General features: G+C 64.7%; 84 protein-coding genes (1 of these 84 only partly in view). 51 read left to right on the forward strand and 33 right to left on the reverse strand.

Going from position 1 to position 90,563, the window contains the following annotated elements:
• The 10 genes from BLP96_RS13350 to BLP96_RS13395 all read left to right on the forward strand — a co-directional run.
• Positions 1-243 carry the 3' portion of a hypothetical protein gene (locus tag BLP96_RS13350; protein WP_023004671.1) on the forward strand. Its footprint begins 123 nt before the window's first position, so 243 of the gene's 366 nt are visible here — the last part of the coding sequence; its start codon lies off the left edge, out of view; the stop codon is at positions 241-243.
• A gap of 77 nt (positions 244-320) precedes the next feature.
• Complete coding sequence (gene radC, locus BLP96_RS13355; protein WP_089686955.1) at positions 321-860, forward strand: RadC family protein; 540 nt, start codon at positions 321-323, stop codon at positions 858-860.
• Positions 861-953: 93 nt separating this feature from the next.
• Complete coding sequence (locus BLP96_RS13360; protein WP_089686957.1) at positions 954-1,577, forward strand: DUF3275 family protein; 624 nt, start codon at positions 954-956, stop codon at positions 1,575-1,577.
• A gap of 81 nt (positions 1,578-1,658) precedes the next feature.
• Positions 1,659-2,252, forward strand: coding sequence for a hypothetical protein (locus tag BLP96_RS13365; protein ID WP_218118611.1), 594 nt, complete (start codon positions 1,659-1,661; stop codon positions 2,250-2,252).
• 68 nt (positions 2,253-2,320) lie between these two features.
• On the forward strand, positions 2,321-3,823 hold the full coding sequence (locus BLP96_RS13370; RefSeq protein WP_089686962.1) for a DUF6094 domain-containing protein: 1,503 nt from the start codon (positions 2,321-2,323) through the stop codon (positions 3,821-3,823).
• A 93-nt stretch (positions 3,824-3,916) separates the two neighbouring features.
• Positions 3,917-6,181, forward strand: a complete 2,265-nt coding sequence (locus BLP96_RS13375; protein WP_089686963.1) for a DEAD/DEAH box helicase — start codon at positions 3,917-3,919, stop codon at positions 6,179-6,181.
• 270 nt (positions 6,182-6,451) lie between these two features.
• Positions 6,452-8,236 carry a MobH family relaxase gene (gene mobH / locus BLP96_RS13380; RefSeq protein ID WP_089686965.1) on the forward strand — a complete coding sequence of 595 codons (1,785 nt, stop codon included), beginning with the start codon at positions 6,452-6,454 and terminating at the stop codon, positions 8,234-8,236.
• Positions 8,233-9,174, forward strand: coding sequence for a tyrosine-type recombinase/integrase (locus BLP96_RS13385; protein ID WP_089686966.1), 942 nt, complete (start codon positions 8,233-8,235; stop codon positions 9,172-9,174). Before mobH ends, BLP96_RS13385 begins: the two co-directional genes overlap by 4 nt.
• 585 nt (positions 9,175-9,759) lie before the next feature.
• Complete coding sequence (gene thpD / locus BLP96_RS13390) at positions 9,760-10,752, forward strand: ectoine hydroxylase (protein ID WP_089686969.1); 993 nt, start codon at positions 9,760-9,762, stop codon at positions 10,750-10,752.
• A 112-nt stretch (positions 10,753-10,864) separates the two neighbouring features.
• Positions 10,865-11,530: a fumarylacetoacetate hydrolase family protein gene (locus tag BLP96_RS13395; RefSeq protein WP_089686971.1), complete on the forward strand. Its 666-nt coding sequence runs from the start codon at positions 10,865-10,867 to the stop codon at positions 11,528-11,530.
• Between the two features lie 45 nt (positions 11,531-11,575).
• Here BLP96_RS13395 and speA read toward each other — a convergent pair whose 3' ends face one another.
• The 3 genes from speA to BLP96_RS13410 all read right to left on the reverse strand — a co-directional run bounded on the left by speA (position 11,576) and on the right by BLP96_RS13410 (position 14,859).
• The gene (gene speA, locus BLP96_RS13400) at positions 11,576-13,489 is read right to left on the reverse strand and encodes a biosynthetic arginine decarboxylase (protein WP_089687100.1); all 1,914 of its coding nucleotides are present in this window, start codon (positions 13,487-13,489) and stop codon (positions 11,576-11,578) included.
• A gap of 8 nt (positions 13,490-13,497) precedes the next feature.
• The gene (locus BLP96_RS13405; protein WP_089686973.1) at positions 13,498-14,460 is read right to left on the reverse strand and encodes a homoserine kinase; all 963 of its coding nucleotides are present in this window, start codon (positions 14,458-14,460) and stop codon (positions 13,498-13,500) included.
• A 111-nt stretch (positions 14,461-14,571) separates the two neighbouring features.
• On the reverse strand, positions 14,572-14,859 hold the full coding sequence (locus BLP96_RS13410; protein ID WP_089687102.1) for a DUF2782 domain-containing protein: 288 nt from the start codon (positions 14,857-14,859) through the stop codon (positions 14,572-14,574).
• A 254-nt stretch (positions 14,860-15,113) separates the two neighbouring features.
• Here BLP96_RS13410 and polA point away from each other — a divergent pair, with 254 nt between their 5' ends.
• A complete protein-coding gene (polA, locus tag BLP96_RS13415; protein ID WP_089686975.1) occupies positions 15,114-17,876 on the forward strand; it encodes a DNA polymerase I in 2,763 nt (920 codons plus the stop codon).
• A gap of 107 nt (positions 17,877-17,983) precedes the next feature.
• Here polA and BLP96_RS13420 read toward each other — a convergent pair whose 3' ends face one another.
• Positions 17,984-19,012, reverse strand: coding sequence for a Fe(3+) ABC transporter substrate-binding protein (locus BLP96_RS13420; protein WP_089686977.1), 1,029 nt, complete (start codon positions 19,010-19,012; stop codon positions 17,984-17,986).
• A gap of 309 nt (positions 19,013-19,321) precedes the next feature.
• Here BLP96_RS13420 and BLP96_RS13425 point away from each other — a divergent pair, with 309 nt between their 5' ends.
• Positions 19,322-20,446 carry an ABC transporter ATP-binding protein gene (locus BLP96_RS13425; RefSeq protein ID WP_422666823.1) on the forward strand — a complete coding sequence of 375 codons (1,125 nt, stop codon included), beginning with the start codon at positions 19,322-19,324 and terminating at the stop codon, positions 20,444-20,446.
• Here the strand turns inward: BLP96_RS13425 and BLP96_RS13430 are convergent.
• The 4 genes from BLP96_RS13430 to dctP (BLP96_RS13445) all read right to left on the reverse strand — a co-directional run bounded on the left by BLP96_RS13430 (position 20,360) and on the right by dctP (BLP96_RS13445) (position 25,255).
• Positions 20,360-22,012, reverse strand: coding sequence for an ABC transporter permease (locus BLP96_RS13430; RefSeq protein WP_089687103.1), 1,653 nt, complete (start codon positions 22,010-22,012; stop codon positions 20,360-20,362). The two genes, BLP96_RS13425 and BLP96_RS13430, sit on opposite strands and share 87 nt — an antisense overlap.
• 203 nt (positions 22,013-22,215) lie before the next feature.
• On the reverse strand, positions 22,216-23,544 hold the full coding sequence (locus tag BLP96_RS13435) for a TRAP transporter large permease (protein ID WP_089686980.1): 1,329 nt from the start codon (positions 23,542-23,544) through the stop codon (positions 22,216-22,218).
• Positions 23,541-24,044: a TRAP transporter small permease subunit gene (locus BLP96_RS13440; RefSeq protein ID WP_089687105.1), complete on the reverse strand. Its 504-nt coding sequence runs from the start codon at positions 24,042-24,044 to the stop codon at positions 23,541-23,543. The genes BLP96_RS13435 and BLP96_RS13440 overlap by 4 nt, the downstream gene beginning before the upstream one ends.
• A 101-nt stretch (positions 24,045-24,145) precedes the next feature.
• Entirely contained in the window at positions 24,146-25,255 is a 1,110-nt protein-coding gene (gene dctP, locus BLP96_RS13445) for a TRAP transporter substrate-binding protein DctP (RefSeq protein ID WP_089686982.1), read from the reverse strand.
• 410 nt (positions 25,256-25,665) lie between these two features.
• Between dctP (BLP96_RS13445) and BLP96_RS13450 the strand changes: the two genes are divergently transcribed.
• A complete protein-coding gene (locus tag BLP96_RS13450; protein ID WP_245682253.1) occupies positions 25,666-27,798 on the forward strand; it encodes a tRNA(Met) cytidine acetyltransferase TmcA in 2,133 nt (710 codons plus the stop codon).
• A gap of 28 nt (positions 27,799-27,826) precedes the next feature.
• Entirely contained in the window at positions 27,827-29,287 is a 1,461-nt protein-coding gene (locus tag BLP96_RS13455; RefSeq protein WP_089686986.1) for an aminoacyl-histidine dipeptidase, read from the forward strand.
• 68 nt (positions 29,288-29,355) lie between these two features.
• On the opposite strand, the gene BLP96_RS13460 is transcribed toward BLP96_RS13455, so the two are convergent.
• Complete coding sequence (locus tag BLP96_RS13460) at positions 29,356-29,829, reverse strand: Dps family protein (protein ID WP_089686988.1); 474 nt, start codon at positions 29,827-29,829, stop codon at positions 29,356-29,358.
• 293 nt (positions 29,830-30,122) lie between these two features.
• Between BLP96_RS13460 and BLP96_RS13465 the strand changes: the two genes are divergently transcribed.
• From BLP96_RS13465 to BLP96_RS13480, 4 genes are read left to right on the forward strand one after another with little or no spacing between them, the layout of a single operon-like run.
• Positions 30,123-30,674, forward strand: a complete 552-nt coding sequence (locus tag BLP96_RS13465; protein WP_089686990.1) for a hypothetical protein — start codon at positions 30,123-30,125, stop codon at positions 30,672-30,674.
• The gene (locus tag BLP96_RS13470; RefSeq protein ID WP_245682254.1) at positions 30,671-31,027 is read left to right on the forward strand and encodes a hypothetical protein; all 357 of its coding nucleotides are present in this window, start codon (positions 30,671-30,673) and stop codon (positions 31,025-31,027) included. The genes BLP96_RS13465 and BLP96_RS13470 overlap by 4 nt, the downstream gene beginning before the upstream one ends.
• A gap of 34 nt (positions 31,028-31,061) precedes the next feature.
• Entirely contained in the window at positions 31,062-31,739 is a 678-nt protein-coding gene (locus tag BLP96_RS13475) for a DUF1007 family protein (protein ID WP_176761526.1), read from the forward strand.
• On the forward strand, positions 31,739-32,746 hold the full coding sequence (locus BLP96_RS13480) for a nickel/cobalt transporter (protein WP_089686991.1): 1,008 nt from the start codon (positions 31,739-31,741) through the stop codon (positions 32,744-32,746). Before BLP96_RS13475 ends, BLP96_RS13480 begins: the two co-directional genes overlap by 1 nt.
• 2 nt (positions 32,747-32,748) lie before the next feature.
• Here BLP96_RS13480 and BLP96_RS13485 read toward each other — a convergent pair whose 3' ends face one another.
• Positions 32,749-33,171 (reverse strand): HIT domain-containing protein, encoded by a 423-nt coding sequence (locus tag BLP96_RS13485; protein ID WP_089686993.1) that lies wholly within the window; start codon positions 33,169-33,171, stop codon positions 32,749-32,751.
• Positions 33,172-33,314: 143 nt separating this feature from the next.
• On the opposite strand from BLP96_RS13485, the gene BLP96_RS13490 reads away from it, so the two are divergent.
• Both BLP96_RS13490 and BLP96_RS13495 read left to right on the forward strand, forming a co-directional pair.
• Positions 33,315-33,446 (forward strand): entericidin A/B family lipoprotein, encoded by a 132-nt coding sequence (locus tag BLP96_RS13490; protein WP_089686994.1) that lies wholly within the window; start codon positions 33,315-33,317, stop codon positions 33,444-33,446.
• Positions 33,447-33,523: 77 nt separating this feature from the next.
• Positions 33,524-33,853, forward strand: coding sequence for an I78 family peptidase inhibitor (locus BLP96_RS13495; RefSeq protein WP_245682255.1), 330 nt, complete (start codon positions 33,524-33,526; stop codon positions 33,851-33,853).
• 39 nt (positions 33,854-33,892) lie between these two features.
• Here BLP96_RS13495 and BLP96_RS13500 read toward each other — a convergent pair whose 3' ends face one another.
• The 4 genes from BLP96_RS13500 to BLP96_RS13515 form a co-directional block, all read right to left on the reverse strand.
• Positions 33,893-34,900 carry an ion transporter gene (locus tag BLP96_RS13500; RefSeq protein WP_089686996.1) on the reverse strand — a complete coding sequence of 336 codons (1,008 nt, stop codon included), beginning with the start codon at positions 34,898-34,900 and terminating at the stop codon, positions 33,893-33,895.
• A gap of 52 nt (positions 34,901-34,952) precedes the next feature.
• The gene (locus BLP96_RS13505; RefSeq protein WP_089686998.1) at positions 34,953-35,489 is read right to left on the reverse strand and encodes an acyl-CoA thioesterase; all 537 of its coding nucleotides are present in this window, start codon (positions 35,487-35,489) and stop codon (positions 34,953-34,955) included.
• Positions 35,490-35,576: 87 nt separating this feature from the next.
• Positions 35,577-36,887, reverse strand: coding sequence for a short-chain fatty acid transporter (locus BLP96_RS13510; protein ID WP_089687000.1), 1,311 nt, complete (start codon positions 36,885-36,887; stop codon positions 35,577-35,579).
• Positions 36,888-36,965: 78 nt separating this feature from the next.
• Entirely contained in the window at positions 36,966-38,360 is a 1,395-nt protein-coding gene (locus BLP96_RS13515) for an MATE family efflux transporter (protein ID WP_089687002.1), read from the reverse strand.
• 415 nt (positions 38,361-38,775) lie between these two features.
• Between BLP96_RS13515 and BLP96_RS13520 the strand changes: the two genes are divergently transcribed.
• The 5 genes from BLP96_RS13520 to cydC are packed head-to-tail and all read left to right on the forward strand — an operon-like array spanning position 38,776 to position 45,094.
• Complete coding sequence (locus tag BLP96_RS13520) at positions 38,776-40,356, forward strand: cytochrome ubiquinol oxidase subunit I (protein WP_089687004.1); 1,581 nt, start codon at positions 38,776-38,778, stop codon at positions 40,354-40,356.
• Between the two features lies 1 nt (position 40,357).
• A complete protein-coding gene (gene cydB / locus BLP96_RS13525; protein ID WP_089687006.1) occupies positions 40,358-41,494 on the forward strand; it encodes a cytochrome d ubiquinol oxidase subunit II in 1,137 nt (378 codons plus the stop codon).
• 12 nt (positions 41,495-41,506) lie between these two features.
• A complete protein-coding gene (cydX, locus tag BLP96_RS13530) occupies positions 41,507-41,638 on the forward strand; it encodes a cytochrome bd-I oxidase subunit CydX (protein WP_089687008.1) in 132 nt (43 codons plus the stop codon).
• Positions 41,622-43,385, forward strand: a complete 1,764-nt coding sequence (gene cydD / locus BLP96_RS13535) for a thiol reductant ABC exporter subunit CydD (RefSeq protein ID WP_089687010.1) — start codon at positions 41,622-41,624, stop codon at positions 43,383-43,385. Before cydX ends, cydD begins: the two co-directional genes overlap by 17 nt.
• Complete coding sequence (gene cydC, locus BLP96_RS13540) at positions 43,373-45,094, forward strand: thiol reductant ABC exporter subunit CydC (protein WP_089687012.1); 1,722 nt, start codon at positions 43,373-43,375, stop codon at positions 45,092-45,094. Before cydD ends, cydC begins: the two co-directional genes overlap by 13 nt.
• A 49-nt stretch (positions 45,095-45,143) precedes the next feature.
• On the opposite strand, the gene BLP96_RS13545 is transcribed toward cydC, so the two are convergent.
• From BLP96_RS13545 to BLP96_RS13555, 3 genes are all read right to left on the reverse strand, one after another.
• Complete coding sequence (locus BLP96_RS13545; protein ID WP_089687014.1) at positions 45,144-45,392, reverse strand: YfhL family 4Fe-4S dicluster ferredoxin; 249 nt, start codon at positions 45,390-45,392, stop codon at positions 45,144-45,146.
• Between the two features lie 86 nt (positions 45,393-45,478).
• Positions 45,479-45,961, reverse strand: coding sequence for a pantetheine-phosphate adenylyltransferase (coaD, locus tag BLP96_RS13550; RefSeq protein ID WP_089687015.1), 483 nt, complete (start codon positions 45,959-45,961; stop codon positions 45,479-45,481).
• Complete coding sequence (locus tag BLP96_RS13555; RefSeq protein WP_089687017.1) at positions 45,958-47,847, reverse strand: beta-ketoacyl synthase; 1,890 nt, start codon at positions 47,845-47,847, stop codon at positions 45,958-45,960. Before BLP96_RS13555 ends, coaD begins: the two co-directional genes overlap by 4 nt.
• 362 nt (positions 47,848-48,209) lie before the next feature.
• On the opposite strand from BLP96_RS13555, the gene trmB reads away from it, so the two are divergent.
• The 4 genes from trmB to BLP96_RS13575 are packed head-to-tail and all read left to right on the forward strand — an operon-like array spanning position 48,210 to position 51,108.
• Positions 48,210-48,899 (forward strand): tRNA (guanine(46)-N(7))-methyltransferase TrmB, encoded by a 690-nt coding sequence (gene trmB / locus BLP96_RS13560; protein WP_089687019.1) that lies wholly within the window; start codon positions 48,210-48,212, stop codon positions 48,897-48,899.
• Between the two features lie 16 nt (positions 48,900-48,915).
• Positions 48,916-49,248 carry a DMT family transporter gene (locus BLP96_RS13565; RefSeq protein ID WP_143005114.1) on the forward strand — a complete coding sequence of 111 codons (333 nt, stop codon included), beginning with the start codon at positions 48,916-48,918 and terminating at the stop codon, positions 49,246-49,248.
• Positions 49,249-49,289: 41 nt separating this feature from the next.
• A complete protein-coding gene (dacB, locus tag BLP96_RS13570; protein ID WP_089687021.1) occupies positions 49,290-50,723 on the forward strand; it encodes a D-alanyl-D-alanine carboxypeptidase/D-alanyl-D-alanine endopeptidase in 1,434 nt (477 codons plus the stop codon).
• Positions 50,724-50,736: 13 nt separating this feature from the next.
• Positions 50,737-51,108 carry a diacylglycerol kinase gene (locus BLP96_RS13575; RefSeq protein ID WP_089687023.1) on the forward strand — a complete coding sequence of 124 codons (372 nt, stop codon included), beginning with the start codon at positions 50,737-50,739 and terminating at the stop codon, positions 51,106-51,108.
• A 153-nt stretch (positions 51,109-51,261) separates the two neighbouring features.
• On the opposite strand, the gene BLP96_RS13580 is transcribed toward BLP96_RS13575, so the two are convergent.
• From BLP96_RS13580 to BLP96_RS13610, 7 genes are all read right to left on the reverse strand, one after another.
• The gene (locus BLP96_RS13580) at positions 51,262-52,293 is read right to left on the reverse strand and encodes a zinc-binding alcohol dehydrogenase family protein (RefSeq protein ID WP_089687025.1); all 1,032 of its coding nucleotides are present in this window, start codon (positions 52,291-52,293) and stop codon (positions 51,262-51,264) included.
• A gap of 90 nt (positions 52,294-52,383) precedes the next feature.
• On the reverse strand, positions 52,384-53,391 hold the full coding sequence (locus tag BLP96_RS13585) for an ABC transporter substrate-binding protein (RefSeq protein WP_089687027.1): 1,008 nt from the start codon (positions 53,389-53,391) through the stop codon (positions 52,384-52,386).
• 39 nt (positions 53,392-53,430) lie between these two features.
• The gene (locus BLP96_RS13590; protein WP_089687029.1) at positions 53,431-54,186 is read right to left on the reverse strand and encodes an ATP-binding cassette domain-containing protein; all 756 of its coding nucleotides are present in this window, start codon (positions 54,184-54,186) and stop codon (positions 53,431-53,433) included.
• 15 nt (positions 54,187-54,201) lie between these two features.
• Positions 54,202-55,248, reverse strand: coding sequence for an ABC transporter permease (locus tag BLP96_RS13595; protein WP_218118612.1), 1,047 nt, complete (start codon positions 55,246-55,248; stop codon positions 54,202-54,204).
• Entirely contained in the window at positions 55,173-55,511 is a 339-nt protein-coding gene (locus tag BLP96_RS13600) for an L-rhamnose mutarotase (protein ID WP_089687033.1), read from the reverse strand. The genes BLP96_RS13595 and BLP96_RS13600 overlap by 76 nt, the downstream gene beginning before the upstream one ends.
• A gap of 10 nt (positions 55,512-55,521) precedes the next feature.
• Positions 55,522-56,304: an L-fucose dehydrogenase gene (locus BLP96_RS13605; RefSeq protein WP_089687035.1), complete on the reverse strand. Its 783-nt coding sequence runs from the start codon at positions 56,302-56,304 to the stop codon at positions 55,522-55,524.
• Positions 56,294-57,157 (reverse strand): amidohydrolase family protein, encoded by an 864-nt coding sequence (locus tag BLP96_RS13610; protein ID WP_089687037.1) that lies wholly within the window; start codon positions 57,155-57,157, stop codon positions 56,294-56,296. The genes BLP96_RS13605 and BLP96_RS13610 overlap by 11 nt, the downstream gene beginning before the upstream one ends.
• A gap of 260 nt (positions 57,158-57,417) precedes the next feature.
• Here BLP96_RS13610 and BLP96_RS13615 point away from each other — a divergent pair, with 260 nt between their 5' ends.
• The 8 genes from BLP96_RS13615 (at position 57,418) to BLP96_RS13650 (ending at position 66,076) form a co-directional block, all read left to right on the forward strand.
• The gene (locus BLP96_RS13615; protein WP_089687039.1) at positions 57,418-58,173 is read left to right on the forward strand and encodes a FadR/GntR family transcriptional regulator; all 756 of its coding nucleotides are present in this window, start codon (positions 57,418-57,420) and stop codon (positions 58,171-58,173) included.
• Positions 58,174-58,248: 75 nt separating this feature from the next.
• Positions 58,249-61,224 carry a bifunctional [glutamate--ammonia ligase]-adenylyl-L-tyrosine phosphorylase/[glutamate--ammonia-ligase] adenylyltransferase gene (glnE, locus tag BLP96_RS13620; protein ID WP_089687041.1) on the forward strand — a complete coding sequence of 992 codons (2,976 nt, stop codon included), beginning with the start codon at positions 58,249-58,251 and terminating at the stop codon, positions 61,222-61,224.
• A gap of 175 nt (positions 61,225-61,399) precedes the next feature.
• Complete coding sequence (locus BLP96_RS13625) at positions 61,400-61,570, forward strand: periplasmic nitrate reductase, NapE protein (RefSeq protein ID WP_089687043.1); 171 nt, start codon at positions 61,400-61,402, stop codon at positions 61,568-61,570.
• A gap of 12 nt (positions 61,571-61,582) precedes the next feature.
• The gene (napF, locus tag BLP96_RS13630) at positions 61,583-62,098 is read left to right on the forward strand and encodes a ferredoxin-type protein NapF (RefSeq protein WP_089687045.1); all 516 of its coding nucleotides are present in this window, start codon (positions 61,583-61,585) and stop codon (positions 62,096-62,098) included.
• Positions 62,099-62,135: 37 nt separating this feature from the next.
• Positions 62,136-62,417 (forward strand): chaperone NapD, encoded by a 282-nt coding sequence (locus BLP96_RS13635; protein ID WP_176761527.1) that lies wholly within the window; start codon positions 62,136-62,138, stop codon positions 62,415-62,417.
• Complete coding sequence (napA, locus tag BLP96_RS13640) at positions 62,414-64,918, forward strand: nitrate reductase catalytic subunit NapA (protein WP_089687047.1); 2,505 nt, start codon at positions 62,414-62,416, stop codon at positions 64,916-64,918. Before BLP96_RS13635 ends, napA begins: the two co-directional genes overlap by 4 nt.
• A 19-nt stretch (positions 64,919-64,937) precedes the next feature.
• Positions 64,938-65,429 (forward strand): nitrate reductase cytochrome c-type subunit, encoded by a 492-nt coding sequence (locus BLP96_RS13645; RefSeq protein WP_089687049.1) that lies wholly within the window; start codon positions 64,938-64,940, stop codon positions 65,427-65,429.
• Complete coding sequence (locus BLP96_RS13650; RefSeq protein ID WP_089687051.1) at positions 65,426-66,076, forward strand: NapC/NirT family cytochrome c; 651 nt, start codon at positions 65,426-65,428, stop codon at positions 66,074-66,076. Before BLP96_RS13645 ends, BLP96_RS13650 begins: the two co-directional genes overlap by 4 nt.
• 37 nt (positions 66,077-66,113) lie before the next feature.
• On the opposite strand, the gene BLP96_RS13655 is transcribed toward BLP96_RS13650, so the two are convergent.
• From BLP96_RS13655 to BLP96_RS13670, 4 genes are all read right to left on the reverse strand, one after another.
• Positions 66,114-66,776 carry an HAD family hydrolase gene (locus BLP96_RS13655; protein WP_245682256.1) on the reverse strand — a complete coding sequence of 221 codons (663 nt, stop codon included), beginning with the start codon at positions 66,774-66,776 and terminating at the stop codon, positions 66,114-66,116.
• A gap of 64 nt (positions 66,777-66,840) precedes the next feature.
• Positions 66,841-68,343 (reverse strand): tripartite tricarboxylate transporter permease, encoded by a 1,503-nt coding sequence (locus BLP96_RS13660; protein ID WP_089687053.1) that lies wholly within the window; start codon positions 68,341-68,343, stop codon positions 66,841-66,843.
• 15 nt (positions 68,344-68,358) lie between these two features.
• Positions 68,359-68,835 (reverse strand): tripartite tricarboxylate transporter TctB family protein, encoded by a 477-nt coding sequence (locus BLP96_RS13665; RefSeq protein WP_176761528.1) that lies wholly within the window; start codon positions 68,833-68,835, stop codon positions 68,359-68,361.
• A 61-nt stretch (positions 68,836-68,896) separates the two neighbouring features.
• Complete coding sequence (locus BLP96_RS13670) at positions 68,897-69,904, reverse strand: tripartite tricarboxylate transporter substrate binding protein (RefSeq protein ID WP_089687057.1); 1,008 nt, start codon at positions 69,902-69,904, stop codon at positions 68,897-68,899.
• Positions 69,905-70,320: 416 nt separating this feature from the next.
• Here BLP96_RS13670 and BLP96_RS13675 point away from each other — a divergent pair, with 416 nt between their 5' ends.
• From BLP96_RS13675 to BLP96_RS13695, 5 genes are all read left to right on the forward strand, one after another.
• Complete coding sequence (locus BLP96_RS13675) at positions 70,321-72,168, forward strand: bifunctional sugar phosphate isomerase/epimerase/4-hydroxyphenylpyruvate dioxygenase family protein (protein WP_089687059.1); 1,848 nt, start codon at positions 70,321-70,323, stop codon at positions 72,166-72,168.
• A gap of 23 nt (positions 72,169-72,191) precedes the next feature.
• The gene (locus BLP96_RS13680; protein ID WP_245682257.1) at positions 72,192-73,076 is read left to right on the forward strand and encodes a shikimate dehydrogenase family protein; all 885 of its coding nucleotides are present in this window, start codon (positions 72,192-72,194) and stop codon (positions 73,074-73,076) included.
• Between the two features lie 353 nt (positions 73,077-73,429).
• Positions 73,430-74,443 (forward strand): TRAP transporter substrate-binding protein DctP, encoded by a 1,014-nt coding sequence (gene dctP / locus BLP96_RS13685; protein WP_089687061.1) that lies wholly within the window; start codon positions 73,430-73,432, stop codon positions 74,441-74,443.
• Positions 74,444-74,574: 131 nt separating this feature from the next.
• Positions 74,575-75,060, forward strand: a complete 486-nt coding sequence (locus BLP96_RS13690) for a TRAP transporter small permease (protein ID WP_176761529.1) — start codon at positions 74,575-74,577, stop codon at positions 75,058-75,060.
• A complete protein-coding gene (locus tag BLP96_RS13695; protein WP_089687064.1) occupies positions 75,061-76,332 on the forward strand; it encodes a TRAP transporter large permease in 1,272 nt (423 codons plus the stop codon).
• A 3-nt stretch (positions 76,333-76,335) separates the two neighbouring features.
• Here the strand turns inward: BLP96_RS13695 and BLP96_RS13700 are convergent, their stop codons facing one another.
• The 5 genes from BLP96_RS13700 to BLP96_RS13720 form a co-directional block, all read right to left on the reverse strand.
• Positions 76,336-77,163, reverse strand: a complete 828-nt coding sequence (locus tag BLP96_RS13700) for a sugar phosphate isomerase/epimerase family protein (protein WP_089687066.1) — start codon at positions 77,161-77,163, stop codon at positions 76,336-76,338.
• The gene (locus tag BLP96_RS13705) at positions 77,156-78,904 is read right to left on the reverse strand and encodes an FAD-dependent oxidoreductase (RefSeq protein ID WP_089687068.1); all 1,749 of its coding nucleotides are present in this window, start codon (positions 78,902-78,904) and stop codon (positions 77,156-77,158) included. Before BLP96_RS13705 ends, BLP96_RS13700 begins: the two co-directional genes overlap by 8 nt.
• A gap of 93 nt (positions 78,905-78,997) precedes the next feature.
• Positions 78,998-79,948, reverse strand: a complete 951-nt coding sequence (locus BLP96_RS13710) for an AEC family transporter (protein WP_089687070.1) — start codon at positions 79,946-79,948, stop codon at positions 78,998-79,000.
• Positions 79,949-80,024: 76 nt separating this feature from the next.
• Positions 80,025-80,804, reverse strand: a complete 780-nt coding sequence (locus BLP96_RS13715) for an IclR family transcriptional regulator (RefSeq protein WP_089687071.1) — start codon at positions 80,802-80,804, stop codon at positions 80,025-80,027.
• Between the two features lie 63 nt (positions 80,805-80,867).
• Positions 80,868-81,659, reverse strand: a complete 792-nt coding sequence (locus tag BLP96_RS13720; RefSeq protein ID WP_089687074.1) for an IclR family transcriptional regulator domain-containing protein — start codon at positions 81,657-81,659, stop codon at positions 80,868-80,870.
• A 126-nt stretch (positions 81,660-81,785) separates the two neighbouring features.
• On the opposite strand from BLP96_RS13720, the gene BLP96_RS13725 reads away from it, so the two are divergent.
• The 9 genes from BLP96_RS13725 to BLP96_RS13765 form a co-directional block, all read left to right on the forward strand.
• The gene (locus tag BLP96_RS13725) at positions 81,786-83,129 is read left to right on the forward strand and encodes a class-II fumarase/aspartase family protein (RefSeq protein ID WP_089687076.1); all 1,344 of its coding nucleotides are present in this window, start codon (positions 81,786-81,788) and stop codon (positions 83,127-83,129) included.
• Positions 83,130-83,335: 206 nt separating this feature from the next.
• The gene (locus BLP96_RS13730) at positions 83,336-84,157 is read left to right on the forward strand and encodes a CoA transferase subunit A (protein ID WP_089687077.1); all 822 of its coding nucleotides are present in this window, start codon (positions 83,336-83,338) and stop codon (positions 84,155-84,157) included.
• A complete protein-coding gene (locus BLP96_RS13735) occupies positions 84,154-84,927 on the forward strand; it encodes a CoA-transferase subunit beta (protein WP_089687079.1) in 774 nt (257 codons plus the stop codon). Before BLP96_RS13730 ends, BLP96_RS13735 begins: the two co-directional genes overlap by 4 nt.
• A gap of 12 nt (positions 84,928-84,939) precedes the next feature.
• A complete protein-coding gene (gene pcaF, locus BLP96_RS13740; RefSeq protein ID WP_089687081.1) occupies positions 84,940-86,145 on the forward strand; it encodes a 3-oxoadipyl-CoA thiolase in 1,206 nt (401 codons plus the stop codon).
• A 10-nt stretch (positions 86,146-86,155) separates the two neighbouring features.
• On the forward strand, positions 86,156-87,340 hold the full coding sequence (pcaDC, locus tag BLP96_RS13745; RefSeq protein WP_089687083.1) for a bifunctional 3-oxoadipate enol-lactonase/4-carboxymuconolactone decarboxylase PcaDC: 1,185 nt from the start codon (positions 86,156-86,158) through the stop codon (positions 87,338-87,340).
• Between the two features lie 47 nt (positions 87,341-87,387).
• Positions 87,388-88,317: a pca operon transcription factor PcaQ gene (gene pcaQ / locus BLP96_RS13750; protein WP_089687085.1), complete on the forward strand. Its 930-nt coding sequence runs from the start codon at positions 87,388-87,390 to the stop codon at positions 88,315-88,317.
• Positions 88,318-88,418: 101 nt separating this feature from the next.
• On the forward strand, positions 88,419-89,153 hold the full coding sequence (pcaH, locus tag BLP96_RS13755; protein ID WP_089687087.1) for a protocatechuate 3,4-dioxygenase subunit beta: 735 nt from the start codon (positions 88,419-88,421) through the stop codon (positions 89,151-89,153).
• A 13-nt stretch (positions 89,154-89,166) separates the two neighbouring features.
• Positions 89,167-89,799, forward strand: coding sequence for a protocatechuate 3,4-dioxygenase subunit alpha (pcaG, locus tag BLP96_RS13760; RefSeq protein ID WP_089687089.1), 633 nt, complete (start codon positions 89,167-89,169; stop codon positions 89,797-89,799).
• A 527-nt stretch (positions 89,800-90,326) separates the two neighbouring features.
• Positions 90,327-90,563 (forward strand): site-specific integrase (locus BLP96_RS13765; protein WP_176761530.1); only part of this gene is annotated, 237 nt, incomplete at its 3' end.

A 90,563-nucleotide genomic window follows, 5' to 3' on the forward strand; every position in this document is an offset into this window, starting at 1 on the left:
GTCACTCCCCTCGAACGATTCCAAATGCTGCTGCAGAACGTGGCCAGCCAGCTTTCCGGGTACCCGGCAGGGACCCAGGCGGTGCGGCTGACTCACCATCGCATCCCGCCATGCGGGAACCCCCACCAGCCTCTGGCTCTCGAGCTCGAGGCCCTCGTGGTGCAGAACGACCGTCAGCACGGTGACTACCTGCTGGTGGCTCGCCACGACGAGCTGAACCACTCGCTGCTAGCCGCCGCGTAACCCTTCCTCACTACCCACCCCGACCGGGACATCGCTCCCGGAGGGGGCGGTCTCGGTCATGTCCGGAGGTTCTGGTCATGACACACACTTCAGCAGCTGTCCTCCCGGCAGATTCTCGCTACTCCCCATCCAACGCGCCTCAGCTGTTCGTGCGCGACAGCGACGGCAACTACCTGGCGGCCCCCGATGACCGCGTCATCGATGCGGCGCGACAGGTGGTGGAGCGCTCCGTTTCCAAGGGCATGAAGCTCAACACACCCAATCGGGTACGTGAGTTTCTGTGGCTCAAGCTGGCCGGCTACGACCACGAGGTGTTCGGTGCCATCTTTATGGACACCCAGCACCGCGTGATCGAGTTCAGCGAGCTGTTCCACGGCACCCTCGACTCCGCCTCGGTCTATCCGCGGGAGGTGGTGAAGGCGGCGCTGCACCACAACGCTGGTGCAGTGATCTTCACCCACAATCACCCCAGCGGGGAGCCCGACCCGAGCGATGCGGACCGACGCATCACCCAGCGCCTCAAGGAGGCACTGGGTCTGATCGAAGTTCGCGTGCTCGACCACATCGTGGTCGGCGGTTCGGACTCGGTCTCCTTCGCGGAGCGAGGTTATCTCTGACACCTCGGGCCCTTGCCCGAGGCCGCTTGGACGGGTGCCGACGCTGTCGGCCCCGTCAACTCTTTTCGCATCCTGTCGAACAGGAGTCTGGTGATGATCAAGATCCCCGGGCGGCTCACCGTCCGCACCATTCATGGGCGCAACGGCCCCTTCAACGTGGGCCTGCTGGCGGCCTCGATCGGCGAATTCGTCATCAAGGACCCTCAGCTGGATCAGTTCAGCGAAGGGGTGTTTGAGGGCGAATTTCTGCTGATCGAGATTCGCCCGGCGAGCTACTTCGCCGGCGGACGGCTGGTCGTGGAGGTCCGCGCCAAGGTCGGCGAGATGCTGCTGACCGAGGATGGCATGCTGGTGACCCAGCATGGCCCGCGCTTCGACTCCGCTGAGGTGGACCCGCTGGAGGAGGAAGCCTCTCCTGCGCCTCCCGTGCCACCAGCCCCATCCACGCCTGTGCCGGGCGAGCCGACGGCTCCGCCTGTGCCATCGTCTCAGGGTGAAGCCGGCGTGGCGCCAGGCCCTCAAGCCCCAGAAGCCCACGCCGCTGGTCAGGAGACCCATCCCGATGCCGAGCTCTTCGGGCTTCTATGGCCCCTGGGGCAGAGCGTCAAGCTCGATCCCACCGTGGACCGAGCGCTGTTCCGCCGTCAGGTGAGTCGGCTGAAGGAATTGGGCTACCGATTCCAGGCGCCGACGCAGACCTGGCAAGCCGCTGCCTGAGGCAGCCACTCCCCACCGGGGCATCTCGATGCCCCGGGCTCGGGATGCCCCATCGATCTTCGTTAACCGATGGAGGCCATCATGCCCGAGCTCTACACCCTCGATGAGTGCCTGGACCTGTACGCCGATGCGTTCTGCATTGGCCGGCAGCGCGAGTGCCTGTTCCTCTCCCTGTGGGGGCGGGATACAGCGCTGCAGGAGCTGCTGGCCAGGCTGACGCTGCCAACGGCAGATAATGGCCTGGACACCCTGCATCTCTGCCAGGGCGACACTCGCCACGCCATGGTCTTTGGCGACATGGACCGCTACTCCCGGCGCTCCGCCCGGCTGCGCCAGACGCGCTTCGGCACCCTGGTACACGTGTGGCTCTTCGACCAGCGCTGCATCACGCCGGATCGCGCCAACCTACACAGCATCGCCCTGCTCGACGACGAGGAGGGCACCTGCCCGGTGGATGACCAGCTGTGGCCTCGCGTGCGGGAGCTCTGCCCGCTGCCTCTGCTGGATCATTGGCAGGCGCCGATTATGACGCTGCTGCATGCCCAGCATGCGGTGCTTCCGGCCCCGTTCTCACAGGGGCCGATCCAGGCCTGGGAGATCTCCCTCGACGAGAACGCCCTGGCCCCACGCCTCAGCGGCATGATCCGCGCCGGCGTGCTCACCCCCGAGCTTTGAGCTCTTGCTCCACCGCGGTGCGACCGTCCTGGCCGCGCCTACCATACCCAACCGACAGGAGGTGTCGCATGGCACTGATGTTTCAGCGCATTGCGCGCAACTTCGCCAGGAATGGCTACTTCCCCACGGACGAGGCGTCGATCGAGCGTGTGCTTCAGGCGCTCAGCCCGGCGAGCGCCGGCCGGATGCGGGTGCTCGACCCTTGTGCGGGGGAGGGTGCCGCCATCGCTGAGCTTGCGCACCACCTGGGGCGCGAACGCGTTCAGGCCTATGGCGTGGAGTATCACGCCGAGCGGGCCGCCTCGATACAAGGCCTGGTGGATAAGGGCCTGCAGGGGGACCTGATGGACACGGTGATCTCACCGCGCAGCGTCGGCTGCCTGTGGCTCAACCCGCCCTACGGCGACCTGCTGGCCGACCACGCCGGCTATGAGCGCTATCAGGGCAAGGGGCGCAGGCGCCTGGAGAAGCTGTTCTACCAGCGCACCGTTGGCACCCTGCAGGTCGGGGGCGTGATGGTGTTGATCGTTCCCGACTACGCCTTGGACAAGGAGCTGACCGGCTGGCTGGTCAACCACTTCACCGAGCTGCGGGTCTTTCGCGCTGCCGTGGATGACTTCCAGCAGGTGGTGATCCTGGGCCGCCGGGTGCGACGCCGCGAGGCGCAGCGCAGTCAGGAGGTCAAGGCGATGCGCGCCCAGCTGCTACGCGTGGGAAGCAAGGAGGTCATACCCGAGGTGATCCCGGAGGTGTGGCCCTTCGAGCCCTACGTGGTACCGGCGGCTCAGGGCGAGCTGCGCCACTTTTATCGCGTGTCGCTCGATGCCGAGCAGCTGGCCGATGAGGTCGGGAAGCTGCAGGGGCTCTGGCCCGGGGTGGGCAGCGTGTTCGGGAAGACCGGCCTGTCGCCGCGTCCCCCAGTGCGCCGACTCTCCTCCTGGCATCTGGCCCTGTCGCTGGCGGCCGGGGCGATCTCCGGCGTGGTCACTGCGCCCAGCGGGCGCTGCCTGGTGGTCAAGGGCAACACCCACAAGGATAAGGTCGCCAAGACCGAGTTTACCGAGGGGGAGGATGGCTCCATCACCGAGACCCGCGTGCTCACCGACCGCTTTGTGCCGGTGATCCGCGCCTGGGAGATGACGCCAGACTCACCTCGTTGTGGGCAGCTTCTGACCATTACCTCGACGCCGGCGGCCAGTGATGGCGAACCGGACGCGGGTAGCACGGCGGAAGATGCCGGGCCAGATGATGCCCCTGCACCGCTCAACCAGGTCGCCGAGCGTGCCGCGAGGCCGGATCCACGTCGCTTCGATGTAGGACGCGTGGTGATGACTCGGGCCGTCAACGAGTTGGTGGAGCGGGGCGAGGTCTCGCCCATGGCGCTACTTCGACGACACGTCACCGGCGACTGGGGTGACGTGCCCGAAGAGGACCGCCAGAGCAATGAGCAGGCCCTGATTCACGGTGACAGGGTGCTCTCGTCCTACCGGATCGGTGAGTCGCTCACCGTCTGGATCATTACCGAGGCGGACCGCAGCGTTACCACGCTGCTGCTGCCAGACGACTACTGACCGGCGCCCCGGGCGCCATTCCCCACGGCGGGCCTTTCCAACCCGCCAGGGGAGGGGAGTGTCCGCCGTTTTCTTGTGCACAAGGAGACGGACATGAACGACATTACTCAGCTGCCGGCGACGGCCGGCATGGCGCAGTCTGGCGAGGCCTTCGGGCCTCAGGTGGACCTCAACGCCTTCGTGGAGGAGTTTGGTGATGGCCTGCTGGCCTCGCTCAACCGTTCCCATCCCCCGGTCTATGACGGCGAGGCCAACCCTCGTCGCCAGGCCGTCATGGCGGCCCTCAAGCGGGCGCCTTTCCCTGAGCAGGCTGAGGTGGTCCAGGCCATCTCGGCGCTGCTGCTCGATCGGCACGAGCCGGCGGGCATCATCAACGCCGAGATGGGCACCGGCAAGACCATGATGGCCATCGCTACCGCGGCGGTCTGTCATGGCGAAGGCTACCGGCGCTTCCTGGTGATCGCGCCGCCCCACCTGGTCTACAAGTGGCGGCGGGAGATCCTGGAGACCGTCGATCAGGCCAGGGTCTGGGTGCTGAACGGCCCGGATACCCTGGTCAAGCTGCTCAAGCTCCGTGAGGCCCTGGGCCAGCCGTCCGATGGGCGGCCGGAGTTCTTCATCCTGGGGCGTGTGCGGATGCGCATGGGCTTCCACTGGCGTCCCGCCGCGGCGCGCAAGCGCGTGCCGGGCGGCGAGCTGGCGGCCTGCCCCCAGTGCGGTGGCACGGTGGTCGACAGCGACAACGAGATGGTATCGCTGTCGCAGTTTCTCCGTGAGGAGCGGCGCCACAAGTGCCGGTACTGTCACAGCCCTCTGTGGACGCTGATGCGGCCGCAGCGGGCGACGGGCAGCCTGCAACGCGACCTGGTGCTCAAGGCGCTGCGCAAGCTGCCTACCATCGGCAAGGTCTCGTCGGAGCGCCTGGTGCAGCAATTTGGCGAGGAGTTCCTGGCCATGCTGCTGGGTGACAACATCCACGAGTTCATCAACCTCATGGATGAGAACGGCGAGCTGGTGTTCTCCGACCGGCAGGCGGCCCGCATGGAGCGCGCCATGGCCACGATGGAGTTTGGTTTCGGCGAAGGCGGCTACCAGCCGACCGAGTTCATCAAGCGGCAGCTGCCGGATCACACCTTCGATCTGTTGATCGTGGACGAAGGGCATGAGTACAAGAACGCCGGGTCGGCCCAGGGCCAGGCCATGGGCGTGCTGGCGGCCAAGGCGCGCAAGTCGCTGCTGCTGACCGGCACCCTGATGGGCGGCTATGCCGACGATCTGTTCCACCTGCTGTTCCGCATCCTCACGCCGAAGATGCTCGAGGACGGGTATCGCCCCAACGGGCGCGGATCGATGGGCCCTGCGGCCATGTCGTTCCTGCGTGACCACGGGGTGCTGAAGGACATCTACACCGAGCGCGATGGCGAGTCGCACAAGACAGCGCGAGGCAAGAAGCTGTCGGTGCGCACCGTCAAGGCCCCGGGCTTCGGCCCCAAGGGAATCATGCGCTACGTGCTGCCCTTCACCGTCTTCCTCAAGCTCAAGGACATCGGTGGCAACGTGTTGCCGCCCTACGATGAAGAGTTCATCGAGGTGCCGATGGACGACGAGCAGGCCTTTGCCTACCGGCGGCTCGAGGGTCAACTGACCGCCGAGCTCAGACAGGCGCTGGCACGCAAGGACACCTCCCTGCTGGGCGTGGTGCTCAATGCGCTGCTGGCCTGGCCGGACTGCTGCTTCCGACCGGAGACGGTCAAGCATCCGCGCTCGGGCAGCCTGCTGGCGTTCGTGAAGAGCCTCTACGGCGAGCAACAGCCGATGCCCAAGGAGCGCGAGCTGGTGGATATCTGCCGGCAAGAGAAGGCGGAGGGGCGCAAGGTGCTGGTCTACACGACCTACACCGGCAAGCGCGATACCAGCAGCCGACTCAAGGCGATGCTCACCCAGGCCGGCTTCAAGGTCGCGGTGCTGCGCTCCAGCGTGGAGACCCAGCGGCGCGAGGACTGGATTGCCGATCAGGTCGACCGCGGTGTCGACGTGCTGATCACCAATCCGGACCTGGTGAAGACCGGGCTCGACCTGCTGGACTTCCCCACCATCGTCTTCATGCAGACGGGCTGGAACGTCTACACCCTGCAGCAGGCTGCCCGCCGCTCCTGGCGGATCGGCCAGCGGCAGCCGGTGAAGGTGCTCTACCTCGGCTATGCCGGATCGTCACAGATCGCCTGCCTGTCGCTGATGGCCAAGAAGATCGCCGTGGCCCAGAGCACGTCGGGAGACGTGCCCGAGTCGGGCCTGGATGCTCTCAATACGGACGGAGACTCCGTGGAGATGGCCCTGGCCCGGCAGCTGGTCAGTTGATGCTCACCTTACTCAGCCCCTCTGCGGAGGGGCTTTTTGTTACCTGTGAAAGGGGTGCGTAGACTTTAGTTGTAATCCAGAGTCTATGTCTGGTGAGGATAAAGATTACGTCATTTTAAATATCCCTGAAATACTATATGGGTATAATAAATGCAACTGGTTATCATTATATGTATATCAGTTGCATGATTTGGGCACGGATCGCCCGGTCGAAACCTCTCTCATCGCAGTTAACGTTTCTACTGGCTCCCGAGGGGAGTCAAGTATGTGATGCATGGAAAGCATCACCTGGAGCGAGAATTGTTGAACCTACGTTTTCTGCGCGGCCGGCGTCGTAGTCTGCCAGATATCCCCAATGACTCGTGTGCTCCTGGCTGGGAAGTACCTCGTACTGGTGCTGAACTGTTGGCGGCGCCTTATCGGCAGCAGTTGCTCAAGGCCATTCAGGAAGGTACCTCGCTGACAGATTTGGTGTTCGAGGCCTACGTCAAAGAGCCTCTGAAACGATATGCAGAGCATGTCCAGCTGCTGCCAGCCTCGGAATCTCACCACCATAGCTACCCCGGTGGCATGCTGGACCACGGCCTCGAGACCTGTGTGTTTGGCCTCAGGCTCAGACGACAGCACCTGCTCCCTCCGAAGGAGACACCCGAAAAGCAGTCCTCTGCCGGAGAGCTATGGAGCGTGGCGGTCATCTATGCCTGCCTGCTGCACGATATCGCCAAGGTCATCGTCGACGTCGATATATACCTGAGATCTGGCCGCAGGTGGTGCCTGTGGGAGGGCATCATTCCCGACCAGTATCGGGTTCGCTATATCAAGGGGCGAGACTACTTCCTTCACGCTGCGGCCAACCCCCTCTTGTGCAAGGAGGTGATTGGCAATGCCGGGCTCGAGTGGTTGAGAAGCCAGCCGGAGCTATTTGGTCTGGTGATGTACGCGATCAGTGGCCACACGGAGCGCTCCGGGGTTGTCGGTGAGATTGTCAGTCAGGCTGACAGGGCCAGCGTGGCCAAGTCGCTGGGTGGCAAGGTCTCCAATATCGACAAGGCACCCCGGGAATCCCTACAGAGCAAGCTCAAAGGTGCTATTCGCCACATCGTGACAGAAAAGATCCGCCTGAATGAAAAAGGCGCTCAGGGGTTTGTCACTCCCGAGGCGCTCTGGCTGGTGACGCCGCTGGTACCACGAGAGATCAAGAGCTATCTGCTATCCCATGGCATCGAGGGCGTGCCATCCAATGAGTCTCGCCTCTATGACGAAATGCAGTCCCATGGCCTGATTATAGAGAATCCAGAGGGGCGTTCGGTCTGGAAGTGTAGGGTCGAGATGGGGGAATGGCGGGCCGATCTTTCCATGCTCAAGGTTCATAAGTCGCTCGTTTGGAGCGGTGATGAGGAGCCTGAGGTTTTCTCGGGGAGTGTCGAGGCCATTGACGTTGGTGAGATTGGTGAAGGTAGTCAGCCAGCTAGGCAACATCGTAAAGATCAGGAGAAAGGTGAAAAGCCTGCAACTGCAGAAACTTCGGAAAGCCAGGATGACCTGGAATCCTCCATCCTTGATATCGCCACAGGCGGCGATGAGAAAGCAGCGCCAGATATGGAGCGGCAGCCAAGTCGTAATCCTGATGAGGGTGCTGAGAAACTTGCGGGCCAGGCATCGCCCGGACAGTCATCATCCGGGGAAGAGTTTCTCGCCTGGTTGCGAGGCGGGTTGAAAACTCACAAGGTATTGATGAACGACTCCAAGGCTCTGGTGCATGCCGTGGATGGAATGCTGATGGTGGTCAGCCCCAGGGTGTTCAAGCGCTATTGTCAGGAGGTGAGCGGAGAAGAGAAAGGCTGGAAAGAAGTTCAAGATTCATTCCAGAAGCTGAAGCTGCACAAGAAAAACAAGGATGGCGGAAGTTTTCACAAGGTAAAGGTGGTCGGCCCAAATAAGAAGTCGAGCACGCTTTCTGGGTATCTTGTGGGTAAAGATGACCTGATGGAGGAGGATAAGGTGGTGTTTGATAACCCCTTTATTGACCTGATTGATGGGAAGCCTGAAGAATGAAATCATTTACCTTTGACGACTTGCTGCAATCCTATTTTTCCGAGCGCTGGCTGACCGAAAGAAGCCGTATTTCCTATAGCGTTCCGGTGAAACTATTCCGCAGGTTCGTGGGCCAGGATAAGCTGCCAGTGGAAGTGACTCGTGATGATGTCAGGGAGTGGAGGGAGTTCTGCTTCTCGGAGGAGGGTAGAAACCTCGCTCACTCAAGCTGGAATAACTACTGCCGGCACAACCGGATACTCTTCAAGCATGCGATTGATCATGCCTTGATCGATACCTCCTTCAACCCTTTTGCCAAGATGGAGGTCACCTCTCCCAGGAAGCGAAAGAAGACACTGAGCAAGCGGCAGGTCGAAATGGCGCGTGAAGCCATCAGCCTATATAAAAAGATGGAGCTCTACCGAAAAAAACCTTCGATACTCCACCCTGTTTGGTTCTGGGAGGTCGTGTTCGAGACGTTTTACCATACGGGCATCCGTCTGACTCAGCTGTTGCTGATGAAGCCAGAGGATATCAACCTTAAAAGTCGCGTGCTCACCGCTACCTGGCAGGGGGCCAAGAACAACCGCGAACACTTTGTCCCCATCTCCAATGCTCTCTACCCGCACCTGGAAAACTTGATGAATTCGGCCAAGATGGTGGGTATCCAGCGTGGCGAGCAGCTCTTCAATGTGAACCGATTCAGCGTTCGGCACCGAATGGAGACGATGGACTCCTGGCAGGTGGAGAGCTTCTATCAGAAGCTTTCGCAGATTTGCGGCTACCAGATGAGTCCGCACCGATTCCGCCATACCTTGGGCACTGAGCTGATGAAAGAGCCGGACCGCAACCTGCACATCGTCAAGGCGCTGCTCGGCCACAGCAACATCAGCACGACGCTGGAGTACGTCGAGGTCGATATCGGCAGCCTGCGCAGTGCCATTGAGGGGCGCCTCTAAACTCGGGCGCCATTAGGCAATCCCAGTCACGCCTCAGGCGGTGCCGGACTGATGAGTCAGCCCGGCACCGCTTTTTGCTTCCCTCGAGAGCCCTTCCGCGCCTACCTGCCTTTGACGATCGTCTGAATTAGCCCGCCCTGATTCAGGTTGACACTTGCAGCCTCATCCTCTTCAATAGCTACTCGATGATGCCGTGTGATGCTGGTGGTAATTCCTGATTCTCAGGCTGTCTCTATACGCATTTCACGAAGCCTTACGCCAGGCGTAATGCACTGATTTTTAACGGTTTTTGGTGGTGTGACTTGTAATCAGTAGGTCCCGGGTTCGACTCCTGGTGCCGGCACCACTCGAACCGCCGCGAAATCAATATGTTGCCCATCATGAGAAACCGCCCGACGAGGCGGTTTTTTCGTGGGTGTCTACACGGTGTCGGCGATCGACTGCGCATGCCTCCCTTGAAATTCTGGCCTCGCATACCCACCCAGCATATCACGGGAGGAGCATCCCGTTTCCAGGCGGCCGATCGCCGGCCGTCGGTACGATAGCGAATCTGAAGCCGATCACGGATAGACAGGAGGTGATTGGATGTCAGTGCAGACATCGTCCACTCGAAACGTGAACGAAACCCGCAACGTCAGTAGAAGCCTCGGCAGCGAACGGTCGGCAGGAACCCCCTTCACGGGCCGGGATCCGTACCCCACGCGCCTTGCGCGGCCGCTGGACATGCCTTGGATCAACCGCCGAGAACCGGTCGTCAAAGGCAGTGTCGATGATGGCCCCTTGAGCCAGGCTCAGCTCGACGAGTTCGACCGCAAGGGCTTTCTTTTCGAGCCGAATTTCATCAGTGGTGAAGAACTCGCCGAACTGCGCCGGGAACTCAAGGCGCTGCTCGATCGCGACGATTTCCGTGGGCGCGATTTCAGCATCGAGGAGCCGCAAGGCAAGGAAATTCGCTCGCTGTTCGCCGTGCACTTCCTCTCCGAGCGCTTCAATCAGCTCGCTCGTGACGACCGGCTGATGGGGCGAGCCCGCCAGATCCTCGGTGGTGAGGCGTACGTGCATCAGTCGCGGATCAACTACAAGCCCGGATTCGAAGGCAAGGGCTTCAACTGGCACTCCGATTTCGAAACCTGGCACGCCGAAGACGGCATGCCGGCGATGCATGCCGTGAGTGCCTCCATCGTGCTGACCGACAACCATGCGTTCAACGGTCCGCTGATGTTGATCCCCGGCTCGCACCGAGTCTTCGTCCCCTGCCTGGGGGAAACCCCGGACGACAACCACAAGCAGTCGCTCAAGAAGCAGGAGATCGGCGTGCCGAGTCGCGAAGCGCTATCCGAACTCGTCGAACGCCACGGTATCGAGGCGCCAACCGGCGCAGCCGGCGGCTTGCTGTTGTTCGACTGCAACACCCTTCACGGCTCCAATGCCAACATGTCGCCGGATCCGCGCAGCAACGTCTTCTTCGTCTACAACCGGCGTGACAATGCCTGCGTGGAGCCCTTTGCCGCCCGTCGTCGGCGCCCGGGCTTCCTGGCGCATGCCGCCGACGAGACTTGGACGCCGGAGGAGTCCTGAAGTACCCAGCCCCGCCAGGTGGCGGGGTGGAACAGGGCGCATGGTGCGCTAGACTGTTAGGCTTGTCGCCGTATCGAGAGCGGCACGCGTAACGAGAAGGAGAAGACCCGCCATGCGCTTCGTTCCCCGCTTCACCGACGGTCAGGCGTTTCCCCATGCGCTCGGCAAGATCGTCTGCGTAGGCCGCAACTATGCCGATCATGCCAAGGAGCTGGACAACCCCGTTCCCAGCGAGCCGTTGCTGTTCATCAAGCCGGCGACCAGTGCCGTACCTCTGGAAGGGGCTCTCGATGTGCCTTTCTCGCGGGGGGAGGTGCACTACGAAGCGGAACTGGCACTGTTGATAGGAGAGACGCTGACCCATGCCACCACCGACGAGGCAGAGCGAGCCATCGTCGGCATCGGGCTGGCGCTCGACCTGACACTGCGCGACCTCCAGACCCGGCTCAAGGAGAAGGGACATCCCTGGGAGGTGGCCAAGGCCTTCGATGGCGCCTGCCCGCTGAGTGACTTTCTGGCGCTGAGTCGAGTTCCCAACTGGAATGCGCTGACCTTCGAGCTGGAGGTCGACGGCGAACTGCGCCAGCACGGCGAAGGTTCGGACATGCTCTTCCCGGTGCCGACCCTAGTGGCGGAAATGAGCCGCCATTTCACTCTCGAACCCGGTGACGTGGTGCTCACCGGCACGCCGAAGGGCGTGGGTGAGCTGACGCGCGGCGCAACGCTGCATCTGACATTGACCGGAGGGCTGGACGTATCGGCGCACGTGGCAGAATGAGCGCCGAAGCGTCCGTGGAGATGAAGCCCCCTGAGCGTTGGGAGCTCACTCCAGGTAGGTGTAGCCCTGCAGCCCTGCGGAGAGGTCGTCGAGGAAGTCGGCCTGTTCGTCGGCCGGGAGGCCGCTATCGGACAGCTGGACGGCCAGGCGCTCGCGCAGTACCTCGGCGTTGAAGTTGACATAGGCGAGCACGTCGGCCACCCGGTCGCCCTGCTGCGCGTTGGTGAGCACCCAGCGACCGTCCTCGCCAAGGGCGGCGTCCACCGAATCGGTGTCGCCGAAGAGATTGTGCAGGTCGCCGAGGATCTCCTGGTAGGCGCCGACCAGAAAGAAGCCCAGCAGGCGCTCTTCGTCCGCGTCCCACTCCGGCAGTGGCAGGGTGGTTTCGACCCCCTGGCCGTCGACGTAGCCGTCGATGCGACCGTCGCTGTCGCAGGTGATGTCCTGAATCACGCCGCGCCGCGTCGGTTCGTGGTGTAGGCCGGTCAGCGGCAGCACCGGGAAGATCTGGTCGATGCCCCAGATGTCGGGCACCGACTGGAACAGCGAAAAGTTGACGAACAGCTTGTCGGCGAGTTTCTCGGCAAGCTCGTCGAGAATCTCCCGGTGTGCCCGGTTGCGGTTGTCGAGCAGCGTGCGCAACCGCGCGCAGGCCGCGAAGTAGACGCTCTCTCCCTCGGCACGTGCGGTGATGTCGGCAATGCCCATCACGAAGCGGCCGTGCAGCTCGCTCATGCCCTCGAGCAGATCGTGCCAAGCTTCCACCAGGCCGCGGGGATCCACGACCTGGGTATGCAGGGTATCGAAGACCCGCCATAGCTCTTCCACCTGGGGGTCGTCGGCGGTGCGTACTGCCGGAGCATGGGCTTCGACGCGCTCCTCGCCGATCACATTGGTGATCAGCACGGCATGGTGGGCGGTGAGCGCCCGGCCGGATTCGCTGATCAGATGCGGGTGGGGCAGGTCCGCCTCGTCGCATGCCTGGGCGAAGGCAGCGACGACGTTGCGTGCGTATTCGGTCATCGAGTAGTTGATCGAACAGAAACTGCGCGATCGGGTGCCTTCGTAATCGATGCCGAGCCCACCGCCGACGTCCACGGTATCGATGGGGGCGCCCAGTACGAGCAGGTTCTGATAGTAGCGTGCGCACTCGCGAAGGCCGCGCCAGATGTCGCGGATGTTGGCGATCTGCGAGCCGAGATGAAAATGCACCAACTGCAGACTGGCCAGAGCCCCGGCTTCGCGCAAACGCTCCACCACTTCGAGTATCTGGGTCGCGGTGAGGCCGAACTTGGATTTTTCCCCGCCGGAGGTCTGCCACTTGCCGCGGCCCACCGAGGCGAGCCGCGCGCGCAGGCCGATGCGCGGGGTCACGCCGAGGCGTTCGGCCTCCTCGAGGATGATCGGCAGCTCGGAGAACTTCTCCACCACCAGGTAAACGCGATGGCCGAGCTTTTCGCCCATCAGCGCCAGGCGCACGTACTCGCGATCCTTGTAGCCGTTGCACACGATCAGCGAAGGCCCATCGGTGGAAAGCGCCAGCACCGCGAGCAGCTCCGGTTTGCTGCCGGCCTCCAGGCCGACACGGCCGTGGCCGCGCTCGCGGGTGGCCAGTATCTCCTCCACTACGCGGCGTTGCTGGTTGACCTTGATGGGGTAGACCGCGGTGTAACCGCCCCGGTATGCCTCCTCGCGCATGGCCAGGTCGAAGGCATCGCACAGCTGTTCCACGCGGTCGTGCAGGATGTCGCTGAAGCGCACCAGCACCGGCAGGCGCAGGCCAGCCTGGCGCAGCTCGTCGGCCAGCCGCGACAGTGGCAGGGCAGGACCCGTGGCTTCGCTACCGAGCGGCCTTACCAGTGCGTACCCCTGGTCGTCGACGTCGAAGTAGCCGCTGCCCCACTGGTCGATGTTCCAGGTGCGGCGGGCCCGCAGAGCGGGGCCAGCGGTGGATCCCATGGATAGCGTCATGCGTGGCTCGCTTCGGGCAGTGGCAGCGCGCCGTGTTCCAGGCGCGCCTTGAGAATGGTGCGAAACTGCTCGGGATCGTGGGGAGTCAGGTCATGGGCCGGCGGGTCCACGTAGATCACCAGCAGCCTCGAGAGCCAGTAGCGCAGCGCGGTCATGCGCAGCATGATCGGCCAGACCTTGCGTTCGGCCTCGCTGAGCGGTCGGCGTCTCTGGTAGGCGTTGAGGATGATGTCGTATCGTTCGGAATCCAGGCGCCCCCCGGGCTCGGTCGCCCAGTCGTTGATGACGATGGCCAGGTCGAACAGCAAGTCGCCGGTGCAGCCGTTGTAGAAATCGATGATGCCGCCCAGGCGATCGCCCTCGAACAGGGTGTTGTCGCGGAACAGGTCGCCATGCAGGGCGCCCTGGGGGAGTTCGGGGGCGTCGCCGAACACGCCCTGATAGATTTCCACCTCGTCTTTCATCAGCGTCTGGTCGTCAGCCGACAGATAGACCAGTGCCTTGTGGTGCATGGCCGTCAGCCAGTTGAGGTCGCGCGGATTGGGGCGATGACCAGGGAAGTGCTGGGAAACCACGTGCATGCGGCCTAGCGTATCGCCGAGCACCCGGCACTGCTCGGCACTGGGAGACAAGGGGTGGCGGCCTGGCAGGCGCGGGAAAAGCAGTGCCGGCTTGTCGGCCAGACTGTGCAAAGCGATGCCGTCGCGGTCGTGAACGGTACCCGGCACGGGCAGGCGATGCTCGTCGAGGTAGTCGAGCAGTTCGACGAAGAACGGCAACTCCTCGTGTTCGCCCTGCTCGAAAAGCGTGAGCACCAACTCGCGGCGGTCGGTGGTGACGAAGAAAGTGGTATTCTCGGTGCCGCCGGCAACGCCCTCCAGCGCGACCAGCGAGCCGACGTCGAAACGGCTGAGGAATTCCGCGACCTGTGCGTCGCTCAGCGGGGTGAATACGGCCATGTGTCTCTCGCCCAGGTTGCCAAGCCGCCTATTGTAGCCATAGCGGCCAAGTGTTGCGATGCGCCTTCGCGCCAAGTGGCTTGCCTGATGCGACAGGGGCGGTCGTCGGCATCAACGGCGCTGCACCCACTCGGGGATTGCAGTGGGTCCGTCTTCCTGGCGGGTGAAGTTGCCGTCGCCGTCCTGGTCCACCAGGTAGTAGCTCGAGCCATCGGAGGGTCGAATTTCGATGGCATAGAGGGCGTCGTTGACGCGGTACTCGCGGACGGTGCGGTCCGCCTCCTGGCGGGTCGTGATCTGCGGCTCCGTATCGCCCTCCGACTGGGCAAGGACGGGGGCCGACATGGCCAGGCCGAGTGTCAGGAGCAGAGCAAGCGGCCAGAAACGAATGAGGTTCATGGCGATCTCCCCCGCCGATGGGCGGTAGTCGATGGTCTCGGAGGCTTTCGACTTCAACGCGGATCGACTCTGAGAAACCGAGTCTCGTGCCACGGTCGGTCAAACCCTACAGCCTCCCTGCAGGTCCCTAGTGTACGCTGCCGTCCTGGCACCGCCCAATGCTCGCGGCAAAAGCCGTGTGCTATGCGTATCATGGGAGATCGGGATCATCCTTTCGTCATCTTCGTTCACCACCGTTCAGGGGAAGCCGACACATGGCCGACACGCCCATCGTTCTCGTCGACGGTTCGTCCTATCTTTACCGCGCCTTTCATGCTCTGCCGCCGCTGACCACGTCCGAAGGGCAGCCCACCGGGGCCATCAAGGGCGTGCTGAACATGCTCAAGCGGCTCATCAAAGACTATCCGAACAGTCCCATGGCGGTGGTCTTCGACGCACCCGGCAAGACTTTCCGTGACGAACTCTTCGAGGCGTACAAGGCGCATCGCCCGCCCATGCCGGACGACCTGCGCGCCCAGATAGAGCCACTGCACGATTGCGTCAAGGCGCTGGGGTTGCCGTTGCTGTGCGTCGAAGGCGTGGAGGCCGACGACGTCATCGGTACCCTGGCCCGGCTGGCCACCGAAGACGGGCGCGATGCGGTGATTTCCACCGGCGACAAGGACATGGCGCAGCTGGTCAACGACCATATCACCCTCGTCAACACCATGAAGGATGAGGTTCTGGACGTCGACGGCGTCAAGGCGAAGTTCGGCCTGCCGCCGGAACGAATCATCGACTTCCTGGCGTTGATGGGGGACAAGGTGGACAACATTCCCGGCGTGCCGGGGGTCGGCGAAAAGACGGCGCTGGCTCTGCTGCAGGGCATGAAAGGCGGTCTGGACACCATTTACGCCGACCTCGAGCGTGTCGCCACTCTCGACTTCCGCGGCGCCAAGAGCCTGCCCAAGAAGCTCGACGAGTACCACGAACAGGCTTTTCTCTCCTACCGTCTCGCCACCATCAAGACCGATTGCGACCTGCCGGTGGGCCTCGACGACCTGGATCTCGCCCATCCCGACCGCGAGGCGTTGCTCGCGCTCTATCGGCGTCTGGAGTTCAAGGCATGGCTGGCCGAGCTGCTCGAAGGCAGAGACGAGGGCGTAGACGATGTCACCGGCGGTACGCCGGCCTCGCAGGACGGCGGCGCCGAGCAGAGCACCGGCGGCACTCGCCAGGATCATGTCGTCCTGGCCCAACACGATCTCGACGCCTGGCTGGATCGGATCTCCAAGGCCGACAGCTTCTGCTTCGACCTGGAAACTACCAGCCTCGATTACATGGCCGCGGAGGTCGTCGGCGTGGGCCTGGCGCTCGCACCGGGTGAAGCGGCCTATATCCCGTTGGCTCACACCTACCTGGGCGCTCCGGATCAGCTCGACCGTGGCAGCGTCCTCGAGGCGCTCAAGCCACTGCTGGGCGCCGGCGACAAGACCAAGATCGGCCAGAACCTCAAGTACGACGTCTCGGTGCTGGCCAATTACGGCATCGAGGTGGCCGGGCCGCTGGAGGACACCATGCTGGAGTCCTATGTGCTCGACTCCACGGCCACTCGACACGACATGGACTCGCTGGCACTGAAGTACCTGGGCGAGTCGACCATTTCCTTCGAAGCGGTTGCCGGCAAGGGGGCGGGGCAGCTCACCTTCGATCAGGTCGCTCTGGAACAGGCGGTCCCTTACGCCTGCGAGGACGTCGACATCACCCTGCGATTGCACCATGAGCTGCGCCCGCGCCTCGACGCCGAGGGGCGGCTCGCCGAGGTGCTCGAGCGCATCGAACTGCCGCTGATTCCGGTGCTGTCGCGCATGGAGCGGGCGGGCGTGGCGCTCGATCCCGAGCGGCTGCATGCTCAAAGTCAGGCGCTGGAGACGCGGATTCGTGAGCTCGAGACCAAGGCCTTCGAGCTTGCCGGGCGCGAGTTCAACCTGGGCTCGCCCAAGCAACTGGGCCAGATCCTCTTCGAGGAGCAGAAGATTCCGGTGATCAAGAAGACTCCGAAGGGAGCACCGTCCACCGCGGAGGCCGTTCTCGAGGAACTGGCACTGGACTACCCGTTGCCCAAGGTGATCATGGAGCACCGTGGCCTGGCCAAGCTCAAGTCCACCTATACCGACAAGCTGCCGCGGTTGGTCAATCCCGGAACGGGGCGGCTGCATACCAGCTATCATCAGGCGGTGACCGCCACTGGGCGGCTTTCCTCGTCGGATCCCAATCTGCAGAACATCCCGATTCGCACCGAAGAGGGGCGCAAGATTCGTCAGGCCTTCGTGGCGCGGCCCGGCTATCGGATCGTCGCTGCCGACTACTCGCAGATCGAGCTGCGCATCATGGCGCATCTCTCTGCGGACAAGGGCTTGCTGGAGGCCTTCGCCGAAGGGCGCGACATCCATGCCGCCACCGCCGCCGAGGTCTTCGGCGTGGCGCTGGACAAGGTCTCACCCGACCAGCGACGCAGTGCCAAGGCGATCAACTTCGGGCTGATCTACGGCATGAGCGCCTGGGGCCTCGCGCGGCAGTTGCATGTGGAACGCAATCAGGCTCAGACCTACATCGACCGCTACTTCGATCGCTATCCAGGCGTGGCGCGCTACATGGAGGGCATCCGCACCCAGGCGGCCGATGACGGCTACGTGGAAACGGTCTACGGGCGGCGTCTCTACCTGCCGGAGATCCGCTCTCAGAACCGTGCGCGCCGCCAGGCAGCCGAGCGCACGGCGATCAACGCGCCCATGCAGGGCACGGCGGCGGACATCATCAAGCGTGCCATGATCGACGTCGATGCCTGGCTCGCCAAGAAGGAGCGCGATGCGCTGATGGTGATGCAGGTACACGACGAGCTGGTCTTCGAGGTGGCCGTGGCGCAGGTCGACGATTTCATCGAGGAGGTGAAGGCGCGTATGCAGGCGGCAGCCGACCTCGACGTCGAGCTGATCGTCGAGGCCGAGAGTGGGGCCAATTGGGACGAGGCCCACTGACTCCTCGCTCGTGGCGCAACTCTTTTCTCCTCCGTTGATGACGGTGGAATGAAAAACGCCACCGCGAATGCGGTGGCGTCTCCGTCTCGAGCTCGCTGGCTGAAGGCTTATCGCCAGCCGACGCGGTCGAAGATCTTGATTGCCTCCGGATTGTTCTCACCCAGAACGCTGACGTTGATCTCATCCTTCTTGAAGTCGCCCCAGGACTCCAATACCTCGTCCATGGCGACGCCCTCGACCACCGGGAACTCGAAGTTGTCCGAGGCGAAGAGCTTCTGGGCCTCGTCGGAGGCGAGGAATTCCAGGAAGCGGATGGCGTTCTCCTTGTTGGGAGCGCCCTCGACCACGCCGGCACCGCCCACATTGACGTGGGTGCCGCGGCCGTCCTGGTTGGGGAAGAGGATCTCGACGCTCTCTCCGGCTTCACGGTCGGCGGCGTCGTCCGACTTCAGCAGGCGCACGTAGTAGTAGTGGTTGGCTACCGCCACACCGCACTCGCCGCTGGCGACGCCCTTGATCTGGTCGGTATCGCCGCCCTCGGGATCACGTGCCATGTTGTCGACCACGCCCTGAGCCCACTCCTCGGCTTCGTCGGCGCCATGGTGCTCGATCAGCGAGGCGAGCAGCGACTGGTTGTAGATGTTGTTGGAGGAGCGAATGCACACCTGCCCCTCGAAGGCGGGATCGGCCAGATCTTCATAGCTGGTGAGCTGGCTGGCGTCGATGGTATCGGGATCGTAGAAGATGGCCCGTGCGCGCTGACTGAAGCCGAACCATTTGCCTTCCGGGTGGCGCATCGAATCGGGCAGGCGCTCGGCCAGCACGTCGGACTCGATGCTCTGGAAGATGCCTTCCTGTTCGGCGCGCCACAGACGGCCGGCGTCGACGGTGATCATGACATCCGCCGGGCTCGCTTCGCCTTCGCGCTGGATGCGCTCGATCAACTGGTCGGAATCGCCCTCCAACAGGTTGATCTCGATGCCCGTCTCCTCGGTGAACGCCTGATAGAGGGCTTCGTCGGAGTCGTAGTGGCGGGCCGAGTAGAGGTTGAGCTCATCGGCGGCAACGCCGGTAGCTAGCGCCGAGCCAGCCATGGCGACGGCAAGGGGAAGAGCGAGACGTGCGTGCTTGATCATCGTGAACCTCGTTATCGATCCCAAGTGAATGATAATGCGTTGTATTATTGACGCTGTTATTGAAGCCCCAAAGGGATCGTTCGTCAAGTCATTCGAGAGAGATGGGCGACTTGCATCAAGAGAGCGGCAATTGCAAGCCCCAGCGAGCAAGTCAGTGGCGGAATGCGAGTCGGATGCAAACGCATTAGCTGGACTTTTCGGGTATGATAGGGGTGTCATTTCCTCACATCGATCCACCGGCGTGACCCTATGACCCGCAAACTCGATCAGCAAACCGCATCACCGACAGGCGCCCCCGCGGTCCTGTCAATGCGCAGCGTGCATCATGCCTTCGGCAAGCGTGACGTGGTTCAGGGCATCGATCTGGACGTGGCACCTGGCGAGGTGGTGTGCCTACTGGGCCCGTCCGGTTGTGGCAAAACGACGCTGCTGCGCATCGCCGCCGGACTCGAAGTGCTCCAGCAGGGTCGCGTAGCGCTCAACGGTGGCGATATCGCCGCGCCGCACGCTCGCCATGTGCCTCCGGAAAAGCGCAACGTGGGGCTGGCGTTTCAGGAATCGGCGCTCTTCCCCCACCTCACGGTGCTCGAGAACGTCACCTTCGGCCTCAAGCATGAGCCGCCGAAAGAGCGTCGCCTGCGTGCCTTGGCACTGCTGGAGCAACTGGGCATGGACGGTTATGCCGATGTCTATCCGCACATGCTCTCCGGTGGCCAGCAACAACGCGTTGCGCTGGCGCGCGCGCTGGCGCCGGCTCCACAGCTGATGCTGCTCGACGAACCCTTCTCGAGCCTCGACGCGCGACTGCGCGACCGGATTCGCGACGATACCCTGCATGTGCTCAAGAAGGTGGGAGCCGCCACGCTGCTGGTGACCCACGATCCCGAAGAGGCCATGTTCATGGCCGACCGCATCGCCCTGATGTGCGATGGGCGTATCGTACAGACGGGAACCCCGCGCGAACTCTACTGCGCCCCCTGCGACCCCTTCGTGGTGACCTTCTTCGGCGAAGTGAACGAACTCAGCGGGGAGGTGCGCAACGGCTGCGTGGACACGCCGGTGGGCGCAGTGGATGCCGGATGGCTGGCCGAGGGCACCCGAGTCCGGGTGATGATTCGCCCCGAAGCGCTGCACGTCGTCGAGCGGAAAGTGGCGGATACCGGTCATCGTTACAGCCACATCATCATGGCCAAGCTGCTGGGACGCAGCAGTCTCCTGCACATCTGCGCGCATGGTGAGGATGGCCGAGAAGCCCACCTGCACGCCCGCATGCCGGGTGTCTTCCTGCCCGCCGACGGGCAGCCGGTGGATATTCACCTGGACTCGTCTCAGGTCTTCGTCTTTCCCTCAGTCGCCGGAACCGGGACGGGAGCGGCGCATGGCGAGGCTGAGCAGGATCACCGGGATTATGCCCACTGCCACGATGGCCAATGACGCCGTCGAGGCCTCGGCGAGGCGCTCGTCCGAGGCCAGGTTGTGAGCGCGCACCGCCAGGGTGTCGAAGTTGAAGGGGCGTAGGATGATGGTGGCCGGCAGCTCCTTCATCACGTCCACGAAGACCAGGATCCCCGCTGCCAGCAGGCTGCCGCGCATGAGCGGGGTATGCACGCGCTTCAACGTGCCGGCAGGGCTCTGCCCCAGGGTGCGTGCCGCGGCATCCATGCTTGGCGTCACCTTGCCGAGGCTCGCCTCCACCGCATTGAACGACACCGCCAGGAAGCGCACCACGTAGGCATAGATCAGGATGAATGCCGAGCCGCTGAAGATCAGGCCGATGACGATGCCGTAGTGAGTTTTCGTCCAGGCGTTGAGCGTGCTGTCCAGCCAGGCGAAGGGGATCAGGATGCCCACGGCCACCACCGAGCCGGGAATCGCATAGCCCATGGCGGCGATGCGCGTCGCCATGCGCGTCAGCGGCGTGTCGTTGAGGCGCACGCCGTAGCTGAGCACCACCGCCAGCGCCACGGCAACCAACGCCGCCACGCTGGCCAGCAGCAGGCTGTTGCCGGCGAAGTCCATGAAGCGCGAACCCAGCAGGGCATCGCCCTCCTGCACGGCCAACTGGGCGAGGATACCGCTGGGGACGATGAAGCCGATCAGCACCGGCAGAGTGCATGCCAGCCAGGCGCCAACGGCGCGCCAGCCGCGCAGCCGATACTCGGGGAGCTGCTGGTAGCGGTTAGTGGTGTGGTGGTAGCGGCGCTTGCCGCGCGAGGCGCGCTCCAGCAATACCAGCACGATGACGAACAGTAGCAGGCAGGCCGCCAGTTGCGCGGCGGCGACGGGTTCGCCCATGCCGAACCAGGTGCGGTAGATGCCGGTGGTGAAGGTGTCGACACCGAAAAACTGCACGGCGCCGAATTCGTTGAGCGTTTCCATCAGCACCAAGGAAACCCCGCCGACGATGGCCGGGCGGGCGAGCGGCACGGCGACGCTGGCGAACAGCCGCCAGGGCCCGCGCCCCAGCGTGCGCCCCACGTCCAGCACGCACACTGACTGCTCGAGGAAAGCCGCCCGCGCCAGTAGGTAGACGTACGGATAGAGTACCAGCGTGATCAGGGTGGCGGCCCCCCCCAGCGAGCGAATGTTGGGAAACCAGTAGTCGCCGTGGCTCCAGCCGAACAGGTCGCGCAGCCAGCTCTGCATGGGGCCGGCGAACTGCAGGAAGTCGGTGTAGGCGTAGGCGATCACGTAGGTGGGTACGGCCAGCGGCAGCAGCAATGCCCATTCGAAGAGCCGGCGCCCGGGGAAGCGGCACATCACTACCAGCCAGGCCGTGCCGGTGCCGATGATCAGTGTGCCCAGGCCCACCGCAAGCGTGAGGACCAGCGTATTGCGGAGGTAGCGTGGCAGCACGGTGCTGGCCAGGTGCTGCCAGATGCCGTCGGTGGGCATCACGATGTGGGCGAGCACCACCAGTACGGGAAGTGCCACCACGGCTGCCACGGCGAGCAACAGTGCGCTCGAAGGGGAGAAGCGGTGCGTGAGCCGGCGTGACATGGCGGCAAGCCCGGGGCTGGCAGGTCGGGACAAGCGAGGACTCCTTGCGATGGCCGGACATGTGAATGCGAGGCCGTAACGGCCGTGAATGGTATCAGTTGCGGCCAATCGCTGCAGCCGGACGGCGTGATCCGCGTCAATCTTGGACCGAAAACGCCCGCCGTCGAACGACGGCGGGCGTCAGGAGGCCAGGTCCAGGTGTCTCAGTGACCGAGCAGGATGGAGGGCAGGCCGAGGATCAGCGACGGGAAGAAAGCCATCAGCACGCAGGCCAGCACGATCAACGCCACGAAGGGGATCACCGCGCGGTACAGGTCCAGCATCTCCACGCCGGGTGGCGCCACGCCCTTGAGATAGAACAACGCGTAGCCGAAGGGCGGGGTCAAGAAGGAGGTCTGCAGCACCACGGCCACCATGACCACGAACCACAGCACGTCCACGCCCATGCTCTCGACGATCGGCAGCATGATCGGGAAGCTGAGCAGCACGATGCCGGTCCAGTCCAGGAACATGCCCAGGATGAACACCAGGAACAGCATCAGGATCAGCGCTCCGGTGGTACCGCCGGGCATGGCCATCACGACCTCGTGGATCACCTCCATGCCGCCGCCACGGGAGAACACGCCGGTGAAAGCGGTGGCTCCCACCAGCACGAGCATCACCATGGTGGTGGTCTTGCTGGCCTCGATCAGGGTGCGGTAGCAGGTCGAGAGCTTGCGGTCGCCGAAGATCATGAATAGCACGAAGGCGATTCCCACGCCGATGGCCGAGGCTTCGGTGGCGGTGGCGATGCCGGCGAACAGCGAACCCAGCACGCCGAGGATCAGCGTCATCGGCGGCAGCACGTACTTGGCCAGCATGACCAGCAGCTCACGGGTCGAAACTTCAGCGCGCTCCTCGGCGGGCACCGGCGGGCCGTAGGAGGGTTTGACGTAGCAGATGACCAGCACGTAGAGGGCGTACAGCACGCCCAGCATCAGGCCCGGCACCAGTGCTCCGGCGAACAGTTCGCCCACCGAGACCGGCGAGTAGCTGGCCATCAGGATCAACATGATGCTCGGCGGAATCAGGATGCCCAGGCAGCCGCTGGCCATGATCACTCCGGCACTGAGCTCCTTGTTGTAGGAGTACTTGAGCATCGGCACCAGAGCGATCATGCCCATCACGGCGATGGAAGCCCCGACGATGCCGGTAGTGGCGGCCAGCAGCACCGAGACGATGACCACGGTGAGCGCCAGACCGCCGCGCAAGTTGGCGAGCAGCAGGCGCATGGATTCGAACATCTTCTCGGTGACGCCGGAGTCGTTGAGAAAGCGCGCCATCAGGATGAACAGGGGAATGGCCACCAGGACGTAGTTGTCCAGGGCGTTGCCGTAGATGTTGTTGATCAGGGTGCCCAGCACCTTGGCGCCGGGGCCGAAGACGGCACCCAGCACGGCCACGCCACCCAGCACGAAGGCCAGCGGATGGCCCATGAACAGCCCGACCAGCAGGCCGCCGAACATGAAGAGTGTGAGTAATTCGGCGCTCATGCGGTGGCCTCCTTGCGCAGCTGCTGAAAGGCGCGGATCACGATGGCGATGGCTTGGAGCAGGAGCAGTACGGCTGAAACGACGATGACGGCCTTCACCGGGTAGACGGGGATGGCCACCATGCCGTAGGTGGTTTCGCCGCGGCTGAAGGAACGGGCGAAGAAACTGCCGCCGTAGACGAGCAGCAGGATGATGAAGGGCACGAAGAAGACGGCATAGCCGATCAGATCGAGGGCGGCCTGCCGCCTGCGCGACAGCAGGCGCTTGAGCACGTCGACCTCGACGTGAGCGTGGTGGCGCAGCCCGTAGGCGGCCATCAGCATGAAGTGAGCGCCGAACAGCATCTTGGTGACATCGAAGGCCCAGTCGCTGGGGCGGCCGATGAAGAAGCGCATGGCGATGTCATAGATCACGATCAGGGTGATCGCGGCGAGCAGCGGGGCGACCAGACGGCCGAACCCCTCGTTGAGGGCGTCGATGGCCCTGGCAATGGCATTCATGGCGAGGCTCTCGGGATCGGTCAGGTCAGCAAGATCCAGCGTGAGTGACAGGGTCGCGGTCGGCGAGACGGGCCCCGCGGGGCCCGTCCCGAACCGCGGAATCACTCTTCCATGCAGGCCTCGATCTCGTCGAGGGACGGCAGGTCGTCGGTGACCCGGCTCATGTTGTAGGGCACCGAGATGTCACGCCAGTTGGCATAGTGCTCCATGTAGCTGATCATGGAGTGGTAGATCTTGGCGTGCATCGGATCCTCGCAGGCACCCTGCACGATCACGTCGTTGGTGATCTTCTGGATCTCGGCGAGATCCTCGTCAGAGAGCTGGTTGATCTCGGTGCCGTCCTCCTTGAACTTCACCGTGCCTTCGGTGGACTCGCGCTCGGACCAGGCCAGTGACCAGGCCATGGTGGCCTCGGCGGCGATCTTCAGTTTCTCCTGGGTTTCCTCGGAGAGGGCGTCCCAGGCGTCCTTGTTGATCATCACGCCGAATACGCTGGCAGACTGATGCCAGCCCGGCACGGACCAGTAGTCGGCGACTTCGCTGAAGCCGGCCTTGTAGTCCACGCCCGGGGTGGAGAACTCGGCGCCATCGACCACGCCGCGCTCGATGGCCTGGTAGATTTCGCCACCGGCCAGAGTGACCTGTGAGCCGCCCAGTTCCTCGAGCACGCGGCCCTGGTCGCGACCGGAAAGGCGCAGGCGCTTGCCGTCCAGGTCGGCGATGCTCTCGATGGGTGTGCCGCCACGGAAGCCGGACTCGTTGTTGGTGATCCCGTAGGGCAGGTAGACCATGTTGTACTGGCCGTAGACCTCCTGGTAGAGCTCCCAGCCGCCCCACTCCATGATCCAGTTCAGGTAGTCGACGCCGTTGAACAGGCTGGTGGTGGTGGCCAGCGGCGAGAAGGCCGGGCTGCGGCCGGCCCAGTAGCCGGGCCAGTCGCCGGCGGCTTCGATGCTGCCCGTCTCGGTAGCGTCGAAGACCTCGGTGCCGGGCATCAGGGTGCCGCCGGCGCGGAAGTCGATCTGCACCTCGTCGCCAGCCAGCTTGTTGACCAGTTCGGCCCAGTGGCGATCGATCTGGATCAGGTCCAGATTGTCCGGCCAGGTGGTGGTCATGGTCCACTCTTCCTGAGCCTGGACGGTGGTCGAGAGAGTGGCCAGGGCGATACCCGTGGCCAGTCCGGTGAGGGCAAACTTGGCAGATTTATTCATGCGATGCTCCCTTCATGAGTCTTCTTGTGCCTTGTGTCATTGCGTCACGAGCAATCCGTGGGATGCTCGCCGGCCAGTGGCCGGCGTGAGTTATGGCGCAGTGCAACAGCAGATACAAGCTAGCATGCTCCGGTTGTCACAATCGACCTTTGGCGAGTGCTGGCGTCGCGGCCGCCGACGGTTGCCGGGCTCGCTTCGGAATTGGCGATAAACCTTTGTATATCAGCTAATTATGATTTTTTCGTGATGGCGGGAATGGTCGCATGAGGGATGGGGAACGTTGAAACGAGCGTGTGATATATACCAAAGTTGTAAGCTGATGCCCGTATGCCTTGTAATGCCGAGTGGCGCCCGTCGCAGCGATGCCGAGGCTCCACGACGCGGGGCGTCGTGCCATGAGGAAGAGCCACATGAGCGGGGATGAAGTGCTGAACGACTGGTCATGCTGGCTCCGTACGCAGCGCTGGCGCGGCCTGGTGTGGGTGACCGGAACGGCGACGACACGCCGCGATCGAGGACTCTCCGTCTGGCGCGGCGGTGACTGGCGGTCGCCCTGCTGGGTGGCTGCCACGCGTCCCCATGGCGTGGAGGAAGCCCACTGGCTGCCTGCCGACAAGGCGTTCACTCGGCTGGGCAGCGAGCACGACCTGCTGGTGTTCGACACCGGTAGAGACGGTGATGCTTTCGACCCGGATGCTTTCGGCGCGCTGACCGGTACGCTTCGTGCCGGGGCGCTGGCATTGTTGCTCACCCCCGAGGGCTGGGGACAGGCGGCGGGCTCGCGCTATGTGGCGCGACTCGAACGGCGGTTGATGGCAGCGTATGAGGCGGCCCGCTGGCTGGAGGCCTTCACCGTGCCTCGGCTGCCGACTCTGGCACCCCTCTTGAGCGTCGATGTCCCGGTCGATGATGCGGCGTGCCTAACGGACGACCAGGCGATCGCCGTGGCGCATCTGGTGAGGCTCAAGCGGCGCCGGCCACTGGTGCTGACTGCCGATCGCGGTCGCGGCAAGACGGCCGCACTGGGCATCGCCTGTGCCCGTTTGCTGGAAAGGGGGCTGGCGCGAGTGCACGTCACTGCCCCGCGCCCCGCGGCGGTGGCGGCGCTTTTCGAGCGGCTGGCCGCGCTGCGACCTGCGGGTCGGCGGGCCGGCAACGCCTTCGTCGATGCCGGCGGTGGTCGGGTCGAGTTCCACGCCCCCGATGAGCTGTCCGACCAGGTCGCTCGCGGTACCATCGGCGGGGCCGGCAGCCTGCTGCTGGTCGACGAGGCGGCAGCGATTCCCGCCGGCCTGCTGGGGCAGTGGCTGAGCGCATTTCCGCGCATCGCCTTTGCGACCACCGTCCATGGCTACGAAGGTTCGGGGCGCGGTTTCGCATTGCGCTTTCGCGAGCGGTTGGCTCGACGAACGCCTCAGTGGCGAGAGTTTCATCTGTCTTCGCCGGTACGCTGGGGCGAGAACGACCCTCTGGAACGCCTGGTCAGCGACCTGCTCCTGCTCGATGCCGAGCCGGCCTCGGCAACCCCCTCGACCCTGGCAGTCGACCCGCATCGCGAGTCGCGGTCTGCCCTGATCGGTGACGAGCCACGTCTGCGCGCTGTGTTCGGCTTGCTGGTTCAGGCTCACTACCGTACGGCACCGGGCGACCTACGACGGCTACTGGATGCGCCGGCGTTGCACCTGACCACCTTGGACGCCGGCAAGGCGCCCCAGGCCGTCGCCGTGTACGCCGATGAGGGCGGATTCGACGTCGCGCTGACCGAGCGTGTGGCACGCGGCGAGCGGCGACCGCCCGGCCACCTGCTGGCCCAGTCGCTGGCCGCCCATGCCGGCTCGCGAGCTGCGCTGATGGCGCGCGTGCGCCGCGTACAGCGCATCGCCGTGCACCCCGATCGTCGGCGTGAGGGGTTGGGGCGGCGGCTGCTCGAGGCGGAGCTGGCCGAGGCGCGCCGAGATGGCATCGATCTGCTGGGCGCGAGTTTCGGCGCCGAGCCGGGGCTAATGGCGTTCTGGCAAGCGCTGGGGTTTCGTAGCGTGCGGCTGGGTCTGTCTCGCGAGACCGCCACCGGCGAGCATGCGCTGATGGTGGTGGCGCCCGCCAGCCCGCATGGTGAGCGTCTCGCCACCGAGCTGGCGGCACGCTTCCAGCGTCTGTTGCCGAGCCTGTTGGCCTTCGAACTGCGGGAACTCGAGCCGCCGCTCGTCGTGCGCCTGCTCGCCGAGGGAGATGGGCCCGGCCTGAACGATACCGATCGGCAAGATTGCCTGGACGTTGCCTTCGGTCATCGCGAGCCGGCCACGGCTCGTCCGGCACTGCAGGCGCTGCTGCAGGGCTACCTGGCGCAGCGGGGAGCGTCCGACGATGTCGAGATCCTGGCGTTGGGCGGCTGGGCCTTTCAGGGGCGCGACTGGGGTTGGCTGGCTGCCCTGCTCGGCGTGGAGGGTCGGCGCAGCGCGATGGCGGCGTTGCGTCGTGCCACCGGGCACTGCCTGGCCGCGGTCGATCCGCCTTCCCCCGGCGCAGCGGGCCCGGTAAGGTAGCGCGGTTTCAACGACAGGAATTCGCACCATGAATGCGCATCTCGAAGACCTTTCTCCACAGCCGCTATGGCATCATTTCCGCATCCTGTGCGAGACGCCGCGTCCCTCCGGCCACGAGGCGGCGTTGGTGGCGAAACTGGAAGCCTGGGCCGAGTCTCGCGGGCTCGCGCACGATCGAGATGCGTTCGGCAATCTGCGCCTGCGGAAGCCGGCCACGCCGGGCTGCGAAGGCGCTCCGGGAGTGATCCTGCAGGCCCATCTGGACATGGTGGCCCAGGCCAATGCCGATTACCCTCATGACTTCACCCGCGATCCCATCGACACCCATGTCGTCGACGGCTGGTTGCACGCCCGCCATACCACCCTGGGCGCCGATAACGGCCTGGGCGTGGCGGCGGCACTGGCCTTGCTCGAGGACGACGACCTGGAGCACGGCCCGCTGGAGGCGCTCTTCACTCTGGAGGAGGAGTCGGGGATGGGTGGCGCGCTCAACCTCGCCGAAGGCTGGCTGGAGGGCTCGGTGCTGCTCAATCTGGACTCCGAGGAGCGCGGCGAGGTGTTCATCGGCTGCGCCGGCGGTGCCGATGTGGTGGTCGAGGCGCAACTGCCCACCGCTCCGTTGGGTGAGGGCGAAACGGCGCGGCAGTTGACACTCACCGGGCTGGCCGGCGGTCACTCGGGTATCGACATCCATCGCGGCCTGGGTAACGCCAACCGCCTGCTGGTGCGCGTGCTGCGCGCCCTGGAGGGGCTGGATGCCCGGCTGGTGAGCTATCGGGGCGGCACTCTGCGTAACGCCATTCCCCGCGAGGCCTTTGCTACCCTGGCGCTTCCCGATGAGGCGCTATTCGCCGCCGAGCGCCGCATCGCCGAACTCCAGGCCGAGCTGCGCAGCGAGCTCGCCGGTGTCGATGAGAAACTTCGACTGACGCTCGGCGAGGTCGACGTCATGCCCGAAGCGGCGCTGGTCGCCCAGGCCAGCCGTCTGCTGGTGGCGGCGCTGCATGCGGCACCCTGCGGCGTGGAGCGCATGAGCGTGACGGTGCCGGGGGTGGTGGAGACCTCCAACAACCTGGGAGTGGTGAGCCTCGACGGCGGCGCCTTTCATCTCTGCGCTCTGGTGCGCTCGCTCCACGACAGCGCCACGGCGAACCTCGTCGACCGCTTCCGTGGGCTCTTCGAGCTGATCGGAGCGCGTACCCGCGTCGAGAATGCCTATCCCGGCTGGACGCCGCAGCCCGATAGCGAACTGCTGGCACGCTTCCGTCGTCTGCATCGCCAGCAGCTGGGCAGCGAGCCGGTCGTGCAGGTGATCCATGCGGGCCTGGAGTGCGGCATTCTGGCGGGCAAGTACCCGCACCTGGAGATGATCTCCTTCGGCCCCTTGATCCGCGGCGCCCACTCTCCCGACGAGCGCGTCGAACTCGATTCGGTCAGTGAGTTCTGGATGCTGCTACGCGGTCTGGTCGCTTCGCTGGCCGAGGGTTAGTGCTTAACGCGCCAGCGCCGCCCTTGGGGCGGCGCTGGCGTGGCGATGCGCTGGGCGGTCGACCGGTCTCAGCCGAGGTAGGCGCCGAGCATCCACACGGTCTTTTCCTGCTCGCGGATGTAGTCGCCGACCTGAGCGGCGGTACCCTCGTCGTCGGCGTCCGAGGCCAGGGCGAGAATTTCGCGCTGAAGCTCGATCAGCGTCTGGTAGCCCTCGAGCACGCCGCGTACGCAGGCTTCGCCGTCGTGCACGTCCTTGTCCTCGGCGATGCGCGACAGCGTCACGTAGTCGCTGTAGGCGTGTACCGGCTTGTGGCCCAGCGTGAGGATGCGCTCGGCGACCTCGTCGACCTTGGCCAGCAGGTCGGTGTAGAACTCCTCGAACTTGGTATGCAGCTCGAAGAACTGCGGGCCCTTCACGTTCCAGTGGTAGCCGCGAACGTTCATGTAAAAGATCTGGTAGTTGGCCAGCAGATGGTTGAGCTTCTCGGCGAGCTGACTGGCGCTGGCCTCATGCAGGCCGATGGTGTTGGTGTCGGTCATGAAAATCTCCTTGTTTCGGTGACGTTCCGTCGAATGAGCGGGAATATGGTCAGAGGTTACCGGTCCTGTCGCAGGGTGATAAGCGTGAATGTTGCATCGTGTCCATAGCCGTACTCGATCAAATGCTGTCGGACCGGCTCGCTTTCAAGGGGCGACACGCATCGCCAGGGGTTTTGCCGGGACGATGGGGAACCGAGACGCGTGGCAAGGATCACAAGTGCCAGTTGCGCTCTGCATCGTGCCGTCCGGCCGTGTAGACTGCCGGCAATTCGGTTACCGGAGAGTCTCGCCTCATGATCCAGCGCTGGCTGCTGCCTGCCTTGCTCGTCCTGCCCCTGGTCGGTTGTCAGTCGCCGCCCAGCCGGTTGCCCGTTGCCGAGCCGCCGCCGGCCGCCGAGTGCCACTGGCAGGTGCCCGGAGCCGCGCCGAGCGCCCTGGTGCGTGCTGCGGTGGCTGCCCTGGAGGCCGAGGACTTCGTCATTCGCGATACCGACCTGACGTTGGGTCTGGTCAGTGCGGACCGCACCGAACGCATCCCCTCCTATCGCAACCCTCACGATGACTGGGCTGAGCCTACCTGGTACGGTCGCTACGGCGTGGGTAGCCGTGGCTGGTTCACGGGGATGTCGGTCGGCTTCGGCGGTGGCGGTCCCTTCGACCGCGATGCTACGCGCCTGGAGCGTGTCTCGCTGGTCGCCGACGGCGACTGGGTGCGTGTCAGCCGCGATCTCCAGGTCATCGACTGGCGCGGTACGGTGCGCGAGTCGCGCAGCGCCAGCGACGCCGCCTTCTGTCGCGACCTGCGCCGTGACCTGGCGGTCGCCTTGTCCGGAGAGACGCCGTGAGAGTCGCTCTGATCCTGCTGCTGAGTGCCTGGCTAATGGGCTGTGCTGCGACCTCTTCCGCCCCCGTCCCTCGCGGGGTGCCGCTTGCCGTTTCCTCCCAGGTCGCCCAGGCAGCGGTGCTCGACCTGCTGGCCGAACGCGGCTACGTGATTCGCCATGCGGATGCCGAGCTGGGCCGGGTGGATGCCGTGCTGGCTCGCTGGCCAGGCTATCGGGTACGAGCGACCGTCACGCCGGACGGCAGTGGCAGTCGTGCCACCTTGAGTGCCACCTGGGGCGGACGGCCGCTGCCGCCCGACCGTCTCGACCCGCTGCTCTCCGAGCTGGAAGCGCGTCTGGCGGCCGAACCTTGATCGATCCCATGGATACCACGACCCGGAACACATCATGTCGTTGCGCGCTTTACCACCGTTGCCTTTGAAACGCTGCGGTCTCGCCGTGGCCATTCTGCTTTGCGGACTCTCGTCCGGTGCGGTTTTCGCCCACCCCCATGGCTGGATCGATCTGAGCGTGCGCTTGGTGCTCGATGACCAGGGGCGCGCCACGGCGTTGCATCAGAGCTGGCGCATGGATCCCTTCTACAGCCTGGTGGTCGTGGAGGAGCTCGAAGCGTCTGCCGGTGAGTCAGGGATCGAGGCGGGATTGGACCAACTGGGTGGCGAGATTCGCGACAATCTCCGGCCCCACGGCTATTTCACGGAGGTCGAGCTGGGTGGCGAGCCGCTGGCCACGGGAGACGTCACGGAATACACCGTGATGCATCGCGATGCTCGGGTCGAGTTCGTCTTCCTGCTGCCCCTCGCCGAACCCCAGCCCATGAACGGCGAGACGCTACGCTACCGGGTCTTCGACCCCACCTACTATCTGGAGGTGGTGCACGAAGCCGGGGACGCAGGTCCCCGAGACGCGGCGCTGACGGTCAGCGGCGGCGATTGCCAGCGACGCATCCTGCCGGCCGACCCGGACCCCGAGCGCGTGATGGAGGCAGCCATGCTCGACCGCACCGATGAAGCCGCTCCCGGCCTGGGACGCCACTTTGCCGAGACCGGAGAAGTGACGTGTTGATGAGGTCCCGTCGCTGGTTACTGGTGGCGGCCGGCCTGGCGGGGTTGGTCGTGCTGACGTGGCTGGCTCGAGAGGGACTGGCCGAACTGAGCCTGCAGCTGGTGGCCTGGCAGCGCGAGCTGCATCGCGCCCTGACGCTGGCCATCACGGCGCTATCGGTCACCCCTTCGCGCGATGCCTGGTTCGCTCTGCTGGGGATCAGTTTCGCCTACGGGGTCTTCCATGCCGCTGGGCCGGGGCACGGCAAGGCGGTTCTCGCCACCTACCTGCTCTCCCAGGGCGGTGCCGTGCGACGGGCCCTGGCGCTATCCGTGGCGGCTGCACTGCTGCAGGGCATGGTGGCGATCGCCCTGGTGGTGGTTCTGGTGCACGGTCTGGGCTGGGTGACCCGCCAGGCCATGGGCAGCGTGGTGTGGGTCGAGCAGGCCAGCTTCGTCATGGTGGCGCTGCTGGGCGCCTGGCTGTGCTGGCGGGCCGTGCGGACATTGCGCCGCCCCCTGCCGGCGACCACCGACGCAAGCCTCGCCGAAACGCGAGCCGCGTGGCATGGCCATGATGAGCACTGCTGTCATGGCCAGCATCATGTCGCACCCGAGCAAGCTGCCGACTGGCGTACGGCGCTGGCCACCGTGGCCGCCATCGGCGCTCGTCCCTGCAGCGGTGCCGTCTTGCTGCTGGGGGCCGCCAGCCTGCTGGGCCAGTTCGCGGTGGGAGTCACGGCCGTGCTGACGATGTCGCTGGGTACGGCGCTCACCGTCTCGGTGCTGGCTGTCGTCAGCGTCGTGGCGCGGGACTGGGCCGAGCGACGCCTACGCCGTCAGGGTCGCCAGCCGCGTCGTGGGCGTTGGCTGGGCTGGGTGTCGCTGGGAGGCGGACTGGCGATACTGGCGCTGGGCGTGTCGCTGGCCGTCACGGGGGTGAGTCAGCCGGCGGCACCGCTGTTCGGCGAGCCGCCGGATGGTCGAGTCGAGATCGCGCCGGAGCGCCGCTTGCCGTTCGGCGGTTGAGTTCAGTCGAGGTCGAGACTATCGACCTGTGCCAGCAGGTGATCGCGCATGGCGGCAAGACCGTCGAGATCGTACGGTTCGGCGCTACCCACCCCCCATACCGGCTTGGGCCAGGCGGCATCGCCGTGACGACGCACCACCACATGCACGTGAAGCTGAGCGACTACGTTGCCCAGACTCGCCACATTGAGTTTGTCGCCTTCGCAAAGCCCCAGGAAGGCCTGGCCGACCGTGATGACTTCATGCCACAGCTGTCGCTGGTCCGTGGCGTCCAGCTCGAAGAGCTCGCATATGCCGGGGCGGCGGGGAATCAGCACCAGCCAGGGGAAGCGGGCGTCGTCCATCAGCCGCAGCTGGCAAAGCGGAAGTTCGGTGACCGGATAGCTGTCTGCCACCAACTGCGGATCCGTCTCGAAGCGTCCCATGGCGGTTCTCCCTAGGCGTCGTCATTGCCATACCATCATGACACAGCTGCGGCACAGACGAGAGCGTTCGACGCGACAGCAGCCAGTAAGTGCTAAAGTGGGAATGCAACTCGCACCCTGACGAAGATCCATTGGAGGTACGTATGAAAAGGACGCTTTCCCTCTTCCTGGTTTCGCTGTTCGCCCTTTCTCTGCTCAGCGGCTGCAATACCATGCGTGGCGCCGGGCAGGATATCGAAGAAGGGGGCGAGGCGATTCAGCGTTCGGCCGACTGACGCAGCAGCGCCTTGCCGCTGCAGGGCTTCGCGTGGCCCTGCAGCTCCCGAAATGCAACGACGCAGCGAGAGAGTGCATGTTCGCAAGATGCTTGGTGACGCTGGGCGCCACCCTGATGGTGAGTGCCTGTGCCATGACGGAATCGCCACCGCCCCGGGATTCGGGTCCATACTCGCCCCCTTCCCGTGGCGATGATGCCGAGGATCGTTGCGGTGCCGGACGGGTTCAGGACCGCGTGGGCCTAACTTACAGCGAGTCGCTGGGGCAAGCCCTGCTGCAGGAGAGTGGTGCCGGCACGCTGCGGGTGATGCGTCCGGGGCATGCCTACACCCTCGAGTACCGCGCCGACCGCCTCAACGTCCGCGTCGACGAGGCGGAGACGATCACTGACATTGGCTGCGGCTAGTCTCGCTCCGTCGCAAGCCGAGACGACCGTCCTGCGCCATCAGTCGTAGCGTTGCTTCCACTGCTGCTGCGCAACTTGCCCCTTGATCACTTCCAGCATGTCGACCAGCACCTGCTCGGTGACGCGGTCGGTGTGGGCGTCGACGCGCAGCCAGGCGTCGAAGCCGCTGTCCGCCAGGCGCTCCACCAGCTGATTGAACTCGGGGGAGCGCAGCCCTTCGATGGTTTCGTGAACCAGGCGGCAGGCGATGTCGCTCAGCGAGTCGTCGAGCGCGCGGGAGACCTGGTTGCCCAGCGGTAGACGTCTCAGGCGCTTGATTTCGGGGTTCTCCGCCAGGGTGCGTCCCACCAGGGCACTGATGTAGCGCATCAGGTCATCCCGGTTGGCGCGGTAGGCGCTGTCGACCATCGCCTCCAGGCGTCGACTGATCTCGTGGATTAGTTGCTGCTTGCGTGGCATTACCACGTCCTCGGAAAGCCGCTTCGACAGCGAGCCGCTGTCGCGCACCTGATCCTGGACGCTGTCCAGCAGGCGCAGGGCGGCGCGGTCGGAGATCTCCTCCATCAGGATGTCGTAGTACTTGGCAAAGATGGCGTAGAGCCGCCAGCGACGAACATCGATCAGTCCCAGGCGCTGCAGGCGATGCAACAGCGAGACGATCCGTAGCACGCGCAGCAGCCGAAAGCCGCCCAGGGGGATGCAGCCCAGCACGTCGTACCAGTGCACGAAGGGGTAGAAGAACCAGCGGTGATAGCGGCGTTCGACGATCGCCACGACCCAGCCTGCCAGGACGTCGAGCAGCAGGACGGCCACGAAGGCCAGGTCGATGGCGATGAAATTGGCGCGAACCTGGCGTTCGTAGGCGCCATGCAGTCCGGGTGCCACGGCTTCGAAGGCCGCGTTGAGCGGCGGCATCAGGAACAGGCTGTCGAACAGCAGCAGCGTCAGGTTGGCGACGACCACGGCGATGATCAGCAGATCCCATACCAGATGGATGCTGTCTTGCCGGGCCGAGCGGGCGCCTCGTTGCGGGTTGCGGTGAGACATGGCCTCTCCTGGTGCCGCCGGTGGACGTGGGCGCGTCTCGCACGTTACCCGGTCAACCGCCGGCGGGTTCTTCGCGCGTGTTGCCCAGGTTGGCGAGATGGTCGTTCTGGGTACGGCGCTCCTCCTCTTCTGCCTGCTTGCGCAGCTTCTTGCGCAGTGCGGCCTTTTCGAAGCGCAGTTTCTGCAGTGGCGTTTCGAGCCTGAGCGGGGGTACCGGCGCGGGTTTGCCGTCCTCGCTTACTGCCACCATGGTCAGGTAGCAGCTGTTGGTGTGGCGGATCACCTTGTCGCGGATGTCCTCGGCGACCACCTTGATGCCGATCTCCATGGAGGAGCGCCCCACGTGGTTGACGCTCGCCAGGAAGGTGACCAGTTCACCCACGTGGATGGGTTGCTTGAACAGCACCTGGTCGACCGAGAGCGTCACCACATAGTGGCCGGCGTAACGGCTGGCGCAGGCGTAGGCGACCTCGTCGAGCTTCTTGAGGATGGCGCCCCCATGCACCTTGCCGCTGAAGTTGGCCATGTCGGGCGTCATCAGCACGGTCATCGAGAGTTCGTGCTGGCCGGGAAGGTCGGAAGGAGTCATGGCTGGGTATCCGTTCGGGGTCTCGATACAGCATAGCGCCTCGTGGCCGGAGTGGGCCGCGAGGTGCTACGGGGCGTCGCGATGCGCTCAGAACCAGGTCAGTCCCGCGGCGATGATGGCACCGGTGACGAACAGCTGGATCAGGCAGAAGCCCATGATGTCCTTGGCCTTGAGCCCGGCGATGCCGAGTACCGGCAGGGCCCAGAAAGGCTGCAGCAGGTTGGTCCAGGCATCGCCCCAGGCCACGGCCATGGCGATGCGCGGGACATCGACGCCGAGCGCCTCTGCGGCGGGCAGCATGACCGGTGCTTGCACCGCCCATTGGCCGCCGCCGGAAGGCACGAAGATATTGACGATGCCGGCGCTGATGAACGACCAGAACGGCAGCGTGGTTTCGGAGGCGAAGGAGATCAGCGCCCCGGACAGGGTCTCGGCGAGCCCCGATTGCACCATGATCGCCATGATCCCGGCGTAGAAGGGAAACTGGATGACGATACCGGCGCCACCCTTGATCGCCTCCTGCAGACTCTCCAGCAGGCTGCGTGGCGTACGGTGCAGCACGATGGCCAGAAACAGGAACAGGAAGTTGACCACGTTGAGGTTGAGGCCGCCGTTGCGCAGCAGGAAATGGTCGGCCAGGAAGAGCAGGCCGGGGATGCCCACCAGCCAGGCCAGCGTCACGCTGTTCTCGAGACGGTCGGCGGGACGCTGAATGCGCACGCGGTCCTTTTTCGACTCCTCGAGCAGCGCCGGGTCGACATAGACGCTCTCCTGCTCGTCGGGCAGCATCAGCCGGTTGACCAGCGGCACGGCGATGAACAGGCAGATCACGATGCCCAGGTTGAACAGCGAGAAGATGGTTTCGCCGGTGCCGATCACCCCGATCTGCTCGACGCTGAAATGGCCGTCGGTGGCAATGGTCAGCGGCACCGAGCCGGCCAGCCCGCCGTGCCACACGATGAAACCGGAGTAGGCGCTGGCGACCAGCAGGCGATAGTCGACGCGGACCTGACGTGCGAGCTCCTTGGCGAACAGTGCCCCCACCACCAGGCCGAAGCCCCAGTTGATCCAGCTTGCCGCGAGCGATACCAGAGTGACCAGCACGATGGCCGCACCGGCGTTCTTGGCGAGTCCGGCCAGACGCTGCAGCAGCCGCTTGACGGGCGGTGAGCTGGCCAGCATGTAGCCGGTCACCAGGATCAGCAGCATCTGCATCGAGAAGGTCAGCAGGTTCCAGAAGCCATCCCCCCAGAAACGCATCACCGCCAGTGGCGTTTGACGTTCCACGGCGATGGCGGCGGCGGCGGCGATGACGGTCAGCAACAGCACGAAGATGTAGGGGTCGGGCAGATAGCGCTCGACCAGCTTCACGGCAGGTCTGGACAAGGTCTTGAGCATGGCGGATTCGCTTCTTCTGATTGGTCTTTGTATCGACACAAAAGTAGCGCAGTCTCAGAGGGTTGCGCCAATGGCCGATTAACGGTGACGCGCTTGACCGGGTTTGTCAAAACTCGCGGAGGGTGACGCCTGGCACCAGCGATGTCGCCGGTGGTGGCGGTAATAGGCGAACAGGGTGGCCGAACGCACGGCGGTGAAGAGCAGAAAAGCGAACCACAGGCCGTGATTGGTCATGGGCTCGGGCAGCAGTGCCTGACCGAGCCACCAGGCGGGCAGGTAGGCGGCAAGGCCGGCGAAGATGCTGTTGCGCATCTCGCGAATGGCCGTGGCGCCGATGAAGACGCCGTCCAGCAGGTAGCTCCACACGGCGATGAGCGGCATGGCCACCATCCATGGCAGATAGACGGCGGCCGTGGCGCGAACCTCCGGCAGGTCGGTGAGCAAGGCGACCAGCCATTCGCCCCCCGTCGCGAAGGCCAGCGCGGCACCCCCGGCGGTGAGCAGCGAGAACAGCGCAGCGCTGCCCACGGCTCGACCGAACTCGTCCCAGCGCTGCCGGCCTACCGAGCGCCCGATGAGCGCCTCGGCGGCATGGGCGAAACCGTCCAGCGCATAGCTGGTGAGCATGATGAACTGCAGCAGCACGGCGTTGGCGGCCAGCACGGTGTCGCCCTGTGCCGCTCCGCGCGACGTGAAGAATGCCATCGCGAAGAGCAGCCCCAGCGTGCGTACGAAGAGGTTGGCGTTGATCGAGAACAGCTCGCCGTAGGCGGCAAGCCGCACGAGCCGGCTGCGCAGGAAACGTCCTTCCAGCCGCCCGAGCTGACGCATCACCAGCCAGCCGCCGAACGCCAGTGCGGTGTAATCGGCGATCACCGTGGCCCAGGCCACGCCGTCGCTGGTCATGCCCAGCCCCACCACGAACAGCAGGTCCAGGACGATGTTCACGCCGTTGGTCAGCACCAGGATGGCCAGCGTCACGCGCGAGTTCTGCTGACCCAGGAACCACCCCAGGATGGCATAGTTGGCGAGCACCGCCGGAGCCGAAAGAATGCGTATCTGGGCGTATTCGGCGGCCAGAAGCGTGGCGGTCTCGCTGCCGCCGAGCAGCCACAGGCCCAGTGCGATCAGAGGTTTCGACAGGATGATCAGAAGGCTGCCGATGCCCGCGGCCAGCAGCAGCGCCTGGCCCAGCAGGTTGCGTACGTCGCCATCGCTTTCACGGCCGACTGCCTGGGCGGTGAGCCCGGTGGTGCCCATGCGCAGGAAGCCGAAGCCCCAATAGAGAAAGCTGAACAGGGTGGCGCCCAGCGTCACCGCGGCGAGGTAGCGCGAGTCGGGAAGGTGGCCGACCACTGCGGTGTCGACGAGCCCCAGCAGCGGCACGGTAACGTTGGAGAGGATGATCGGCCAGGCCAGCGCCCAGGTGCGACGCGAGGCGGACCACGGTGTCTCACGGGGCTGAGCGGTCACGGCGGATTCCGGTCATGGACGAGACCGGATACCTTGGCGGGATTTTGTCATTGATGCAACGGCCAATCCGTGGAAGCGAATGAAGTGTGGCGCTACCAAGTTTGGCTATGCAATCTGAAACTTGCCCCATTTCCAATAAGTGGTAAGAAAAAGCTTGGTATAAGGAGTGGCTTGAAAATAACCTTCCATATTACAAGGCCCCACTGAAATATTGTGTGTGGTGCGGCAATTGGTCCTTGCTTTGTTGCCGGAAACTTCGAGCTATTAAGTGGTATTTTAAGTACTCTTAATAACTTGGTCCAGAAGTTGACTAACGTCAATATTTCTTTGTTTTGCATTGCATATATTCAGGTGAATAGTGCGTTTCTCCTTAGGAGAAGCCGTGCTGGCCCCATCTTTTGCCTTGGAGTTGCCAATGGATATCGTTGAACTATCCAGGTTGCAGTTCGCTTTCACGGCGATGGTGCATTTCCTGTTCGTACCCCTCACGTTGGGTCTCTCGATCCTGCTGGCGATGATGGAGACGGTCTACGTGATGACCGGCAAAACCATCTATCGCGAAATGACCAAGTTCTGGGGAAAGTTGTTCGGCATCAACTTCGCCCTGGGAGTCACCACCGGGATCGCCATGGAGTTCCAGTTCGGCACCAACTGGTCCTACTACTCCCACTATGTCGGGGATATTTTCGGGGCGCCGCTGGCCATCGAAGCGCTGATGGCCTTCTTCCTCGAGTCGACCTTGGTGGGCCTGTTCTTCTTCGGCTGGGATCGTATGTCGAAGCAGAAGCACCTGGCCGTCACCTGGCTGATGGCGCTGGCCACCAACCTCTCCGCACTGTGGATCCTGGTCGCCAATGGCTGGATGCAGTACCCCATCGGCTCCGAGTTCAACCTCGAGACCATGCGCATGGAGCTGACCAGCTTCGCCGAGGTGGTGCTCAGCCCGGTGGCCCAGGTCAAGTTCGTGCATACCGTCTCCGCCGGCTATGTCACCGGCTCCATCTTCGTGCTGGCCATCTCCAGCTGGTACCTGCTCAAGGGGCGCGAGGTCGCCTTCGCCCGCCGCAGTTTCGCCATCGCCTCGGCCTTCGGCCTAGCCAGTGTGCTGTCGGTGATCGTGCTGGGCGACGAGTCCGGCTATGAGCTGGGAGACGTGCAGAAGGTCAAGCTCGCCGCCATCGAGGCGGAGTGGGAGACTCACCCGGCGCCGGCCGCCTTCACCCTGGTGGGGCTCCCCAACCAGGCGGAGGAGCGCACCGATTACGCCATCCGCATCCCGGCGGTGATGGGGCTGATCGCCACCCGCTCGCTGAACGAGGAGGTCACCGGTCTGCGTGAGCTCAAGGAGCAGCATCGCGAGCGCATGGTCAACGGCCGTGAAGCCTTTGTGCTGATGCAGCGCCTGCGCAGCGGCGAAGGTACCGAGGAGGATGCCGCCCGCTTCGAGGAGGTGCGTGACGATGTCGGCTATGGCCTGCTGCTCAGCGCCTACACCGAGGACATGAACGCCCCCTCCGCCGCCGAGATCGACCGCGCCGTGGAGGCCTCGATTCCCGAGGTGTGGCCGCTGTTCTGGACCTTCCGCATCATGGTGGCGGCCGGCTTCATCATGCTCGTGCTCTTCGCGCTGGCCTTCTGGCACAGCGTGCGTCGCCAGCCGGAGAAGTCGCCCTGGCTGCTGCGCTTTGCCCTGTTCAGTCTGCCGTTGCCCTGGATCGCCTCCGAGGCGGGCTGGTTCGTGGCCGAGTATGGCCGTCAGCCCTGGGCCATCGGCGAGATCCTGCCCATCCATGTCGCGGTCTCCAGCCTCACTTTCAACCAGGTGCTCTTCACCCTGATCACCATCGGCGTGCTCTACACCCTCTTCGTGATCATCGAGATCTGGCTGATGCAGCACTTCGCTCGCAAGGGGCCTTCCGGCAGCGGCTACCACGCCGGTCTCGACGCCATCGACGCATCCGTCGACACCCAGACCAGCAAGCCTCAGGAGGCATGACATGGATTACGAAACGCTCAGATTCATCTGGTGGGTCTTGATCGGCGTGCTGCTGGTCGGCTTCTCGGTCACCGACGGCTTCGACATGGGCGTGGGTGGCCTGCTCAAGGTGGTGGGGCGCAACGACGAGGAGCGTCGGGTGATGATCAACTCCGTGGCGCCCCACTGGGACGGCAACCAGGTGTGGCTGATCACCGCTGGCGGCGCGCTCTTCGCCGCCTGGCCGCCGGTCTACGCCGCCGCCTTCAACGGCTTCTACCTGGCCATGATGCTGACCTTGTTCGCACTCTTCCTGCGCCCGCTGGCTTTCGACTATCGCTCCAAGCTCGACAGCCTAACCTGGCGCAGTCGCTGGGACTGGATGCTGACCATCGGCTCGGCGCTGCCGGCGCTGATCTTCGGCGTGGCCTTCGGCAACCTGTTGCAGGGCGTACCCTTCCAGTTCGACGACATCCTGCGCCTGGACTACCAGGGTGGGTTGTTGGGACTGCTCAACCCTTTCGGTCTGTTGGCCGGAGTGCTCAGTTTGCTGATGTTCCTCACCCATGGGGCCGCCTGGCTGCAGCTGAAGACCGAAGGCGAGCTGCGCCAGCGCAGCGCCGTCCTGGGCAGCCGAACCGCCCTGGCTTGCGCCGTGCTTTTCCTGCTGGGCGGTATCTGGCTGCTGCTGGGCGTGGATGGCTATCAGGTCACCAGCGTGATCGATACCCAAGGCCATAACGCCACCACCGCCAAGCTGGTGGAGGCGAGCAGCGGCGGCTGGCTCTACAACTACGCCCGCTTTCCGGCACTGTGGCTGCTGCCGCTGCTGGGCCTGACCAGCTTCGTGCTCTGCTCCCTGACCATGAAAGCGGGCCGCCACGTCGTGGCCTTCATCACCTCCTCGTTGGCCACGACCCTGGTGATCGTGACCACCGGGGTCACCATGTTCCCCTTCGTCATGCCGTCGTCGATCAACCCCAACCACAGCTTGACCATGTGGGACGCCACCGCCAGCGAGCTGACGCTGATGATCATGTTCGTGGTGGTGCTGATCTTCGTGCCGCTGGTGTTGGCCTACACCGCCTGGAGCTACTGGGTGATGCGCGGTCGACTCGACGAGCAGTACATCCGCGACAACGACAAGGCTCTTTACTAAGGAGGTCAGCTCATGTGGTATTTCGCCTGGATTCTCGGTGTCGCTCTGGCGGCTTCCCTCGGCATCCTCAACGCCATGTGGCTGGAACTCAACGGCTACACGGGCGAACCGGCGGGGGACGCCGAGCATGACCGCGGCGACTGACTCGCCCACCCCCCGGCAGCGGCTGGCCCGCTGCCTCGCCCCCCAACGCTGGTGGCTGCGCGGTGCGTTGCTGCTGGCGCTGGGGGGTGCCGTGCTACTGGTCGCTCAGAGCTGGCTTCTGGCGGCTCTGTTCTCCCGCTGGCTGCTGGCCTGGCAGGGGGAGGCGGCGCCGACGCTGCCCGCTCCCTGGTGGCTGGCGGCTCTGGCTACCTGCCTGGTGCTGCGTCCGTTGTTGCATGCCGGGCGCGAGGCGCTCTCCCGCCGAGCCAGTCGAAATGCACGGGCCGCACTGCGCCTCGAGCTGCTGGAGCGATTGGGCCAGCTGGGGCCTTTGCGGCGCCGCTTCGGTAGCGACGGCGCCCTGGGCGCCCAAGTGCTGGAGCAGGTCGACGCACTGGACGGCTATGTCAGCCGCTACCAAGTGCAGAGCCGCCTGGCGGTGTTGGTGCCACTGCTGCTCGGCGTGGCGATCGCCCTGCACAGCCGGCTGGCCGCCGCCCTGATGCTGATGACCGCGCCCCTTGTGCCTCTGTTCATGGTGCTGGTGGGACGCGCCGCCGCCGGTGCTAGTCGCCGCCAGCTGGATACTCAGGCCCGCCTCGGCGGCCACTTTCTCGATCTGGTGCGCGGCATGGGCACCCTGCAGCGACTGGGCGCTGCCGCCCAGGCTTCCCGTCGCATTGCCGCCGCCAGCGAGGCCTACCGGGAGCGCACCATGGGGGTATTGCGCCTGGCCTTTCTTTCCAGCGCCGTGCTGGAGTTCTTCTCCGCGCTGGCCATCGCCCTGGTGGCACTCTACCTGGGGCTTGGCCTGCTGGGGGTCTTGCCCTGGGCCAAGGGCGAGGTGCCGGTGAGCTACCCGTCGGCGTTGTTCATCCTGCTGCTGGCCCCGGAGTTCTACGCCCCGCTGCGCCAGCTGGGCGCCGACTACCATGCCAGGGCCGAGGCCGAGGGTGCCATGCGGGAGCTCGCCCCACTGCTCGAGAGCCGTCCCTGGCGGCCCGCCGACCGGGTTGCCCTGGCCGACACCGCGGCTCCACCGAGACTGGCGTGTCGCAACTTGGCCGTGGCCGGTGACGCTGGCCGCCGGCGCCTGGCACCGCTGGATCTGGACCTGGCCCCCGGAGAGCGCCTGCTGGTGCAGGGCGAGAGCGGCAGCGGCAAGTCCAGCCTGCTCGAAGCATTGCTGGGGTTTGCGCCCTATGAGGGCTCGTTGGCCGTCGACGGCCATGAGCTGGCCGAACTCGAGCGCGAGGCCTGGCAACGCCGGCTGGGCTATCTGGGCCAGCAGCCGCCGGTACTGCGCGGCAGCGTGGCCGACAACCTGCGCCTGTCCGCCCCCGAGGCTGGCGATAGCGAACTGGTCGCCGTGCTGGATCAGGTCGAGTTGTGGCCGCTGCTGGCGGCCCGTCAGGGGCTTGCCACGCTGCTGGGTGAGCGCGGACGCGGGCTCTCCGGCGGCCAGTTGCAGCGCCTCGCCCTGGCCCAGTTGCTGCTGCGCGAGGCGCCGCTGTGGCTGTTCGACGAGGCCACCGCCCACCTCGACCTGGACGCCGCCCGACGTCTGAACGGCTTGATCGAGCGGCTCAGCCGCGGGCGCAGCGTGATCCTGGTCAGCCATGAGGCCGATGGCCTCGAGTGGGTGGATCGCCGCCTGGTCTTGGGGACGGCCGCCTTGCGACAGGAGCGCCGGAAAGAGGAGTGGCGAGAAGAGATGCGCGAGGAAATGCCGTCATGTCAGAGCTGAAATCCGCCCCCGCCATTCGCTTGCGAGACCTGTTGCGGCTGCGCCGTGGCGGCTGGTCGCTGGCCTTCGTCATCGGTGCCGCCACCCTGCTGGCCGTGGTGGCCCTGCTGGCCATCTCCGGGTGGTTCATCACTGCCGCTGCAGCGGCTGGGGTGGCCTCCATGGCCCTGCTGGGCTTCGACTACTTCCGCCCGGCGGCGCTGATCCGCCTGTGCGCCATCGTGCGTACCGTCGGGCGTTACGGCGAGCGTCTGGCCTCGCACCACGCTGCCCTGGGGCTGCTCAAGGATCTGCGCTGTCGGTTGTTCGACGCCCTGGGGCGCCGAACTCCCGGCGCTGCCCAGATCTCGACCGCGACGGGCAGTGCGGCCACCATGCATCGCCTGGTCACCGACATCGACCAGCTCGACCGCTTCGTGCTCAGCGCCTTGCTGCCCTGGGGCTGGGCAGGGCTGCTGTCGCTTGCGGTAATGGGGGCGCTGGCCTGGCTCGATCCGACCCTGCTGCTGGCAGCGATGCCCGGGCTGTTGATGGCCTGGCTGGGATTGCCGCTATTGACCCTTTGGCAGGGAAGCCGGCTGGCACGGTACGACGCCGAGCTCGGGGAAGCGCGTCGCGAGGCGCTGGTGGAGCCCTTGGCGGCGATCACTCCACTGCTGCTGTGGGGACGCTGGGGAGACGTCCACCGCCGCGTGGCGGAGCACGATCGGCGCTGTCTCGATCACCAGGAGCGTCAGCGGCGGCTAGCCAGCCTGGTGGGGGCCTTGCAGCAGGTGGCGCTGGGGATGTCCATCGTGAGCGTGCTGTGGTGGGGCGTGTCGCGGCTGTCTGAGTCGGGGCTTTCGGTGGCGCTGCTGCTCGCGGTGGTAATGGTGCTGCTCGGCCTGGGCGAGATCCTCGCCCCCTTGGCGGTCAGTTTCGTCTCTCTCGGCGCCAGCCTTGCCGCCAGGGATCGGCTCAACGCCTTGGTGGCAGACCCGCGAGGTGTGTCGGCATCCACGCCAGCCGTGGCCGGCACTCCCTCGTCGCCCCTGTCTCTTGAGCTTGACGGCATCAGCGCCCGGATACCAGGGGCGTTGAACGGCCCCGAGGGCGTCAGTCTGAAGCTCCGTGCCGGCGAGGTGCTCTGCGTGCGCGGCCCTTCCGGGTGCGGGAAGTCAACCCTGCTGCAGGTTCTGGCCGGCGAGTTGGCCCCCTCGGCCGGGGAGTGTCGGCTCAATGATCGAAAGCTGAACGAGTGGCGCTTGAACGAGGTGATTGGTTACCTGCCTCAGCAGTGGGACCTGTTCGATATGAGCCTGGCCGCGAACCTGCGCCTGGGCAACGGCGAGGCCAGCGACGACATGTTATGGCAGATGCTCGACGAGTTGGCGCTTGGGGAGTGGGTGCGCCGTTTGCCTCAGGGGCTGGACACGCCGCTGGGAGAGTACGGAGCGGCGGTCTCAGGCGGCCAGGCGCGCCGCATCGCCCTGGCCCGGCTGTTGCTGGCGCGCCGGCCGCTCCTGCTGCTTGATGAGCCCCTAGTCGGGTTGGATGCGGTGTGCCACGAGCGGGTGCTGGCAGCCGTACGGCGCCGCCAGGGCGATGGGCCCCTGGTGGTGGTCTCGCACGTCCCGCTGGACCTGCCTGGCCTGCGGCTTCGCGAGCTGTGGCTGTCGGCCGAAGGTCGACCGGTGAAGGCGGGGGGTACGAGAGCAAGCCAGCGGTAGCTTCCTCACTGGCAACGTGTGGCTGGCGGTTGACCTTGGGCGAGGGGCGTCAAGCGGCGGTGATCAGGCGGTATTTGGTCATCAGCTCCTCGCGGCTCTCCTCGCGCTCCGGATCGAGGGGAATGCAGTCGACCGGGCACACCTGCTGGCACTGCGGTTCGTCGTAATGGCCGACGCACTCGGTACACAGGTTGGGGTCGATGACGTAGATCTCCTCGCCAGGCGAAATGGCGCCGTTGGGGCATTCGGGCTCGCAGACGTCGCAATTGATGCACTCGTCGGTGATCATCAGTGCCATGAGGCTACCTCGCAATCGGGCGGGCCGGTTCGGCCGGCAGCGCCCTGAAAGATGCCGTTGGGCGAACGAATCGCCGAGTATTTCAGTCAGGTATTGTAATGGCTCTTCAGCGCTTCGGCGACCTTGGGATGCACCAGGCGCGAGACGTCGCCACCGAGCTTGGCGATCTCGCGCACGATGGTCGAGGAGATGTAGGAGTTCTCGACCGCCGGAGTGAGGAACACGCTTTCCAGCTGTGGCGCCTGGGCACGGTACATGTTGGCCAGCTGCAGCTCGTACTCGAAGTCCGATACGGCCCGCAGGCCGCGCAGGATCACTCGTGCCCCTTGCTCGGCCATCATCTCGGTGAGCAGCCCCGAAAAACCGATGACTTCGACGCTGGGGAGCTCGGCGGTGACGTCACGAGCCAGGGTCAGGCGGGTGTCGAGGTCGAGCGTCGGCTTCTTGCCGGGGCTGGCGGAAATCGCCACCACCACCCGGTCGAAGAGGCGAGTCGCGCGCTCGATCAGGTCGTAGTGACCATGCGTGATGGGATCGAAGGTGCCGGGATAGACTGCAAGGGTGGTCACGTCTCGTCTCCTTCGTCGAGGCAGCCGAAGGGGTTGTTCACCGCCAAGGATACCGGGCGGGCATAGCCGGGAATGTGAATCCGTTCGCGCCCCACCTCGAGCTCGGGGCCTTCCAGTACGCCCTCGCCGAAACGGTAGCGGGCTTGGTAATGGCCGTGGTCGGCCTCGGCGAGATAGGCGCGTGCGGCTTCGCGGGTGATCTCGCGACGCTCGCGCCAGGTGGCCAGCGCCAGCTCGCCGTGACGCTTGGCCATCAGCCGTTCGGTCACTGCCGGTGACAGCACCACGCCGGTGGCGTTGTTGCCGCCGAAACCCTTGGCGTTGATGAAGGCGGCGTCGGCAATGTAGGGCAACGGTTCGCGGAATAGCCGAAGGCGTTCTCCATAGACGTCGTCGGCCACCGCGTCCAGGGTGGGGATGCCCGGCAGCAGTTCGTGGGCGAAGCTGCCCAGGGCGCTGGCCAGCTGGTCGCCCGCGGCGCTGCCCTGGGAGTGGCCGACGAAGGCCTTCACCGCGACCACGGGCCAGGTCTCGATGCCCTGGGCGCAAGCCACCCTGTCGAACACATGGGATTCGGTGACGCGATTCTTGGGCGTGCTGGTGCCGTGGGCGTGCAGAAAGGTGCGCTCGCGCAGCGCTTTGGGGCCGAGCATGTCGCGCACCAGGGCGGCAGCCTTGCCCAGGGTGATGTAGTTGCCGATGCCGGGGGCCGAAATGGAGCGCTTCCAGCCGTCGGCATTGACGAAGACGCCCGGCACGCTGCCGTGAATCTCAGCGCCGGTCTCCAGCGCCAGGGTGTCGTCCATCAGCAGCAGGAACTGGCTCGATTCGGCGATGGTGAATCCGCAGTTGCGGGCGAAGGGGCGGCAGGCGCGCTGGTAGTCGGTGTCGGTGAGCAGCTCCAGCGCGTCCAGCGCCCTGAGGCTGTCGTCGTCGGCCAGCGCCCCCATGGCGCGAAACCCTTCGATGATCTCCGGTGTGACGGGGGCATCGGAAGTGCCCACCATCACCACGCGGCGTTGGCCGCTGCGAATGTCTTCGATGCCCAGGCGCAGGTTGTAGAGGAAGCTGGCGCAAGCGCCGAGCACCGCGCCGGTGCCGCCCACGCTGCCCAGCACGTAGGCGTTGAGAAAGTCGGCGGGCATCTGGCCGTAGCCCAGCGGCATCTGCTTGGAGGTGGCACGATTGCCCGAAACGAAACTCTTGAGCAGCCCGCCCCAGCCTTCGTCGTCGAGCTGGCCGATGGAATTGCCGGCGTAGACGGCGATGTCGTCGGGGTCCAGCCGGTCGCGCAGCGTTTCCCAGGATAGGCCACTGTCGCCGAGGCAGTCGCTGGCGGCGAAGATGGCCATGGATAGCCCGCGCGGATGGTGCACGCTACGGTAGTAGCGGCGCGGGTCGAAGCCGCTGGGCAGCTGTCCGGCGGCGCGCACCTGTGCGGGGCGGGTTTCCGGCAGCATCACCTCGAGATCGCCCGGCGGAACCGACACTTCCAGCGTTCGGCGGTCGATCTCGCGGACTTGCCAGGTGGGTGGCAGGCTGTCCGGAAGCTGGCGACGGCTCACTCGAAAGGTCAAGGGTGCCGCGAGGCTGAGGTTGGCGCGGCGATTGGCCGGCAGGCCGGCATCGTTGAAGCGCGGATCCTCGATACGGCGAATCAGCGTGTGGTCGAGCACCCGAGCGCGGCACCGTTCGGCCAGCTGCGATGCCGAGATCGCCTGGCCTTCGGCATCGTGCCAGCCGTCTCCATGATGACTGCCCAGGCCCATCAGGGTGGCCAGCCCCAGCAGGAGCTCTTGCTGGTTGTCGTCGGTCAGGGCATCGAAGACGGTGCGACGGAATGCCTGATGGCCAGACGTCCGACCGGCAGGGTTGATGCCGCCCATGCCGACGATCACGGGTAAGTGTGACAAGCCGCTTTCCTCGTGTGCTGTTCGTGCGAGTCGCTGTTATGAGTATGGGATGGGCGATCATAGCACCCGGCTTGCCATGGCGTCATGGCCCTGGCTGGCTCGGCGATTGATGCTCAATCATGAAACGAACGTTTGAAAATGGTTCCGCGTCGCGGTATCCTCCAGTTGCTGTTTGAGTCATATGTGTGGGTATCTGGGCGCCTCGTCATGAGGCGCTTTTTTTTCGCGATTCCGGTCACCCATGCCGCCTTGGTTCGATGGTGCCGGCGGGCCGGCTCGCGCACGGCATCGGGGGTGGTAGAATGGTCGGCCGTTCGTATCGGCGAGAGGGGCTCATGCACGCCACGTCCCGCACCATCACTTCCAACCAGACCGGGCCGCACGAGGACCTGGCGCGCCGCGTGGCCAGGGCGTTGGCCCATCCTCTGCGCAAGCCGGTGGCCGATCATACCCGCGAGGCGTTCGCCCAGGCTCATGCCTGGCTGGCCGAGCGGCCCATGCCGCTGATTCTCGATGCCGGTTGCGGAGTGGGGCTCTCCACGCGGCGTCTCGCCGGACGCTTTGGCGACCATGCGGTGATCGGCGTGGACCGCAGTGCCCATCGGCTGGGACGCAACCATGGTGCGTTACCCGACAATGCGCTCCTGGTGCGTGCCGATCTGGTGGATTTCTGGCGCCTGGCGCTGGCGGCGGGCTGGCAGCCGGTACGCCACTACCTGCTCTATCCGAACCCTTATCCCAAGGCAGCGCAGCTCAAGATGCGCTGGCACGGCCATCCGGTGTTCCCGACGATCCTGGCGCTGGGGGGGCGGCTGGAGCTGCGTTCCAACTGGCGCCTCTACGTGGAGGAGTTCGCCCTGGCCCTTGCGCAGGCCAGCGGGGTGGCGGCCGCCGTGGAGCCGTGGCATCCGGCGGCGGGGAATGAACCGCTCACGCCCTTCGAGGCCAAGTACCATGCCAGCGGCCAGGCGCTGTGGCGACTGGTCGTCGACCTGCCCTACCCCCTGGCTCGCGAAGCCCGCTGACAATGGAGAAATGATGGTGATCACCTACTTCTACCTGGCCCTTGCGATCGCTGCCGAAGTGGTCGGCACCAGCGCGCTCAAGGCGTCCGAGGGCTTTACCCGGCCGTGGCCGAGCCTGGTCGTGGTCATCGGCTATGGCCTGGCCTTCTTCCTGCTCAGCCTGGTGCTGCGCAGCCTGCCGGTGGGTATCGCCTACGCCATCTGGGCGGGGCTGGGCATCGTGCTGGTGACCGTGGCCGGCGTGTTGATCTATGGCGAGATGCCGGACCTTCCGGCGGTGGCAGGAATCGCCATGATCGTCGGCGGAGTGGTGGTGATTCAGCTCTTTTCCAAGGTGGCCGCGCATTGAGGCGCTGCGTGCCGGTCGACATTCGTTCGAGGGTTTCCAATATGGCGTGCCGTCTGCTGCTCGCTGTGGTGCTGCTCTGGTTGCCGTTGGCGGCTCCGGCAGCGGGTTTCACGGAACTCGGCCGGCTTGCCGAGCGTGGTTTTCTGATCGGTGCCGAGGCGCGCCTGCTAGACAGCGGTGAGGTGCTGGGCAGTCTCGCACCGCAGCGCCAGCTGTCGCCGGCATCGGTATCCAAGCTCTACCTGGCCGCGGCGGCACTGGATCGTTGGGGGCCGCAGCACCGCTTCACCACGCGCCTGGTCAGCGATGCCGAACTGGATGCCGAGGGCAGGCTGCATGGCGATCTGGTGTTCGAAGGCAGCGGCGATCCAGGGTTGGCCACCGAGGACTTGTGGCGCCTGGCCCAGCGGCTCCACCAACGTGGTGTGCGCGAAGTGAACGGGCGGCTGGTGATCAGCCAGTGGCGTTTCGGCCCGGTGGCCTGCCTCACCACGGATCGCTGCGAGGGGCGCGAGCGCGTGGCCAACACCTACAGTGCGCTGCTCTCGGCGGCAGGCATCAACCACGGCAACTGGTGCGTCAACGTGGCGCCGGGACGCGAAGCGCAGGCGCCGGCACGGGTGACCCACTGCGACGGCCAGGCTTCCCTCGTCACGGTCGACAACCAGGTCATCACGCTGGCCGCCGGCGGGGCGACGGCGCTCGACGCCGAGCGGGTCACCCGCGACGGCGAGGATGTGATGGTGCTGCGCGGCACCATCGCTGGGGATGCCGCTCCCCGCGACGTTTACCGTACCAGCGGCGACCCCGCGGAACAGACGGCGCGGACCTTGGCGGCGATGCTCGATCAGGTCGGCATCGCCGTGCAGGGCATTCATGCCACCACCATCGAGCCGCCTTCGGCCAGCGCCGATACCTTGGCAGCCGTGGAGGGGCGGCCACTGCAGGCGTTGCTGCTCGATACCCTGCACTACTCGAACAACTTCATGGCCGATATGCTGACGCTGGGGCTGGCCGATACGCCGCGCCCCACGCTGCTCGACGGAGCCGAGGCCATCGAGCATTTCGTGGCGGGGATCCCCGACCATGGGCCGCTGGACCTGCGTAGCGGTAGCGGCCTGACCCCCGAGAGCCGCACCTCGGCTCGTGGCGTCAATGCGCTGCTCGCCAGTCTCTTCCACCGGCCTTCCCTGTTTCCGGCCTTCGTGGGGAGCCTGCAGACACCGAGCAACGGCGTGATGCGTTTCTTGCGACGCGGCTCGCCGGTCTTCCAGAACCGTGTGATGCTCAAGACCGGCACGCTCAACCAGCCGGTGGCGGTGCGCGCCGTAGGAGGGTATTTCCGAACCCGAACGGGCCGTTGGGGCGTGTTCAGCGCGCTAGTCAATGGCACCGCGACCACGCCATGGCTCAACTGGACCCAGGTGCTGGATCCGCTGACCGAGGATATCGAACGCATGATCGAGACCAACTGAGAAGGACGCTCCGATGAAGCCCGCACACACCGGCTGGCGCCATCTGGTTCACTCCACGCACTATTCGCTCAAGGGGCTGCGCGCCGCCTTCTGCCACGAGTCCGCCTTTCGCCAGGAACTGCTGATCTGCGTGCTGCTGCTGCCGTTGGCGCTGTGGCTCGGTCAGGGCCCGCTGGAGTGGGTGCTGTTGATCGGCAGCTGTCTGCTGGTGCTCATCGTGGAGCTCGTCAACAGTGCCATCGAGAGCGTGGTCGATCGGATCGGGGTCGAGCCCCACGAGCTCTCGGGACGGGCCAAGGATCTCGGCTCGGCGGCGGTCATGCTGACGCTGCTGTTGGCGGCGCTGACTTGGGGGTTGCTCGTCTGGCAGAAGTTTTTCAGTTGAGTTCTGCCTGGATCTGCCTTGCTCGCTGGCGCGTACGGCATCGCCAAGACCGGGAGTTGGAATGTCGGCGCGTTCGCGAGATCGATGACTGGCTGATGCCGAACTGGACGAATGTCGCCTGGGCTGAAATATCTCCAGTGTTAGTTATCTTGGTTAGGCAGGTTGGGTGTCGCAGGTCACCATGGCCTTGATGACACCGGTAGCCGGATTGCACCACTGGGGCATCAAGGTGGGTAACTTCTCAAGCGGGCCGCGGTGGGTGATCATCGCCGTGGGTTGGAGTTCACCGCTTTCGATGAGGCGCGTAACGGTTTCGAAGTCTTCGCGGGTGGCGTTGCGACTGCCGAGCAATGTAAGTTCTTTTTTATGGAAATCAGGGTCGTTGAAGGTGATATCGGCCTTGACTACGCTGACCAAGACATAACGCGCTCCATGCCCGGCCAGAGTGAAGCCGCGGTTCATGGCGGCGGGATTGCCGGTCGCATCGAACACCACGTCAGCCAGCGCGCCGTCGTTATGGTGGGCGATACGGGCTTCCAGATCATCCTCCAGCGCATGCAGGATGCCATCGGCGCCCAGCATGTCTCGGCAGAAGGCCAGTCGGTCGCGGTTGGTATCGACGACGAGTGTGCGTGCGCCACGGGCTCTGGCAATCTGCAGGATACCCATGCCGATCGGCCCTGCGCCCACAATGACGGCGAGTTCATCCGTGCTGGTAGCGCTTCGGCGTACGGCATGGGCGCCGATCGCCAGGCATTCCACCAATGCGAGCTGTTCCGAGTCGAGCTTCCGGGAAGTCACTAGGTGCTCGGCCGGCACGCTGAGATAATCCGCCATACCACCGTCACGGTGCACGCCGATGACCTGCATGTTCTGGCAGCAGTTGGTCTTGCCGTGACGGCAGGCCCGGCACTCGCCGCAATGCAGGTAGGGGATCACGTAGGCGCGCTGGCCAATCAGTTCGGGATCGATGCCGTCGCCAACGGCAACGATATCGCCGGACAATTCGTGCCCCAGTACGCGTGGATAGTCGAAATAGGGCTGGTTTCCGCCATAGGCATGGATGTCGGTTCCGCAAATGCCCACCCGGCGAATGCGGATCATCGCTTCTCCGACAGCACACGATGGTGTGGGTACATCACGCAGCTCCATGTGATGCGGGTGCGTACAGACTAGGGTCTTCATAGGGCCAGGACTCTCCGAAAGGGGCAGGCGTCGGGCGGGCTGGTCTCGAGCCCACCAGGCGACGCCTGGCCTTATGACAAGGCGGGCGTACTACTCTTGGCTATCGGTGGGCATGCCGAGATAGGGCGACAACTCACGCTGGCTGGGATTCAGCAGCCCGGTGAACTCTGGCTGGTCGACCGATTCGGTATCGGCCACATGCACGCCGGTGTCCACGTTGCGAGGCAGTGCGACTCCTTGTTGCGCGGCATAGGCGTTCCAGACGCCGGCGTATCCCATCATGTAGGGGTCCTGCACGATCAACGAGTCGATAATGCCCTGGCGCAAGAAATCCACTTCCAGCTCGCTGGAGTCGAACGCTACCAGGCAAACGCTATCGCCCACTCCTTGTTCGGCGAAGGCCGTGCCGGCGCCGTCGCCCATCAACTGGTTATCGGCGAAGATACCGCGCAGGTCAGGGTGGCGATTGAGCAGGTCCAACGTATCGTTCATCGCCTTGGCGGTGTCGTTGTTGGCTACCCGGTTATCGACGACCTCGATGTCAGGGTAATTCGAGATGGCATCGAGGAAGCCCTCATCGCGTGAAACGAGGGATTCGCCGTTGGGGTTGGCCCGCAGATAGGCCACTTGGCCGGCTGCCTCGCCCTGGGCCTCCTCGATACATCCGGCGAGCGCATGTCCGGCACGCTGGCCTGCGGCAAAGTTGTCGGTGGCGATCAGCGATGCGTACCGATCCGTAGCGACGCCGGAGTCGATGATGACGACGGGAATGCCCGCCTCGGTGGCGGATTCCACGGGCCCAGCCAGGGCATCCGTCGAAACCGGGGCCAGCACGATGGCTGGCGGCTGGCGGCTGGTCAGGTTTTCCATGATCGAGATCTGCTCTGCCACCTGGGTTTCGTTGGCAGGGCCCAACTCCTCGATCTGGATGCCGAGTTTCTCGGCGGCCTGCTGGGCGCCGTCGAAGACCGCCTGCCAGTAGGACGCCGTGGTTGCCTTGATCACGACCGGAATCGTCGTGTTGTCCTGGGCCATGGCCGGCGTCAGACAGCTGGCAACTGCCGCTGCAATGGCGAGGGTGTGCTTGGCGAATGTCATGGTTGTGCTCCTTGCATTGGTCTTGTTGTAGATGAGCGCTCAGGCAATCTTGCGGTCGGTGTAACCTGTCATGTACTTGATGAGTTCCTCCTGGCTGGTGTCTTCGGAGCGTGTGACGTGCACGATGCGACCGCGGTACATCACCGCGATGCGATCGGCGACTTCGAGTATCTCGACCAAGTTGTGGCCGATATAGATCACTCCGACTCCTTTGCTGGCCAGCATGCGAGCGAGCTTGATCACGTTTTCCCGCTCCATCACCGCTAGGGCCGCTGTGGGTTCGTCGAGAATCACTACCTTGGCCTCCCAGTAGAGGGCACGGGCAATCGCCACAGCCTGGCGCTGGCCGCCGGAGAGGCCAGCCACCGTGCTGGTTCCATCGGGAATGTGGCTTTCGATGCTGTCAATCAGGCGCTGGGTTTCCTGCTGGATGACGCGCTTGTCGACGACGGGTAAGAGGCCGAGCCAGCGGCGGGTGGGTTCGCGGCCGAGAAAGATGTTCGCCCCAACGGAAAGCTCATCGGCCAGTGCCAGGTCTTGGTAGACCGTTTCGATGCCGGCCCTTCGCGCCTGCTTGGGGGTCTCGAATTCCACCGGCTGGCCATCAAGAACTATTTCGCCATCGTCGCGTGGGTAGACACCGGAAATATGCTTGATCAGCGTCGACTTGCCCGCGCCGTTATCGCCGATGACGGCCAGTACCTCACCGGTCTCGAGCGTCAGATCGACGCCACACAACACTTCCACGGCACCGAAGCGCTTTTTCAGCGAACGGACTTCCAACAGAGAATTCATGGGCCTTCTCCCGTCTTACTTCAGGCCGCTTTGGCGGCGTTTATGCAGGTTGTCGACGTAGACCACCACGGCGATCAGCACACCCGTGGCAATCATTTGCCAGAAGGAGTCGATGCCCAGCAGGTTGGCACTATTGGCAATGGTGGCGAACAGCAGGGCACCGATGAACGTACCCAGCACACTTCCTCGTCCTCCGAACAGGCTGGCACCCCCTACCACAGCGGCTGCAATGGCGTTGAGTTCGTAGGCGACTGCTGCCGTGGGAGAGCCGATGCTCATGCGCGACATGAGCAGAATGCCGGCGATACAGGCGGCCAGTGAGCTGACGATGTAGGCGAAGAAGACGATGCGTTTGATGTTGATACCCGCACGCCGAGCCGACTCGTAATTGCTGCCCATGGCAACCATGTAGCGCCCGGTGCGGGTCTGGCTGAGGATGAAATGCAGGATCAGGCCGATCACCAGCATCGTCCAGAACAGTGAGGGGATGCCCAGCCATTCGGCGCGGGCAAAGCTCGCCATTTCCTTGGGCAGGCCGAAGACGCTGGTACCGTCGCTGACCAGGAAGGCGCCCCCTCGGTAGGCCTGCAAGCCAGCCAAGGTGATGATGAAGGCTGGAATCCCCAAGCGGTGGACCGAAAAGGCGTTGAGCGAGCCAATGGCCACACCGAGCAGTAGAGTGAGGCCAATGGCGACAGGAATTGGCAGGCCCATGGTCAGCAAAGTGGCACAGACCACACCGGATAGAGCGGTGACCGAACCCACCGACAGATCGATGCCGCGTATCAGGATGGGAAACAGCACGCCGAAGGCGATGATGCTGTCGACCGACACCTGGCGCAGGATGTTGACGAGATTGTTGGCCGTAAAGAAGGTGCTCGTGGACAGCGACATGACCACCCACAGCAGCAGCGTGAGCCCGAGCACCAGGGTCTCCACCGGCAGGCGCCATCGCTTCACTGTCACTCGAGAACCGGCAGGGTTTTTCACTGTTCGGCCAACTGGAAAATTGGCTTCATGAGTTGCCATTTGTTGTTCTCCTCTGTCCATGGGGTCGGACACTGGTAGCGTCCCATTTCGTCTTCCCACTGCTGGATGATTGGCGATTGCCGCTCGGCTTCGGCCATGGCCGCAAAGCTGAAGCTCTGCGCGTCGACTTCCATGACCATCGTCAGACGTGTGCCGAGACGGTATATCTGCATATCGATGACCCCGCACCGAAGGAGGTGATCGCGAACCTCGGGCCAGATGCGACGGTGGCGGCGTTCGTACTCCGCTATCAGCGCCTCATCGTCGATCAGGTCCAGAGCCAGGCAATAGCGCATGGGCGTCGCCTCATGAAGCGGTCAGTGCTCTGTCGAGATGAACGTAGCCGCCATCCACGAATAGCCATTGCCCCGTGGTGTGGGAGGCTCGGGTCGAGAGCAGGAAGACGACGCTATCGGCGAGCTCACGCGCCTCGGTCATACGCTGCCCGAAGGGAATCGAAGACGTGATCTTGGCCAGCTTGGTGTCGGCGTCTTCGAAGGTATCGATCCAGCGTCGGTAAAGCGGCGTCATGACTTCGGCGGGAATCACTGCATTGACGCGCACGCCATCCTTGGCCAGGCTCGCCGCCCATTCACGGGTCAGCGCCAGTTGGGCACCCTTGGATGCGCTGTAGCCACTGGTATCGCCTTGCCCGGTGAGAGCGGTCTTCGAACTGACATTGACGATGGCGCCGCACCGCTCGCGTAGGTGGGGCAGGCACAGATGGGCCATGGTGTAGTAGTGGATGAGGTTGCGTGTCAGCGAGGCGGTGAAGGCGTCGACACCCGCCTCCAGCCCAACTTTGTCATTGACGCCGGCATTGTTGACCAGCCCGTCGATCCGTCCAAAGCGGTCGATGATTTCATCCACTGCCCGGCGGCATGCCGCCTCGTCGCTGAGCTCCGTCGCAATGAAGCAGGCTTGTGACGACAGGCCTTCCAATTCGGACATGAAGCCCGGTTGAGGCTGGCTGCGAGCAAGAATGACCGGAATGGCGCGCTCCTGCGCCAGAGTGAGCGAAATAGCCGCGCCGATCCCGGATGCACCGCCGGTGACGATGACGACCTTGTCGTCCAGTTCAAGATCCATGATTCACCTCGTCAGTGGGGCACTGTTGCCCGATACGATAGAGTCGTTGCGCGTTGCCACCGAATAGCGCCGCCTTGTCGAGTCCGCGCCGAGTCGCCCAGTCGTCGATAAGGGCATGCACCGCCGTGTAGCTGCCTGCGACCAGGCATACCGGCCAATCGGAGCCGAACATCAGCCGCTGTTCGCCAAAGACGTCGAGCGCCGTATCGAGATAGGGCCATATCTGTTTCGGCTGCCAGTGCCGCCAATCGGCTTCGGTGATCAGCCCCGATAGCTTGCACGCCACGTGCTCCAGCTCGCCGAAGCGACGAAAATCGCGTCGCCAGTTCTCGAAGCCGCTGTCGCGAATATTGGGCTTGCCCAAATGATCGAGAATCAGGACATGATCGTCACAGACCTTGCATAGCTCGTAGGCGGAGCCGAGGTCGGCTGTCGTGACCAGCACGTCGTAACTCAACGCGTACCGCTGCAAGGTCCGGATGCCTTGGCGTACAGCCGGGTCCGCCATATAGGCGGCCGGCCTCTCTTCGTCCTGGATGAGGTGGCGGAAGCCGCATAGGCGAGGGTGGGACAACTGGCCCAGGCGTTTTTCCAGGTCCGCGGCGGTAAGGTCTACCCAGCCGACGACACCCACGATGGAGGGGAATTGGCCGCTCAGCTCCAGTAGCCATCGAGTCTCCGCCTCGCTGGGCCTGGCCTGTACGGCGATACTGGCCTGTATGTCACAAGCGTTTCGCTCCTTGGCCAACTGCTCAGGGAGGTAATCGCGCTTGAGTGCCGTCATGGATTCGTCGATCCAAGGATATTCGGCCGCCGCGTAGCGCCAGAAGTGCTGATGAGCATCGATACGCATGGTGCCCCTCAGCTACGGATACAGGGCTGGTGCGGTTCATCCAAACGGGGATCTACGGAATGCATGGCATGGCTCCTTATTGTTGTGATGGCGCATGGTGCTGATGGCCTGAGATAGCGAAGTGATGCCGAACATGGGAGAATGCTGGACTAGATATCTAAAGGCCTGACCAATGGTCCGGTTAACTATGGATGGCTTTTGCGCCAAACAACAAGGTTTGTACGTAGAACTTTGGTCGAAATGCGACGAGGAGTGACCCGATGCCGATCAAGACGATTCAGTCCCAGCGCCTCTACCGGCAGATTGCCGACCAGTTGCAACAATTGATTCACGACGGCGAATTTCCCGCCGGAACGTTGCTGCCGCCGGAGCGCGAGTTGGCACAGTCGCTGGGAGTCAGTCGGGCGTCGGTGCGCGAGGCGTTGATCGCTCTGGAAGTGGTAGGGCAGGTCGAGGTTCGGGTCGGCCATGGCGTGCTGGTCAAAGCCATCTCGCCACTGCCCAATGAGCCCGTCATGCAGGCGGCCGTGCGTAAGGAGCCATGGGCCATGGACCCTGAGTTCGCCAGCGAGATCGAGCTCAACCTCGACGAAGAAATTCCACCTTTCGCGCTGCTACAGGCGCGGCGCTACCTGGAGCCGGAAAATGCCTCTCTCGCCGCTGTCAATGCCAGCGAAGAGGACCTCACCGCCATCCGCGCCGCCCTGGCCCGCAACATGGACGACACCTTTAGCTACAGCGGCAAGTTGGTTGGGGACCGGCTGTTGCATATTCGCATAGCAGAAGCCTCGGGGAATGCCGCCTATGCGCTACTGATCAAGCATTTGTTGGGCCATAAATATGGAGCCATGTTTCGCCGCCTGCAAGATCACTACATGGAAACGGGCATGGCGCTGCACTCACAGGGTGACCATGAACGCATCGTACGGGCGATCGAGGAGCGCGATCCCGAAGCGGCCCGGCGTGCGATGGAAGTGCATCTCGATCATGTGATCAATGTGTTTTTCACCGAGTAAGCTCTACCGGCCCCTTCTTCCATCATGGCCCGTTCGCTATGCTGAGGACATTCGATTTCAGCGCATGAGATGCCCATGGCCCTACCTGATGACTTCCTGCCTGCTGATGATCTTCCTTCCGCGCTCGTACCTGCGCTGGAGAAGGCATGGCAGCGCCTTGCCGAGAGTCTTGCCGAGGCCGACAACGTCGCCGAGATGACCGGCCAGGAAGCACCTTCCGAAAGCTGGGAGGCACTGGCCGAGAGCCGTCGCCGCCAGTTGGCGCGAGTGCTGGCCATCTCGCCGTTCGTCGCCGAGACGCTGGTGCGCCATCCCGATTGGCTGCAACACCTGGATGCCAGCGGTGAGCTCGATGAGGCCTTGGCGCCGGAGGCGCTGGGCGAGATGCTCGCGGAGCGGCTGGAGAGCGCCGCGGACGAAGCCGAGCTGCATGCCGCCCTGCGTCGCTTCCGTCAGGCACGCATGCTGGGCATCGTGTGGCGCGACCTGACCCGCCCGCCGGGCATCGACATGTGGGCCACGGCGGGAGCCGTGTCGGCACTCGCCGAAACCTGCCTGGAGGCCGCGCTGAGCTGGCTGGAAGCGCACTTCGCGCCACGCTGGGGACATCCGGCTCCCCGCAGCGACGGCAGCGAACAGCGCCTGGTGGTGCTCGGCATGGGCAAGCTGGGCGCCGGCGAACTCAACCTCTCCTCGGACATCGACCTGATCTTCGCCTTTCCCGAGAAGGGCGAGACGCAGGGCGGACGCAAGTCGCTCGACCATCAGGAGTACTTCACCAAGCTGGGCCAACGGCTGATCGGCGCCCTGGATGCGGTGACCGCCGACGGTTTCGCGTTCCGCGTCGACATGCGCCTGCGCCCGCTGGGAGACGGCGGGCCCCTGGTGGGCAGTTTCGCCTCGCTTGCCAGCTACTATCAGGATCAGGGGCGGGAGTGGGAGCGCTACGCCCTGCTCAAGGCGCGTCCCGTGGCCGGCGACCGCGAGGCGGGCCGCGAGCTGCTCGCCAATCTGCGCCCGTTCGTCTATCGCAAGTACCTCGACTTCGGCGCCATCGAATCGCTGCGCGAGATGAAGGCGTTGATCAACCGCGAGGTGAAGCGTCGCGGCATGCAGGCCAACATCAAGCTCGGTCGAGGCGGGATTCGCGAAGTGGAATTCGTGGTACAGGCGTTCCAACTGATTCGTGGGGGGCGCGACACCGAGCTGCAGGTCACGTCGCTGAGGACGGCACTGTCGCGCCTGCCCGAACTCGGCCTGCTGCCTGCCGAAGTGGTCGACGAGCTCGAGCCCGACTACGTCTTTCTGCGCGACCTGGAGCACGCCCTCCAGGCACTGGAAGACCGCCAGACCCAGAGTCTGCCCGACGACGACCGGGATCGCGAGCGGGTTGCCCTGGCACTGGACATGGAGGACTGGCCGGCGGTCATGGCGTGTCTCGACGAGGTGCGTACCCGCGTACGCCGGCACTTCGACGCGGTGATCGCCGACCCGGAAGCGGAGCTCGAAGAGGGTGGCGAAGCGCAGCCCGAGGCAGCGGCCTCTCTCGACGACTGGCGAGCGCTGTGGCACGGCGAGTTCGATGACGACGAGGCCCGGGAGCGGCTCGTCGAAGCGGGGTTCAGCGATCCGGCGACCACCTACCGGCGACTGGTCACCCTGCGCCAGTCGCGTCACGTTCAGACCATGCAGCGTATCGGCTTCGAGCGCCTCGAGGCGCTGCTGCCGCTGCTGCTCGATGCCGCGGCGGCGAGTGAAGCGCCGGACACTGCGCTGGAACGCGTGCTGCCGCTGGTCGAGTCGGTGCTGCGTCGCACCGCCTACCTGGCCCTGCTGCGCGAGAATCCGGATGCCCTGAGTCACCTGATGCACCTGTGCGGGGCGAGTCCGTGGATCGCCGAGCAACTGGCGCGCCACCCGCAACTGCTCGACGAACTGCTCACCCCGGAGACCCTCTACACGCCGGCCGACAAGGCGCGGCTCGCCGACGAGCTGCGCCAGACTCTGGGGCGCATTCCCGAAGACGACGAAGAAGCACAGCTCGAAGCGCTGCGCGTGTTCAAGCACGCCCACGTGTTGCGCGTGGCCGCCTCCGACATCGCCGGCACGCGCCATCTGATGAAGGTCAGCGACTACCTCACCTACATCGCCGAGGTGCTGCTCGATGCCGTGTTGGCCATGGCATGGAAGCACCTGACTCGCAAGCATGGGCATCCGCTGCGGCGTGACGGCAGCCGGGCCGGCTCCGAGCCGGAATTCCTGATCATCGGCTACGGCAAGCTGGGGGGCATCGAGCTCGGCTATGGCTCCGACCTCGACCTGGTATTCATCCACGATGCCGATTCCAGCGGCGCCACCGACGGACCGCGGGCGCTGGACACGCCGGTGTTCTTCACGCGCCTCGGTCAGCGCATCATCCATCTGCTCACCGCGGTGACGCCGGCCGGCACCCTCTACGAGGTGGACATGCGCCTGCGTCCCTCCGGCAACTCGGGGCTGCTGGTCACCTCGTTGCAAGCCTTCGCCGAGTACCAGCGTCATCAGGCCTGGACCTGGGAGCACCAGGCGCTGGTACGCGCACGGGTGGTGGCCGGGAATGCCGATCTGGCACGTGCTTTCGAGGCGGTGCGCAGCGAGATCCTGGGTCGCGAGCGCGACATCCAGGCGCTGCGCGAAGAGGTAGCGAAGATGCGCCACAAGATGCGCGAGCATCTGGGCAGCAAGGGCGGCGACGACGGTTTCGACCTCAAGCAGGACCCGGGCGGCATGGTCGATATCGAGTTCCTGTGCCAGTTCGCGGTGCTTTCGATGAGCGCCGAGACCCCCGAGCTGCTGACCTACAGCGACAACATGCGCATTCTGGAAACGCTGGAAGCGACCGGTCGTCTGCCGGGGCGCGACTGCCAGCGTCTGCGCGATGCCTATCTGGCCTATCGCAGCGCCGTACACCGGGCGTCGCTGACCCGCGAGGCGGCGCGTGGCCGTGACGCCGACTTCCACGCCCACCGACAGGCCGTCAGCGAACTTTGGCAGCGGCTGATGGAACCGTAACGCCATCGCCGGCATCGGCCTCCCTCCCGAGCTTTCCGGCCCGCCGTTCTGGCGGGCTCTTCGATGAAGCCTTGCCGTCGCCAGTGGCGAACGACCTGACAGATGCCATTTCTTGGCTACCCTGAGAGCCAGTGCGACAGAATGCCGCACTGGCCAAGGGGAAGGGGGAGTTGCCATGGCTACATCGCAGCACGACACCGAAGCCCCGGAGGTCCGCAAAAAGCGCGAACTCCGCCTGTTCCTGTTCATCGCCATTCTGCTCTTTCCTCTGCTGGCCATCGCCGTGGTCGGCGGCTACGGCTTCGTGGTGTGGATGCTGCAGCTTTTCTTCGGCCCTCCGGCCTGATCGGGAGCGGGCATGACAGGCACCCACCTCGACCACCGGCGCTCGCGCCGTCAGCTGTTTCGCTCGCTGGCCGGCCAGGGCCCGGTACGCCGCCCGCCCTGGAGCGGTGACGACTTCCTGGATCGCTGCACGCGCTGCGAGGCCTGCCTGACGGCCTGCCCGGAAAACGTGCTGTTCACCGGCGACGGTGGCTACCCGGAGATCCGCTTCGTCGACGATGGCTGCACCCTGTGCGGGGAGTGCGTTGCCGTCTGCGATGCCGGGGTGTTCGACACCGCTCGCCCCGCTTTCCCGTGGCATGCCGCCATCGAGTCCCCGTGTCTGGCCCTGGCCGACATCCACTGCCAGACCTGTCAGGACGCCTGCGAGTGGCAGGCAATCCGTTTCGTCCCGACCCTCGGGCGCCCGCCGCAGCCGGAGATCGACACCGACGCCTGCACCGGCTGTGGTGCCTGCCTGGCACTGTGCCCCAACGACGCCATCCGTCTGACCGGCAGCGAGGAGGCCCGCGAACGCACGACTCAATGACAATAACGATGCAAGACAGCGACAAGGAGATCGCCCCGTGACGACACAAAGCCTGCATATCGCCAGTTTCCTGGTGCACGTTCGTGCTGCACACTGCGCCGCCGTGGCGGCCTGGCTGGCCGACCAGCCCGATTGCGAAGTGCGCGCCCAGGACCCCGCCGGCAAGCTCGTGGTGGTAATGGAGAGCGAAGGGGAGCGGCCGATCCTCGAGCGCATCGACGCCGTCCGCTGCCGGACCGGCGTGCTCGATGCGGCGCTGGTCTACCACCAACTGCTCGATCCGGCCATCGCCGATGAACCGCAGGAGGCCGCCTCATGAAACTGACCCGTCGTGAATTCGCCAAGGCCAATGCCGCCGCGGTGGCTGCGGCCACCGCCGGTTTGCCCATTCCGTCAGGCGCCAGCAGCCTGATCACCAATGCCGAGCTGACCGAGCTCGAGTGGAACAAGGCGCCCTGCCGTTTCTGTGGGGTGGGTTGCAGCGTGATGGTGGCGACCCAGGACGACCGCATCGTGGCCACCCACGGCGACATCCATTCGGAGGTCAACCGCGGCCTCAACTGCGTCAAGGGCTACTTTCTCTCCAAGATCCTCTACGGCGAGGACCGCCTGCGTCAGCCGCTGCTGCGCAAGCGCAACGGCGTCTACGACAAGAACGGCGACTTCGAGCCGGTCTCCTGGGACGAAGCCTTGGATCTCATGGCCGACAAGTTCAAGACGGCGATCCGTGAGCACGGCCCCGACAGCGTGGCGATGTTCGGTTCCGGCCAGTGGACGATCTGGGAGGGCTATGCGGCGAGCAAGCTCATGAAGGCGGGCTTTCGTACCAACAACATCGACCCCAACGCTCGCCACTGCATGGCCTCGGCGGTGTTCGGCTTCATGCGCAGCTTCGGTTCCGACGAGCCGATGGGCGTCTACGACGACATCGAAGAGGCCGACGCCTTCGTGCTGTGGGGCTCCAACATGGCGGAGATGCATCCCATTCTGTGGACGCGCGTCACCAACCGCCGCCTCTCCTATCCCCACACCCGGGTGGCAGTGCTCTCCACCTTCGAGCATCGCAGTTTCGACCTGGCCGACATCCCCATGGTGATGTCGCCCAATGCCGACGTGGTGATCCTCAACTACATCGCCAACCACATCATCCAGACCGATCGCGTCAATCGCGACTTCGTCGACAGCCACACCAACTTCGTGCGAGCCGTGGACGACATCGGCTACGGCCTGCGCGACGACGACCCACGCCAGCAGGCCGCCGCCAACGCCGACAACGCCAACGAGTGGTCGGCGATGAGCTTCGACGAGTTCGCCGAGCACGTGGCGCCCTTCACCCTGAAGCGGGCGGCACGCGAGTCGGGCGTTTCGGAGAGCCGCCTCGAGGCGCTCGCCGAACTCTACGCCGACCCCGACACCAAGGTGATGACCTTCTGGACCATGGGGGTGAACCAGCACACCCGCGGCGTGTGGGTCAACAACCTGATCTACAACCTGCACCTGCTGACCGGCAAGATCGCCGAGCCCGGCAATAGCCCTTTCTCGCTCACCGGCCAGCCCTCGGCCTGCGGCACGGCCCGCGAGGTGGGCACGTTCTCCCACCGCCTGCCGGCGGATCGGGTCGTGATGAACCCCGATCATCGCCGCGACGCCGAGAAGATCTGGAAGTTGCCCGAGGGTGCGGTGCCCGAGAAGGTGGGCTTCCATGCCGTGGAGCAGAGCCGGCGTCTCAAGGATGGCGACATCAAGGTCTACTGGACCCAGGTGTGCAACAACATCCAGGCCGGCCCCAACTCGATGCAGGAGACCTACCCCGGGTGGCGCAACCCCGAGGCCTTCGTCATCGTCTCCGACATCTACCCCACGGTGTCGGCACAGGCCGCCGACCTCATCCTGCCGGCCGCCGGCTGGGTGGAGAAGGAAGGCGCCTTCGGCAACTCCGAGCGGCGCACCCAGTTCTTCCACCAGTTGGTGAGCGCCCCCGGCGAGGCCCGTTCCGACCTGTGGCAGACCCTGGAGCTGGCCAAGCGCATCCGCGTCGACGAGGTGTGGCCCGAGGAGCTGCTCGAGCGCGCCCCGGAGCACCGCGACCAGACGCTCTTCGAGCTGCTCTACGCCAACGGGCAAGTGGATCGCTTCCCGCTCTCCGACATGGAGGAGGGCTACGCCAACCAGGAGGCGGAGCACTTCGGCTTCTACGTGCAGAAGGGACTCTTCGAGGAGTACGCGCGATTCGGGCGCGGCAAGGGCAAGGATCTCGACGACTTCGACGTCTATCACCGGGTGCGCGGCAAGCGCTGGCCGGTGGTCGACGGCGAGGAGACGCGCTGGCGCTATCGCGAGGGCTACGATCCCTACGTGGAGGAGGGCGCCGGCGTGCAGTTCTACGCCAAGCCCGACGACCGCGCGCTGATCTTCGCCGTACCCGACGAACCACCTCCCGAGGTGCCGGACGAGGAGTATCCCTTCTGGCTGTGCACCGGCCGCGTGCTCGAGCACTGGCACACCGGCTCCATGACCCGGCGCGTGCCGGAGCTGCACCGCGCGGTGCCCGAGGCACTGCTCTACATGCACCCGGCGGATGCTCGCGAGCAAGGCATGCGCCGCGGCAGCGAGGTGAAGGTGGTCAGTCGTCGTGGCGAGCTCCACCTGCGCGTCGAGACGCGCGGGCGGGTCAGCGTGCCACGCGGCCTGGTCTACGTGCCTTTCTTCGATGCCGGCCGACTGATCAACAAGGTCACGCTGGACGCCACCGACCCCATCTCCAAGCAGACGGACTTCAAGAAGTGTGCGGTGCGTCTGGAACTGGTCAACCTGGCCTGAGCCGCGGAGGAGCGAGAACATGAAACGCCTAGCCATCTCCAGCCTGGTGGCCCCGCTGGCGCTGTTCGCCCTGGCGGTGGCCGACGAGCCGCGAGACCCCTCGGCGCCGGACGGCCTGCGCCCGGGGGGGACCATCGGCGAGACCCTTTCGGCGCCGCCCATGGCCCGGCAGTCGCGCGAGCCGGGACGCCGGGTGCTCAACTACCCCGAGCAGCCGCCGGTGATTCCCCACACCATTCGCGACTACCAGGTGGATCGGCGCAGCAACCGCTGCCTGACCTGTCACAGCCGCGAGAACGCCGTGGATGCCGGTGCGCCCATGGTCAGCATCAGCCACTTCCGCGATCGCCACCAGCAGGTGCTGGCGGCGATTTCGCCGGACCGCTATTTCTGCACTCAGTGCCACGTACCGCAGACCGATGCGGATCCCCTGGTCGACAATGAATTCCGCACCGTGGATCAGGTGCTCACCGAGATGCTCGAGCGGGAAGGCGAAGGGGGTGGCCAATGAGACGCTGGCTGTCGCGCTACTGGCAGATCCTCACTCGCCCCAGCATGCACTTCAGCCTGGGTTTTCTGACCCTGGGAGGTTTCCTCTGCGGCGTGCTCTTCTGGGGCGGCTTCAACACCGCGCTGGAGGCCACCAACACCGAAGAGTTCTGCATCTCGTGTCACGAGATGGAGCGCAACCCCTTCCAGGAGCTGCAGGGCACGGTGCACTACACCAATCGCTCGGGGGTGCGCGCCGAGTGTGCGGATTGCCACGTCCCCCACGACTGGACCCACAAGATGGCGCGCAAGATGGAGGCCTCCAAGGAAGTGTGGGGCTGGCTGTTCGGCTCCATCGACACCGAAGAGAAATTCGAGGCCAAGCGGCGCGAGCTCGCCGAGCGCGAATGGGCCCGCCTGGAAGCCAACGACTCACGCGAGTGTCGCAACTGCCACGAGTTCGAGTCCATGGACTTCACCGCGCAGAACTCGCGCGCCTCGCGCGCCCACTCCACCTCGCTGGCCTCGGGCGAGGCGACCTGCATCGACTGCCACAAGGGCATCGCCCACGAGCTGCCCGACATGGGACCGGACTTCGAGGCCAGCCAGGCCCATAGCGGCCTGGCGAGCCTGGAGGCCTACGTGGCGCATCTGCCGAACGAAGAGTGAGCGCTGCGGTGTGGCGGCCGTGCCGCGGCTTCACGAATCACAGGCGCTTAAGGGCCGCTTCCAGTCCGGTCAGGTCGGTGACGGTAACGACATCGCCGGGGAACGGTGAAGCCCCCGGGTCGGCGGTGACGCCGACGAAGATGGTGCCGTTGGAGCGCGCGGCGCGATAGTCGTTGTAGGAGTCGCCGATCATCACCGTGGCGGCTGCGTCATGGGCGCGGCGCACCAGCAGGTTGCGCAGCCCCGTGACCTTGTCCGGCGGAGCGCCGATCACCTCCAAGAAATAACGGTCGAGCCCACGCCGAGCAGTAATGGTTTGCAGTTCAGACTCGGGAGTCGCAGAGAGCAGGTAGAGGGGTACGGTGCCGGCCCAGCGCTCGAGAAAGGGCAGCGCCCCAGGGATGGCCGGGGCCTCAAGCAGGCGCTGCTCGACGCGTTCCTTGAAGTGTCGACACAGCGCTTGGATACGCGGCTCGCTGGCATCACGACCGAGGATGTGCCCTTCGATATGGCGGAACTTTACCTCACGGGGCTGGCCTCCGCGGCGCTCTAGGTAGGCCACCACGTCGCGGCGCTGCTCATCGGGCTCGTCGGCGTAGAGGTCGGCGAAGGCTTGGCGTTTGAGCCGCGCCGAGTCGAGGATCACGCCGTCGAAGTCGAAGACCAGGGCGGTGTCGGGACGGGACAGGCGATCACTCACGGCTGGCTCCATATCGACGCGACCACGCGTAACCACGCGGGGCGCGCCGACTCGCAGGGGCACTTTACTGTCGGCTCAGGCGACGTCGTACCCAGGGTTTGAGCGGGGTCTGGCTGAGCAGCACCAGCACTATGACCAGGGTCAGTACCAGCGACAAGGGGTTGGCCAGTAGGGCCAGCAGGAACTGACCGGCGTCGTCGCCCACCGAGGACATCGCCTGGCGGTAGGTCTCGTCGAGCAGTGGCCCGAGGATCACACCGAGGATGATGGGCCCCATCTGGAAGCCGAACACCTTGAGCCAGTAGCCGAAGATGCCGAAGCCGAGCATCCAGTAGACCTCCATCATGTTGCTGTTGATGGAGTAGGTGCCCACCACACAGAGCACCAGGATCAGCGGAATCATCAGTGCTTTGGGTACCTCCACCACCTTGGAGAAGACCCTGATGCCGGTCAGCCCGAAGAGCAGCAGGAATAGGTTGGCCAGCGCCAGGTTGCCTACCGTGAACCAGAAGATGTGCGGAGTTTCGATCATCAGCATGGGGCCGGGATTGAGGCCATGGATGACCAGGGCGCCGATGATCACCGCAGTCACTGCGTCGCCCGGCATGCCGAGCGTCAGCATGGGCACATAGGCTCCGCCCACTGCGGCATTGTTGGCCGTTTCCGGGGCGACCAGCCCTTCGTAGGCGCCCTCGCCGAATGGGCTGGAGGGGTTCTTGACGGTGCGCTTGGCATGGTCGTAGGCGAACAGCGAGGCAATATCGCCGCCGGTGCCGGGTAGGGCGCCGACTACCACTCCGATGATCGAGGTGCGCATCGAAAGCGGCAGGTACTTGAGCACCATCTTGAACGGCGGGATTATCTTGTCCACCTTCTGCTTGATCGGCACCTGGTTGAGGTTATGCAACTGGTAGAAGGCTTCGGCGGCACCGAACAGACCGATCATCACCACCACGTAGTGAATGCCGCCGAGCAACTCCATGCTGCCCAAGGTCAGGCGCGGCTGGGCGGTAACCGTATCCATGCCCACCAGGCCAATGATACCGCCAAGGGCCACGGAGAAGATGCCACGGGCCAGCGACTTGCCGGAGAGAGTGCTGACCAGCAGTAGGCCGAGTACGGCAATCAGAAAGTAGTCGCGCGGAGCGAACTCCAGCGCCATGTCGGCCAGGTAGGGAGCGGTACCGGCCAGCACTAGCGTGCCGAGCAGACCACCGATCACCGACATTACGGTGCTTAGGCCGATGGCACGTCCGGCCTCGCCGCGCTGGGCGAGTGGGTAGCCGTCGAAGGCGGTGGTCACCGCCGAGGGCGCGCCGGGTATGTTGAGCAGTATGGCGGTGCGCGAGCCGCCATATACGCCGCCCACATAGATACCTACCATCAGCGCCAGGGCGTTGTTGATGTCCCAGGAAAAGGTGAAAGAGATCAGGATCGACACGGCCATCGTCACCGAAAGACCGGGGATCGCGCCGACGTAGATGCCGGCCAGCGTGCCCACGGCGGTCAGTAGCAGCAACTGGGGGTCCAGCCAGGCCATAAGGAAATAGGAGAAGGTATCGCTCATCGGAGACCTCAGCGGTCAGGGAAGGTAGACGCGGAAGACCAGCGTGAACAGGCCGTAGATTGTGGCGATGGCCAAGGCAGCGATGATCAGCGAGCTGACAACCCTGCCCTGACGGAAGTAGATGAACATCACTGCCAGAAAGAAGAAGGTGCTGACATAGAAACTCACCCAGACGATGGCTGCGAGGTAAGCCACGGCAAACAGGGTGAACACCACGATATGCAGTTGAAAGTGCTGGTGGAAGAACACCAGGAGTTCGTGTCGGGCGTTGCGAATCTTCGGGTCGCGCTGCTTGTAACGGTGGCTAGCGAGTATCACCAGCGATGAAGCCAGCATGATCAGCGCGAGGCCCATGGGGAAGGAGCCTGGCGAGTTGAGGCCGGGAATGCCGTCGATACGATAGGCCTCGATCAGCACGCCGACGCTGAGCAGCAACAGCAGCCAGTCGAAGACCTTTTCGCCGGCCTGCACGCGCTCGAATTTCTGGCTCATGGGGCGACTCCGAGGCGGCCGGGCGTGATTCGCTCGGCCGCTTGTTAATTGGGACGAGGGTTCAGGGGCGCGGGATGCCGAGTTCCTCGGGCGTTGATTCCAGAATATCGGCATCGGCCTCGTACATGGACCAGGCGGTGACCGACTGCCAGTTGTCCAGGTACTGCTCGGCCTCTTCGCCGGTGAGGTTGAGCGCTTCGGCGCCGAAGTTCTGCAGGAATTCCTGGAAATCCTCGTTGGCCACCGCTTCTTCGTAGGCTGCAGTCAGGGTTTTCTTGGCCTCATCCGGGGTATCCTGGTGCACGAAGACCCCCCAGAATGGCCCCCAGGGCAGGAAACTCTCGATGTCCGGCAGAGCCTCGGTGATCGGCGGTACGCCTTGTAGCGAATCCAGCTCTTCGGCAGAAACCACGGCCAACCCTTTCATCTCGCCGCCGCGTATCTGCTCGCCTGCTGCTGCCAGACTCAGCGGCATGAAGTCGATGTGTCCTCCCAGCATGGCTGTGATGCCCGGGCCGTCGCCACCAAAGGTCACGTTGCGTACATCGAGCTCGTCCACGGCGTTGATCATTGCCAGCACCGTGCTCGGTAGGCCACCAGCTCCGGTGCCGCCCATGCGCAACTCACCGGGATTCTCCTGTGCGTGCTCGAGTAACTCGGCAAAACTGTCGAAGGGGCTTTCGGCAGGGGCGGCGATCACCACCAGTCCTTGACCGATGATGTTGACGGCGTGCATGTCGTCATAAGTGAAGTCGGCCAGGCCCATGAGTGGGTAGAGCTGCGGGTTCTCAGCACCGTAGAGCAAATTGTAGCCATCAGGACGTTGGCGCATCACGTGGTTCATTCCGATCACGCCGGTGCCGCCGGGGCGATTGGTCAGCACTAAGGTGGTGTCAAGAATATCCTCGACATGGGGTGTCAGGCTGCGCGCCACATTGTCGGTGGCGCCACCGGCGCCCCACTGGATGGTAGCCTGAATGTTACGTTCCGGGTAATCGGCATGGGCATTGCCCGCCAATGCCAGGGTACCAACGACAAGGGCAATGGGAGCCAGAATCGGTTTGAACATGAGTCCTCCAAGGATGCTTGTTGTGATGACTGCTCGGTACGAGCAGCGCCCCTCGTTCATCGGGGACTGTTAATGGTGGATTGTTTGATGTTCGGCTTGCGAACTTAAGTGCTTATCGCGAACACTAGAACTCCCTCCCGAAAGTGTCAATGCGAGAGATGGTGGTCTAAGACTATGGTCGAAGGTGACGCGAAAGGGGGCGGTTAATCAGCCTGATCGGCTGTGCTAAGGCCATGTCCTCTATAGTGGTAGGTATCAGTAGCTTGGGGCGGCACCTACCTAGAGCCTGGAACGTCGTTCCGAAGCCTTGCCAAGAGCCCCCTTTCTTCGTGCATAATGCGAACTAAAGAACGCTATGCGAACAAGTGGCGTCGTCTGCCTCTGTACCCTGCGCAGGCGGCGTTCGGGAGGACACCATGCGCGCCATTGCCACCGTCTGCCTGAGCGGCGACCTGCAGACCAAGTTGGAAGCCATCGCCCGCGCCGGCTTTGACGGGGTCGAGATCTTCGAGAACGACCTGCTTTCCTTCGATGGCTCCCCCGCCGAGGTGCGTGCACTGTGCGAGCGCCTGGGGCTGACCATCGTCGCCTTCCAGCCGTTCCGCGACTTCGAGGCCATGCCAGAACCCCAGCGCAGCCGCAACCTGCAGCGCGCCGAGCGTAAGTTCGACCTAATGGAAGAGCTGGGGACCGATTTTTTGCTGGTATGTAGCAGCGTTTCACCCCAGGCCGTTGACGATCTGGATCGGGCCGCTGCCGACCTTCGCGAGTTGGCAGAGCGTGCCGCGGAGCGGGGCCTTCGGGTGGGCTTCGAGGCGCTGGCCTGGGGCCGACACATCGCCGACTACCGCGATGCCTGGGAGGTGGTGCGACGTGCCGACCATCCGGCGTTGGGAGTGGTGCTAGACAGCTTCCACATCCTCGCGCGCGGGCTCGATCTCTCTGCCATCAGCAAGATCCCCAAGGCAAAGATTGCCTTCGTGCAAGTGGCTGACGCCCCGCTTCTCGAGATGGACCTGCTGCAGTGGAGCCGCCATTTCCGCTGTTTTCCCGGCCAGGGACGCTTGCCCCTTGCGGCCTTCATGCAGGCGCTGGCAAAAACCGGCTACGACGGTCCGCTGTCGCTGGAGATATTCAGCGACGCCTTTCGCGCTGCCCCCACCGATGCCACGGCCCTCGACGGCCTGCGCTCGCTGATCTGGCTCGAGAACCTGCTGCCACAGGGCCCTTGGGCGAGTCCGGTGCCACCGGCGCCGCATTACAACGGCGTCCATTTTATCGAGTTCACCCTTGACGAGGAGAGTGCCGCTCCGCTGGGCGAATTCATCGGCGCACTGGGTTTTCGTCACGTCGGACGTCACCGTTCCAAGAACGTCGAGCTTTGGAAACAGGGGGACATCCATCTGGTGCTCAACTTCGAGACCGACAGCTTCGCCCATACCTTCCGCTTGTTGCATGGCACTTCGGTGTGTGCCGTGGGCTTCCGTGTGGACGACGTCGAGGGGTTGCTGGAGCGCGCCCGCACTTTCAAGGCGCAGACCTACCGCGGTCAGGTCGGCGCGGGTGAGATGGAGATTCCCGCCCTGCGCGGTGTGGAGGGCAGTCTGATCTACCTGGTCGACGACGCGGCAGCAGCGGATCGCCAGTGGCGCACTGACTTCGAGCTATTCGACCAGGAAAGCCGCGACGAAGCGGGGCTAAGTCGAGTCGATCACCTCTCCTACGTGCTACCCGCCACCCAACTTCTCGGCTGGCAGCTTTTCCATCGCACCGTGCTCGGCTTCGAGGCCGAAGCCGAGCACGAGATCGTCGACCCTCACGGAATGATGATCAGCCAGGCGGTCAACAGCCCCGATGGGAGTATCCGCCTACCGCTTACGGTTTCCCAGGCTCAGGACACCGTGCCGGGACGCTTCCTCAGCGCCCACCGTGGTGGTGTGCAGCAGATCGCCTTCGCCAGTCGCGACATCTTCGCCACCGTCGACGAGCTACGGTCCCGCGGTTTGCCACTGCTGAAGATTCCGCAGAACTACTACGATGACCTCGAGGCGCGCTTCGACCTCGAGGACAACCTGCTCCAAGGCATGCGCAGCCGTAACATCCTTTACGACCGCTCCGACGAAGGGGAATTCTTCCACGCCTACACAGAGACTTTCGCCGGGCGCTTCTTCTTCGAGATCGTCGAACGGCGTGGCGGCTATCGCCGCTTCGGCGAGGCGAATGCCGGCATACGGCTCGCCGCCCAGGCTAGTCATTCGCGCTGACCCTTCACGAGGAACGCTTCACGATGAATACAGGTACCACCATGCGTCTCGGTTTGATCGGCAAGGCGATCATGAACTCCAGCTCACCCGACCTGCATCGTCGTCTAGGTGAACTGACCGGCATCCCCGTCATTTACGACCTCTTCGATGCCAACGAGCAGTCCATCGAGTCTTTGGAGCGGCAGGTTCGGCAGGTGATCGCCGATGGCTACCGTGGCGTCAATGTCACCTTCCCCTGGAAGGAAGCGGCGGTAGCGCTTGCCGATCAGCCTACCGAGGGGGCGCGTATGGTCGGCGCGGCCAATACGCTGGTGTTCGAGAGCGGCGGTATCGTTGCCGAGAACACCGATTTCACCGGCTTCATCAGCGGCTATCGCGCCACTCTCGGCGAGCGCGCTCCGGGACGGGTACTGTTGATCGGCACCGGCGGGGTTGGCAAGGCAGTGGCCTTCGGCTTGGGCAAGCTGGGTGCCGAGGAGGTCGTCCTGTTGGACCTCGACGAAGCCAAGTCGCGCCAGCTCGTTGGCGAGTTGGAGGCCCAAGGCTTTTGTGCCTCCTTCATCACGCCCGAGGCGCTTGATACTACTGTCGAGGGCTGCGACGGCCTGGTCAATTGCACCCCCATCGGACACGAGAAGAGCCCGGGCTGCCCGCTACCTAAGGGGTGTATTCGCCCCTATCACTGGATCTTCGATGCGGTCTACGTGCCGGCGGTGACCGAGTTCGTCGCTGCGGCGAAGACGGCCGGTGCCAGCGTGATGAGCGGGGTTAGCCTGTTCGTCTTCCAGGGGATCGATGCCTTCAAATTGTTCTGCGAGGATCAGGCTCGGCGTACCGCCGCCGACCGACAGGCGATGACCCTGTTTGCTCATTATCGGCGAGAACTGCTCAACGAGAATGATGCATGAAGCCGGGAGAGGCGCCTGTGTTGAATATCCATCCACTTCTCGCTCCTGAGCTCGGTCATTATCAATCTGACAACTTATGGCAGTGTCTCAAGTCGATTTATCGGTTTCGTATTCCATGACGGTTGTGCGGGAAAGGCCGTTGTGGAGCCGAGTTGTCACTCGGGAAAGCTGTTGCCGAGTCATGGCGTTAGTCTTTCGTCTAATAATTCGGGCAAGTCATTGACGCCATGAGAAGAGAATTCTAGCGTTCGTATGAAGTACATAAATTCGTTTTGCGAACAGCGCGTATCGAGAGGGCATGCGCTGCCGATGACACAGCCAGCATAACAACCAACCAAAACGGAGGACGTTTCATGTTCAAGCCGCTTCTCATTCAAACTGCACTTAAGGCCGGTGTCGTGGCCTTTGCCATGAACTCCCTGGCCCAGGCCGATACCATTCGCTTCGCCCATGTGGACCCCGACGACTGGCAGAGCTCCAAGAAAGGCGCTGCCGCCCAGATGTTCAAGAACATCGTCGAAAGCGAGACCGACCATACGGTGGATATCTACCCGGCCGGTTCACTAGGTGACGAGGGCGAGCTGGTCCAGCAGGCCATGGACGGCATGACTCAGGTAGTGATGGTTTCGGGGGCCATGTCCTCAGTCTGCCCGGCAGCCGGGGTGCTGGACATCCCTTACATGTTCGAATCGCCGTTGGTGGCCTGGGAGGTACTGGATGGAGACTTCGGCGATGCTCTTGCTGAACACTGCTTGGAGCAGACTGGCCTACGTACCTTGGGCTACGGTGAGACTGGCGTGCGCCACTTCACCAACAGCGAGCGCGAGATTCGTACTCCGGCTGATATGGAAGGCCTGAAATTCCGCGTTCAGGACATTCCTCTCTACGTAGAGATGGTCGAGGGATTAGGAGGGGAGCCAACTCCTATTGCTTGGTCAGAGCTGCCCACCGCACTTTCCACCGGGGTCGTGGATGGCCAGGAGAACCCGGTGGGGACCATCTATAACAATAACCTGCACGAACTGCAGGAGTATATGACGCTTGACGGCCATGTCTACGCCGCTGATTTCCTAGTGATCAACAATGATTACTACAACGGTCTATCCGAAGCGGATCAAGCGGTGATCGAGCGGGCTGGCGTCATCGCTGGGAATATGGGCCGCTCCATTCAGCAGTTCACCACTGCACAAGGACTGAAAGCTGTGCAGGAAGAGGGTATGCAGGTCTATCGACCAACGCCGGAGGAGCTTGAGCAGTTCCGCGAACAGGCTCAGCCGCCAGTCATCGAGTGGTTGACGGATGACCTCGGTAGTGACGCAGAGTGGATCGAGCGTCTTCAAGAAGCCGTGGCCACTGCCACCGAGTAAGTGTCCGCCGTACCGGCGTTTGACTCGGTACGGCGCCTTTGACTCGCCAGAGAGCGATGCGTATGACGCTTTTGTTGCGAAGGGGGATACGTCTGGCCGCAAGCATCTTTGCCTTCGGTGCTGGACTCACTATGGCCCTGATCTTCTTGATCATCTTTTTCAATGCCCTTAGCCGTTACACTCTGGGAACTTCGCTGGCCTGGGGCGATCAGGTTCCAGTCTTTCTGGGCATTTACGGCGTGATGTTCGGCATGGCACTGGCCTACCTCCAGGACCGTCATGTGCGTCTGGGGATAGTCGTTGACCTGTTGCCGGTACGGTTGCGGGAGTGGCTTTTTTTCGTAGTGGATTTAGCCATGATCGCAGTGGGAATACTACTGACCTGGTCGGCATATTTATTTATGACCAACCGGGGAGGGATGCGAATTTCTGGGCTCAATAGTACGGTGAAAAGCCTGCGCGAGGTCACTGGGTGGGAGGCTGTCAATGTGCTGGGCACGATGGCTCCCTATCAGTTCGCGCTCGTACTGGGGGGGGGCATGCTTGCCGTGGCAGCACTGCTCAAGAGCATCGAGCGGTATAGCGAACTGCGCACGGCGACAGCTGGGGAGGAGTAGATGGTCTATGTGATTCTGCTTGGCGGGCTGATAATCGGGGTGCCGGTCGCCTTTGCCATCGTCGCCGCATTGCTTTACTTCATGGCGATGGGCGGGTTGCCCTATCAGCTCGCTACAGTAGCGACGCAGATGTTCTCAGGGATCAACTCCTTCGCTCTGTTAGCGATTCCGCTGTTCATCCTTGCCGGTGAGCTGATGAATGAGAGCGGCATCACTGAGCGCATCATCGCTTTTTCCAAGATCTTGGTGGGACGCCTCAAGGGCGGCCTGGCACATGTCAATATCTGGGCCTCGGTGATCTTCGCGGGGCTTTCTGGCTCGGCAGTCGCGGATACTTCGGCATTGGGGCGGGTGTTTATTCCTGAGATGGAGAAAGAGGGCTACCCACGGGACTTCGCCGCGGCTCTCACCGCGGCTTCCTCAGTGATTGGACCGATCATTCCACCGAGTATCCCTGTGATCATCTATGCACTGATCGTCAGTGGCGTCTCGGTGCCGGCGCTATTCCTGGCTGGTATTGTGCCGGGGCTGCTCCTCGCCATCTTTCTTTCCGGCTATGTGATGATCTTTGCTAGCCAGTACGAGAAAGGTGGAAAGGTGAAGCTCAAAGAGGAAAAGCGCACGGTACTCATCGATGGCATTATCCCATTGCTGATGCCGGTGTTCGTGGTCGGCTCCATCTTGCTGGGCATCGTCACGCCAACCGAGGCGGCTGCCTTTGCTGTGGCTTATGCTCTCTTCGTGGGCATGGTGCTATTTCGTAAGATTCATTGGCGCGACTTGCCGGGCATCTTCTCACGAACCATGGTTGACAGTGCGGTGATTATGATCATCATCGCAGCGGTCTCGGCGGCCAATTGGTTGCTCACCTTCAACCGCGTGCCCAACGTGCTCACCGATATGGCACTGACCTATATCACTGCCGAGTGGACTTTCTTACTCGCGGTGATCGTGCTCTTTCTGGTCGCTGGGCTCTTCCTCGAGGGCATTGCCGCCATGTTGGTGCTGGTGCCGATCCTGCATCCCATCGCAGTGGGCATGGGGGTGGATCCGGTACATTTCGGCATCATTGTCATCTTCAACCTGATGATTGGTTTGATCACTCCGCCAATGGGGCTATGTCTGTTCGTGGCCGACTCCGTGGCCAATGTGGGGCTGGCTAGGCTGTCGCGGCGTATTCTGCCGCTGTTCCTGGTCGAGTTGCTGGTGCTGTTTATCATAACCTTCGTGCCGGCCACTGTGACTGGCTTGCCACGCCTGCTGGGGTATTGAAGATTAGTCCGCCGCCGCCACCTGGCGCGCCTTTTCCAGCGCCAGGGTGGCGCGCTGGAAAGCGCTGAATCCCCGCTGGCGCAGGGCATCGGTGGGGATCTCCAGGCTCAGCGGAGCACCGGGGGGAATGATGCCCAGAAAACCGCGCAGGTCGGCCTGACCGTCGCCCGGGAAACATCGCTCACTGCGCGCCTCGCGCAGGATCTCGTCCATGCACTCGGGGATCGGTCCTGGCACGTCGCACAGCTGCACGTAACGTAGCCAGTCGACAGGCAGCTCGGCCAATGTCTCGAGACGGCTACGGGAACGGTCGAAGTGGAAGGCGTCGATGAGCAGGCAGGCATTGTCGTGGCCGGCATCGCGCACCGCAGCGACAATGCGGTGCGCCTCGTCGAGGTTCTTCACCCCGGTCCAGGGCATGAACTCCAGGTGAGGGTGAAGACCATAAGGACGGGCCAGCTCGCACAGGGCGGCGAAATTGTCGATGGTGCGGGTCAGGTCGTCGTCGTTGCCCGCCACCAGTACTTCGCTGGCGCCGAGTTCGGCACCCACTTCCATGACGGCGGTGAAGTCCGCCCGCACCCGGGGCTCGGGCTTAAGCCGCAGGATCTCGATGTCGAGCACCGTGAGGCCGGTGTCGCGAAGGCGCCGGCCGGTCTCGCGCACCAGGCCCGTGTCGGTCATCAGCGGGAAGCTGGGTTCGCCGTCGGTGGCTGGAATCGGGCGCAGGCCGACAGCGTCGTAGCCGGCGCGCGCCGCGGTTTCCACCATTTCGGGCGGCGAGAGCTCGAGCACGGTCAGAGCGGCGAGGGAGAAACGGCGTTCACTCATGGTCGGCTGGCTCGCTTGGCGCATCGAACGGGTGACAGGATAGCTGCCGGCCGGCGGCATGCAGTCCGGCGAGGTAGCCGAAGGTCATGGCGGGACCGAGGTTGATGCCGCCGGCCGGGTAGTAGCCGCCCATGATGCTGGCCATGTCGGTACCCGCGGCGTAGAGGCCGGCGATCGGCTTCCCGTCTGCGTCGAGCACCTGGGCGTGTTCGTTGGTCTTCAGGCCAGCGAAGGTGCCGAAACAGCCGGGTACGACCTTCACGGCATAGAAGGGGCCCGGGTCGAGTGGCGCCACGCAGGGGTTAGGGGCGTGCGCCGGGTCGCCCTGCTTGCGATTGTAGAGGGTGGAGCCGCGGCCGAATTCGGGGTCCTCTCCCTGTACGGCGTGGCGGTTGTACTCAGTCACGGTAGCATCGAGCCCAGCCGGGTCGATGCCGCAGGCCTCGGCCAGTTCCCGAAGCGTGCGCCCGGTCTTCAGGTAGCCCTTCTTGATCCAGTGCTTGAAGGGCACCGGTGCCGGGCGCGTGATGCCGAGGCCGTAACGGCGCTGGAAGCGGTGGGTGCAGATCAGCCAGGAGCACACCTCCTCGCCTTCCGGCACCGCCTTGATCATGGCGTCCACGTAGTCGTAGTAGCCGTGGGCCTCGTTGACGAAGCGCTTGCCGTTTCTCAGCACGCCGATCAGGCCGGGCTTACCGCGGTCGATGATGTGCGGGAAGTGGCCGACATGGCCGTCCTTGTAAGGGACCACTGACACCGGTGCCCAGGCCACCGGCGAGTAGAGGTTGGTATCCACCACGCCACCGGCGGCTTCGCCGAGGCGCAGGCCGTCGCCGCATGCTGCGGGAGGCGGCAGCGGCCAGTGCTCCTCGCCAGTGGGCGTGCGCGGGAATAGCGCGCGGCGCCGCGCCACGTGCCAAGGAAAGCCGCCGGCGGCGAGTACTACGCCGTGCCTCGCGCTCAGGGTCACCTCGCCCTCGGGGGTGTCCACCACCACGCCGCTGACGCGCTTGCCATCCAAGATCAAACGTCTGGCGGGCGACGATACCCAGGTGTCGACGCCCAGGTCATCGGTCGATTGCGCCAGTCGGCCGGTCAGCGAAACCCCGTTGACCAGTTGCATGGTGCGGCCGTAGATCGCCAGGTCAAACAGGTGTCGGCTGAAGCGTTTCGCCACATGGACGAAGGACTTGAACGAACGGGTGACGGTCAGGAAGGCCATGAGGTCCGGGCCGGCCTGGATGGGCATGCCCAGAAAGGCGGTTTCCGGCATGGTCTTGCGCAGCTTCTTCAGCGTCTTCCTGTCGAGCTTGCGACCGTCGAAGGGCGCGGCGATCACCGAGCGTCCGCCGCTGCCGGCACCTGGTATGTCGCCGTGGATATCGGCGATGGCGTTGCCGTCGGCGAACTGCAGAGCGGTCTCGTTATGGAAGAACGCGACCATCGACGGTGCACCGGCGAGGAAAGCATCGATCTTGCGCGGCTCGTATCGCTCGCCCAGCTCGTGGCGAAGGTAGGTGCGCACCGTATCTGCGTCCTCGCGGATGCCGGCGTTGTGGGCCAGGGGGTTGAGCGGTGCCCACATCCAGCCGCCGGACCAGGCGGTGGCGCCGCCCAGTACCGGTTCTTTCTCCACCACCACCACCGACAGGCCATGGTGGGCGGCGGTGACGGCGGCGGAGAGGCCGGCAGCGCCGGAGCCCACCACCACCAGATCGTAGTCGTGCCGCGTCTCGGCCATGGCTCTCTCTCAGGGAACGATGTTCTTGCATGATATAGAACTGAGTTCCATTTTCCAATTCTCGGCCGGTGCGCGGCACGACGATACCCTGGCTCAAGCCGGCAGCAAGCCGACGAGATGCAGCAACCCGATGGCCACGCTCAGAGTCACGAAGGAGAGTAGTGTGGCGACCATCAGCGCGGCGGCGCCCACGCCGCCCATGGCGTAGCGCTGCCCGAACAGCGGATAGACGCTGATCATCGGTGCGCAGGCGAAGAGCATGGCACCGGTGATCAACGCGGGGTCCGGTTCCGGCATGAGCAGAAAGGCGCCGAGAATCGCCAGGGGGTGGAGAATCAACTTGCCGGTGACGATCTGTGCGACATCGCCGAGCAGTCCGCGAACCTGCAGGCGGAACAGCGAAGCGCCGATCACGAAAAGCGAGGCCGGGCCGGCGGCATCGGCGAGCATGTCGATGGTCCGGGCCAGCGGCCCCGGCAGGCTGATCCCCGACACCGCGACCAGCACGCCGAACAACAGGCCGATGAGGACGGGGTTGCGACCCAGGCGGCGGGCGGTCTGGCGCAGCGTCGCGGTGAGGCTCGCACCGCGCTGGTGGCCCATCTCGGCGAGGATCAGCGCAAGGGGGATGATCAGCAGGTTCTCGATCACCATGTTGAGGGCCAGGAACACCGCAGCCGGAGAGCCCAGCACCATGGCGGCCACTGGATAGCCGATGAAGCCGCTGTTGGAGGCGGCCATGCCCAGTGCCTGGATGGCGCCGTTGCTCAGCGGGAGGCGCTGCCAGACCAGGGTTACCGCCAGGCCGAGGACGAATATCGCCAGCGACCCCAGGCCGTAGGCGAGCAGGTACTGGGTGTCGAAGACCTCTTCCAGCGGGTTCTGGGTCAGGGCGCGGATCACCAGTGCCGGCAGGGCGCAGTACATGACGAAGGTGCCGACGCCCCGCACCTGCTCGCGACTGATGATGCGCCCGGCGATGGCCAGGTAGCCCACGCCGATGAGCAGGAAGATGGGAGCCGTGATGGCGAGTATCTCGAGCACGGCAGCCTCCTTGCCGGAAATATGGGGACGTGTCGGTCCCTCATCGGGGTTCGGGGTGCGGTAGCGTCATCTGGCTTCAGGAGAAGAGACGAGACGCCGTGCTGGACTGGGCGAGCTCTTCCGCCGCCGTCAGCAGCGGCGATGCCAGGGCGGGAACGCGTTCGGCGTCGAGCCTTACGCTGGGGCCGGCGATGCTCAGCACGCCGATGGGGTGGCCATCGACCGGGTGGCGGATCAGGGCCGACATGGCGGCGGTGCCGGGCCCCATGCTGTCGCTAACCCAGGCGTAGCCGCGCGTTCGGGTATGCCGCAAGTGATCGAGCAGTTCGTCCTCGTTGCGTGGCGCCTGAGGGCCGAGCGGGTGGTCGGTCTCCAGACCTTGGGTCTGCACCAGGGCGAGTGCTGCGACATCGTCGAGGCCGGCGAGCCAGGCATGGCCGCTGGCAGTGCAGAACAGCGGAGCTTCCTTGCCCATGTCCGGATCGTAGCGTAAGCCGCTACGAGCCCCCTGTGCCTTGGCAATCCAGGTCAGGCGGTTTCCTTCGATTACCGAGAGACGTACCAGCTCGCCGCTGGTCTCGGCCAGACGGTCGAGGATTGGCTGGATGACATCGCTCGCTCCTGTGCTCGCCAGGTAGCGAAAACCCAGTGCCACCAAACGCGTGGTCAGCTGGTAATGCTGGGTGCGTGGATTCTGGCGTACGTGGCCGAGACGGATCAGCTCGCTACAGATGCGGTGGGCCGCACTCTTGGGAATCCCCAGACGGTCGGCGATGACCAAAAGCGGCAGGCCCTCGGCGTCTTCCGAGAGCGCTTCGAGCACGCCCAGAGTGCGTTCGATCAGGCTTCCGGCCATGACGGCTGTCCCTTAGCTGTGAAAATTGCAATTCTAGAATCGTGTTTCGGAAAATGCACGCTGTCAGCTCACATGCCGCCGAATCTCTTGCGCCTTGGCCTGAAGCAGCGGCAGGTAGTCGCGCATCAGGGTGTCGTAGTCGACCCGGGCGGCGTTGGTGCTGATGTTGATGGCGCCGAGCAGCTTGCCGTGGGCGTCGAAGGCCGGCACGGCGATGGAGCGCAGCCCCGAATCGAGCTCCTGGTCGGCGATGGCGTAGCCCTGCTGGCGCACCTGGCGGATGCACTCTCTGAGTTCCGCCTTGTCGGTGAGGGTCTTGTCCGTATAGCGCTCGAGAGTGACCCGCTCGAGGAAAGCGTCGAGCTCGCTGTCGTCGAGCTGGGCGAGCAGCACCCGGCCCATGGAGGTGTGCGCTGCGGGCAGGCGGGTACCCACCGATAGGGTGATGGCCATCAGACGGTGGCGCGAGGCGGAACGGGCGACGTAGATCACCGAATCGCCGTCGAGCACGCCCAGCGAGGAGGATTCCCCACACTCGGCGGTGATCTCCTCGAGCACCTGCTGAATCACGCTGCGGTAGTTGTTGGCCGAGAGGAATGCGTAGCCGAGCTGCAGCACCTTGGGGGCCAGTTCGAAAGTGCGGCCCTGCTTGCGCACGTAGCCCAGCGCGTGCAGGGTGAGGAGGAAGCGGCGTGCGCGTGCCCGGTTCATGCCGGTGCGCCCGGCCACTTCGCTGAGGGTCATGCGCGGGTGTGCCTCGTCGAAGGCCAGGACCACCTCGAGGCCGCTGGCCAGCGCCGTGACGAAGTCCCGGTCGTCCGGCGTCAGCATCTCATCCTGCTCTACTGTTTCCATCCTCTGCGGTCCTTTATCGAGTTGCCCGTGATGAGGGCGACGGTCTAGCCTATTGTTCGAAATGCGAACATTTGTGCAACTATAAGTTGGGATCCTTCGCCTCGTCCACCCATGGGAGTCTTCGTCATGCCTGCCGCGCTGCTTCAGCACCCCTTCATGAGCCTCCGAGCCTTGACCGAATGCCAGGCCCAAGCCTTGGTGGAGGCCATGCTGACCTTCGAGCTGGCTCTGGCCGAGGTCCAGGAAGCCCGTGGTGCCGTACCCGAAGGGGCCGGCCAGAGAATGCGCGACGTTCTGGCCTCTCACCCCTTCGATGTCGAGGCCATCGCCGCCGGTGTCGCCAGTGGCGGCAATGCGGCGATTCCCTTCGTCAAGCAGGGTCGTGCTGCTTTGCCGGAGGATCTCAAGCGTTACTGGCACCAGGGGGCCACGAGCCAGGACGTGCTCGACACGGCGTTGATGCTGCTGCTCCAGCCGCGGCTCGCGGCGATCGATGCCCTGCTCGTGCGCTGCCGGACGGCGGCGATTCCGCTGATGCGACAGCACGCCGCCACGCCCATGGTAGGGCGCACCCTGATGCAGCAGGCGCTGCCCCTCGCCTTCGGCGTCAAGGTCGCCCACTGGGCGCTGGGGCTCGAACAGGCGCGCCGTCGACTGGCCGCTGTCGAGCTGCCGGTGCAGTTCGGCGGGGCCGTGGGCGTGCACTCCGGTTTAGACGGGCCGGGCTGGGACGACCTGGGCCTCGCTTGCATGGATGCCCTGGCCGAGCGGCTGGGGCTCGCCGTGCCGGTGCTGCCCTGGCATACCGACCGCCAGCCGATCCATGCGCTGGCCACTGCCCTGGATGCCGTGTCCGGGGCCGCCGAGAAGCTGGCGCTGGATGTCGCCCTGCTCACCCAGACCGAGATCGGCGAGGTGGCGGAGCCGGCCGGCGAAGGGATGGGCGAATCCTCCTCCATGCCGCACAAGCGCAACCCGGTGCGCTGTGCGCTGATCCGGGGCGCCGCCCGCCAGGTGCACGGTCACGCCACGGTGATCCTCAATGCCGCGGCCCAGCCGCTGGAGCGCGGCCTGGGCGAGTGGCACGCCGAGTGGGCGCCGCTCATCGACGCCGCCCTGCTGGTGGAGGGGGCGCTTGAGCAAACCGCGGTGCTGCTCGAAGGGCTCGAGGTGCACCCGCAAGCCATGGCGCGCAACCTGGCGGCCACCGGCGGCGGCATCATGGCCGAACCGGCCTCGAAGCTGCTGGCACCGGTGCTGGGCCAGGACGCCGCCAAGCGCATCAGTGCCGAGGCCGCCGAGGCGGCGCGCGAGTCGGGTCGCCCCTACGCGGAGGTGCTGGGCGCCCATCCCGAAGTGGCGGGCCGGCTCGCGCCCGAGACCTTGGCTCAGACCACGGACCCCGCTTTATACCTTGGTAGCAGCCAGCGGCAGGTCCAGCGTGCCATCGCCTGGCTGGAAGAAACGTAATGCACTGATGGAAAAGGGAGTCGGCGAAATTCAAGGGGGAAGGCCAGGCCTTCCCCCTTTTTCGTTTCGGGGCCGTGGCGTTTGACGCTTCCCGCTTTGGGGATTAATTTGTTCGTATCACAAACCTATGTTCGTTAAACGAACAAATTGCGAGCCGGTCGGCCTGCCGCCGCTGGCTCCTGGCGAATCAGCGAGAGGCAACCACTATGGCCGAGATTCTCAGCCTGCATGACGCGGTGGCACGCTACGTGGAGGACGGCGCCACCGTGGCCATGGAAGGCTTCACCCATCTCATCCCCTTCGCGGCGGGTCACGAGGTCATCCGCCAGGGCAAGCGCGACCTGACCCTGATCCGCATGACGCCCGATCTGATCTACGACCAACTGATCGGTGCCGGTTGCGCCAGGAAGGTGATCTTCTCGTGGGGCGGCAACCCCGGCGTGGGTTCGCTGCATCGCCTGCGCGACGCCGTGGAGAAGGGCTGGCCACGCCGGATCGAGATCCTCGAGCACAGCCACGCCGCCATGGCCTGCGCCTTCGAGGCGGGCGCGGCGGGCCTGCCGATGGCCGTGCTGCGCGGCTACGTGGGCAGCGACCTGCCCAAGGTCAACAACCAGATCAAGTTCATCGAGTGCCCCTTCACCGGCGAGCGCCTGGCGGCGGTGCCTTCCATCCGTCCGGACGTATCCATCGTCCATGCCCAGAAGGCCGATCGTGCCGGTAACGTTCTGGTGGAAGGCATCATCGGCGTGCAGAAAGAGGCGGTGCTGGCCGCCAAGCACAGCATCGTCACCGTCGAAGAGGTCGTCGACGAGCTGGCCGTCGAGCCCAACGCCTGCGTGATCCCCGGCTGGGCGATCAGCGCCATCGCCGTGGCCGAGCGGGGCTCGCTGCCCTCCTACGCCCACGGCTACTACGACCGCAACAACCGCTTCTACAAGGAGTGGGACGCCATCGCCCGCGACCGCGACGCCTTCACCCAGTGGCTCGACGACCACGTCTACAATGCCGGAGGAGCGACCCAATGAGCCTCGACTACACCTCCTCGGAGATGATGACCGTCACCGCCGCCCGGGCTCTGGAGAACGGCATGACCTGCTTCGTGGGCATCGGCTTGCCCAGCGAAGCGGCCAACCTGGCGCGCCTGACCCACGCCCCCGATGTGGTGCTGATCTACGAGTCCGGCACCCTGCAGACCAAGCCCGAGGTGCTGCCGCTCTCCATCGGCGATGGCGAGCTGTGCGAATCGGCGCTGACCACCGTCTCGGTGCCGGAGATGTTCCGCTACTGGCTGCAGGGCGGTCACGTCAGCGTGGGCTTTCTGGGCACCGCGCAGATCGACCGCTTCGCCAATCTCAACACCACCCTGATCGGCGACTACCATGACCCCAAGGTGCGCCTGCCGGGCGGGGGCGGTGCGCCGGAGATCGCCACCAACGCCCACGAGGTCTTCATCACCCTCAAGCACTCCAAGCGTACTTTCGTGAAGGACGTGGACTTCGTCACCACCCTGGGCTTCGGCCGCGACGGCAAGGGGCGCGACGGCGTGCCCAACATCGGCCGCGGACCGACCCGGGTGATCACTGACCTGTGCGTGCTCAAGCCCGACCCCGAGACCAAGGAGCTCACCGTGGTGTCGCTGCACCCCGGCGTGACCCGCGAAGACGTGATCGAGGCGACCGGCTGGGAGATCCGTTTCGCCGACGAACTCGAAAGCACCCCGGAGCCTTCGACGCACGAGCTGGAGATCCTGCGCGAACTCAAGGAGCGGACCGATCGCAAGCATTCGGGTCAATAACGAGGAGCCCTCATGAGCGACGTATTTCTGTGTCATCCGCGGCGTACTGCGGTGGGCCGCTTCGGCGGCACCCTGGCGGCGGTGCGTCCCGACGACTTCGCCGCGACGATCTTCCAGGCCGTGCTCGCCGAGGCGCCGGGGCTCGACCCCGCCGCCATCGACGAGGTGATCATGGGCTGCGCCAACCAGGCCGGCGAGGACAACCGCAACGTGGCGCGCATGTCGGCACTGCTGGCCGGCCTGCCCACCTCCGTGCCGGGCACCACCATGAACCGTCTGTGCGGCTCGGGGATGGACGCCGTGGGCACCGCCTTTCGCGCCATCAAGGCCGGCGAGTTCGAGCTGGCCCTGGCCGGCGGCGTGGAGTCGATGTCGCGCGCGCCCTACGTGCTGGGCAAGGCGGAGAGCGCCTTCTCCCGCGGCCAGGCCATCGAAGACACCACCATCGGCTGGCGTTTCGTCAACCCCTTGATGAAACGCCAGTACGGCGTCGATTCCATGCCGGAGACCGCCGAGAACGTCGCCGAGCAGTATCGGATTTCCCGCGAGGATCAGGACGCCTTCGCCCTGCGCTCCCAGCACAAGGCCGAACGCGCCCAGCAGGCCGGCCGCTTCGCCCAGGAGATCACCGCCATCGAGATCCCGCGGCGCAAGCAGGAACCGCTGGTCTTCGATCAGGACGAGCACCTGCGGCCCGGCACCACCCTGGAGAAGCTGGCCAAGCTGCCCACCCCGTTTCGCGAGGGCGGCAGCGTTACCGCCGGCAACGCCTCGGGCGTCAACGACGGCGCCGCGGCGATGCTGGTGGCCAGCCAGGCAGCGGTGGAAGCGCACGGCCTTGCCCCCATGGCCCGGATCCTCGGCATGGCCACGGCCGGGGTCGAGCCGCGCACCATGGGCATGGGCCCGGTGCCGGCGGTGAACAAGCTGCTCGGCCGGCTGGGCGTGTCGCTGGACGAGATCGACGTCATCGAGCTCAACGAGGCGTTCGCCTCACAGGCGCTGGCCTGCCTGCGCGAACTGGGCATTGCCGACGACGACCCCCGGGTCAATCCCAACGGCGGCGGCATCGCGCTCGGCCACCCGCTGGGCATGTCCGGTGCGCGGCTGTTGACGACGGCGGCCTTCGAGCTCCACAACAGCGGCAAGCGCTACGCTCTGTGCACCATGTGCGTGGGCGTGGGGCAGGGGATTGCTACGCTGATCGAAAACGTGTGACGGAGGCTTCATGGCTTTTCTGACGATCGACGGCCGCAGCGTCGCCTACCGCCTGCTGGGCGCCGAGGCCAACCCGCTGGTGCTGCTGGCCCACCCGCTGGGCATGACCCAGGCGGTATGGGACGACATGCTGCCGGCGCTGCTGCCGCACTACCGCGTGCTGACCTGGGATCTGCCCGGCCATGGCGCCAGCGAGGCCTGGCCGACGGAAGGCGGTGAAATCGCCCCGGCGGCGCTCGCCGCCGAGGCGCTGGCGCTGGCCGAGCATGCCGGCGCCAGGCGCTTCCACTTCGTCGGCACCTCCATCGGGGGTGTGGTCGGCCAGCAGCTGCTCGCCGAGCATGCGCAGCGGCTGCTCTCGGCGGTGCTGACCAACACCGGTGCGGTGATCGGCACTCCCGAGCTGTGGACGACCCGGGCGAGCCGCGTGCGTGACGAGGGCCTGGCGGCGATCTCCGGCGAGATCGTGCCGCGCTGGTTCTCCGCCCAGCGCCTCAAGACCGAGCCGGCGCTGGAGAGCGGATGGCGCACCCAGATGGCACGCACCGATGCCGAATCCTACGCGCGGCTGTGCGAAATGCTCGGCAAGAGCGACTTTCGCGGCAAGCTCGGCGGCAACGGGGTGCCGGTGCACCTGCTCGGCGGCAGCGACGACGTGGCCACGCCTCCGGAGACCCTGGAAGCGCTCGCTGCCGAGTGCGACGGCGCCCCGCTGGAGATCCTCCAGGGCTTCGCCCATGTGCCCTCGGTGGAGAGCCCCGAGGCCATGGCCAAGCGCCTGCGGTTGTGGCTCACCGCGGATCGCAGCGAGGTAGGCGAGCGGGGCGTGAGCTATGCGGAAGGGCTCGAGACCCGCAAGCAGGTACTCGGCGAGGCACACGTCGCGCGCGCCAGCGAGAACGCCACCAGCCTCGACGCTCCCTTCCAGCAGATGATCACCCGCCTGGCGTGGGGCGAGCTGTGGGGCAACGACGACCTGACCCGCCGCGAGCGTAGCCTGATCACCACCGGCATTCTTGCCGCACTGGGTCGCGAGGAGCTCGAGCTGCACTTGAAGACCGCCCAACGCATCGGGCTGACCGAAGCGGAGCTGCGCCAGGTGCTGCTGCACGTAGCCATCTACGCCGGCGTGCCGGCGGCCAACCACGCCTTTGCCCTGGCCAAGAAACTCGGCTGGGGTACGCCCCTCGAGTGACCGGTGAGGCGGCGGGGCCTGTGCCCCTCCGCTCCAGGGAGCCGTGCATGCTCAACGCCCGCATCAAGCTGCGCCATTTGCAGGCTTTTCTCGAGGTGGCCCGCCAGCGCAGCTTCGCCCGCGCCGCCGACCGGCTGGCGATCACTCAGCCGGGCATGTCCAAGACGATCCGCGAGCTCGAGGAGATCCTCGAAGCGTCACTCTTCGAGCGCACCGCGCGGGGCGTGGCTCTCACCCAGGCAGGGCTCACCTTGCTGCGTCATGCCGGCCCGGCGCTGCGTGCCCTGGAGGAGGGCATCGGCGCGGTGGGCGGCAGCGGCCAGGGGGCTCGCTGGTTGAACGTGGGGGCACTCTCCACGGTGGAGAGCCGTCTGCTGCCCGAAGCCGTGCGCCGCTTTCAGGCCGATGGCCCGCCGGGCGTCGGCATCAACGTGGTTTCCGGCCCCAGCGCCTTTCTGCTCTCGCGGTTGCGCCGCGGCGAGCTGGACCTGGTGGTGGGGCGCATGACCGAGGCGCGCGAGATCCGCGACCTTGCCTTCGAACACCTCTACTACGAGCGGCTGCTGCTGGTGGTGCGCGCCGGCCATCCGCTGGCCGGGGTGGATCCTCTGCCCGCCGAAGCGCTGGTCGCTCATCCCTGGATTCTTCCACCTCCGCAGACCACCTTGCGCCAGCAGGTCGACAGCTTCTGCGTGCGCCATGCCCTGGCGCTACCCGAGACGCTGCTCGAAACCCTGTCGCTGCCGCTCGGCCAGGGCGTCACCCTGGGCAGCGACGCCATCTGGGTGGTGCCGGAAGAAGCGGTGCGCGCGGCGCTGGACGAAGAGCGGCTCGTCGAGCTTGGCGTGAGCCTGGAACGGCTGGGCGGCTCGGTGGGGCTGTGTACCAACGCCAGCCTCGAACCCTCGCTGGCCCTGGACGCCTTCTGCGAGATTCTGCGCGAGGTGGCCGCCGACACCTCGGGCGCGGTGATATAACCCACCGGTTATGCATCGACGCTGAGACGTCAATTGGCGACCGTGCGACACCGCGCCACACTGCCAAGGCACCCAACCGACAACCCCAGAGACGACACGCCATGCAAGACGACAACAAGCGCTTCGTCGAGCGCGACCGAAACTGGCATCCGCCGGCTTACGCACCGGGCTACAAGACCACCGTAGCGCGCTCGCCGCGTCAGGCGCTGGTCAGCCTGCAGAACCCGACGATCTCCGAGCGCTCCGGCCCGGACTTTCGCCGCCTGCGCATGGGCCCCCACGACAACGACCTGCTGCTCAACTTTCGCCAAGACCCGACCCAGGGCCAGGGGCTGCCGGTGGGCGAACGCATCATCATGTTCGGCCGCGTGGTCGACCAGTTCGGCAAGCCGGTGCCGCATACCCTGGTGGAAATGTGGCAGGCCAACGCGGGCGGCCGCTATCGCCACAAGAACGACAACTACCTGGCGCCGCTCGACCCCAACTTCGGCGGCGTGGGGCGCTGCCTCACCGACGAAGAGGGCTGGTATCGCTTTCGCACCATCAAACCGGGCCCCTATCCCTGGCCCAACGACCCCAACAGCTGGCGCCCTTCGCACATTCACGTCTCGGTGATGGGGCCGTCGATCTCCACGCGCCTGATCACCCAGATGTATTTCGAGGGCGACCCGCTGATTCCGCTGTGCCCCATCGTCCACACCATCAACGACCCGGACGCCGTCGAGACCATGATCGGGCGGCTAGACATGGCGCGCAGCAAGCCCATGGACTGCCTGGCCTACCGCTTCGACCTGGTGGTACGCGGCGAGCTCCAAACCTATTTCGAGAATCAGTGAGGAGGGAACCGAGATGAAACAACCGAACAGCGTTCCCGCCAGCGAACTGATGCTGCGCGAAACCGCCTCCCAGACCGCCGGGCCCTACGTGCACATCGGCCTGGCCCTGGCCGCCGCGGGCAACCCGACCCGCGACGAAGAGATCTGGAACGAGATGGCCAAGCCCGAGGCCGAGGGCGAGTCCATCGAGATCGTCGGCACCGTCATCGACGGCAACGGCGACATGGTGCGCGATGCCTTTCTCGAAGCGTGGCAGGCCGATGCCAACGGCGTCTACCAGCCCGAGTACGACCTGAACAAGCCATTCAACAGCTTCGGGCGCACCGCCACGACCTTCGACCACGGCAGCGAATGGTCGCTGAAGACCGTCAAGCCGGGCCCGGTGACCTGCGCCGACGGCCGGGTGATGGCCCCGCACGTCAATCTCTCGATCTTCGCCCGAGGCATCAACATCCACCTGCAGACCCGCCTCTACTTCGCGGACGAAGCCGAGGCCAACGCTGCCTGCCCGGTGCTCTCGCGCATCGAATCGCCGACCCGCCGCCAGACCCTCATCGCCAAACGCGAAGAGGCCGACGGCAAGGTGCGCTACCGCCTCGACATCAAGCTCCAGGGCGAAGGCGAGACGGTGTTCTTCGACTTCTGAACCGTCGTCGCGACAGCGAAGGCGACCTTGCCAGGCGAGGCCGCTACGACGAGAGCCAGCGCCATGCGCTGGCTCTCGTCTTTTCGGCTGACGTTTGACTTGGGTCGCTGGTGCCAGCGTGGTAGAGCGTCTAGGCTGGCCGTATGTGTGCGATTGTAAGCGGATGTCGAGAGCGAACGGTAAGCCCCAAGGATCGACTGCGTGACGGTCAGCGACAGCAGAGGGGCAGGGGACGGCAGCCAACGGTGAAAACCGGTACAGGGTGGCAAAGGCAGCACGCACGCGAATTCTGCATAGATTGCCTAGCTATTCTTAATGTCTATGAATATCAATGGGTTATATAGGGAAGGGCAGGCTAGATAACATTGTTGAACGCGCCTGCGCGTTCAAGTGGATAAACGAGCGGGCTGTCTAATACGCTGTTGAACTAAACCGCTTCGCGGTAGCTGTCGTCGCATCCTGTCTTTTGCGTCATCGAACCACACTGTTTTTTGACCCACGTGGGTCAGAGAACAGGAGTGATGGCGATGACTGCCTTACGACAGACGATGATCGAGGCCATGCGGCAGCATGGCTTCGCACCACGCACCCACACTACGTACCTGACGGTGATCACCGACCTGGCGCGCTATTTCCACCGCCCGCCGGACACCTTGAGCAGCGACGATCTGCAACGCTTCTTCAATCATCTGGTCCAGGAGCGCGGCTTGTCCGCCGCCAGCTGCCGCGTCTACTTGCACGGCGTGCGGTTCCTCTATTTGCAG

Source organism: Billgrantia gudaonensis, from assembly GCF_900100195.1.
GTDB lineage: Bacteria > Pseudomonadota > Gammaproteobacteria > Pseudomonadales > Halomonadaceae > Halomonas > Halomonas gudaonensis.

What these genes read in the sequence shown, in the direction of transcription:
- BLP96_RS13520 (WP_089687004.1), top strand. Translation starts at nt 38,776, where the DNA reads ATGGATATCGTTGAACTATCCAGGTTGCAGTTCGCTTTCACGGCGATG.
- cydB (WP_089687006.1), top strand. Translation starts at nt 40,358, where the DNA reads ATGGATTACGAAACGCTCAGATTCATCTGGTGGGTCTTGATCGGCGTG.
- trmB (WP_089687019.1), top strand. Translation starts at nt 48,210, where the DNA reads ATGCACGCCACGTCCCGCACCATCACTTCCAACCAGACCGGGCCGCAC.
- cydD (WP_089687010.1), top strand. Translation starts at nt 41,622, where the DNA reads ATGACCGCGGCGACTGACTCGCCCACCCCCCGGCAGCGGCTGGCCCGC.
- BLP96_RS13680 (WP_245682257.1), top strand. Translation starts at nt 72,192, where the DNA reads ATGAATACAGGTACCACCATGCGTCTCGGTTTGATCGGCAAGGCGATC.
- BLP96_RS13495 (WP_245682255.1), top strand. Translation starts at nt 33,524, where the DNA reads ATGTTCGCAAGATGCTTGGTGACGCTGGGCGCCACCCTGATGGTGAGT.
- BLP96_RS13510 (WP_089687000.1), bottom strand. Translation starts at nt 36,887, where the DNA reads ATGCTCAAGACCTTGTCCAGACCTGCCGTGAAGCTGGTCGAGCGCTAT.
- BLP96_RS13580 (WP_089687025.1), bottom strand. Translation starts at nt 52,293, where the DNA reads ATGAAGACCCTAGTCTGTACGCACCCGCATCACATGGAGCTGCGTGAT.
- napA (WP_089687047.1), top strand. Translation starts at nt 62,414, where the DNA reads ATGAAACTGACCCGTCGTGAATTCGCCAAGGCCAATGCCGCCGCGGTG.
- BLP96_RS13715 (WP_089687071.1), bottom strand. Translation starts at nt 80,804, where the DNA reads ATGGCCGGAAGCCTGATCGAACGCACTCTGGGCGTGCTCGAAGCGCTC.
- BLP96_RS13600 (WP_089687033.1), bottom strand. Translation starts at nt 55,511, where the DNA reads ATGCGCTATTGCCTGGCTCTGGACCTGATCGACGATGAGGCGCTGATA.
- BLP96_RS13675 (WP_089687059.1), top strand. Translation starts at nt 70,321, where the DNA reads ATGCGCGCCATTGCCACCGTCTGCCTGAGCGGCGACCTGCAGACCAAG.
- pcaG (WP_089687089.1), top strand. Translation starts at nt 89,167, where the DNA reads ATGAAACAACCGAACAGCGTTCCCGCCAGCGAACTGATGCTGCGCGAA.
- dacB (WP_089687021.1), top strand. Translation starts at nt 49,290, where the DNA reads ATGGCGTGCCGTCTGCTGCTCGCTGTGGTGCTGCTCTGGTTGCCGTTG.
- BLP96_RS13575 (WP_089687023.1), top strand. Translation starts at nt 50,737, where the DNA reads ATGAAGCCCGCACACACCGGCTGGCGCCATCTGGTTCACTCCACGCAC.
- dctP (WP_089687061.1), top strand. Translation starts at nt 73,430, where the DNA reads ATGTTCAAGCCGCTTCTCATTCAAACTGCACTTAAGGCCGGTGTCGTG.
- BLP96_RS13430 (WP_089687103.1), bottom strand. Translation starts at nt 22,012, where the DNA reads ATGTCACGCCGGCTCACGCACCGCTTCTCCCCTTCGAGCGCACTGTTG.
- radC (WP_089686955.1), top strand. Translation starts at nt 321, where the DNA reads ATGACACACACTTCAGCAGCTGTCCTCCCGGCAGATTCTCGCTACTCC.
- BLP96_RS13700 (WP_089687066.1), bottom strand. Translation starts at nt 77,163, where the DNA reads ATGAGTGAACGCCGTTTCTCCCTCGCCGCTCTGACCGTGCTCGAGCTC.
- BLP96_RS13505 (WP_089686998.1), bottom strand. Translation starts at nt 35,489, where the DNA reads ATGACTCCTTCCGACCTTCCCGGCCAGCACGAACTCTCGATGACCGTG.
- BLP96_RS13375 (WP_089686963.1), top strand. Translation starts at nt 3,917, where the DNA reads ATGAACGACATTACTCAGCTGCCGGCGACGGCCGGCATGGCGCAGTCT.
- BLP96_RS13615 (WP_089687039.1), top strand. Translation starts at nt 57,418, where the DNA reads ATGCCGATCAAGACGATTCAGTCCCAGCGCCTCTACCGGCAGATTGCC.
- glnE (WP_089687041.1), top strand. Translation starts at nt 58,249, where the DNA reads ATGGCCCTACCTGATGACTTCCTGCCTGCTGATGATCTTCCTTCCGCG.
- BLP96_RS13425 (WP_422666823.1), top strand. Translation starts at nt 19,322, where the DNA reads ATGCGCAGCGTGCATCATGCCTTCGGCAAGCGTGACGTGGTTCAGGGC.
- BLP96_RS13490 (WP_089686994.1), top strand. Translation starts at nt 33,315, where the DNA reads ATGAAAAGGACGCTTTCCCTCTTCCTGGTTTCGCTGTTCGCCCTTTCT.
- BLP96_RS13650 (WP_089687051.1), top strand. Translation starts at nt 65,426, where the DNA reads ATGAGACGCTGGCTGTCGCGCTACTGGCAGATCCTCACTCGCCCCAGC.
- BLP96_RS13360 (WP_089686957.1), top strand. Translation starts at nt 954, where the DNA reads ATGATCAAGATCCCCGGGCGGCTCACCGTCCGCACCATTCATGGGCGC.
- napF (WP_089687045.1), top strand. Translation starts at nt 61,583, where the DNA reads ATGACAGGCACCCACCTCGACCACCGGCGCTCGCGCCGTCAGCTGTTT.
- BLP96_RS13705 (WP_089687068.1), bottom strand. Translation starts at nt 78,904, where the DNA reads ATGGCCGAGACGCGGCACGACTACGATCTGGTGGTGGTGGGCTCCGGC.
- BLP96_RS13440 (WP_089687105.1), bottom strand. Translation starts at nt 24,044, where the DNA reads ATGAATGCCATTGCCAGGGCCATCGACGCCCTCAACGAGGGGTTCGGC.
- polA (WP_089686975.1), top strand. Translation starts at nt 15,114, where the DNA reads ATGGCCGACACGCCCATCGTTCTCGTCGACGGTTCGTCCTATCTTTAC.
- BLP96_RS13405 (WP_089686973.1), bottom strand. Translation starts at nt 14,460, where the DNA reads ATGGCCGTATTCACCCCGCTGAGCGACGCACAGGTCGCGGAATTCCTC.
- BLP96_RS13475 (WP_176761526.1), top strand. Translation starts at nt 31,062, where the DNA reads ATGTCGTTGCGCGCTTTACCACCGTTGCCTTTGAAACGCTGCGGTCTC.
- BLP96_RS13460 (WP_089686988.1), bottom strand. Translation starts at nt 29,829, where the DNA reads ATGACCGACACCAACACCATCGGCCTGCATGAGGCCAGCGCCAGTCAG.
- BLP96_RS13420 (WP_089686977.1), bottom strand. Translation starts at nt 19,012, where the DNA reads ATGATCAAGCACGCACGTCTCGCTCTTCCCCTTGCCGTCGCCATGGCT.
- BLP96_RS13660 (WP_089687053.1), bottom strand. Translation starts at nt 68,343, where the DNA reads ATGAGCGATACCTTCTCCTATTTCCTTATGGCCTGGCTGGACCCCCAG.
- BLP96_RS13370 (WP_089686962.1), top strand. Translation starts at nt 2,321, where the DNA reads ATGGCACTGATGTTTCAGCGCATTGCGCGCAACTTCGCCAGGAATGGC.
- mobH (WP_089686965.1), top strand. Translation starts at nt 6,452, where the DNA reads ATGCATGGAAAGCATCACCTGGAGCGAGAATTGTTGAACCTACGTTTT.
- BLP96_RS13555 (WP_089687017.1), bottom strand. Translation starts at nt 47,847, where the DNA reads ATGGGCGGCATCAACCCTGCCGGTCGGACGTCTGGCCATCAGGCATTC.
- BLP96_RS13480 (WP_089686991.1), top strand. Translation starts at nt 31,739, where the DNA reads ATGAGGTCCCGTCGCTGGTTACTGGTGGCGGCCGGCCTGGCGGGGTTG.
- BLP96_RS13645 (WP_089687049.1), top strand. Translation starts at nt 64,938, where the DNA reads ATGAAACGCCTAGCCATCTCCAGCCTGGTGGCCCCGCTGGCGCTGTTC.
- BLP96_RS13465 (WP_089686990.1), top strand. Translation starts at nt 30,123, where the DNA reads ATGATCCAGCGCTGGCTGCTGCCTGCCTTGCTCGTCCTGCCCCTGGTC.
- pcaF (WP_089687081.1), top strand. Translation starts at nt 84,940, where the DNA reads ATGAGCGACGTATTTCTGTGTCATCCGCGGCGTACTGCGGTGGGCCGC.
- dctP (WP_089686982.1), bottom strand. Translation starts at nt 25,255, where the DNA reads ATGAATAAATCTGCCAAGTTTGCCCTCACCGGACTGGCCACGGGTATC.
- BLP96_RS13610 (WP_089687037.1), bottom strand. Translation starts at nt 57,157, where the DNA reads ATGCGTATCGATGCTCATCAGCACTTCTGGCGCTACGCGGCGGCCGAA.
- BLP96_RS13435 (WP_089686980.1), bottom strand. Translation starts at nt 23,544, where the DNA reads ATGAGCGCCGAATTACTCACACTCTTCATGTTCGGCGGCCTGCTGGTC.
- BLP96_RS13665 (WP_176761528.1), bottom strand. Translation starts at nt 68,835, where the DNA reads ATGAGCCAGAAATTCGAGCGCGTGCAGGCCGGCGAAAAGGTCTTCGAC.
- BLP96_RS13395 (WP_089686971.1), top strand. Translation starts at nt 10,865, where the DNA reads ATGCGCTTCGTTCCCCGCTTCACCGACGGTCAGGCGTTTCCCCATGCG.
- pcaDC (WP_089687083.1), top strand. Translation starts at nt 86,156, where the DNA reads ATGGCTTTTCTGACGATCGACGGCCGCAGCGTCGCCTACCGCCTGCTG.
- BLP96_RS13605 (WP_089687035.1), bottom strand. Translation starts at nt 56,304, where the DNA reads ATGGATCTTGAACTGGACGACAAGGTCGTCATCGTCACCGGCGGTGCA.
- BLP96_RS13500 (WP_089686996.1), bottom strand. Translation starts at nt 34,900, where the DNA reads ATGTCTCACCGCAACCCGCAACGAGGCGCCCGCTCGGCCCGGCAAGAC.
- BLP96_RS13690 (WP_176761529.1), top strand. Translation starts at nt 74,575, where the DNA reads ATGGCCCTGATCTTCTTGATCATCTTTTTCAATGCCCTTAGCCGTTAC.
- BLP96_RS13410 (WP_089687102.1), bottom strand. Translation starts at nt 14,859, where the DNA reads ATGAACCTCATTCGTTTCTGGCCGCTTGCTCTGCTCCTGACACTCGGC.
- BLP96_RS13720 (WP_089687074.1), bottom strand. Translation starts at nt 81,659, where the DNA reads ATGGAAACAGTAGAGCAGGATGAGATGCTGACGCCGGACGACCGGGAC.
- BLP96_RS13735 (WP_089687079.1), top strand. Translation starts at nt 84,154, where the DNA reads ATGAGCCTCGACTACACCTCCTCGGAGATGATGACCGTCACCGCCGCC.
- BLP96_RS13695 (WP_089687064.1), top strand. Translation starts at nt 75,061, where the DNA reads ATGGTCTATGTGATTCTGCTTGGCGGGCTGATAATCGGGGTGCCGGTC.
- BLP96_RS13670 (WP_089687057.1), bottom strand. Translation starts at nt 69,904, where the DNA reads ATGTTCAAACCGATTCTGGCTCCCATTGCCCTTGTCGTTGGTACCCTG.
- BLP96_RS13625 (WP_089687043.1), top strand. Translation starts at nt 61,400, where the DNA reads ATGGCTACATCGCAGCACGACACCGAAGCCCCGGAGGTCCGCAAAAAG.
- BLP96_RS13450 (WP_245682253.1), top strand. Translation starts at nt 25,666, where the DNA reads ATGAGCGGGGATGAAGTGCTGAACGACTGGTCATGCTGGCTCCGTACG.
- pcaQ (WP_089687085.1), top strand. Translation starts at nt 87,388, where the DNA reads ATGCTCAACGCCCGCATCAAGCTGCGCCATTTGCAGGCTTTTCTCGAG.
- BLP96_RS13485 (WP_089686993.1), bottom strand. Translation starts at nt 33,171, where the DNA reads ATGGGACGCTTCGAGACGGATCCGCAGTTGGTGGCAGACAGCTATCCG.
- thpD (WP_089686969.1), top strand. Translation starts at nt 9,760, where the DNA reads ATGTCAGTGCAGACATCGTCCACTCGAAACGTGAACGAAACCCGCAAC.
- BLP96_RS13585 (WP_089687027.1), bottom strand. Translation starts at nt 53,391, where the DNA reads ATGACATTCGCCAAGCACACCCTCGCCATTGCAGCGGCAGTTGCCAGC.
- BLP96_RS13385 (WP_089686966.1), top strand. Translation starts at nt 8,233, where the DNA reads ATGAAATCATTTACCTTTGACGACTTGCTGCAATCCTATTTTTCCGAG.
- speA (WP_089687100.1), bottom strand. Translation starts at nt 13,489, where the DNA reads ATGGGATCCACCGCTGGCCCCGCTCTGCGGGCCCGCCGCACCTGGAAC.
- cydC (WP_089687012.1), top strand. Translation starts at nt 43,373, where the DNA reads ATGTCAGAGCTGAAATCCGCCCCCGCCATTCGCTTGCGAGACCTGTTG.
- BLP96_RS13590 (WP_089687029.1), bottom strand. Translation starts at nt 54,186, where the DNA reads ATGAATTCTCTGTTGGAAGTCCGTTCGCTGAAAAAGCGCTTCGGTGCC.
- BLP96_RS13730 (WP_089687077.1), top strand. Translation starts at nt 83,336, where the DNA reads ATGGCCGAGATTCTCAGCCTGCATGACGCGGTGGCACGCTACGTGGAG.
- BLP96_RS13725 (WP_089687076.1), top strand. Translation starts at nt 81,786, where the DNA reads ATGCCTGCCGCGCTGCTTCAGCACCCCTTCATGAGCCTCCGAGCCTTG.
- BLP96_RS13545 (WP_089687014.1), bottom strand. Translation starts at nt 45,392, where the DNA reads ATGGCACTGATGATCACCGACGAGTGCATCAATTGCGACGTCTGCGAG.
- pcaH (WP_089687087.1), top strand. Translation starts at nt 88,419, where the DNA reads ATGCAAGACGACAACAAGCGCTTCGTCGAGCGCGACCGAAACTGGCAT.
- BLP96_RS13455 (WP_089686986.1), top strand. Translation starts at nt 27,827, where the DNA reads ATGAATGCGCATCTCGAAGACCTTTCTCCACAGCCGCTATGGCATCAT.
- cydX (WP_089687008.1), top strand. Translation starts at nt 41,507, where the DNA reads ATGTGGTATTTCGCCTGGATTCTCGGTGTCGCTCTGGCGGCTTCCCTC.
- BLP96_RS13365 (WP_218118611.1), top strand. Translation starts at nt 1,659, where the DNA reads ATGCCCGAGCTCTACACCCTCGATGAGTGCCTGGACCTGTACGCCGAT.